Source organism: Flagellimonas sp. 2504JD4-2 (genome assembly GCF_053642935.1).
The window spans coordinates 803,085-907,117 of sequence record NZ_JBSIOV010000003.1 but is presented as its reverse complement, the minus strand read 5'-3'; the positions used below and the strand labels follow the sequence as shown (position 1 = coordinate 907,117).

Annotated in this window: 96 protein-coding genes, 1 rRNA gene and 1 other RNA gene; 50 read left to right on the top strand and 48 right to left on the bottom strand. The window is 40.3% G+C overall.

Annotation, left to right across the window (positions count from 1 at the left end; translation table 11 throughout):
- Window positions 1-7: 7 nt before the first annotated feature.
- From rrf to trhA, 4 genes are all read left to right on the top strand, one after another.
- A 5S ribosomal RNA gene (gene rrf, locus ACULLH_RS15320) occupies window positions 8-119 on the top strand.
- A 244-nt stretch (window positions 120-363) separates the two neighbouring features.
- Window positions 364-1,677, top strand: coding sequence for a hypothetical protein (locus tag ACULLH_RS15315; RefSeq protein WP_454089622.1), 1,314 nt, complete (start codon window positions 364-366; stop codon window positions 1,675-1,677).
- A gap of 69 nt (window positions 1,678-1,746) precedes the next feature.
- A complete protein-coding gene (locus ACULLH_RS15310) occupies window positions 1,747-3,081 on the top strand; it encodes an amidohydrolase family protein (RefSeq protein WP_454089621.1) in 1,335 nt (444 codons plus the stop codon).
- Window positions 3,082-3,087: 6 nt separating this feature from the next.
- A complete protein-coding gene (trhA, locus tag ACULLH_RS15305) occupies window positions 3,088-3,726 on the top strand; it encodes a PAQR family membrane homeostasis protein TrhA (RefSeq protein ID WP_454089620.1) in 639 nt (212 codons plus the stop codon).
- 11 nt (window positions 3,727-3,737) lie between these two features.
- Here the strand turns inward: trhA and ACULLH_RS15300 are convergent, their stop codons facing one another.
- Window positions 3,738-4,424, bottom strand: coding sequence for a ZIP family metal transporter (locus ACULLH_RS15300; protein WP_454089619.1), 687 nt, complete (start codon window positions 4,422-4,424; stop codon window positions 3,738-3,740).
- A 55-nt stretch (window positions 4,425-4,479) separates the two neighbouring features.
- Here ACULLH_RS15300 and ACULLH_RS15295 point away from each other — a divergent pair, with 55 nt between their 5' ends.
- The gene (locus tag ACULLH_RS15295; protein ID WP_454089618.1) at window positions 4,480-5,658 is read left to right on the top strand and encodes a THUMP domain-containing class I SAM-dependent RNA methyltransferase; all 1,179 of its coding nucleotides are present in this window, start codon (window positions 4,480-4,482) and stop codon (window positions 5,656-5,658) included.
- A 24-nt stretch (window positions 5,659-5,682) separates the two neighbouring features.
- Here ACULLH_RS15295 and ACULLH_RS15290 read toward each other — a convergent pair whose 3' ends face one another.
- From ACULLH_RS15290 to rlmD, 5 genes are read right to left on the bottom strand one after another with little or no spacing between them, the layout of a single operon-like run.
- Window positions 5,683-5,979: an antibiotic biosynthesis monooxygenase family protein gene (locus tag ACULLH_RS15290; protein ID WP_454089617.1), complete on the bottom strand. Its 297-nt coding sequence runs from the start codon at window positions 5,977-5,979 to the stop codon at window positions 5,683-5,685.
- A gap of 10 nt (window positions 5,980-5,989) precedes the next feature.
- Window positions 5,990-6,337, bottom strand: coding sequence for a VOC family protein (locus ACULLH_RS15285; protein ID WP_454089616.1), 348 nt, complete (start codon window positions 6,335-6,337; stop codon window positions 5,990-5,992).
- Window positions 6,338-6,351: 14 nt separating this feature from the next.
- Window positions 6,352-7,128, bottom strand: coding sequence for a DUF6048 family protein (locus ACULLH_RS15280; RefSeq protein ID WP_454089615.1), 777 nt, complete (start codon window positions 7,126-7,128; stop codon window positions 6,352-6,354).
- Entirely contained in the window at window positions 7,109-7,636 is a 528-nt protein-coding gene (locus ACULLH_RS15275; RefSeq protein WP_454089614.1) for a DUF6452 family protein, read from the bottom strand. The genes ACULLH_RS15280 and ACULLH_RS15275 overlap by 20 nt, the downstream gene beginning before the upstream one ends.
- Before the next feature lie 30 nt (window positions 7,637-7,666).
- A complete protein-coding gene (gene rlmD, locus ACULLH_RS15270; RefSeq protein ID WP_454089642.1) occupies window positions 7,667-9,079 on the bottom strand; it encodes a 23S rRNA (uracil(1939)-C(5))-methyltransferase RlmD in 1,413 nt (470 codons plus the stop codon).
- 125 nt (window positions 9,080-9,204) lie between these two features.
- Here rlmD and ACULLH_RS15265 point away from each other — a divergent pair, with 125 nt between their 5' ends.
- The 3 genes from ACULLH_RS15265 to rocD all read left to right on the top strand — a co-directional run bounded on the left by ACULLH_RS15265 (window position 9,205) and on the right by rocD (window position 11,524).
- Window positions 9,205-9,762, top strand: a complete 558-nt coding sequence (locus ACULLH_RS15265) for an RNA polymerase sigma factor (RefSeq protein WP_454089613.1) — start codon at window positions 9,205-9,207, stop codon at window positions 9,760-9,762.
- Window positions 9,752-10,138 (top strand): DUF6768 family protein, encoded by a 387-nt coding sequence (locus ACULLH_RS15260; protein ID WP_454089612.1) that lies wholly within the window; start codon window positions 9,752-9,754, stop codon window positions 10,136-10,138. The genes ACULLH_RS15265 and ACULLH_RS15260 overlap by 11 nt, the downstream gene beginning before the upstream one ends.
- Window positions 10,139-10,279: 141 nt before the next feature.
- The gene (rocD, locus tag ACULLH_RS15255) at window positions 10,280-11,524 is read left to right on the top strand and encodes an ornithine--oxo-acid transaminase (protein ID WP_454089611.1); all 1,245 of its coding nucleotides are present in this window, start codon (window positions 10,280-10,282) and stop codon (window positions 11,522-11,524) included.
- A gap of 44 nt (window positions 11,525-11,568) precedes the next feature.
- Here rocD and ACULLH_RS15250 read toward each other — a convergent pair whose 3' ends face one another.
- Window positions 11,569-12,882: a carboxypeptidase-like regulatory domain-containing protein gene (locus ACULLH_RS15250; protein WP_454089610.1), complete on the bottom strand. Its 1,314-nt coding sequence runs from the start codon at window positions 12,880-12,882 to the stop codon at window positions 11,569-11,571.
- Between the two features lie 177 nt (window positions 12,883-13,059).
- The gene (locus tag ACULLH_RS15245) at window positions 13,060-15,507 is read right to left on the bottom strand and encodes a M14 family metallopeptidase (RefSeq protein ID WP_454089609.1); all 2,448 of its coding nucleotides are present in this window, start codon (window positions 15,505-15,507) and stop codon (window positions 13,060-13,062) included.
- Between the two features lie 151 nt (window positions 15,508-15,658).
- Between ACULLH_RS15245 and bshC the strand changes: the two genes are divergently transcribed.
- On the top strand, window positions 15,659-17,260 hold the full coding sequence (gene bshC, locus ACULLH_RS15240) for a bacillithiol biosynthesis cysteine-adding enzyme BshC (protein ID WP_454089608.1): 1,602 nt from the start codon (window positions 15,659-15,661) through the stop codon (window positions 17,258-17,260).
- Window positions 17,261-17,517: 257 nt separating this feature from the next.
- Here the strand turns inward: bshC and ACULLH_RS15235 are convergent, their stop codons facing one another.
- The 4 genes from ACULLH_RS15235 to pgmB all read right to left on the bottom strand — a co-directional run bounded on the left by ACULLH_RS15235 (window position 17,518) and on the right by pgmB (window position 24,549).
- Window positions 17,518-19,791, bottom strand: a complete 2,274-nt coding sequence (locus ACULLH_RS15235; RefSeq protein ID WP_454089607.1) for a hypothetical protein — start codon at window positions 19,789-19,791, stop codon at window positions 17,518-17,520.
- 230 nt (window positions 19,792-20,021) lie between these two features.
- Entirely contained in the window at window positions 20,022-21,896 is a 1,875-nt protein-coding gene (locus ACULLH_RS15230; RefSeq protein WP_454089606.1) for a tetratricopeptide repeat protein, read from the bottom strand.
- 79 nt (window positions 21,897-21,975) lie between these two features.
- Complete coding sequence (locus tag ACULLH_RS15225; RefSeq protein ID WP_454089605.1) at window positions 21,976-23,829, bottom strand: tetratricopeptide repeat protein; 1,854 nt, start codon at window positions 23,827-23,829, stop codon at window positions 21,976-21,978.
- A 57-nt stretch (window positions 23,830-23,886) separates the two neighbouring features.
- On the bottom strand, window positions 23,887-24,549 hold the full coding sequence (gene pgmB / locus ACULLH_RS15220) for a beta-phosphoglucomutase (RefSeq protein WP_454089604.1): 663 nt from the start codon (window positions 24,547-24,549) through the stop codon (window positions 23,887-23,889).
- A 267-nt stretch (window positions 24,550-24,816) separates the two neighbouring features.
- On the opposite strand from pgmB, the gene guaA reads away from it, so the two are divergent.
- The 4 genes from guaA to ACULLH_RS15200 are packed head-to-tail and all read left to right on the top strand — an operon-like array spanning window position 24,817 to window position 29,399.
- The gene (gene guaA / locus ACULLH_RS15215; RefSeq protein ID WP_454089603.1) at window positions 24,817-26,349 is read left to right on the top strand and encodes a glutamine-hydrolyzing GMP synthase; all 1,533 of its coding nucleotides are present in this window, start codon (window positions 24,817-24,819) and stop codon (window positions 26,347-26,349) included.
- Window positions 26,346-28,481 (top strand): LysM peptidoglycan-binding domain-containing protein, encoded by a 2,136-nt coding sequence (locus tag ACULLH_RS15210; RefSeq protein ID WP_454089602.1) that lies wholly within the window; start codon window positions 26,346-26,348, stop codon window positions 28,479-28,481. The genes guaA and ACULLH_RS15210 overlap by 4 nt, the downstream gene beginning before the upstream one ends.
- Window positions 28,471-28,875, top strand: coding sequence for an OsmC family protein (locus ACULLH_RS15205; RefSeq protein WP_454089601.1), 405 nt, complete (start codon window positions 28,471-28,473; stop codon window positions 28,873-28,875). The genes ACULLH_RS15210 and ACULLH_RS15205 overlap by 11 nt, the downstream gene beginning before the upstream one ends.
- Entirely contained in the window at window positions 28,863-29,399 is a 537-nt protein-coding gene (locus ACULLH_RS15200) for a DUF922 domain-containing protein (protein ID WP_454089600.1), read from the top strand. The genes ACULLH_RS15205 and ACULLH_RS15200 overlap by 13 nt, the downstream gene beginning before the upstream one ends.
- A 3-nt stretch (window positions 29,400-29,402) precedes the next feature.
- Here the strand turns inward: ACULLH_RS15200 and ACULLH_RS15195 are convergent, their stop codons facing one another.
- The 4 genes from ACULLH_RS15195 to ACULLH_RS15180 all read right to left on the bottom strand — a co-directional run bounded on the left by ACULLH_RS15195 (window position 29,403) and on the right by ACULLH_RS15180 (window position 32,670).
- Window positions 29,403-29,699, bottom strand: coding sequence for a putative quinol monooxygenase (locus tag ACULLH_RS15195; RefSeq protein WP_454089599.1), 297 nt, complete (start codon window positions 29,697-29,699; stop codon window positions 29,403-29,405).
- Window positions 29,700-29,739: 40 nt separating this feature from the next.
- A complete protein-coding gene (locus ACULLH_RS15190; protein WP_454089598.1) occupies window positions 29,740-30,150 on the bottom strand; it encodes a nuclear transport factor 2 family protein in 411 nt (136 codons plus the stop codon).
- Window positions 30,151-30,248: 98 nt separating this feature from the next.
- Entirely contained in the window at window positions 30,249-31,814 is a 1,566-nt protein-coding gene (locus ACULLH_RS15185; protein WP_454089641.1) for a M81 family metallopeptidase, read from the bottom strand.
- Window positions 31,807-32,670 (bottom strand): hydroxypyruvate isomerase family protein, encoded by an 864-nt coding sequence (locus tag ACULLH_RS15180; RefSeq protein WP_454089597.1) that lies wholly within the window; start codon window positions 32,668-32,670, stop codon window positions 31,807-31,809. Before ACULLH_RS15180 ends, ACULLH_RS15185 begins: the two co-directional genes overlap by 8 nt.
- Window positions 32,671-32,714: 44 nt before the next feature.
- Between ACULLH_RS15180 and ACULLH_RS15175 the strand changes: the two genes are divergently transcribed.
- The 3 genes from ACULLH_RS15175 to yidC all read left to right on the top strand — a co-directional run bounded on the left by ACULLH_RS15175 (window position 32,715) and on the right by yidC (window position 36,582).
- On the top strand, window positions 32,715-32,951 hold the full coding sequence (locus ACULLH_RS15175; RefSeq protein ID WP_454089596.1) for a DUF3820 family protein: 237 nt from the start codon (window positions 32,715-32,717) through the stop codon (window positions 32,949-32,951).
- A gap of 55 nt (window positions 32,952-33,006) precedes the next feature.
- Window positions 33,007-34,641, top strand: coding sequence for a CTP synthase (locus ACULLH_RS15170; RefSeq protein ID WP_454089595.1), 1,635 nt, complete (start codon window positions 33,007-33,009; stop codon window positions 34,639-34,641).
- A gap of 66 nt (window positions 34,642-34,707) precedes the next feature.
- A complete protein-coding gene (gene yidC / locus ACULLH_RS15165) occupies window positions 34,708-36,582 on the top strand; it encodes a membrane protein insertase YidC (RefSeq protein WP_454089594.1) in 1,875 nt (624 codons plus the stop codon).
- Between the two features lie 242 nt (window positions 36,583-36,824).
- Here yidC and ACULLH_RS15160 read toward each other — a convergent pair whose 3' ends face one another.
- A complete protein-coding gene (locus ACULLH_RS15160) occupies window positions 36,825-38,705 on the bottom strand; it encodes a WGR domain-containing protein (RefSeq protein ID WP_454089593.1) in 1,881 nt (626 codons plus the stop codon).
- A 556-nt stretch (window positions 38,706-39,261) separates the two neighbouring features.
- Window positions 39,262-41,142: a fasciclin domain-containing protein gene (locus tag ACULLH_RS15155; protein WP_454089592.1), complete on the bottom strand. Its 1,881-nt coding sequence runs from the start codon at window positions 41,140-41,142 to the stop codon at window positions 39,262-39,264.
- Between the two features lie 435 nt (window positions 41,143-41,577).
- Here ACULLH_RS15155 and mnmA point away from each other — a divergent pair, with 435 nt between their 5' ends.
- The 3 genes from mnmA to ACULLH_RS15140 are packed head-to-tail and all read left to right on the top strand — an operon-like array spanning window position 41,578 to window position 44,219.
- The gene (gene mnmA / locus ACULLH_RS15150) at window positions 41,578-42,768 is read left to right on the top strand and encodes a tRNA 2-thiouridine(34) synthase MnmA (protein ID WP_454089640.1); all 1,191 of its coding nucleotides are present in this window, start codon (window positions 41,578-41,580) and stop codon (window positions 42,766-42,768) included.
- Between the two features lies 1 nt (window position 42,769).
- Window positions 42,770-43,714: an NAD(P)H-dependent flavin oxidoreductase gene (locus tag ACULLH_RS15145; protein ID WP_454089591.1), complete on the top strand. Its 945-nt coding sequence runs from the start codon at window positions 42,770-42,772 to the stop codon at window positions 43,712-43,714.
- A 40-nt stretch (window positions 43,715-43,754) separates the two neighbouring features.
- Window positions 43,755-44,219 (top strand): hypothetical protein, encoded by a 465-nt coding sequence (locus tag ACULLH_RS15140; protein WP_454089590.1) that lies wholly within the window; start codon window positions 43,755-43,757, stop codon window positions 44,217-44,219.
- Here ACULLH_RS15140 and ACULLH_RS15135 read toward each other — a convergent pair.
- Genes ACULLH_RS15135 through ACULLH_RS15110 form a run of 6 tightly spaced genes read right to left on the bottom strand, consistent with a single transcriptional unit; the run spans window position 44,216 to window position 50,380 of the window.
- Entirely contained in the window at window positions 44,216-45,550 is a 1,335-nt protein-coding gene (locus ACULLH_RS15135) for a DUF58 domain-containing protein (RefSeq protein WP_454089589.1), read from the bottom strand. The genes ACULLH_RS15140 and ACULLH_RS15135 overlap by 4 nt on opposite strands.
- A 9-nt stretch (window positions 45,551-45,559) precedes the next feature.
- Window positions 45,560-46,558, bottom strand: coding sequence for an AAA family ATPase (locus ACULLH_RS15130; protein ID WP_454089588.1), 999 nt, complete (start codon window positions 46,556-46,558; stop codon window positions 45,560-45,562).
- Between the two features lie 3 nt (window positions 46,559-46,561).
- Window positions 46,562-47,773: a DUF4350 domain-containing protein gene (locus tag ACULLH_RS15125; protein ID WP_454089587.1), complete on the bottom strand. Its 1,212-nt coding sequence runs from the start codon at window positions 47,771-47,773 to the stop codon at window positions 46,562-46,564.
- Between the two features lie 3 nt (window positions 47,774-47,776).
- Window positions 47,777-48,454 (bottom strand): hypothetical protein, encoded by a 678-nt coding sequence (locus ACULLH_RS15120; RefSeq protein WP_454089586.1) that lies wholly within the window; start codon window positions 48,452-48,454, stop codon window positions 47,777-47,779.
- A 38-nt stretch (window positions 48,455-48,492) separates the two neighbouring features.
- Window positions 48,493-49,431: a hypothetical protein gene (locus tag ACULLH_RS15115; RefSeq protein ID WP_454089585.1), complete on the bottom strand. Its 939-nt coding sequence runs from the start codon at window positions 49,429-49,431 to the stop codon at window positions 48,493-48,495.
- A complete protein-coding gene (locus ACULLH_RS15110; protein WP_454089584.1) occupies window positions 49,406-50,380 on the bottom strand; it encodes a stage II sporulation protein M in 975 nt (324 codons plus the stop codon). The genes ACULLH_RS15115 and ACULLH_RS15110 overlap by 26 nt, the downstream gene beginning before the upstream one ends.
- A 34-nt stretch (window positions 50,381-50,414) precedes the next feature.
- Between ACULLH_RS15110 and ACULLH_RS15105 the strand changes: the two genes are divergently transcribed.
- Both ACULLH_RS15105 and ACULLH_RS15100 read left to right on the top strand, forming a co-directional pair.
- Window positions 50,415-51,140, top strand: a complete 726-nt coding sequence (locus ACULLH_RS15105; RefSeq protein WP_454089583.1) for an RDD family protein — start codon at window positions 50,415-50,417, stop codon at window positions 51,138-51,140.
- Window positions 51,141-51,142: 2 nt separating this feature from the next.
- Window positions 51,143-51,754 (top strand): trimeric intracellular cation channel family protein, encoded by a 612-nt coding sequence (locus ACULLH_RS15100; RefSeq protein WP_454089582.1) that lies wholly within the window; start codon window positions 51,143-51,145, stop codon window positions 51,752-51,754.
- On the opposite strand, the gene ACULLH_RS15095 is transcribed toward ACULLH_RS15100, so the two are convergent.
- A complete protein-coding gene (locus ACULLH_RS15095; RefSeq protein WP_454089581.1) occupies window positions 51,755-52,474 on the bottom strand; it encodes a peptidylprolyl isomerase in 720 nt (239 codons plus the stop codon).
- Between ACULLH_RS15095 and ACULLH_RS15090 the strand changes: the two genes are divergently transcribed.
- Both ACULLH_RS15090 and ACULLH_RS15085 read left to right on the top strand, forming a co-directional pair.
- Window positions 52,473-53,114, top strand: coding sequence for an NUDIX hydrolase (locus ACULLH_RS15090; RefSeq protein ID WP_454089580.1), 642 nt, complete (start codon window positions 52,473-52,475; stop codon window positions 53,112-53,114). The genes ACULLH_RS15095 and ACULLH_RS15090 overlap by 2 nt on opposite strands.
- A 36-nt stretch (window positions 53,115-53,150) precedes the next feature.
- Window positions 53,151-53,963 (top strand): lysophospholipid acyltransferase family protein, encoded by an 813-nt coding sequence (locus ACULLH_RS15085; protein ID WP_454089579.1) that lies wholly within the window; start codon window positions 53,151-53,153, stop codon window positions 53,961-53,963.
- Here the strand turns inward: ACULLH_RS15085 and ACULLH_RS15080 are convergent.
- The 3 genes from ACULLH_RS15080 to ACULLH_RS15070 all read right to left on the bottom strand — a co-directional run bounded on the left by ACULLH_RS15080 (window position 53,960) and on the right by ACULLH_RS15070 (window position 56,601).
- Window positions 53,960-54,607, bottom strand: a complete 648-nt coding sequence (locus ACULLH_RS15080; RefSeq protein ID WP_454089578.1) for a hypothetical protein — start codon at window positions 54,605-54,607, stop codon at window positions 53,960-53,962. The two genes, ACULLH_RS15085 and ACULLH_RS15080, sit on opposite strands and share 4 nt — an antisense overlap.
- 3 nt (window positions 54,608-54,610) lie before the next feature.
- Window positions 54,611-55,105, bottom strand: coding sequence for an RNA polymerase sigma factor (locus ACULLH_RS15075; protein WP_454089577.1), 495 nt, complete (start codon window positions 55,103-55,105; stop codon window positions 54,611-54,613).
- A gap of 68 nt (window positions 55,106-55,173) precedes the next feature.
- Window positions 55,174-56,601, bottom strand: a complete 1,428-nt coding sequence (locus tag ACULLH_RS15070) for a M20 family metallopeptidase (RefSeq protein ID WP_454089576.1) — start codon at window positions 56,599-56,601, stop codon at window positions 55,174-55,176.
- 100 nt (window positions 56,602-56,701) lie between these two features.
- Between ACULLH_RS15070 and ACULLH_RS15065 the strand changes: the two genes are divergently transcribed.
- Entirely contained in the window at window positions 56,702-58,009 is a 1,308-nt protein-coding gene (locus tag ACULLH_RS15065; protein ID WP_454089639.1) for an NAD(P)/FAD-dependent oxidoreductase, read from the top strand.
- A gap of 79 nt (window positions 58,010-58,088) precedes the next feature.
- Window positions 58,089-58,604, top strand: a complete 516-nt coding sequence (locus ACULLH_RS15060) for a hypothetical protein (RefSeq protein WP_454089575.1) — start codon at window positions 58,089-58,091, stop codon at window positions 58,602-58,604.
- 6 nt (window positions 58,605-58,610) lie between these two features.
- Here ACULLH_RS15060 and xerD read toward each other — a convergent pair whose 3' ends face one another.
- Window positions 58,611-59,507 (bottom strand): site-specific tyrosine recombinase XerD, encoded by an 897-nt coding sequence (gene xerD / locus ACULLH_RS15055; RefSeq protein WP_454089574.1) that lies wholly within the window; start codon window positions 59,505-59,507, stop codon window positions 58,611-58,613.
- 133 nt (window positions 59,508-59,640) lie between these two features.
- Here xerD and ACULLH_RS15050 point away from each other — a divergent pair, with 133 nt between their 5' ends.
- From ACULLH_RS15050 to aroQ, 4 genes are all read left to right on the top strand, one after another.
- The gene (locus ACULLH_RS15050) at window positions 59,641-60,138 is read left to right on the top strand and encodes a DUF3575 domain-containing protein (RefSeq protein ID WP_454089573.1); all 498 of its coding nucleotides are present in this window, start codon (window positions 59,641-59,643) and stop codon (window positions 60,136-60,138) included.
- A 178-nt stretch (window positions 60,139-60,316) separates the two neighbouring features.
- Window positions 60,317-60,832, top strand: a complete 516-nt coding sequence (locus tag ACULLH_RS15045; protein ID WP_454089572.1) for a hypothetical protein — start codon at window positions 60,317-60,319, stop codon at window positions 60,830-60,832.
- Window positions 60,833-61,091: 259 nt separating this feature from the next.
- Window positions 61,092-61,601, top strand: coding sequence for an outer membrane beta-barrel protein (locus ACULLH_RS15040; protein ID WP_454089571.1), 510 nt, complete (start codon window positions 61,092-61,094; stop codon window positions 61,599-61,601).
- Between the two features lie 81 nt (window positions 61,602-61,682).
- Window positions 61,683-62,093, top strand: coding sequence for a type II 3-dehydroquinate dehydratase (aroQ, locus tag ACULLH_RS15035; RefSeq protein WP_454089570.1), 411 nt, complete (start codon window positions 61,683-61,685; stop codon window positions 62,091-62,093).
- A gap of 26 nt (window positions 62,094-62,119) precedes the next feature.
- Here the strand turns inward: aroQ and ACULLH_RS15030 are convergent, their stop codons facing one another.
- The 7 genes from ACULLH_RS15030 to ACULLH_RS15000 all read right to left on the bottom strand — a co-directional run bounded on the left by ACULLH_RS15030 (window position 62,120) and on the right by ACULLH_RS15000 (window position 66,733).
- Window positions 62,120-62,404: a DUF3817 domain-containing protein gene (locus ACULLH_RS15030; RefSeq protein WP_454089569.1), complete on the bottom strand. Its 285-nt coding sequence runs from the start codon at window positions 62,402-62,404 to the stop codon at window positions 62,120-62,122.
- On the bottom strand, window positions 62,404-62,955 hold the full coding sequence (locus ACULLH_RS15025; protein WP_454089568.1) for a PepSY-associated TM helix domain-containing protein: 552 nt from the start codon (window positions 62,953-62,955) through the stop codon (window positions 62,404-62,406). The genes ACULLH_RS15030 and ACULLH_RS15025 overlap by 1 nt, the downstream gene beginning before the upstream one ends.
- A 13-nt stretch (window positions 62,956-62,968) precedes the next feature.
- Window positions 62,969-64,360: a dihydrolipoyl dehydrogenase gene (gene lpdA / locus ACULLH_RS15020; protein WP_454089567.1), complete on the bottom strand. Its 1,392-nt coding sequence runs from the start codon at window positions 64,358-64,360 to the stop codon at window positions 62,969-62,971.
- Between the two features lie 72 nt (window positions 64,361-64,432).
- Window positions 64,433-64,972 carry a DUF1572 family protein gene (locus tag ACULLH_RS15015; protein WP_454089566.1) on the bottom strand — a complete coding sequence of 180 codons (540 nt, stop codon included), beginning with the start codon at window positions 64,970-64,972 and terminating at the stop codon, window positions 64,433-64,435.
- Between the two features lie 141 nt (window positions 64,973-65,113).
- A complete protein-coding gene (gene msrB / locus ACULLH_RS15010; protein WP_454089565.1) occupies window positions 65,114-65,530 on the bottom strand; it encodes a peptide-methionine (R)-S-oxide reductase MsrB in 417 nt (138 codons plus the stop codon).
- A gap of 13 nt (window positions 65,531-65,543) precedes the next feature.
- Complete coding sequence (msrB, locus tag ACULLH_RS15005; protein WP_454089564.1) at window positions 65,544-66,047, bottom strand: peptide-methionine (R)-S-oxide reductase MsrB; 504 nt, start codon at window positions 66,045-66,047, stop codon at window positions 65,544-65,546.
- 110 nt (window positions 66,048-66,157) lie between these two features.
- On the bottom strand, window positions 66,158-66,733 hold the full coding sequence (locus ACULLH_RS15000) for a collagen-like protein (RefSeq protein WP_454089563.1): 576 nt from the start codon (window positions 66,731-66,733) through the stop codon (window positions 66,158-66,160).
- 168 nt (window positions 66,734-66,901) lie between these two features.
- On the opposite strand from ACULLH_RS15000, the gene ACULLH_RS14995 reads away from it, so the two are divergent.
- The 6 genes from ACULLH_RS14995 to ACULLH_RS14970 all read left to right on the top strand — a co-directional run bounded on the left by ACULLH_RS14995 (window position 66,902) and on the right by ACULLH_RS14970 (window position 77,117).
- Window positions 66,902-68,842, top strand: coding sequence for an alpha-1,4-glucan--maltose-1-phosphate maltosyltransferase (locus tag ACULLH_RS14995; protein ID WP_454089562.1), 1,941 nt, complete (start codon window positions 66,902-66,904; stop codon window positions 68,840-68,842).
- 16 nt (window positions 68,843-68,858) lie between these two features.
- Complete coding sequence (locus ACULLH_RS14990; RefSeq protein ID WP_454089561.1) at window positions 68,859-70,463, top strand: trehalose synthase; 1,605 nt, start codon at window positions 68,859-68,861, stop codon at window positions 70,461-70,463.
- Window position 70,464: 1 nt separating this feature from the next.
- The gene (glgB, locus tag ACULLH_RS14985; protein ID WP_454089560.1) at window positions 70,465-72,360 is read left to right on the top strand and encodes a 1,4-alpha-glucan branching protein GlgB; all 1,896 of its coding nucleotides are present in this window, start codon (window positions 70,465-70,467) and stop codon (window positions 72,358-72,360) included.
- 96 nt (window positions 72,361-72,456) lie between these two features.
- Window positions 72,457-74,856 carry a glycoside hydrolase family 31 protein gene (locus ACULLH_RS14980; protein WP_454089559.1) on the top strand — a complete coding sequence of 800 codons (2,400 nt, stop codon included), beginning with the start codon at window positions 72,457-72,459 and terminating at the stop codon, window positions 74,854-74,856.
- Between the two features lie 39 nt (window positions 74,857-74,895).
- Complete coding sequence (locus ACULLH_RS14975) at window positions 74,896-75,705, top strand: M48 family metallopeptidase (RefSeq protein ID WP_454089558.1); 810 nt, start codon at window positions 74,896-74,898, stop codon at window positions 75,703-75,705.
- Window positions 75,706-75,791: 86 nt separating this feature from the next.
- Window positions 75,792-77,117 (top strand): MFS transporter, encoded by a 1,326-nt coding sequence (locus ACULLH_RS14970; RefSeq protein ID WP_454089557.1) that lies wholly within the window; start codon window positions 75,792-75,794, stop codon window positions 77,115-77,117.
- 35 nt (window positions 77,118-77,152) lie between these two features.
- On the opposite strand, the gene ACULLH_RS14965 is transcribed toward ACULLH_RS14970, so the two are convergent.
- The gene (locus ACULLH_RS14965) at window positions 77,153-77,992 is read right to left on the bottom strand and encodes a DUF4349 domain-containing protein (protein WP_454089556.1); all 840 of its coding nucleotides are present in this window, start codon (window positions 77,990-77,992) and stop codon (window positions 77,153-77,155) included.
- A 132-nt stretch (window positions 77,993-78,124) separates the two neighbouring features.
- On the opposite strand from ACULLH_RS14965, the gene ACULLH_RS14960 reads away from it, so the two are divergent.
- Window positions 78,125-79,018, top strand: coding sequence for a hypothetical protein (locus ACULLH_RS14960; protein WP_454089555.1), 894 nt, complete (start codon window positions 78,125-78,127; stop codon window positions 79,016-79,018).
- Between the two features lie 62 nt (window positions 79,019-79,080).
- Entirely contained in the window at window positions 79,081-79,491 is a 411-nt protein-coding gene (locus ACULLH_RS14955) for a hypothetical protein (protein WP_454089554.1), read from the top strand.
- 104 nt (window positions 79,492-79,595) lie between these two features.
- Here ACULLH_RS14955 and ACULLH_RS14950 read toward each other — a convergent pair whose 3' ends face one another.
- From ACULLH_RS14950 to ACULLH_RS14935, 4 genes are read right to left on the bottom strand one after another with little or no spacing between them, the layout of a single operon-like run.
- On the bottom strand, window positions 79,596-80,321 hold the full coding sequence (locus ACULLH_RS14950) for a head GIN domain-containing protein (RefSeq protein ID WP_454089553.1): 726 nt from the start codon (window positions 80,319-80,321) through the stop codon (window positions 79,596-79,598).
- 23 nt (window positions 80,322-80,344) lie between these two features.
- Window positions 80,345-81,436 (bottom strand): hypothetical protein, encoded by a 1,092-nt coding sequence (locus tag ACULLH_RS14945; RefSeq protein ID WP_454089638.1) that lies wholly within the window; start codon window positions 81,434-81,436, stop codon window positions 80,345-80,347.
- Window positions 81,417-81,977, bottom strand: coding sequence for a hypothetical protein (locus tag ACULLH_RS14940; RefSeq protein ID WP_454089552.1), 561 nt, complete (start codon window positions 81,975-81,977; stop codon window positions 81,417-81,419). The genes ACULLH_RS14945 and ACULLH_RS14940 overlap by 20 nt, the downstream gene beginning before the upstream one ends.
- Entirely contained in the window at window positions 81,974-82,537 is a 564-nt protein-coding gene (locus ACULLH_RS14935; RefSeq protein WP_454089551.1) for an RNA polymerase sigma factor, read from the bottom strand. Before ACULLH_RS14935 ends, ACULLH_RS14940 begins: the two co-directional genes overlap by 4 nt.
- Window positions 82,538-82,754: 217 nt before the next feature.
- Here ACULLH_RS14935 and lon point away from each other — a divergent pair, with 217 nt between their 5' ends.
- Window positions 82,755-85,205, top strand: a complete 2,451-nt coding sequence (gene lon / locus ACULLH_RS14930) for an endopeptidase La (protein WP_454089637.1) — start codon at window positions 82,755-82,757, stop codon at window positions 85,203-85,205.
- Between the two features lie 74 nt (window positions 85,206-85,279).
- A complete protein-coding gene (gene cmk, locus ACULLH_RS14925) occupies window positions 85,280-85,978 on the top strand; it encodes a (d)CMP kinase (RefSeq protein WP_454089550.1) in 699 nt (232 codons plus the stop codon).
- A 7-nt stretch (window positions 85,979-85,985) separates the two neighbouring features.
- Here cmk and ACULLH_RS14920 read toward each other — a convergent pair whose 3' ends face one another.
- Complete coding sequence (locus tag ACULLH_RS14920) at window positions 85,986-87,749, bottom strand: alpha/beta hydrolase-fold protein (protein ID WP_454089549.1); 1,764 nt, start codon at window positions 87,747-87,749, stop codon at window positions 85,986-85,988.
- A gap of 200 nt (window positions 87,750-87,949) precedes the next feature.
- A complete protein-coding gene (locus tag ACULLH_RS14915) occupies window positions 87,950-88,330 on the bottom strand; it encodes a LysM peptidoglycan-binding domain-containing protein (protein WP_454089548.1) in 381 nt (126 codons plus the stop codon).
- Window positions 88,331-88,591: 261 nt separating this feature from the next.
- Between ACULLH_RS14915 and rpsA the strand changes: the two genes are divergently transcribed.
- The 9 genes from rpsA (at window position 88,592) to ACULLH_RS14870 (ending at window position 97,601) form a co-directional block, all read left to right on the top strand.
- Window positions 88,592-90,424 carry a 30S ribosomal protein S1 gene (rpsA, locus tag ACULLH_RS14910; protein ID WP_454089547.1) on the top strand — a complete coding sequence of 611 codons (1,833 nt, stop codon included), beginning with the start codon at window positions 88,592-88,594 and terminating at the stop codon, window positions 90,422-90,424.
- 115 nt (window positions 90,425-90,539) lie between these two features.
- The gene (gene pyrR / locus ACULLH_RS14905; protein ID WP_454089636.1) at window positions 90,540-91,079 is read left to right on the top strand and encodes a bifunctional pyr operon transcriptional regulator/uracil phosphoribosyltransferase PyrR; all 540 of its coding nucleotides are present in this window, start codon (window positions 90,540-90,542) and stop codon (window positions 91,077-91,079) included.
- Window positions 91,080-91,085: 6 nt separating this feature from the next.
- Entirely contained in the window at window positions 91,086-92,009 is a 924-nt protein-coding gene (locus ACULLH_RS14900; RefSeq protein WP_454089546.1) for an aspartate carbamoyltransferase catalytic subunit, read from the top strand.
- 4 nt (window positions 92,010-92,013) lie between these two features.
- Window positions 92,014-92,346 carry a ribonuclease Z gene (locus tag ACULLH_RS14895; protein WP_454089545.1) on the top strand — a complete coding sequence of 111 codons (333 nt, stop codon included), beginning with the start codon at window positions 92,014-92,016 and terminating at the stop codon, window positions 92,344-92,346.
- Between the two features lie 109 nt (window positions 92,347-92,455).
- Window positions 92,456-93,361 carry a ribonuclease Z gene (locus ACULLH_RS14890; RefSeq protein ID WP_454089544.1) on the top strand — a complete coding sequence of 302 codons (906 nt, stop codon included), beginning with the start codon at window positions 92,456-92,458 and terminating at the stop codon, window positions 93,359-93,361.
- Window positions 93,362-93,479: 118 nt separating this feature from the next.
- On the top strand, window positions 93,480-94,127 hold the full coding sequence (gene pdxH, locus ACULLH_RS14885; RefSeq protein WP_454089543.1) for a pyridoxamine 5'-phosphate oxidase: 648 nt from the start codon (window positions 93,480-93,482) through the stop codon (window positions 94,125-94,127).
- An 11-nt stretch (window positions 94,128-94,138) separates the two neighbouring features.
- Entirely contained in the window at window positions 94,139-94,627 is a 489-nt protein-coding gene (locus ACULLH_RS14880) for a SixA phosphatase family protein (RefSeq protein ID WP_454089542.1), read from the top strand.
- Complete coding sequence (gene ppk1, locus ACULLH_RS14875) at window positions 94,628-96,709, top strand: polyphosphate kinase 1 (RefSeq protein ID WP_454089541.1); 2,082 nt, start codon at window positions 94,628-94,630, stop codon at window positions 96,707-96,709. It begins immediately after the preceding gene.
- Window positions 96,710-96,719: 10 nt separating this feature from the next.
- On the top strand, window positions 96,720-97,601 hold the full coding sequence (locus ACULLH_RS14870) for a Ppx/GppA phosphatase family protein (protein ID WP_454089540.1): 882 nt from the start codon (window positions 96,720-96,722) through the stop codon (window positions 97,599-97,601).
- A 2-nt stretch (window positions 97,602-97,603) separates the two neighbouring features.
- Here ACULLH_RS14870 and miaE read toward each other — a convergent pair whose 3' ends face one another.
- Complete coding sequence (gene miaE, locus ACULLH_RS14865) at window positions 97,604-98,185, bottom strand: tRNA isopentenyl-2-thiomethyl-A-37 hydroxylase MiaE (protein ID WP_454089539.1); 582 nt, start codon at window positions 98,183-98,185, stop codon at window positions 97,604-97,606.
- Between the two features lie 53 nt (window positions 98,186-98,238).
- Window positions 98,239-99,990, bottom strand: coding sequence for a DNA polymerase III subunit gamma/tau (locus tag ACULLH_RS14860; RefSeq protein WP_454089635.1), 1,752 nt, complete (start codon window positions 99,988-99,990; stop codon window positions 98,239-98,241).
- A 107-nt stretch (window positions 99,991-100,097) separates the two neighbouring features.
- Here ACULLH_RS14860 and rnpB point away from each other — a divergent pair.
- Window positions 100,098-100,400: RNase P RNA component class A (rnpB, locus tag ACULLH_RS14855), an RNA gene on the top strand.
- Here the strand turns inward: rnpB and ACULLH_RS14850 are convergent.
- Genes ACULLH_RS14850 through ACULLH_RS14840 form a run of 3 tightly spaced genes read right to left on the bottom strand, consistent with a single transcriptional unit; the run spans window position 100,396 to window position 102,393 of the window.
- Window positions 100,396-100,932 (bottom strand): RsmD family RNA methyltransferase, encoded by a 537-nt coding sequence (locus ACULLH_RS14850; protein WP_454089538.1) that lies wholly within the window; start codon window positions 100,930-100,932, stop codon window positions 100,396-100,398. The two genes, rnpB and ACULLH_RS14850, sit on opposite strands and share 5 nt — an antisense overlap.
- Window positions 100,932-101,765 (bottom strand): DUF3822 family protein, encoded by an 834-nt coding sequence (locus tag ACULLH_RS14845; RefSeq protein WP_454089537.1) that lies wholly within the window; start codon window positions 101,763-101,765, stop codon window positions 100,932-100,934. Before ACULLH_RS14845 ends, ACULLH_RS14850 begins: the two co-directional genes overlap by 1 nt.
- Window positions 101,746-102,393, bottom strand: a complete 648-nt coding sequence (locus ACULLH_RS14840; RefSeq protein ID WP_454089634.1) for a hypothetical protein — start codon at window positions 102,391-102,393, stop codon at window positions 101,746-101,748. Before ACULLH_RS14840 ends, ACULLH_RS14845 begins: the two co-directional genes overlap by 20 nt.
- Before the next feature lie 194 nt (window positions 102,394-102,587).
- Here ACULLH_RS14840 and ACULLH_RS14835 point away from each other — a divergent pair, with 194 nt between their 5' ends.
- Window positions 102,588-104,021 (top strand): ATP-dependent DNA helicase, encoded by a 1,434-nt coding sequence (locus tag ACULLH_RS14835; RefSeq protein ID WP_454089536.1) that lies wholly within the window; start codon window positions 102,588-102,590, stop codon window positions 104,019-104,021.
- The last annotated feature ends 12 nt before the right edge of the window (window positions 104,022-104,033 follow it).

The window sequence follows — 104,033 nt, the reverse complement described above, 5'->3', positions numbered from 1 at the left end:
ATAAAATCTAGGTGGCCATGGCGACGGGGCCCACCCCTTTCCATTCCGAACAGGGAAGTTAAGCCCGTTTGCGCCGATGGTACTGCCACACCAGGTGGGAGAGTAGGTCGCCGCCTTCCTTGAACCCCGATTCATCATTGAGTCGGGGTTTTTTTATGGCATACGGACACGGTGGGAGAGCCCGCCCGAACGTACCCCGCCAGAACCGCCTGTCGGGCTGGCGTCCGGTACGGGCGGGTAGGTCGCCGCCTTCCTTGACCCTCCTTAGTCTTACGACTTTGGAGGGTTTTTTTATGCGCTTTGTTTTCTTTATGATTTGTTTTCGTAATTGGATATATTTAAAGAATAAACCAATCACACTACATGAGTAACGATCCCAACAACAAAAAGTTCAAGCAGTGGCTTGATATTCTTCAACAAGAAAGTTGGCAGTTAGAACTAATTATTTCCGGTTTTGCCATTTATGGGTTGTTCATGGTTATTGAGCCCATTGAAATTGCAAATATCGAAGCGCAGAACAACGATAATATGTATCGAACATTTATGATGCAAGGATTGTTGGTCTCCTGGTACATTCTTACCATAAATCTGCTGATTCATGTGGTATTAAGAGGCCTGTGGATTGGTGCAATTGGATTGCGTTATGTCTCAGGAGATATAGATTATGATGAATTGAATTATAGTCCAAAATTTAAAAACCATTTGCTTAAGCGAGTTGGCTCTTTCGATAACTATGTTGCCAAGCTCGAAAAATATTGTAGTATAATCTTTGCCGTAACTTTTCTACTGCTTTTTTATTTACTTGGACTATTGGCGTTGTCATTTGTATTTACCCTTTTGGGGTTGTGGATTGATAGTGAAAACACCTCTTATATTGTACGTTACTGGATAGCTATTCCTTTAATAGTCGCTTTGGGCATTGGGACCATTTTGACATTTATAGATTTTGCGACCCAAGGATGGTTGAAACGTAAGAAATGGACAAGTTGGTTTTATTATCCGATATATTGGCTTTTTAAATACTTGACGCTTTCTTTTTTATATCGTCCAATTGTCTACAACTTCTTGGACACTAAATTCGGTCGTCGATTAAGCTTGATTTTGGTACCTCTCTATCTGGGATTGACCATATTGGCAGGAACAGGCTTCAGCACTTCAAATTATTGGCATAAAGATTTGAATTCCAATTCGTTTATAGCCAATATGGAAAACTATGATGACGCGGTGGAAAGAAATACCACTTACGTCAACTTGGCATCTATACCTTCCAAGGTAATTACTGACAACTTCTTGAATGTTTTCATTGTTTATGGGCGTACTATTGAAGATGACGTTTTTTATTTCAATGAGGAATTGAAACCAGAAGAAGATAATCGCGGATTGCATTCTACTTTTCAAACGGGTAAAATAAGATGGCAAAATCGACGTAAGCTTCTAACGGAGTATATGACTACACTCAAAGAAATGTACCGATTCAAAATAGATAGTACTTCGTACGATTTTGATTTAGTTTATACCCAAAATCAAAGAGAACAAGAAGGTTTTGAAACTTTCTTGGATATTGGCGATTTGGTCAACGGAAAACATGTGCTGGAAGTGGCCCGGAAGGACCACCAAGAAGACAGTGTGTATTATCGTAGGATTGTTAGAATACCATTTTGGTATTACCCAGAATGAACCTGATATAAATTTTTTAGTAAAGGTTGAGCGTAATACCTATAAGTTTAATTAAGAAAAGTAAGACCCATGAGAACATTTTTAATCTTAATTTTTGTTTGTTTTTGCTTTACAATCAGTGCACAACAGGGCAACTTAAAAGCTTTGGTTGGTGGAACCTTAATAGATGGGTTTGGTTCAGACCCTATCAAGAATAGTGTAATATTGATTGAAGGGGAACGCATAAAGGCCGTCGGAACGGTAGAAACACTTCCTATCCCAAAAAATGCAGAAGTCATTTCAACAGAAGGAATGAGTGTTCTTCCAGGTCTGTGGGATATGCATGTACACACCATGATCAATGGTCATGCCGATTACGCGTATTGGGACAAAACCTATCCACCTTTGTTTGAGGATGTTATCATGCCTTCTTCAGCGCACCAATTGTTAATGGCCGGAGTAACCAGCGCTAGGGATTTAGGAGCGCCATTAAAAGAAAGTATTTCTGTGCGGGATAGAATAAACAATGGGGAAATACCCGGAGCTACCCTCTATGTTTCAGGACCTTTCATACAACATAAACCATATCTCGGAACCGAAGCGTTTCGATGGGGAGTCAATGGCCCAGAGGATGGAAAACGAAAAATCAAAAAGCTTGCAGATGCAGGGGTCGATGTGATAAAACTGATAGACCAAGACCAAATGACCATGACAGAGCTCAAAGCCATTGTGGATGAAGCCCATAAATACAATCTAAAGGTGGTAGCACATGGACATCGGCCTGAAGAAATTAGAAGAGGATTGAAGGTGGGGGTCGACTGTTTTGAGCATACAGGATTGTCTTCCGCACCTCAATATCCGGATGATGTCATCGAAATGATAAAGGAGCGCACCGCACAGATGAACAAAGGCCCCTTGTTTTGGTGCCCTACGGTTGAAGGGCTGTACAACTATGAATATGTAAGGGATAATCGTGAGAAATTGGATAACGATTCATGGCATTTGGGTTTACCGGATAGTATTATTGCCGATATTAAAAGGAGTATCAAACATCCTGATAGATTACCTTATTTTCAGTTGACACCTTCAAGAAAACCCACTCTAAAAACCAAGATCCATCAACTTTTGGATGCCGGGGTTGTTCTGATGATAGGCACTGATAGTGGTATTCCAATGAAATTTCATAGTCAGTCCACTTGGAATGAACTGGATGTGTGGGTAAATGAGTTTGGTATTGATCCTATGTATGCCATACGTTCCGCAACCTATTGGCCGGCGTTATGGATGGGCGTTGCCAATGATGTGGGAACCATTACTCCTGGAAAATACGCTGACATTATTGCTGTAGATGGAGATGTGCTACGTTACATAAGCTTGTTGCAAGATGTAGACATGGTCATCAAACACGGTAAACGCTATAAATAGGGCTATTTGACTTCCAACCCCAAATCTGTTTTAATCGAGGAAAAATGGAATGCCTATTCCCATGGTTTGGGATTGGTACTATCTATAGTTGGTTTTGTTTTATTCCTTCAGAAAGATTTAAAAGGAACTCCCTTTCTCTTAGGGAGTATCATAGCGTATAGTATTTCCCTTATTATCTTGTTTAGTGCTTCAACCGTTTATCACGCAGTAAACAGTCCTATACTCAAACGAAAACTACGGATTTTAGATCACATCAGTATTTATTACCTGATAGCCGGCACCTATACCCCGGTTTGTTTGACCATTTTGATAAATTCCAAGGGATGGTTGTTATTTTATGCCGTTTGGGGAATTGCCCTTTTTGGAACACTGCTCAAACTATTTTTTACAGGAAAGTTTGAAGTTTTTTCATTGGTACTTTATGGGGTAATGGGATGGTTGGTGGTAATTGATTATCCTTTTCTTTCAGAAACTATATCGTCTAAAGGTTTATTCTATTTAGCTCTCGGCGGAGCATTCTATACAATTGGCATCTTGTTCTATGCCATAAAGAAAATATCATACAACCATTTAATATGGCACATTTTTGTGCTTGGCGGCGCTATTAGTCATTGGTTGATGATTTTAACAGAAATCCTTGATTAACTTCGATACAGCTATATAAAGTAGGCAATCCCGACCCCTAAAATAATCACTATCAATTTTTGAAGGTTGAATGAATGGCCTTGGGAACTCTCAAAAAGAATTATGGTTGAGATGTGTAAAAATACACCAATAGCCAGGGCTGTAAATACTCCCGAGTAGGCATCCATCCAAGGGGATTGTGCCAAATAGCTGCCTATAGGGGTCATTAATGAAAAGGCAAGAATGAACAGAATAACCGCATTTGTCTTCAATTTTGAGTTAATCAAAAAAATACTGAGTATTACAGCAACTGGTATTTTATGAATCAAAATTCCGTATAAAATGGAATTATTGCCATGAATAGGTACCCCTTCAATAAGAGCATGCAATGACAAGCTCAGAAATAGCATAATGGGAAACGTAGTCTTTTCCAAATCCAAATGCACATGACCGTGCTCCGCACCTTTTGAAAAGAACTCCAAAAATATCTGAAGTAAAATCCCGGTCAGAATAAAAATGGCAATCGTTTTAGGCTTATTGTTCTCATATACTTCAGGAAGCAACTCAAAAAAGGTAAGTGCCAACAAAAATGCTCCACTGAAAGCCAATAATAACTTAATGTTCTTCTTATCCTTAGGTTTTATTACCCAAACAAAAGTAAAACTACCCCAAACGGCTAAAATAGGTAATGTAAAAACCATCCAAAATGGAAAATCCATAAGCTGCGTTGAAGGGCCAAAAATAGCCTATTTTTACGGAAAGATTTTGAAAAGTATGGCAGGGAATTTTAAAATGTTGGCTAAAACGTTGTATGGCTTCGAACCCCTTTTGGCAAAGGAGCTCCGCAATTTGGGAGCAGGGCACGTAAAGGAAGGGGTTAGAAATGTTGCTTTCGAAGGAGATACTGGTTTTATGTACAAGGCGAATCTTTGTCTTCGAACTGCATTAAAAATCTTTAAACCGATAGCTAACTTTAAGGTATTTAATGAGAAACAACTTTATCAAAATGTATATCGCATAAATTGGCCAGAATATTTTGACCACGAAAAAACCTTTGCGATTGATACCACGATGCATTCGGATGTGTTCAACAACTCTATGTTCGTTTCGCAAAAAGTAAAGGATGCATTAGTGGATAAATTCAGGGCGGTTGACCGTAAGCGCCCAAGTGTGAATACCCAAGATCCGGATGTGCGAATCAATGTGCATTTGTATAAGAACTTTTGCACGGTGTCTTTGGACAGTTCGGGAAGTTCTTTGCATCAACGTGGCTATCGTATTGCGACCAATATAGCGCCGATTAATGAAGTGCTGGCAGCAGGATTACTGTTGACAAGTGGTTGGGATGGACTTACGGACTTTCTGGATCCAATGTGTGGAAGCGGTACATTTTTAATTGAAGCTGGAATGATTGCCTGCAACATTCCGGCAAATATCAACAGAGAAAACTACGCTTTCATGAATTGGAAGGATTACAATGCTGAATTACACCAAAAAATTGTTGATACCAGTTTAAATAAAACGCGAGAATTCCACCATAAGATTATTGGGTATGACAAGGCTCCTTCAGCGGTGCGCAAAGCCCAAGAAAATGTATACAATGCTAATCTTTCCGAATACATAACCATTGAACGGAAAGATTTTTTCAGGACCGAAAAACCCGTGGATTCAAAATTGCATATGGTTTTCAATCCCCCTTATGGCGAACGTCTTCAAATTGATGTAGAAGATTTTTATGCAAAAATAGGAGATACGCTAAAACAGCACTACCCAGCAACAGATGCTTGGTTGATTACCTCCAATCTTGATGCATTGAAGCATGTGGGATTAAGACCTTCAAGAAAAGTAAAGACCTTCAACGGAAAATTGGAATCCAGATTGGTCAAGTATGAAATGTATGCAGGAAGTAAAAAGGGAAAATACCAAACCGACGATGCAGATACTATGGATTAGCCTCCTAGGTTAATGAGCTATTTTCTAAATAGAAATATTGAAAAAATGCTCAACGGAACACGAATCAATATATTTTTCCATGCCCGAAGGAATATGGGCTTCGTTCCACTTTGCTCCTGCAAATTGTATTAAATCGTCCTCAGATGCCCATTTGGAAATCATAACAAATGTATTTGGATTCCATTGGGTGGGCCTCGCAATATCAATGCCCAAAAGACCCTTTTGACCTTTTACCAAGGGCACGGAAATCTCTTTGAATTTAGACTCAAACTCCGAATGTTTTGTTTGGGGAACTATTGCGGTGAAAATCCTTATGATCATTTAATACTTGTTATTTATCTGACCAAACCGCCAATTCATTGCCAGCTGGATCGGCAAAATGAAATCTACGTCCGCCAGGAAACGAAAAAATTTCCTTTACTACTTTTCCACCAGCATTTACAATCGCTTTTTGAATATGCAAAAGATCTTCATGGTACAGGACAATCAAAGCTCCATTGATAACATCCTCATCGCTTTTTTCAAAACCACCTTCGAGTCCGCTCTCTGCAAATGAAGTATACGTTGGTCCATAATCAGTGAATGTCCAACCAAAACATTTCGAATAAAACTCCTTTATCTCTTCAAGATTTGAAGCTTTGAATTCAACATAGTTGATTTGGGTATTCTTGTTTTTCATGCTTGTGAGACGTATTAATTCTCCTCTTGAACCGGAGGTGTTTCCTTTTGCTTTTTCTTTTTGGATTTTTTGTAGAACGGAATCAAATAGGAGATGGAATAATTATAGCTCACCCCAAAATTACTTCCATCGGTAACTTTATTGAACCCTGGAATCCATAGATTGGGAAAGCGATCCTCTTCCTTATTGGTGACCAAAAATCCGAGACGCGCACTCATGCCAATATAAATATTGGCAAAAAGCTCAGCCTTGATACCAGCTACAAATTCGAGCCATGAAGCAGTGCGACCACTGAATTCCTCCCCTGGTTGCGCACCGACCAATAAATTGTCAGGATTGAAAAACCGATTGCCCTCGAAAATGTTGTATTCATTTAGGGTCTGACTAAAACTGGCAACGGCATAGCGTCCTCCAATGATGATGGAGTTGCTCATACCAAACCAATTTTCATAAGTGTTTATCTCAACACCCAATTTTAGATAGCTCCCCGAAGTAGTATAATTGTACAAAAGAGTGTTTCCCAACCCCTCTGATTGAGTCCTTTCCTCGTTCCCTATTTCTCCTGCCAAATATAGTTTTTCTGTCAACCTATAGTCACCAACCAATTCCAGACCTGTATAATCTTCATCCGCAAATGACAAAACCAACCGACTTATATCGGCACCAACCCGCAAACCATATTCTTGTTTGTGTTCCACAGTATCCTTGGGTTGCAAATCAATGGGCTCGTCTTGACTGATTCCATAAAAGGAACTTGCTAAGCAAAAAAGGCTAATGAAATATCTTGACATGGATATTATTAGAGTTTTCTATGGTTTGTTGAACAATGGTTATATCCTGGATCCAATTGGAAGTGTCAGAAGTCAGGGATACATCCAAATCATCATAATTTATCACAAAACCGCATGCCCTTGAAACAAATGCTTCCCTTGTACTGTAGTTAATTGTGAGGGTGTCAATGTTACCTGTTTCCTCTGAAGTATCGGCATCGTCCGCAGAATTGGTAATAAACTGAAATTGGGTGCTGTTTGAGGCAATTTGTAAAGGGACCAATAATGAATCGGGCGAATTGGAACGATCCGTAAAGTTGAATGCCTCGGAATCTGATAGAATTTGATCGTTATCGATAGCTTTTATGCGGATGGAGGTTACACGACTGTGTTCATCTGGATTGTCTATATCAAAAAAACCAATGTACAATAAAGGGGTATCGCCATCAACACAAATGTCATCTTTTTCGCAGGAAGCCATGTAAATGAACAGGAAGGCTATCAGTAAGATGGGAAGTATTTTCTTCATTCTAAAACTAAAAACAGATTTTATCAAAAATTATACCCGTTTCTCCAAAAGTACGACATTTTCAACGTGGTGGGTCTGCGGAAACATATCAACCGGCTGCACCTTTATCACTTTATATTTTTCATCCAATAGAGCCAGATCCCTGGCTTGGGTTGCGCTATTGCAGCTTACGTAGACAATTTTCTTTGGAGCGGCCAACAAAAGTTGTTCCACCACCAATTTGTGCATGCCGTCACGCGGTGGGTCGGTAATAACAACATCGGGCAATCCGTGTTTGTCTATGAAGGCTTCGTTGAATACATTTTTCATATCACCTACGTAAAAATCCACATTGGTGATATTATTAGTTTGGGCATTTACTTTTGCATCTTCAATAGCCTCGGGTACCGACTCCACACCAATTACTTTTTTGGCATTTTTCGATACAAATTGGGCAATGGTGCCAGTTCCTGTATATAAATCATAAACTAATTCGTTTCCTGTTAACCCTGCAAAGTCACGGGTGATTTTGTAAAGTTCGTAGGCCTGTTCGGAATTGGTCTGATAAAATGATTTGGCATTTATCTTAAATCGAAGCCCTTCCATTTCCTCAAAAATATGGTCATTCCCGGCAAAACAGATGACCTCTTGGTCGTAAATGGTATCGTTTTGTTTTTGATTGATAACATAAAGCAAAGATGTTATATCTGGGAACTTTTGAGCTAAGTGATTCAATAGCAGTTCCCTTTTTTCTTTGTTGTCATCACAAAATTGAATCAGTAGCATGATATCCCCAGTTGAAGCAGTTCGTAACATCATGGTTCGAAGTTGGCCTGTCTGCGTTCTTGGGTTGAAAAATGAAAGCCCATTCTTAAGGGCAAAATCCCGTATTTCCAAGCGGATTGCATTTGAAGGATCTTCTTGGAGATGACATTTTTTAACGTCCAAAATTTTATCCCACATCCCCGGAATATGAAACCCCAAAGCGTTTTTATCATCGATAGGAATTTCGGAATCAATTTCTTCTTGGGTGAGCCATCTGCTATCGGAAAATGAGAATTCCATCTTGTTGCGATAGAAATATTGCTTCCTTGAACCCAATATTGGGGTTGTTTCAGGCAATTCGATATTTCCAATGCGCTTTAAATTGTTCTCAACTTCTCTTTGTTTGAATGACAGTTGGTGTTCATAGGCCATATGTTGCCATTTACATCCGCCACAAACCCCAAAATGCTCGCATTCTGGAGTAGTCCTTTTATCGGAAAGTGTATGAAAATGGGTGGCAATGCCTTCAAAATAGGCCTTTCTCTTTTTTGTGGTCAACACATCTACGACATCCCCTGGAACGGCATTGGATAAAAATATCACTCGTCCATCAGGAGCTTTGCCTACCGACTTTCCTTTGGCTCCTGCATCGATTACCTCAACATGTTCAAACGTTCTTCGCTTGTTTTTTCTGCGCATGCCGCAAAAGTAAGCATAGGTTTTCATAAAGAACAATTAACTTGAAGGTTGAACCAGTTAAAATCTTCTTTTTTTTGAACCTTTTTGATTGGTTACCGTCTTTAAGGTATAAGCAGACTTGTTAAATGAATAAAAAGAAACGTCAAGTCGATGGTCAGTTGATCCAGGATTTTCAATCTGGAGATAAAAAAGCCCTGGTGGTTTTGGTGAAGCGATGGCACAAAACCTTTTGCGATAGGGCCTATTGGATTGTCAAAGATGCAGATATGGCAAAGGACATTGCCCAAGACTGCTGGCAGGTAATCATTGATAAACTTGATCACCTGAAAGAGCCTGAAAACTTTGGTGCTTGGGCCATGCGGATTGTTTATACAAAATCCATCGATGCGATTAAGGCGAACAATAGGATGAACAAGGTTTGTGACCACCTGAAGCATGAGCAAATTGATACTGACACAACGGAGCCATCGAATATTGATAGGGTAAAGCAAAATCTGTTAAAGACGGTAAATACCTTGCCCGAACAGCAACAAATGGTTGTCCGTTTATTTTATGTACAGGACTATTCGCTAAAGGATATCAGTGGAATGTTGGGCATATCGGTAGGTACGGCAAAATCCAGACTATATCATGCGCGGGAAAAATTAAAAACAATATTAAAAAACAGAATTTATGAAAACTAATATGGAAGATATTGACAAATTAATCAAAGAGACGCTGACCCAAGAAGAAGCGAAGTTTTATGATCAATTGGACGAACAAAACCTATTTCAAATGTTGGGAGGGCTGTTCAAAGGGAAAAACTCCTGGCTTGCATTTATTATGAACATTTTGATAGCTGTGGTCTTTGGATTGCTCATTTATTGTCTAATACAAACATTTGATGTTGAAAATACGAACGATTTGATTCTCTGGGTAGGTGCTGTTGTGCTCTGCTTTTTGACCATAAGTATGCTAAAGATCTATATGTGGATGCAAATACATAGAAACGCTTTAATACGAGAAATGAAAAGGTTGGAATTGCAGATTTCATCGTTATCAAACAAGTTGCCTGAGTAAGTTTTTTATAAAAACAGCCCAATATTTATTACCTTGCAGACCTCTTCAGGGATGATTTCTCTCCCACGCTGCTTTTTCGAACTTTCGAAAGAATAAAGGTGATGTAGGAATAGTTGTTTGATTAATTTAAACCTAATTAAAATGGCTGTTTTAGAGCATTTAACATCGCAGCACGCGATAGATTTAGAAAACAAGTACGGAGCCCACAATTACCATCCACTTCCTGTTGTATTGAGCAAGGGTGAGGGAGTTTTTGTTTGGGATGTTGAAGGAAAAAAGTATTATGACTTTCTTTCAGCGTATTCCGCGATGAACCAAGGGCATTGCCACCCTAAAATTGTTGGGGCGATGACCGAACAGGCCAAAACCTTGACCTTAACGTCCAGGGCATTTTACAATGATATGCTGGGCCAGTTTGAGGAGTATGTGACCTCCACTTTTCAGTTTGATAAACTTTTGCCCATGAACACTGGAGCAGAAGCCGTTGAAACTGCATTGAAAATATGCCGAAGATGGGCTTATCAGAAGAAAGGAGTACCGGAAAATCAAGCTAAGATTGTGGTATGCGAAAACAATTTCCATGGACGTACTACAACCATTGTTTCATTTTCCAATGATTCGGTGGCCAGAAAAAACTATGGTCCTTATACAGCAGGCTTTATCCAGATTGAATATGACAACCTAGCAGCATTGGAGGCAACTTTGGAAAGTGATTCCAGCATCGCAGGGTTTTTGGTCGAACCGATTCAAGGTGAAGCTGGTGTCTATGTCCCTTCTGAGGGGTATTTGAAAGCAGCCAAGGCGCTTTGCGAAAAACACAATGTACTTTTTATTGCAGATGAGGTTCAAACCGGAATTGCGAGAACAGGTAAAATGTTGGCAGTGGACCACGAAGAGGTAAAACCCGATATATTGATTTTGGGCAAGGCCCTTTCCGGAGGAGCTTATCCAGTATCCGCCGTTTTGGCCAATGACGAAATCATGGAAGTTATTACTCCGGGTAGTCATGGAAGTACCTTTGGTGGAAATCCGGTGGCGGCAGCTGTAGGAATGGCGGCGTTAGAGGTGGTAAAAGAAGAAAACCTCGCTGAAAACGCAATGGAACTTGGGAAATTGTTCAGAGAAGAATTGAACAAGTTTATTCCTTCGTGTGATCTCGTGGTTAAAGTGCGTGGAAAAGGACTGCTCAATGCAATTCTTATCAATGATGTGGAAGAAAGTTCCACAGCATGGGACATCTGTATGGCATTGAAGGAAAATGGACTTTTGGCAAAACCCACCCATGGTAACATTATCCGATTTGCACCTCCATTGGTCATGGATAGAGAGCAGCTCATGGATTGTGTTTCCATTATCATAAAAACACTGCAAGAGTTTAAGAAATAAAAAAAGCCCCTTTTTAGGGGCTTCTTTGTTAAAAGATTTTTGTACTAAGGAGCAGAGTTACCTTCTTTGGATTTAGCTCTGCGCAACTGACGCTGGATTTTTCGTATTGCGGATTCAATGGATTTTTCTGGTTCGATGATATTGTATTCGCCCCAAAAATCTGGATCAGAAAAACCAATGGCTTCATCACTTAGTATTATTGACTTTTTGACACGGTCCCTGTTTTTGGGTAGTTCTCCTGTAACATTTTTTTCCCAATCGGTTATTGCCATCTCAGCTGTCATGCTGTATACTGAATTAAATAATTTATCTTCCCAGTCCACCTTGAATTCCAGCAGGACATTACTGTATCCATAATACCATTTTCCACCTTTTTCCCGGTAATCTACTCTATAAGCAACTTCTGTGGGCCACACATCGACTTTTGCAGGTTTCCTTCTAACAAAAAGCTTTGCAGCCTTGACCTTATCTGTAATATTCAAAGTGTAGATTGCACTGGTCAATGTCTTTTGTTCCACATCAATAAAGAGTTCACCTTTATAAAGAGGTTCGGTAATGGTCTCAAATTGATCAAACTTAATAACGTAGATAAGTTTATCATTGATCCTTGTGGAACGGCTGAAAGTAAACTTGTAATTATCAAAGGCCCCATTAGAAAAGATATACTCTGGGTATTTCATAATATCGACATACAAGGTGTTGAAAGGACCTCCTTGTAGCTTCAAAGCCACTGTATCCAATTTACTATAGTCGGTACTTTTTCTGGCTTTGTATAGTTCCACGGCATCCCTTCTGAGCGAATTATATGGGGATTTATAAATATTGACCACTGCTTCAGAAAGCGATACGTTTCTTTTTCTCTTTTTTATGGTCTCGCGGTAAAAGGCTGTCATTAAGGTAGGATCATCAAAATAATTGTCTCCCTTCCTTGCCAGAGTTTCCCTAACCAGGGCAGCGGCATCCTTTGGAGCATTGATATTCACCTCGGTCAACTCTGTAACTGAAACAACCAAGGAAATTTTGTTTTTTTTCGGTTTGAGTTCCGAAATAGAGATGGTTTTGCTTTTATACCCTAAAAAAGAAACCACCAAGGTACCATCGGTAATGGTATTTGGAATTTTTAATAAAAAAGCACCTTCGGTGTTGGTGATGGTACTAATGTTGGTGCCTTCAACAGAAAGTGTCGCAAACACAAGGGGGTTGTTGGACGAAGCATCTGTTACCTCACCTTTGTACTGTGAGAAACTCTCTTGTTCTTGAAATCCAAGTGCTCTGGAAGTACCCGCTATCAGCATCAGACATAGGGAAAATGTCAACACAAGGGGCTTATACTGAAGATTTAGCCATTGTTCATTCATAACGACTTCATTTTTTGATTATAACTATTACCCTAAATTAATGATTTTTAATGATATATAGAATCCGTTAACTCGTGTGACGGAGTATTCAAAACCGATGCACACAGCCTAAATTTAGCTTAACGGGTTTTAGGATTCTGTTATCTGGAGGATAAAGTCGCTAAAGGCAATAAAACCTTAATCTACCATGAAAAGTGCATTGGCAAAAAACAGTTTTCCATTTTCCCAGAAGCCTCTGAACAACGGATTATCTACCATATAGACTACCCGGCCTTTTCCAGAAGACTCAACACCAAACACCAGTGAATTGGCAACCTTTTTCTGTGCATCGCTTCCGGCAAACCCGGAAACTGGTTTGGCGCTTCCCTCAAGGTATACTGCATTTCCTGTTTTTAGATAATCATAGCCGGAATTCCCCAATTTCAGCGTAAAGTAATTGGTACCATAACCGAAGGCCAAGGGGTGTGTGTTATCAACTTTAGTTTTGAAAATTGCGCCGGTGATTGCATTTTTAATTCGCTCTCTTTGGGTGTTTTTGTGTGGTTTTGGTTTGCTTTTAGCAGAATCTTTGGCTACTTCTTTCTTTTTGATGCCAAAACCTTTTTCACCATCTACACCCTGTATTGCACCACCCATGGCCACCAATTTTCCTCCCCTTTGCACCCAATCTTTAATTTTTTTCAATTGACCATCGGCAATGGAACTTCCGTAATTTCCTCCAGGGAGCACCAGGATTTGATAGTTGTTCAAGTCCACTTTTTCCCAGTAATCGCTATCGATAACGGTAACAGGATAATGTAGTTGTTGTTCAAAAAAGTGCCATATTTCCCCAAAACGAAGGGTTGAGGTCGGTTTTCCTGACAGAACAGCAATTTTTGGTTTCTTGATCATTTTAACGTGTCTAGAACCAAAATCCTTCCCTGAATCTACAAAACCTGTAGATGTGGATTCCAATTTAACCTTATGCTTGTTGGCCAACTGTTGCAGTGTTTCAATAAAGTCCTTTTTGTGCTTGTTATCGGCTTTAGAGATAATCAAACTTCCTCTTTTATAGGAGTTACCATCCAAAATAAAAGGCTCGTTGGTTTTACGGACCTTTATGCCTTTGGACAAGGCTTCGGCCAAAAACCTGGCATCTCTCATACTGCTCCATTTGGATATATAGGCATAGGCATCTTTTTTGATATTGGTTTGCTCCGCATCATTCGTACTCCCGGCTGATGCATTTATGGTGCTCGATGATGCTATTGCATTCAACCCATAGGCATAGGGCAGGGACCAAGCTGTAATGTCATAGGTAAGCGAGTCACTTAATTTGGCACTTGGTTCGAACAATACTTTTACCAGTGTTCCTTTGGTTTGGTTTGTGGACACCACAAGACTATTGTTGGATATGCCCATGTTACCGTTGGTTCCGGAGTTATAATTGAATCCCTTGGCAGTACCATTGGCAGGCGTGCCATATTCAATCTCATGTTTGTCGAGCAACGCTTTTAGGGCATCTATTTTGTCCGTGTCCCCGTTAAGCGCATAGCTTTTGTACTTAAAACTTCGATTTTTATAAAACTTCCGAAACTCGGAGTTCAATTTATCGGCATTTTTTGAGGATACCTCTACAGTGGATAGACCAGTGGTATGATGATGGTCCAATCTGTCTTTTAAGGTCAAGGTGTCTCCAATTTTTGTGATTACACCAAGGCCACCTCGTCCACTCCCACCTTGCTCATAGGTCATACCAATAGCGCCATTATATGTGGGATACGTATCTCCATAACTGGGATAGAACAAATCAAAGATTTCTTTGGTAAAATAGAACCAACCATTGGCATCAAAATACTTAGCATGGTTTTTTCCTATCGTAACTTGAAAATCACGCTGAAAGTCAGTAATCACTTCGTGATAAGGTTCAGCGGCAGGCGCAAAATAATATGGGTTATCAACTCCTTGCTCATGAAAGTCCACATGTACGTGGGGCAGCCATTCATTATATACTTTTATGCGTTGCTGACTTTCAACCTGCGTCAACCAGGCCCAATCCCGATTTAAATCGAACATATAGTGGTTGCTCCTCCCATTCCACCAACCTTCATTGTGTTCCTTACTATAGGGGTCAACCTGATGTGGTGCATTTTTATATTGATTGTACCAATTGCTATAACGATCACGGCCGTCAGGATTGATGCATGGATCGATAATAACCACTGTATTTTCCAAATACGAACTTTTGGTAGTCAACAATTCATATATGGTCTGCATGGAAGCTTCCGTACTTACACTTTCATTACCATGCACATTATAACTTAACCATACAATGGCCTTCGAGGAATTTCCAGTGCCCTTGGTATCATTCAAATGCTCTTGTCTAATGTTCTCTAAGTTGGACATGTTTTCTGAAGATGAAACATAAACCAACAAAAGCGGTCTGCGCTCGTTGGTTTGTCCATATACGGTAAGCTTAACCCTGTCTGCAGCTTCTTTGGCCAGATATTCATAATAATCCACTACCTCGTAGTGCCTTGAAAATTCTGAGCCCAACTCATACCCTAAAAATTCAGAAGGGGATTTAAGTTGTGCCGTGGATATAAAAGAAAATAGGAAGGACGATAAAAGTAGAATTCTTGTCATTTACAGTGAATTAGTCCACCCAAATCTAACAATAAATTAAAGAACAATCACCCTCTGGTTTTATGCTTCGTTAATGGTCTTCGAGCAATTAACGTATTTTTAGGAATAGAAAAAAACAAGAGGATTATCTTTAGCACGATATTTCAACTTAATGGAAGTAGATTGCATACCCTTCAAGGAAACAGGTTATTTTTCGAAACTTATTTGTGACTATCTTGACCAAGAAAAAGGTCTGTCTCCCTTTTTCAAGAGATTTCCTGATATACAGAGTTTTGAAGACCAGATAAAGGAAAAGGAATCCAGTTTTTCTGCTAAGTTCAGGCCAATTTTGGTAAATGCGCTTAGAGATCAATATCAAGATTTTACAGTTTCTGAAGCAACAGCCAACAATATTAGCTCTTTGGGGGATAAAAAGACGTTTACTGTGGTAACCGGCCATCAGTTGAACCTTTTTACCGGTCCGCTGTATTTCTTGTATAAAATAATATCTACCATAAACCTTACCCATCAATTAAAGGAAGCTTATCCCAAGTATGATTTTGTGCCGGTTTATTGGATGGCAACGGAGGACCATGATTTTGATGAGATCAACTATTTCAACTTTAAGGGACAGAAGGTACAATGGAACCGAGAGGCATCTGGAGCGGTTGGAAAGTTGAAAACTGATGGTTTGGATGCAGTCTTTGCTATTTTCTCATCGGAGCTGGGCAATTCAGCGCAGGCCAAAAATTTAAAGGACCTCTTCCAAAAGGCCTATATAAATAATTCTAATCTTGCTGATGCCACACGGTTTTTAGCCAATGAACTTTTTGGAGAACACGGTCTGGTCATCGTTGACGGTGATAATGCCCAATTGAAAAAACAATTGATTCCCTTTGCCAAGAAAGATATCTTTCAGCACATTCCTTATCAGAAGGTTACAGCATCCATTGAGCAGCTAAAGCAAGTTTCTTCTGATTATACGATCCAAGTCAATCCTAGGGAAATAAATTATTTCTATTTAAGGGATGGAATCCGTGAACGAATAGTCAAGGAAAATGGAAGTTATCAGGTAAATAATACTGAAATCCAATTTTCAGGGAAAGAGCTGGAAGAAGAGCTTCAAAATCATCCGGAACGGTTTTCCCCCAATGTGATTGCAAGACCTTTGTTCCAGGAAGTAGTTTTACCCAATCTTTGCTATATTGGCGGGGGAGGGGAATTGGCCTACTGGTTGGAGCTAAAGGCTTATTTTGAAGCAATGGAGGTTACCTTCCCGATATTACTGCTTCGAAACTCGGCACTCGTCCTGACTGAAAAACAAGCCAAAAAAGTTGAAAAACTTGATTTGAAAATTTCGGATTTGTTTTTAAAGCAAAACAGTTTTATCAACAAGAAAATAAGGGAGATTTCCAATATTGATATCGATTTTTCAAGTCAAAAAGAGCACTTGGAAGAACAATTCAAATCCATGTACCAACTCGCCGAAGCTACGGACAAAACTTTTGTCGGTGCCGTAAAGGCCCAAGAAGTGAAGCAAAAAAAGGGCTTGGACGCTTTGGAAAAACGATTGTTGAAAGCACAGAAAAGAAAACTAAGAGACCATGTCGTTCGGATGACCGATATTCAAAACGAACTGTTTCCCAATCAATCCTTGCAAGAACGGCAACTGAACTTTTCGGAATTGTATTTGGAAATGGGCGAAACGCTCATTCCAACCCTAATGGATCGCCTAAATCCACTTGTGGACAAACTTATTGTCGTAAAATACTAGATTTATTATTGATTTAAAGTATTGACTATCAATCAATTGATTAAAAAATTAATCAAAAAAGGTATTTTTTTTATAAAAAAACGGAAAATAAGGTAGGGTATCCCTGTACCTAGTTGTTTTATATATGAAAATTGCTATGAAATTTTCGACAAACTTGAGTGGTAAACTCATATGTTTAGGTTGGTTTTGATTTTATTAAAAAGCCCCGGAGTGGTTCCCGGGGCTTTTGTTTTTTACACTATTTTAATATTTGACCACTACCTTTTTTTGGCTTCATCCTGAAGCGCCTTAAGGGCTTGGTCGGGATTACAGCTATCTGACTCAATACGGGCTTCTGCAATTATTGCGTCCGAACTGAAGATATCAAAATCGCCTACTTCTTTTTCTTCGCCATTGACAACAATGAATGGTATGAACTCCTTGGTGTCGTGAATATAGGTGAACCCGGATTTTTCAAGCCCTTCGGCAAGTTCGGCAACACAGGCTTCCACACCATCCCTTAATTTCTCCAATTCCTCGATTGTGGGAAGTTGATCAACAATAACCTGGGCGTCGAACTTTATACCTTCTGCCTCCGCAATGAATTTTACGTTATCGGCAGCTTCCAATAACTGTGCTTTTTGGGTGGATGTTAAAACGGGCTCATTTATTGTTACCGTTCTGGTCGCTGTTAGCCTCCATAGGGCGCCACAACCGAAGGTACTATGTCCATGAACTATTGTCACAGTTGCACTTGTGTTGATTCTGTCCAAGCTTGCAAGTTGCCGTAGGGCAGCTTCCAATTCGTTTCTGGTCTGGGTATTATCGTTGGATTCATCAACAGCGTTTCTAAGTCTATTTAATGCATTCCTGTAGGGATTTACCATAGAATTTACAACAGACGAAATATTGTCACTACAAAGAATCCTGCCGTTATCACTTAGTATTTTATTGGCTTGGCTTCTACCACTTGCTATTCCAGCTGTAACGGCATCATTGATTTCAGCATTGGCTCGATCAATAATTCCGGGTAATGCAGCTCTCAACCCTCTTAGACTCAATTCCAACTCGTATTGCTCGTTAGCAGCTTCAAGGTCAGCTATGGCTTGTTCGGTTGTTTCGATGGCTTCATCAATTTGTGCTGTCACGGTTTCTGATATACCCTCAGTAAAATTGGATGGCGGAGTTGCAATAACCTTTGTTTGCTCTTGGGTCATGGTAATATTGGCTTCCCATATTTCGTCATCAATGGTAACTTTTCCATCCATGGTGAAGGCATCCTGAGTTAACCTTAAGGCTCCATCCACACTTTTTAAACCTGTTGGGGTTTCCAAACCGAGATTTCCGGAGAGGCCCATATCAAATGCGCCAGTTTGTTCCACGTAGCCATAAACATTCAATTGTCCATCCGGACTGATAGGAATAAACTCTGGCCACCAGGAAAGGTCTGGATCTACAAGTCCGTTTACAAAAGCTCTGGCGTTGATACCATTATTTGTACTGGCTTCGGCCACGATTGCTGCGCTACCTTGCCCAATAGGGAAACCGAAGGAGACAATATTCTTGATATCGGCTGAGAATGACATACTTCCATTGATACCTGCCCGATATCCCACCCCAAAGTTGGAGTTCATGGGTTCTTTTAGGTTAAAATCAACATCAAAACCGCTATTCTTGTAGTACATGCCACTGGCCTCCAGAACTTTCCAAAATGAAAAGGTACCTCCAGTGACGGTCTTGGCATCAAAAGCGACCACATTTTCGACAGGCAAGGTAGGTTCAAACCGCAGATAAGCATTAAGGGAACTTCCGAAGCTAACTCCAGACACTTCCCCATCATCGTCATCATTGTTATTGTTGTTTCCATCTCCATTGCCATCGTTGCCTCCCAGACCTCCATTAATTCCCACAGAATAGAAGAACATAGGGTCATCATAATCGGCAATTAAAGTAATGTGCCCGCCGCTCAACGGTGGGGAAATGGAAATAGGTTTTGTGGCATCGGGATCATCATTGGCGCCAACCGTCATTTCAATGGCTACAGAGATGGCAAAAACAAAATATTTTCTTTCATCCTTCAGTCTTATTTCATAAGCGCGGTTATCATTCAGGAATTTCCCGGTAAAAAAGCCTACATCGGCCTGAATTGGGTCTTCAAACTCGAAATAATTTGATGGCGTTGGTATTTCAACTGTCCCGCTAAAATTCTTTAAAGAGCCATCTTCATTAAATTCAACATCCAAATCAGCCTCTTCAAATACAACGGAATCCCCGGACTCTGTTTCCATGGTTACTTTACCTTCAACCATATATCCATCCTCTGTTTCCACTACATTACCCTCAGGAGTCATATCATCCCTGGTTATTCCCTGAATAGGTTCCCCTCCATTATCATCACATTGATCTGGACATTGATTTGGATTGCCACAGGGATTATCGACACATGGGTCAACCGCCACGGGTTCTATGCCACCTTCTTTGCTACATGAAATGATTAATACAATCAGGACTATAACTATAGCTAAACCTGATAATTTGGCCTTCGTTTTCATAATGCTTTTGTTTTGTGGTTAAACTTTTTTGACTGTTTTGTGTGACTCGCCCGGGAAATGGTCTGCAGCCCTTAGCCGAGCAAGACCACAAAACTGGTTATGTGCTAATGCATAACACCACAAACCTAAAGCGCTGATTTAGAGCAATGAAAAAATGAGGGTGGACAACCGGTGGACACCTTGAAAATAAATATGGGACAATTAGTGGACAGCTTTGAAAAAGCCTGTGCCTAAAGGCTAAGCACCAAATCTTGAAGAGAGTCTTCTGTGGTGATTTCCAATTTTTTACGAAGACGATATCGGGCTTTTTTAATGCCTTCTGGTGAAATATTCAGGATATTGGCAATCTCTTTTGAGGATAAATTCATTTTTAATAGGGCCAATAAACGTAGCTCATTTGAAGTGACTTGAGGATATTTTGATTTTACGCTGCTATTGAAATCTTTATGGACTTCTTCAAAATAGCGTGAAAAGTTTTGCCAGTTGTTATCATCTTGTAAATCAAAATTGATTGTCCGGATGAGTTGTTGATACCCTTTTTTGGATTCCTCGTTCTCTTTGAGTTCTTGGGCCTTTTGCTTTAAACTTTCCAAAACCTCGTTCTTTTTGGCTAAATGCAGTGCGTGGGTAGTGAGTTCCTTCCTTTTAAAGGCCAGTTCGGCGTCGACTTTCTCTTTTTCGAGTTTGTTGCGCTTTAATTTTTGACGTATACCATAAAATCCAATCAGCGAAAGTACAAGCAAGCCTCCTAAAAGTAATTTTTGTAACGTGCTTATTTCCGCTTTTTGTTCCAAAACAGTAATCTCCTTTTCTTGAAGAGCAATCTGTTGTTCTTTTTTTTCGGTATCATAAATCGTGCGTAATTCTTCAATTTGTTGCGATTTTTTGACATTGAAAATACTATCACTGATGAATTGATGTTTCTTTTGATCCAGGTATGCATTCTGATATTGACCTAGCTCGACATAAGCTTCGGCCCTGTTCAAAGAGGCTTCAGATAAAATTTCTGCGGCATTGATTGAATCAGCTAAAGCGATAGACTTGTTAAAAAATAATAGGGCTTGATCCAAGTCACCTTTTTTCATATAAGTATGCCCCAATTGTTTCAAATTAAGGGCAAGATCATCCTTTGTCCCAAACTGTTTATTAATAGGCAACCCTTCTTTAAGAATGGATAGGGCTTTCCCATAATCCCCTTTTTTTCTATAGGCCTTGCCTAGGTTAACCAAAACATAACCGTTCATTATTGGAACTGCTTTTTCTTTTGCTATATCAAGGGTTTTTAGATAATTTTCGATAGCGGTATCATATTCTCCAAGTTCTAAATGCACATTGCCAATATCAGAATAGGTGTGTCCCATATGGATCACATCGTCTATTCCAACATAAATATCCAAAGCACGATTAAAGTATTCTAGGGCTTTTTTATAATTTTCCAGTCCCATTTCAGCGTATCCAACTCGAACAGCGGCAGTAGCAGTATGGATTTTAAGTTGCAGGGTATTGGACTGTGAACTTAAACTATCAAACAATTTTAGCGATTCGATGGAGTATTTGACCCCAAGGTTATAATCTCCTTTATTAATATAAGCCAAGGATTTGTTGCCAAGCCTATTGGCTAAATTGTCCCAATGTTTGTACTTTCTGGAGTAATCAATGCCTACATTATAATATTCTATTGCTTTTTGGTAATTTCCGGAGGTGTACTCGACAACACCCAAAGCATTTGTCATCTTAACGATATATTCTTCGTGATTTATACGTTTGAATATTGAAAGCGCTTCATTAATATAATAGCTAGCAGAATCATTTTTACCAATAGTTTGATAATAACCAGCGCCCAGATAGTAATTGGCAAATCCTTCTCCATCTGCAAAACCCAGTTTTTTAGAAAGAACAAGACTTTGGTCAATATATTTTTTAGCTTTTGCTGGATCCGTATAAAACTCCTCCAAGAACAGTTCTTCTAGGGTACCAACTTTTAAGGTATCCTCTTCTTGTGTTTTAAGAACGTTCAATAAGCTGTCCAATCTTTTATTTTCTTGAGCAACAACACACAAACAGAATTGGAAAAAAAGAAGGAAGAGTGGTTTTGAGAGTTTCATAGGGATTGATTACCTACTAAAAATAGGTAATAACTTCCAACTTTCTGAAAAAGAAAAGATTACATAAGGTGTCTATGTGTTAAAGTGATAGTACCAAATCCTGTAAAGAGTCCTCTGTGGTGATGTCCAGTTTTTTACGAAGACGGTAACGTGCTTTTTTGATGCCCTCTGGAGAAATATTAAGGATATTGGCTATCTCTTTGGAGGACAGATTCATCTTTAAGAGAGCCAAAAGGCGAAGTTCGTTTGAAGTGATCTGGGGGTATTTTAATTTTACATTGCTGTTAAAGTCCTTATGGACCTCTTCGAAGTAACGAGAAAAGTTTTCCCAGTTATTGTCGTCCTGCAAATCAAAGTTGATGGTTCGTATGAGTTGTTGGTAGCCTTTTTTGGATTCTTCACTGGCTTTTAGCTCTTCGGCTTTTTGTTTAAGCCCTTCCAATACCTCATTTTTTTTGGCCAGATGTAGGGCATGGGTGGTGAGTTCTTTCTTTTTAAAGGCGAGTTCTGCATCCACTTTCTCTTTTTCGAGCTTGTTACGTTTTAATTTTTGACGGATACCATAAAAACCAATAAGTGAAAGAACTAGCAAGCCCCCCAACAGTATTTTTTGTAGTGTACTGATCTCTGCCTTTTGTTCCAAAACGGTAATCTCTTTCTCTTGAAGAGCAATTTGTTGTTCTTTTTTTTCTGTTTCGTAGATGGTTTTTAACTCTTGGGTAGCGGTGGCCTGCTCCACTGTAAAAATAGAATCACTAAGGATTTTGTTTTGTTTGAAACTCGCCAGCGCTTCTTTATAATTACCTAGGAATTCTTCTGATTTTGCCTTTTCCAAAAGCACAGTATTTAGTATATCAGGATAGTTTACATCTTTTAGAATGTTCAGGCTTTGATTGAAGTACTGAAGGGCCCGGGGATGATTGTTTTTGGCAGCGTATGATTTTCCTAAAAAACAAAAAAGATTGGCTTGGTTATTTTGTGAACCTATTGATTTCCAGGTGTTAAAACTGTTTTGATAGTATTCAATGGATGCATCGTAATCACCTTGTTTAAATTTTAAAGTACCCCAATTCTCGTACGCCCTTGCTATGTTGGCATTGTATTTTAGCTTTTTGGATAACTCCAATGATTTTTTTACAAGTTCTTCGGCATCTTGATAATTTTTCAGAATCGTGTGGGAGTCCGCCAAATAATTTAATACCTGGGCCTTGCTTTGTTCATTTTGGACCTTGTCATAAAAAACAATGCTTTCCTCGAAAATAGCAATGGCACTTTTATGTTCGTTCATTGATTGGTAAATGAGACCAATCTGGAACATATCCTCGGCAATCCTAAAATCATCACCTAAATTCTCATGTATTTTGAGCGCTTTGTAAGTCTCTTTCAATCCAATATTGTAATATCCTTTGTACTGGGCTATTTTACCTTCAAAAAGGTGGGCATTGGCCAAGTGTAGACTATCCTTATATCTCGCAAATACGGGAATATTGATTTTCATGATTTCCGTTGCACTAGTGCTGTTTCCCTGGTAATGGTCTAAAATTGCAATATTGTGGCGTATTACCGCGGCTCTCAATGTATCACCGATTTTTAGGGAAGTATTTACGGAATTTAGAAGGTTGGTTCGGGCGGAATCAATTTGTCCAAGCCTATAATAATAGTTTGCTTTTTGGGCATAGAGTTTGGCAATCCCCTTTAAATCAGTCGATTTTTTATAAAGGAACCTTGCTTTTTCTATATACTCAAGAGTCTTATGCTGATCGTTGTACATGGTCAGATCAGACAGCTCTAAATAATTTCTTGCCTTGACTGAGTCTATCGAGGTTTCATCAATAATCCTTAATATGCTATCAATCTTTGGATTGTTCTGTTGTGACCTAGCGGGAGCGACAATTAAAAAGGTCACCAAGAAAAATGGCAGAAAATGTTTCATTGAGGCTGGCTTTCCTTAAAAGTAAGGATTTACGCCAACTATATGAAAAAGAATAGATTAACGGAATAATTCCTTAAAGTGCGCCTTCACCTCAAAAAGGGTGGCTTCCGCCATAGTTTCAAAGCGTAAATCGGCGTGACCGACCCTATCTTTTGGACCAATGCCCACACTATAAAATCCACCAATTTTGGCAGCATCGACCCCTCTTTCGGCGTCTTCAAATACGATGCAGTCTTCGGGTTGCAGATTCAATTTTTCAGCTGCGTAGAGAAAAATATCTGGCGCAGGTTTACTTTTCGTAACACTGTGGCCATCGCCGATAATATCGAAATAAGCCGATGCGTTCAATTGTTCGAGCACTTTTTCGGCATTTTTACTTGAGCTTCCCAAAGCGACAGCAAACCCTTCCGTTCTTAGATGCGTCAATAGTTCCTTAGCTCCCGGTAGATAATCCTCCGGAGTCATGGCATCAAGGCTCTTTACATAAATATCATTTTTCTTGGTAGCTAAATCCATCTTGGTGGTATCGTCCAAGGTAATTCCATTGTGGTCCAATATCACCTGGATTGAGTCCAATCGGGAAATTCCCCTGAGCTGGTCATTGATTTCCCGGTCGAAATCCCAACCCTTTTCATCGGCTAGCGTTTTCCAGGCTTCAAAGTGTAATTCGGCAGTATCGGTGATTACGCCGTCCAAATCGAAAATAAAACCTTTGATCATTTTGGTGTGTTTAGTAGCGCAAAGAAATAATGAAAATTGTTAAGAAAAAAACTACATTACCTCTTATTGTAAAAGTATCACTTTTGATAAGCTCATTTTTTTATTTAGTTAACATTAGGGTGATGATATGAAAAATTCACTTAAAAAGAGGTCGTTATCTACCTAAAATCGGCATGCTGTAATGGGTAAAAATGTTGTTTAAAAAGCTTGTGATAAATATCCTTTAAAAGATAGTTTTTCAACTGCTGCAAATTGCTATTTTTGCCCATGCAAAACAACGTACTTATCCTAGATTTTGGCTCCCAGTACACCCAGTTGATTGCACGAAGGGTCCGCGAGCTAAATATTTACTCAGAAATCAAACCATATAACAATCCTCCCAAAGATTTATCGGACTTCCAGGCCGTTATTCTTTCAGGGTCGCCGTTTTCAGTAAGGAGCGAAGATGCCCCTCATCCTGATTTATCGGAGATTAAAGGAAAAAAGCCCTTATTGGGCATTTGTTATGGAGCCCAATATCTTTCGCATTTCAATGGTGGTAACGTAGCACCATCTGCAACCCGTGAATATGGACGTGCAAATCTTTCCATGGTTAAGGGAGAGGAAACCTTTTTGGAAGGTCTGGATGTAGGTAGCCAAGTTTGGATGAGCCATAGTGATACGATTAAGGAACTTCCAGAGGGAGCTGTTCGTTTGGCCAGTACCCATGATGTGGAAAATGCCGCATTTAGAATTGAAGGTGAACAGACATTCGGCATTCAATTTCACCCAGAGGTTTATCACACCAAAGATGGAAAGCAGTTATTGGAAAACTTTCTGGTCAAAATCGCAGGTTTAAAACAAGATTGGACACCAGATGCCTTTATAGAGACCACGGTTGCTGAACTTAAAGCGCAAATTGGCGATGAAAAAGTCATTTTGGGACTTTCCGGAGGTGTAGATTCCAGTGTGGCTGCAATGTTGCTGCACAAAGCGATTGGCCCACACCTGCACTGTATTTTTGTGAACAATGGATTGCTTCGAAAAAATGAATTCGAAAGCGTTCTTGATCAGTACAAACATATGGGGTTGAATGTGAAGGGGGTAGATGCTTCGGCACGCTTTTTGGAAGCCCTGAAGGGAGAATCCGAACCGGAAGCGAAAAGAAAAATTATCGGAAGGGTCTTTATCGAGGTTTTTGATGATGAGTCGCATAAGGTTGAAAATGCAAAATGGTTGGCCCAAGGAACTATTTATCCTGATAGAATAGAATCGGTTTCGGCCAGTGGTGGCCCATCAGCAGTGATTAAGAGTCACCATAATGTTGGAGGATTACCGGACTATATGAAGCTCAAGATTGTAGAACCTTTGCAGTTGTTGTTCAAGGATGAGGTAAGACGAGTAGGCAAAAATTTGGGTATGGATGAAAATATTCTTGGCCGCCACCCATTTCCAGGTCCAGGTCTGGGCATACGTATTTTGGGTGACATTACGGCTGAAAAGGTGTCTATATTACAAGAAGTTGATGCCATTTTTATTGATGGATTGAAAAAATGGGGGCTTTATGATAAGGTCTGGCAGGCCGGAGCCATGCTTTTGCCCGTAAATAGTGTAGGGGTTATGGGTGATGAACGTACATATGAAAAATGTGTGGCGCTGAGAGCGGTAGAAAGTACTGATGGAATGACGGCAGATTGGGTGAATTTACCCTATGAATTTTTACAAAAAACCTCCAATGATATAATAAATAAGGTCAAAGGCGTTAATAGAGTAGTGTATGACATTAGTTCTAAGCCACCTGCAACTATAGAATGGGAATGAAAAAAAGTGTTTTAGTACTCGGTTTAATTGTTTTTTTGCTGGCAACAGTCCAGGTTTTGGCCCAAGATCGGACCACCCATGTGGTTAAGGAGGGCGAAACATTACAAAGTATTTCTCGACAATATCGAGTCACTCCATACACCATTTTACAGTCCAACAAAGAAATCAAGACAGCAGCCGACATCAAAGTGAATACGATTCTCATAATTCCTTTGGATGGCAATGTGATCAAGGAAGAAGAAAAACCTAAGCAGGAGGAAGTACAGGAAGAAGACAAACCCATTGGTTTCAGACGGCATCGCGTACGGAAAAGAGAGACGCTGTTCGGGCTCACGCAGAAATATGAAATAACAGAGGAGCAATTAAAGCGCTATAACAGGCAGTTATATGCAGAACCTCTTAAAAAAGGCATGGTACTGCAGATTCCGGAATACCCGGAGCGCACCGAAGAGGATGAAAGGGAGTTGGATTTTGAGACTTACACCGTACTTCCTAAGGAAACCCGTTGGAGCATCGCCCATAAATATGGAATTACCATCGATAGTATGGTGGCCTTGAATCCTGATTTGGATAAGAACTCAAGTTATCTGGCGGTTGGACAGGAATTAAAATTACCTAGACCCAAAGGGGACAGTCTGGAGGACCAACAAGTGGACCTTTTTACTTCGTTTACCGTGCCACCTAAAAAGACGCTGTATAGCTTGTGGAAGGAATACGGTATTACACAGGATTCCATCATAAAATTGAATCCTGAGATTTTGGAACGGGGTGGACTAAAAGAAGGGATGGTCATCAGATTGCCCAAGAAAAAGGATGTCTCAGGAGAAGTCAATACCGAAAATTTCATCTTTTATGAGGTGAAGCCGAAACAAAATATTTTCAGATTGACGCAAAACCTGAAAATTACCAGAGACAGTTTGTATCAGTTAAATCCAGATTTGGAAAATGGTCTAAAAGCTGGAATGGTGTTGAAACTTCCCAGAGCAAACGCCGAAGGTTTGGAAGTAAAGAACGCTTTGATTCTGGATAAAATCAATCTTATTGATAGTGTCAACGTTCAAAATAGACCAAGTTTGGTGTTTATGCTTCCTTTTAGATTGGATAGGATAAATATCAACGACTCGAAAAAGACTACCAATCAGATAAAGACAAGACGGGATCTCAGTATAAGCCTTGGATTCTATTCTGGAGCCATGGTAGCCTTGGATTCCATTAAAAAAATGGGAATTTCCGTTGATGTCAAAACTTTCGATACAGAACTGAATCAAGCTAAGGTAAAAGAGATATTGTTCAGGGAAAACCTTAATGGGGTAAATGCGATTATAGGACCTATTTCTGGAAACTCTTTGGATGAGGTAGCGGTTCAGGCGGCAGCAAACAACATCCCTGTAATAGCTCCGGTAGCCTCACAACGACCATTAAGTCATACCAACGTTTTTTATACCGTGCCCACGGAGGCGGTACTTCGTGACAAGATGCTGTCGTACATGCAAAAGATACACACGGACCAAAATGTGGTGATTATTGCGGACTCCACGCATCAGGTGGCCCATGACTCCATTTTATCAAAGTTTCCGGCGGCGCAGATCGCAAAAATCATTGATAACAAATCGTTGCACTTGGATGAATTCCTGATTCAATTGTCCGAAGAGAAGGAAAATTGGGTATTTGTGGAAACCGACCAGGCCAATATGGTATCAAGTGTCAGTTCTATTTTGAATTCTGCCATCACGGAGGAAATCTCCGTACGAATGTTCACTACCAACTATAGCAGCGCATTTGAAGATGATGCGGTCCAGGTAACGCATTTGTCCAATCTTAAGTTCGCATTCCCATCATTCTATAGGGAATCGGGTAATGATGCATTTACACGTGCCTATAGAAAAAAGTATAGGGGATTGAGACCTGATCGCTATGCGGTACGAGGTTTTGATGTGACCTTTGATATTTTACTCAAGTTGGCACACAAGAACAATCTTTTTGAAACTTCCAAAATCATAGGACTTACCGAATATACGGGGAATAGTTTTGATTATATCAACAACTGGTCTTCCGGTTATTTTAACCGAGCTTCCTATTTAATGGAATACGATAATCTACGAATCAAGGAAATACAATTGAATGACCTCTAAAGTTACCTATACCGGCGAATTGCGCACCACATGTTTGCATCTTAGATCAGGCAATGAATTTATTACAGATGCTCCTGTGGACAACAACGGTTTAGGGCAAGCATTTTCCCCAACGGATACGGTTGCTACAGGTTTGGCAAGTTGTATGATGACGATGATGGGAATCAAAGCGAGGGATTTGGAGGTTGATCTTGCTGGATCTACTGCTGAAGTTACCAAGCATATGGCTGCCAATCCACGTCGGATTGCCAAAATTGAGGTAAAAATTGAACTTCCATCCAATGTTTCTGAAAAGCATCAGAAGATTTTGGAAAACACTGCAAACACATGCCCGGTGCACTACAGTTTGCACCCTGATATTGAAAAAGTCATTGAATTCCATTGGATAAAATAGTTTGCATAGGATGTCTTCTTTTATTTAGTTTCTCTGGTCTTGCCCAAGAAATTGAAGAAGGTGTTTTATGGAATCCGGAGCTAGAGCTTAATTGGTCTGATTTTAAAGGAAAAGTTCCCCCAGCTGCTGTACCTGCAGCAACAACGGCCAGTGGTATCAGTTATAAATATTCGGCCAATTTGATTCATCATGAAGTGGAACTGGATTACGAGGTCAACGCCTATTTCTATCCAAATGAGTCATGGTACAAACCATTGATATGTGATGATTTGATCCTAAGCCATGAACGCCTGCATTTTGATATTACCGAACTCTTTGCGCGCAAAATGCGCAACAAGCTAAAGCGAACTTCCTTTTCAGATAATGTAAAGGCCGAAATTCGAAAAATTTATAAGGAAACCTTGAATGAGCTCAAGGAATTTCAGAGCCAATACGATTGGGAAACCAACTTTTCCAGAAATGCTGATAAACAGCGGGAATGGAACAAGAAAATTGCGAAGGCACTAGCCGAGAATCAAGAATGACCGCTATCCGATTATGGTCATTTCATTCAAAGTAAAATCTGCTACAGCACCTTCAGTTGCCTTCATATAGTCAGCCAAGTGGGTATTTTTCATATGTTTTTGCCATAGGTCGTAGCTTTCCCAATTCTCATAAAAAAGAAAGAGATTTGGGTTCTCGTTATCTTGATGCAGGTCATAGTTGATACATCCCTCTTCTGCTCTGGTTGTATCAATAAGTTTTAGTAGTTCACTTTTGACCAGCTCTCTTTTTTCTTCTTTTGCCCAGATTTGGGCGACAATTGTTAATTTTTGTTTTGCCATTTTATAAAAGATTGTTGTTGGGTTTTTCGAATCTGCAATATTATTGTTGGGATGAATCGTTAAACTGCCAGAGGACATTTATAATCTGCCATTTACCGTTGAGTTTAATGATGTGCATATAGTCAATCCAGTCGTCTGCAATCAACTTTACGGAAGCTGTTTTATCATAGATGTCCAGAATGATGACCTCTTTTTTGGGTTGTATAGGGAATTTATCGCCATTTTTATTGTAGGTCTCCGCAAGCAAAACCATGGCATCGGTAAAGGTTTCCCTTAAGTATTCCTTCTGAGTTTGTTTATCTGTCCAAAAGGTTCGCTTGACCATCCTTGGGTGGGCTGCACGTTCAAACTGCTCGGGTTTTACATTATGCTGCGATTCAATGTAATCCAAGGCAACTTGTTTTATATCCAAGGAATCTTGCTTGGTCTGGGCGATGGAGTAGGTGGTCATTAAACAAAAATTGACTAAGAAAAGGAATTGCTTCATGTATGAGTATTTACTTGGATTAGATTTAATAAAACAAAGATGTGAAATATGAATTCTTAAGACTATTTATGGGAAGCAGGAATTATGCGAGCAGTCAGGTCTGGATCTTCCATATCCTTATCGAGAGGAAACATGGGCCTTTGGATTCTTTTATAATCCAATCGTTCCAAATCTTGATCCACACCTCCTGGGGTCAGCGCCATGATCCAACCTCCTCGCATATCATATAATTCGGGTACCAGATAGCCAATTTTAACAACCACGATATCCGCCGTTCTGGGATTTAAATCCAGTCTGGTAAAATCTACTTCTTTATGATAGGGCTTTCTTTTCTTGGTAACAATAACGTTTACACTACCAACCTGGACTACTACTTCCGTCTCGGCATGTTTGTCTCCATGAACGATGGCGGTAATTGTTCCAGAAAGTTCGATAGGTGGAGCATATCTGTTATCGACCTTTGCACCTGCAGTGGCCTTTATTTTTCCGCCCACTCCAATCTCGACTGCTTTTTCAACAAAATCTGGACCGGGAATCGATGCATAAATAAGAGAGGGACCATCTTCTGTCTTGAACTCTGGTCGTTCCAAAATCTTTTGCAAGGTCCAGGTTACATCACCTGCACCTCCAGCGGTTGGATTGTCACCCATATCGCTTATGATAAAAGGAGTCTCATCACTGGAAACCGCCATGTCCAAACTCTCTTTTAAAGTTGCCGTTGGAGCCACAAATACAAATTCGTTTCGAAAGTTCCAGAAATTGTTAGCCAGCTTTTCAGCCGCTTCACTTACCTTTTCCTTGTCATCTCCCGTAACCATGACCACGCCGTGATTTCTAGGTTCATCGGCCCAGGGGTACCCCATCCAAATGGCTGCATCCAATATACCGTCCTGTTCAGTGGTTGGAGCAACTTCAGCATATAAACTTTTTCCGGGTTCTATTCGGGTACTTGTTTTTTCCCCTGGCAATAAAATAGGTACAGGAATCCACGCTTTGTAAGTTGGTTTCCCATTACCACTTTCAATTCTGTCCAACAGATTGGTGACCGCCCTTTTTTTGGATTCCAATGCGTCCTCATGTGGAGCCATGCGATAGCAGGTAATCAAATCAGTATGTTTTGCCAAGCGTTTGGATACGTTCCCATGAAGGTCCATGGAAGTGGAAATCACGGTTTCCGTGCCAATCATTTCCCTTATTCTTTGGATAAAATCACCTTCGGGGTCATCCAATCCCTCAACACTCATGGCACCATGGATATCAAAAAATAAACCATCATAGGGCATGTACATTTTGAGGGTATCCAAGGTTTTTGTTACCATGGATTCGTAGGCTTCCCGGGTTACGATACCTCCGGGGAGGGACCTCCCCCTTAATGTAGGTACCCACTCAGCTCGATTCCGATGCAAAGAATCCAGATGAAAAAATGGATAGGCATCAAAGATTTTATCTCCGGTAACCGGATGAAATGCTTCTTCGTGCGTTTTGGCGGGAGAAAAAGTGCTGGACTCTATAGCAATACCAGCAATTGCAATTTTAGGTAATCTATCTTTCCTATCATTGGAATTGCACGAAACCGCAAGTGACACCGTCACGGTAAGAAGCAATACCTTTTTTATGATCCTAAACATCGCAGCGGGTAAATCCATCTTTAAGTGCTTCTATTTTGTCATCCCAGGTGGTTAAGAACTCTTGGGCAACATAACCTGTGTAGCCTGTGTCCAAAATGGCTTTCATAATTGCCGGATAATACAATTCTTGGGTTTCATCAATTTCATTTCTACCTGGAACCCCAGCGGTATGGTAGTGCCCAAAATAGGGATGATAATTCTGAATACTTCGGATAATATCGCCCTCTTGAATCTGCATGTGGTAGATATCAAAAAGTAGCTTGAAATTGTCACTGCCCAAGTGCTTGCAAAGTTCAACTCCCCAAATTGAACTATCACACATATAGTCGGGGTGGTTGACCTGATTAAACAATTCCATTTGGATCACAACCCCATGTTTTTCCGCCAAAGGCATTATTTGGGATAATCCATCCACGCAATTTTGGAGGCCTACATAATCGTTCATACCCCTTCGATTTCCACTAAAGCAGATAAGATTGGTATAGCCGGCTTCAGCAACTTTTGGAATTATCTCTGTATAGTTTTTGATTAAGGTTTCATGATTTTTGGGATCATTCCAACCTTCTGTCAAACTTATTTCAGCTCCATTGCACATGGAACAATGGATATCATATTTTTTAAGGAGCGGCCAATCTTTGGGACCTATCAGATCAATCGCCTTTATGCCCAACCCATTCAATATTTTTAGAAACTCTTCGAGTGGATAATCAGCAAAACACCATTGGCATACGCTGTGATTGATGTTGTTCTTTAACGTAAAATCTTTGTCCATATGTTTAGATTGAGCAATTGAATTTGTGGTCATCATAGCGGCTGCGCCCACAGCGGAGGTGGAAATAAAGTTTCGTCTTTTCATGGTTGGAATTAATGTTGTGGAAAGATAGTACTTTAGACACTCAAATGAAAGTAAAGCCCGACCATCAGAAACTGCTTGAGCTAGCACATTATAAAATGCCTTTCGGTAAATACAAGGATAGGTATTTGGTCGATTTGCCCTTGGCTTATCTGGTATGGTTCAGACAGCAAGGATTTCCGAAGGGAAAACTTGGAGAGCACCTCACCACTATGCTCGATATAAAGGAGAATGGCCTGGAACCCATGATCAAAAAAATCCAGAAAGAATTTCCGAAGGAATAATCTGGTATTCCGTTGGCAATTTGTACCTTTACACCCCGTAATAGAAATCCCAAATATGTCACAGACCAAGTACATCTTTGTTACGGGGGGCGTTACTTCTTCTTTAGGAAAAGGAATTATCGCCGCATCCTTGGCCAAACTACTCCAGGCACGAGGATACCGAACCACAATACAGAAGTTAGACCCCTATATTAATGTGGATCCGGGCACTTTGAATCCGTATGAGCATGGCGAGTGTTATGTGACCCATGATGGAGCGGAGACCGATTTGGATTTGGGTCATTACGAGAGATTCTTGAACGTTAAGACCTCTCAGGCCAACAACGTGACCACTGGTAGAATCTACCAAAGTGTCATCGAAAAAGAGCGCAAAGGAGAATTTCTTGGAAAGACTGTACAGGTAGTCCCTCATATTACCAATGAAATCAAAGAGCGTATCCAAATCTTGGGTAAAAGTGGGGATTATGATATTGTAATCACTGAAATTGGAGGTACTGTCGGTGATATTGAATCATTACCTTATATAGAAGCCGTTAGGCAATTGCTTTGGGAATTGGGAGATAATAATGGCATAGTGGTACATTTGACCTTGGTTCCTTTCCTTTCCGCAGCTGGTGAATTAAAGACCAAACCAACACAGCACTCGGTCAAAACCTTGATGGAAAGTGGAATAAAGGCTGATATTCTTGTGTGTCGAACAGAGCATGAAATTTCAGATGACATCAAGAAAAAATTGGCGCTTTTCTGCAACGTGAGGCAGGAAGCGGTGATTCAATCCATTGATGCATCCACTATTTATGATGTGCCGATTTTGATGCAGGAAGAAGGACTTGACAAAGTGGCTTTGGAGAAATTGGCACTTTCCAACGAAACTGAGCCAAACCTTGAAATGTGGAAACAATTCCTAGCAAAGCATAAGAATCCGAAGCATAAGGTAACGATCGGACTTATCGGAAAATATGTAGAACTTCAGGATTCCTATAAATCCATATTGGAGTCTTTTATCCATGCGGGAGCAGCAAACGAGGTAAAGGTTGAGGTGCGTTCCATTCACTCAGAACATTTGTCAGCCAATAACATTGATAAAAAATTGATGGGATTGGATGGGATTTTGGTGGCACCCGGCTTTGGAGAACGCGGTATCGAAGGGAAGATTATGGCCGTTCGCTATGCCCGTGAGAATGATGTTCCATTTTTAGGAATCTGTTTGGGAATGCAAATGGCGGTCATAGAATTTGCCAGAACCGTATTGGGCTTGGAAGGGGCCAACAGTACAGAAATGGATGAAAATACGGCGCACCCTGTCATTTCCCTAATGGAGGAGCAGAAATTGGTGACCGATATGGGAGGTACCATGCGTTTGGGCGCTTGGGATTGTACACTTAAAGAAAATAGTTTGGTGCATGAGGTATACGGTACTACTGAAATTGCCGAACGCCATCGCCACCGCTTTGAGTTCAATAACGATTACAAAACCCAAATGGAAGAAGCAGGGTTGTTGGCAACTGGTCTCAATCCTAAAACTGGATTGGTAGAGGTTGTGGAAATTCCGTCACATCCATGGTTCGTAGGAGTACAGTACCATCCGGAATATCGAAGTACGGTAGCCAACCCGCATCCATTGTTTGTAGGTTTTGTAAAGGCGGTTTTAGCCCAAAAACAACAACAAACTAATGCCAGTTTGGCATAAACTGCGGTTTTGGACATATATTTGCCACCTGAAAAGGCAGATAAAGATTTTCACTAAATAACTTTCATGGAAGAAAAGAAGCTGGATATCAATTCCATAATTGGATTTGTATTGATTTTTGGAATACTCATTTTTATGTTTTACCAAAATCAACCCACACCAGAAGAATTGGAGGCCCAGAAGGCCGAGCAGGCAAAAATAGAAGCTGAGGCAAATACAAAGGAGGAAGAGGCCGTCAAAGTGGTGGAGGAAGAGACTCCAGCTCCCATCAATTTACAGGATTCTGTGGCTGTGGCCGATTATAAAAGTTCGGTCGGAGCATTTGGTTTTACCACCGCATCTGATGGGACCTCTGTGCTGGAGAACGATGTACTTTATTTAGAGGTTAGCAATAAGGGTGGACAGATTGTTGAGGCCAGAATGAAAAATTTTGTCACGTACGATTCTGTTCCTGTATATTTGGTCAAGGATGCCAATGCTGATTTTGGAATAAACTTCTCCACGTCTGATAATCGAGTGCTGAATACCAGGGATTTATTCTTTGAACCATCCCTTACCAACAGTGGAGATAACCAAGTGCTTTCTATGAAAGCAAAGGTTGATAATAATCGCTTTTTGGAGTACCGTTATGAAATGAAACCAAACGATTATTTGGTGGATTTTACCATTCGCACACAGGGCTTAAATGGGGTTATCAACTCAGGCAGACCTGTCGACTTGGAATGGAACCTTAAAGGGATTCGACATAACAAAAGTGTTCAATACGAAAACAGGTATACCCGTTTGACCTACAACCATGATGGTGGAAAAATCAGCAAACTTTCGGAAAGCAGCGAGTCTGACGAGGAAACGGAAGTAGATGTAAAATGGCTTTCTTATCGTCAACACTTCTTCAGTTCCATCTTAGCTACTGACAAACACTTTAAGAGTGCAGAGCTTGGTTCAAAAAATTTAGTCGAAGAGGAAAGTAAGGAAACGCTTTTCACAAAAGCCTATACTTCCAAAGTGCCATTGGAAGTAAAAGGAGGAGAGCTTTCCGAGGATATGTACTGGTATTATGGCCCTACTGATGTGGCCATATTGGACGACTACAAAGAGTTGGGTCTTGCGGATTCAATTCCCTTTGGGTGGGGAATTTTTGGGTGGATCAACCGCTATATTTTTACGCCCTTCTATGGATTCTTGAGCTCTTTCTTGCCCTTTGGTATTGCAATTATTGTGATGACGATTTTAGTTCGGTTGGCTTTGTCACCAGTAACCTATAAGTCGTACCTGTCGCAGGCAAAGATGAAAGTGTTGAAGCCTGAGATTACAGAAATCAATGAGAAGCATAAGGACAATGCAATGAAAAAGCAGCAAGAAACCATGAAACTGTATAACAAGGCAGGCGTTAGTCCGATGAGCGGATGTATCCCTGCATTGATGCAGTTACCTATTTTCTATGCGCTGTTTATGTTCTTCCCAACTTCGTTTGCGTTAAGGCAGAAATCGTTTTTGTGGGCAGAGGATTTATCATCGTATGATACCATTTTCAATCTTCCATTTGCGATTCCTTTCTATGGAGACCATGTAAGTTTGTTTCCAATTTTGGCGTCGGTTGCCATCTTCTTTTATATGACTTTGACAACCGGGCAGACCATGCAGATGCAACAGCAACCGGGTATGCCTAATATGAAGTTCATCATGTATCTATCTCCATTGATGATGTTGTTCTTCTTCAACAATTACGCGAGTGGTTTGAGTTTGTATTACTTCATCTCCAATTTGATTACCATCTTTATTATGCTGGCGATCAAAAAATATATTTTGGACGAGGATAAGATTCATGCACAGATTCAAGAGAACAAAAAGAAGCCTAAAAAGGAGAACAAGTTCCAAAAGAAAATGCGCGAAATGATGGAGCAAGCAGAAGCGCAAAAGAAGGCAGGTGGTAAAAGATAGGCAAGTCTAAAAGGCTTATCATTTTACGCTTAGAAGAGTATATAATAAAACCTTTGAGGTAGGGGTATTTTAATAAAGGGGCTGTCTAAAAAGTAGAGTTTTCGTCAAACTGAACTTGTTTCAGTTTCTCATAAATACTGATTATCAGCTTGTGGAGATTCTGAAATGAATTCAGAATGACACGCATTTTTGTATTCTTAGACAGCCTTTTATTTTGTATTTGAAGACATTAAATTTTTTCCTCAACCTAAATCAAAATAGAGCATTTTACCACTTCCAAGAAGGATGGAAACTTGGTTGTTTTGAACCCCCATCCAACAAATTTTGAGCAAGTGACCATCATTGATTCTTATGGACAATACGCTAATCTCCATATGGGGAAGTTCAAATGTTTGCTTTACCGAGGGATTTTTTTCGGAAACGTCTACAATACTAAAATAGGTTTTGTAAGTCTCTTCTCCTGAGGACTTGTCCTTACTGAATTTATTGTCCCTATGACATAGAAATAGAAAATCATTTTCTACATCGTACCCCCGCACTATATGTTTGGCCAAAATGTCCCCTAACTTTTTTGGAGCTTTACTTGTTGTTTCAAAAATCCTACAGCCCACTTCATCTGCATTTTGCCCTTCCATTACGGCCATTTTATTTTGCCCCAAAAGGAAAGCCCTTCCATTTCCGCTCTTTAAAGCTTGGTGTCCTATAATTTTTGGGTTCTCAGCATCTGAAATATCCAATGTGGTCAGAACATTTCTAACGATTAGATAAATCTTATCGTCTTTTACAAGTACATCTTCATATTTATCCCACTTCAATTTATCTGCTTCCACCAGATCTAAGGATACTTTCTTTTTTTCTGGATTGGGCTCTTCGATAGTAGGTAATGTACTTACATAAAATACTCCAGGCACCCATTTGTCATAAGAATACAACCTGTTGTGACTGGTCATGTACTGCATATCACATAATCCGGAACGTGGGATTTCTTCATTCACCAAAGTGGATTTTGGGTCTGATGCATTGTTGAAGTTGACAAGTAAATATTTGTTCTTCAGCTTCAATATTAGGTAGTAATCGTAGAAATAAAATTTTGTGGAGCCATATTGACCGTTAATCTTTACTCCAGCATCTATCTCAGCTATTTTTTTGATTTCACTATGCTCGGCAATGTCCCATATGATCAGGTGATTGGGCTTATTTTCCTCAATGGTAAACAAGTAATCCTGGTATCTTTCGGCATAAGCGATATAGTTTATGTCCTCTTGCTTCGTGAGCAGATTTGCAGTTTCCGCTTTCTCCTTTAGGGTTTTGTCAGTAAGCTTTGGCTCTTCTGGGGCTATGTCAATATCCAAAGTTTTTGCGAGTAACAATAGATATTGAGCTCCAACATTGTATGCACTAGCATCTAAGACTTCCCCCCATTCATGATCATACAAATAGAGGGCAGGCTCACCAGTACTATTTTTCTCTTCTGGGTGGAATAGCCAAGGATCGGCATAATCAAAGAGCGGGCTTAAAACATCTTTGGTTGCTGCTTTTCCAAGAAAATCCTCGCCAAGATTTTCGATATCATAATTTTGGTGATTTCCCAAAAGTATACCATAGTTCTCTTCTGGAAAAGAAAGGGATTCATGCTTGGATATACATGAGATAAAGGACTTGGGCCACTTTTTATAATCTGAAGTTTTGCCTGGAGGAGTGGCTATCAATCGTTCATTTTCCGGAAAATGTAAAACCAAATTGTCCGCAGCGACTTCCACCTTTTCTACTTTTTTCATGATTTCTTTTAAGATGGTGGAGAAACCAGGAGAGTCTGTTAAATAGGAAAAATGCCGGCACAAAGCTTCAACTTGTTTTTTGGCATTAATGAGTTGGTCATACCCAGTGTTGGGCGATGCTTGTGACGAGTCTGCATTTGTCGTTTTTACATAACCCTTTTTCTTTTTGGAAGCGATAAGTTTCTCAGCCTCTTTTAGGGCAGCTTCAGCTGATTCAAAGTCTTTGGTTTTGGATTGTCCATTCGTTCCTATTTTTCCATAGGTAACGACGTGACATGCTCCATCTACCTGTATCTCCCAAAATTTGGCAGATTTTTGGTCGTGGTACTCCAGTCGAATGTTCATGGGTAATTGCTATAAGTTAGATTAAGTAATTAAGATTTGAGGCTGCTTCAAATATAGATGAATCTTCATTTGGTCAAAATGGCATTTGATGAAGCGTGGAGAACAGTTGATAAATCATTGATCTAGGTCGCAAAGAAGAGATTCGAGTTCGATCAACGTATTTAAAAAATAAAAACTCCCCCATGAAACTGGGGGAGCTTTCACCATTGATAGGTATAGTTTGGAAAGATTTGGGACTTCAAAGATGTCACATAATACTTCCCCAAAAAATTAATAGTTGTCAAAGGGCCCTTTTTTGTATGGTAAAGAGACCTCTTTTGATGTGTCATCGATAAACGGTAAACCCCTATAGATAAAGGAACTCCCTTAATTTGAATCAAGGGAGTTATTTTGTAATATTTGACTTACAAAAACAAAGACCTATTTCTTTGCGTGCCACTACATCAGAATCGTCATTTCCATCGGCTTTAAGCAATACGACAACCAAAGTGCTCAAAGGTTATAATTAATTGTTGATGTAAAACGGGGGCATGATGAAGCCCCCGCTTAAAAGAGTTTAATTTGTGGTATCAGGAACCAGCACTGCGTCAAGTACATGGATGACACCATTTATGGCTTGAACATCCACTGCATCGATTCCGATTCCCATATTTCCTGCACCGTCGGTAACATCAGCTATGTTTTCATTGGTTCCAGGCAAGGTGATCGTAAACGTGTCCCCTTCCAAAGTTGCCGGGGTTACGGTATCACCATTTGGAGTAAGGTCTCCGGATCTAATGTTTGCACCTGCGATTACGTGGTGCTGTAATATTGGAATAAGATCTGCTTCTGCTGGAATTGAAGCTAGAGCATCAAATGCAGCATTGGTGGGAGCAAATACCGTGAATGGATCAGCTCCGTTTCCGTCTTGAGCGGATAGTACAGATACAAAATCAGTACTAGGAGTAAGTTCCGTAAGTGCTTGAACCAAAGTTGAGAAGTTTGGATCAGCAGTTGCAAACGTAACCACCGTTGGCAAATCGATTACGGCATCTACAGCATGAATTACCCCATTGGTCGCCACAATATCGGCGATGGCAACGTTACTTGAACCATTAAGTTTCACTCCATCGTCAGTGTTAATGTAGAGGCTCAAATTTTCGTTAGTATCAAATTCTGCAACTGTATTTACATAGGAATTGGTCAAACCAGAGGAGAATGCTGCTGCACCCGCGATAACATGATTTGAAAGAATTGCATTCAAATCATTTGAATTTGGATTGGTAAATGCATCGAACGCTGTATTGACCGGTGCGAATACGGTAAAATCTTGTCCTTCATCCGATAAAAGATCCGTGAAAGTAGTGTTGCCACCATCTGTAAGTGCAGCTACCAGAGAAGTAAGATTAGGATTGGCCACAGCATGATCCACAATATTTGGAAGATCAATAACAGCATCCACCACGTGTACAACACCGTTCAATGCTTTAACATCTGGTGTATCCACTGAGGATACTCCATTGAAAGTTACACCATCTGAAGTGTCAAAGAAGATACTCATGTTTTGATCGCCAGCACCGGTAGCCAAGGTGTTGCTATACCCGGAGCCCAAACCATCTAAGTCGGCTTTGAACAATGCACCACTAATTACGTGGTTTAACAAGACATTGGTAAGAACTTCAACCGGAATGTCACCAAGCTCGGCGCCATCAAGAAAAGTTGCGAAGGCTTCATCGGTTGGGGCCAACACCGTAAATGGACCTTCTCCTCGAAGTACAGTGGGCAAATCTCCGTTGGCGGCTGTAAGCGCTGCTACCAAACTTTGAAGATTTTCATTTCCAATTGCCAAATCCGTAATAGGTACCAGAATAATGTCTGCCAGCGCATCAATAATTACCTGAGGCAACAATACCTTATTTATAATGTGTACAACACCATTGGTAGTTTCAACATTGGCAGCTGTCACTTCAGCGTTAACATCGGTGGCGTCTGCTATAAAAACCCCACCATTGAGGGATACACTTACGGTAGTTCCTTCTAGCGTAGTTAGCGTTTGGCCATCTGATAAATCTGTTGAAAGGGCACCAACACCTGGAATGACATGATAGGTTAAAATGGTGGCTAAAAGATTCTGAAGCTCTTGGGTATTAAAGTCATCCAAAGAATCAAATCCATCCAGCTGGGCCAGCAAATCAGCAAAGGCAGCGTTGGTAGGTGCGAAGACCGTGAAAGGCCCCTCTCCGCTTAAAGCACTAATCAAATCGTTATCGGCGCTTTCATCGGCTTTTTGTAAGGCACTTACCAAGCTGCTTAAATCTGCAGTGGCTAGAGCGGTTTCTACAATGTTGTCTCCGGCAGGAGGAGTAACAACCATTCCTTCATCATCATTGGAACATGATGTCAATATCATTAGTAGGCATAAAAAAGAAATCTGGGACAATTTAACTAGTGCTTTCATGAGATTGTTTTTGATAAATAATTTTGTTTAACGTTGAAAAGATATAGATAAACAAAATAAGTTGCTTTTGTTTAAGATATTTTAATAAAACTTTAACAAAAAGATATATAATCAAAACAAATTTGAAAGAAATACCCTATCTAATAACAAGTTATCAGTGATTTTATAAGTAAAATTTAAAATGAAAATTATTTCAGTGGATAAAAGCTAATTTAATCAACTATGTTTAATATTCAGGTGATAGTATGAAACATAATCAGTATTAGGATGTAAAAGGAATAATCGAATTTCATCCTTACGGAAGAAGATGATTTACGTCTTGACAAAGGACTGCTTTGGAAAACCATATTGCTTCCAAAATTGGTTTTCACAAGTCAATACAAAATAGACGAGTATACGCGCTGTTTTGTATTTTTGCAGCATTGAATACAAATGATGAAAAAAGTTGTTATTGGACTTTCTGGAGGTGTTGATTCAAGCGTAGCAGCAAATCTGTTAAAAAAGCAGGGCTATGAGGTCATTGGCCTATTCATGAAGAATTGGCATGATGATTCCGTAATTATTTCCGAAGAATGTCCTTGGGTCGAGGATAGCAATGATGCGCTTATCGTTGCGGAGAAGTTGGGCATTCCGTTTCAAACCGTTGACCTGAGTGCTGAATATAAGGAACGTATCGTTGATTATATGTTCAACGAATATGAGCGTGGCAGAACGCCCAACCCTGATGTGCTTTGCAATCGGGAAATAAAATTTGATGTCTTCCTCAAAATTGCCCTTCAGCTAGGCGCCGATTATGTGGCCACAGGACATTATTGTAGAAAAGGAACACTTGTCAATGAAGATGGTTCTGAAACCTATCAATTGTTAGCAGGAAAGGACCCTAATAAGGACCAATCTTATTTTTTATGTCAACTTTCCCAAGAGCAGTTGTCCAAAACCTTGTTTCCAATTGGGGAACTGCTTAAACCGGAAGTAAGGCAGATTGCCGCTGATAATGATTTGATCACAGCGGATAAAAAAGATTCTCAGGGGCTATGTTTTATCGGTAAAGTTCATTTGCCAGAATTTCTACAACAAAAATTAAAGCCAAAAAAAGGGGTGATTGTTGAAGTACCCAGTGATGCTGATCAGTTTGCTGTTACGGCTCCTGAATTCGAAACCAAAGCTTCCGAGTTGGCATTCCTTGCGGAAAAGCCGGAGTATTCACTAGAAGATGGAAAAGTGGTCGGGGAACACCAAGGAGCCCACTACTTTACCATAGGACAGCGAAAGGGACTGAATGTAGGTGGAACCAAGGAGCCTTTGTTTGTGATAGATACCGATGTTGAAAAGAACATTATCTACACCGGACAAGGGAAATCACACCCGGGTCTCTTGCGACATACTTTGTTTGTAAAGGAAGACGAATTGCATTGGGTTCGGCCCGATTTGTCATTGCGACTGGATGAAACCCTGGAGGTCATGGCCAGGATTCGATATAGACAGCCGCTTCAAACAGCCACATTGTACAAAACTGATTCAGGATTGTATGTTGATTTTAAGGAAATGCAATCCGCCATTACCGAAGGTCAGTTTGTTGCTTGGTACCTAGAGGACGAACTAATTGGCTCAGGAGTAATTTCGTAATATGGGCCAGAACAGGATCACGCAACTTTTTGGTGTAAAATATCCCATTGTTCAGGGAGGAATGATTTGGACCAGTGGATGGCGACTTGCTTCTGCCGTTTCCAATGCTGGTGGACTTGGTTTATTGGGAGCTGGGAGCATGTACCCAGATGTTCTTCAAGAGCATATAACAAAGTGCAAAAAAGCCACAGATAAACCTTTTGGTGTCAACATTCCAATGCTCTATCCGAATATTGAAGAGTTGATGGATATCATCGTTCGCAATAAGGTAAAGATTGTGTTTACCTCTGCTGGAAATCCAAAAACATGGACCAGCTTTTTAAAGGAACACGGAATTACGGTTGTGCATGTCGTGAGCAGTGTCAAGTTTGCCCTTAAAGCTCAGGATGCGGGAGTGGATGCGATAGTTGCAGAAGGTTTTGAGGCAGGTGGGCATAATGGAAGGGATGAGACCACTACCATGGTATTGATTCCTTCGGTAAAGGAAAGGGTTCAAATTCCGTTGATTGCTGCAGGAGGAATCTCTACCGGAAGAGCTATGTTGGCTGCTATGGTATTAGGTGCTGATGGTGTTCAGGTGGGAAGTAGATTCGCAGCAAGTGTTGAAGGTTCGTCACATGATTTATTCAAAGAACAGATTGTTTTGGCGAAAGAAGGGGACACACATTTGACTTTAAAGGAGTTAGCCCCAGTTCGATTGATCAAGAACAGATTTTATCAAGATATACAGCAAGCCTACGCTAATGGTGCATCAGTAGAAGATTTAAAAACGCTTCTAGGAAGAGCCAGAGCAAAGAGAGGAATGTTCGAGGGTGATTTGGAGGAAGGTGAACTGGAAATTGGACAGGTCTCGGGATTAATTCATGATATAAAACCTGCCGCACAAATTATTAATGATATGATGGAAGAATTTGGTCGGATAAAAAGCACAGTTAATCGACTGTGATTCAGCTTGCAACTGAATTTTTCTACATTTAAGCGAGAGCATGAGAACACTACTACCAACCCTCCTTGTATTTATGATTGGGTCGCAGCTATTTGGTCAAATAGAACGCGACAAAGCACTTCATTATTTGGGAGGTAATCTTTTTGGCTTGGCCGGGGCCGGAGTCGCAAAGCAGATTTCAGATGGAAACCGGGCATGGACTTTTGTAGGTGCAGTCGTAGGAAGTGCTTTGATAGGTGTTGGAAAAGAAGCGGTGGATTCTGGTCAGGAAGGAAACCAATGGGATAACGATGATCTAGCTGCTACTATACTTGGAGGTGTTACCGTTGGAGTTACCATAGAAATTTTCTCTAAAAAAAGGAACAAAAAGAAGCCCATGGGGAGTCTTACCACCCAACGTTTAAATTGGAATGACTTTAAAACTACAACCGAGGCAAAAAAGGAACTGGCGCTTAGCACAGAACTGCCTTATCTAATCCCTTCGGGGTTTTCCACAACATTTTAAAGCAGACCTCTGGCTTTGATTTCTAGATATTTATTGATGGTGTTGATGGTCAAACTTTCTGGTTTGGTCAAAATAGTTTGAATGCCATATTTACGAAGTTCGTTGACTATGAGCTTTTTCTCGTAAATAAATTTCTCTGCAATGGTTTGCTCAAAGATTTGATGAACGGTTTCAGCATTTTTGGCCGCAAACTCGTTCAGCTCGGTATTCTCAAAAAATATGACAACCAATAAATGCTGCTTTGCAATAGCTTGTAGGTAGGGAAGTTGACGATGGAGTGCATCCAGAGTTTCAAAGTTGGTATAAAGTAAAAGAAGACTTCTTTGGTTAAGGTTTCTCTTTACATCAATATACAATCTGCTATAGTCACTTTCAATGAAATTGGTTTCAAGATTGTAAAGTGTCTCTAAGATGAGGTTCATTTGAGAACTTCTGCGTTCGGCCACCACGCGGTTTTCAATTTTATCACTGAACGAGAACATTCCGGCCTTGTCGTGCTTTTTTATGGCAATGTTACTGATGACCAAAGTCGCATTAATGGCATAGTCCAAGAGACTTAGCTCATTAAATGGCATTTTCATTACCCTTCCTTTATCAATAACGGAGTAAACAGGTTGGGATTTTTCATCTTGGTATTGATTGACCATCAGTTGGTTTTTCTTGGCAGTAGCTTTCCAATTGATGTTTCGGATGTCGTCCCCTTGAACATATTCTTTGATTTGTTCAAATTCCATCGTATGGCCAATCCTACGGATTTTTTTGAGCCCATATTGATGAAGCCTATTGGTGAAGGCTATCAGATCGTATTTCTGAAGTTGTAGAAAAGAGGGATAGACGGGCACTTCCTGAGCTTGGTCAAAACTGTACTTTCTCGCAAGAAAACCAATGGGCGAAACGGCAAATACATTTAGACTGCCAAAAGAATACACCCCTCGTTCTGTAGGTCTTAGCTGATAATCATATTTTTTTGTGCCTCCACTTGGTATTTTGCTATCGAGACCAAAGTCGCGTTTCTGGAACTGAAAGGGTATTTCATCAATGATTTTGACATTGGTTTGAAACAAATAACTGTTGGTGATTTCCAATTGAATCGGATTCTCGTCCCCATTGGAAAGTTTATCCGGAAGGATCCTATTTCCCATCAAACTCCCTTTGGAAGCAAACAGCAGTAAAAAATCAGCAATAAAAAAGAGCACAAAGACATAAAACACGACCTTAACCGCTCCGTAAAGGTTGCTAAAAACAAACGATAGCAGGAAAGTGGTAATTATTGCAACAAGGGCAATAAAAAATCGCTTTTGAAAATGGGTCTGTCTAAATAATCTCTTCAAGTGCTTATTTTATCTTGGTATTTCTATGCTTTCAACAATCTGTTTTACAACTTGCTCAGCCGTCAACCCTTCCATTTCCCTTTCCGGGGTCAAAATAATTCTGTGACCCAAAATAGGTCCGGCAACCTTTTTAATATCATCAGGCGTGATGAAATCCCGGCCGCTAATAGCCGCCAACGCCTTTGAAGCATCCATGATGGCAATGGAGGCCCGTGGTGAAGCACCCAAATAAAGGTTGGCGTTGGTACGGGTATTGTCCACTATGGCAGCGATATATTTTAGCAGATTTTGCTCAACGATGATCTCCTTGATGGTCTTTTGGTACTCCGCTATTTGTTTGGCAGATAAGATGGCATCGATCAAATCTTCGGCTTCCGTATTTTTTTGCTCATGCTTACTTTCCAAGATCTGGATTTCCTCCTCCAAGCTCGGGTATTGCACATTGATTTTAAAAAGAAAACGGTCAAGCTGCGCTTCTGGCAATCGATACGTACCTTCTTGTTCTACCGGATTTTGTGTGGCAAAAACCAAAAAAGGCGGTTCCATTTCATATTCTGTGCCGTCCATGGTAATCTGGCGTTCGGCCATGGCTTCGAACAACGCGGCTTGTGTTTTTGCAGGCGCCCGATTAATTTCATCAATAAGAATGATATTGGAAAACAAGGGTCCTTTCTTAAATTCAAATTCTGAAGTTTTCACATTGAAGATGGATGTTCCCAAAATATCACTTGGCATAAGGTCTGGGGTAAACTGAATACGGCTAAAATCGACATTCATGGTTTTGGCCAACAGTTTTGCGGTCACTGTTTTGGCAACACCGGGAACTCCTTCAATCAGCGAATGCCCATTGGCCAGAATTGAAATTATCAATAGTTCGACCATATCTTGCTGACCTATGATGACCTTTGCCAATTCGGATTTGATTTGGGAAACGGCGTCCTGCAATTTGGTAAGATCTACCCTTTGGTTAAACTCCATTGCATCTTCTTGTGGTTCTTTTTCTTCCATGTGTTACTGCTTAAATGCTGTTATTTTTTTGTTGAGCTCAATACTTTCATGCTCGGTATGTGAATTCTTGTTTTTTAAATGAATGATATATTCTATCAGTTCCTTGGTTTCTTTTAACCCTTTACCTGCCTTTGTTGCCAAAAGTTGAATGGTCTTTTCATTGAGTTGACTGGTATCGAGATGATATCGATTTCGTACGTACTCCAAGAAATAGTTCAGTTTTTTATGGATTAAATCCGTGAAGTCCTTATTCTGATGGTACAAAGAGCCAACTGCCTGGGCAAATTCGACCGAGGAATTTTTTAGAGGTTCTATGACGGGAATAATCCGCTGCTCACGTTTGGCCTTGAATAGCACAAAAAGCAAAAGTCCCGACATGGTCAAATAATACACCCATTTTAAGGCTTTTTGATTCAAAACAAAGCGCATGGGAGAATCAATGATAATACGCCCAGCTTTTTTGTAATTATCCCAGTAAAGCACATCCCTGTTCTCCAGATAAGAAAAGGTATTCGCTACATAATCCTGGTTTCCCTTGAGCATATAAAAATTTGAATAGGTCACAGGGGTGGTGTTCAGGATAAAATAGCCCTCCCCAAACTTGGTCTTGATAAAATTGGGCTTGGTGACCTTTTGTTCGGGTTGGTCATCCATGAAACTGTCCCTGGTGTACGTAATGCGACCTAAAATTGTGGTGTTGGTGGAATCAACACTTGTAAAATGGGTGTTGAAGTTTCCTCGGGATAACTCAAATTTCTCTTGTCCCATCTTCTTGTGGGTCAAGTTTAGTATGCTGCTTCCTTCTTTGACCCCATAATCCGATGCAACGGCGATGTTCAGGGTGTCCGACAAATGCCAGCCAAAGCTTGTTGCAGCAATAAAAACTGTATTCCCGTCATCCACATAATCCAGAATTTGATTGGTTTCCTGTTCATCCAAATCGATATGGTCATTGATAAAAATGTAGTTTGAGTTCGCTGATTCATCCGTATTCACCAAAGCGTTGTAGACGCTTTCTTCAACCGTTTTTATCTCGCTATTGTTGAACATGCCCGATAATTCGCTGTAAAGCACGTAACAACCAAAGGGGATTTTATCCACCATGGTGTACGAAGGCCTCCAATTGATGGGTTTAGGCCGTATAATCTCGGTAACAATGATTCCAAGGACCACAAGGGAGAAAATCACTATAACTACTTTAGACCGTCTGTCCATGGATTATTGGATTAAACTATTTAAGGTTGCAAAACGAGAACTTGTTTTTGTATACCCTTGCTCATCGATGAATTGTTCACCATACCAAATGTATTCGTAGAGGTATGAGGCTTTCCGGAATTCGGTTTGCAGTTTGGTTTCACGGATTTCCTTTTGATAATCCGAATTGGTTTTCTCAAAATGCCATTCGATAATCTCTTTTTGGGACAAAAGCTTCAGAACTTTTAGAAACTGATATCGCACAGCAAGCCTATAATCCTTGTTTTGGAGCGCCGTATGCATGAGGGCATCCAAATCGACCGCTTCAATATGTTGTTCGGAAAGATCGATGTCTATTAAGGGTTTAGCTTTTTTGGTAAAGATGGCATTGAACTTTTCGTTGACAAATATTCGTATCAAAATAAAAATCACCAGAAGTCCCATCAAACCATAGATGATATACTCCAAAATCAATAGCGTAGCGGGTGAGATATCAATACCAAAAGCGTTGCCCAGTATTTCCATTAACCATCTGAGGAATCGAGCCAATAGATTTTGTGATTCTCCTGTCTTTACATCATAATTGAATTCGTCCCCAGTATATTTTTGGCTTAAATCCTCATCCAAACTGCGTTCATGGAGAATGGATTCGTCGTCAACGGGCACTACTATAGAATCATTTTGACCAAACAGTATGGTCATGCTTAAAAGGAAAAATATAGTAATGCTCTTTTTTACCACTAGTTGGATTGTCCTATTTGATCAATTTTACTTCGTGTGTTGACGTTGTAGGTTTGCTCGTGGAGGGTATAGAAAAGAATTCCATTTACAAACTGTGAAAGACATTGGGCATATACCATTAAAATGAGTAGCAAGCAACCACCCAAAGTATATACAATGGTGGATACCACAGAACCTCCCATTGTAGCTCCATTCTGTACGTCGTGAAAGACATAAAACCCAATGATTACCCCTGGAATGATAAGAATGATACAAAACAGCAATCCATTGAGTAGGCCAAGGATGAAATTTACCCCAACTGATTTCCAAAAGCTTTTGCTGACAAGGTTCCAACCTTCCCCAAAGGCGTCGGTAACCCCTTTGTTCTCGCTCATCATGCTGAAAAAGGAAACCCCAATCCAAGCAGTCATAAAAAATTGGATAATATATTGCGCGAACATGCCCAACAATGGAATAAAGGCACAAATAATTGCCACAATCATAAAGACCAAATAAATAGGAACCAAAAGCAGGATAAAAAGTAAAGTATTCCCAAATTTGCTTTTTGTGAGTTCCCACACCTCCTTCTTATCAAATTCCATCCCCTTGCGTTCATCGTATTTTACCAAGTAAGAAGAACTAAGGCTAAAATTAAGTCCAGCAACCAGAAGAAAGATAATAACAAACAAGATACTTCCTGCAACAATGTAGATCCAATAGGTGTCCTCATTGGAGGATACTGAACTGGGGCCCAAGAAATTGTTTTCCTCAATAATAAGTCCAATAAATCCTGAGACCAATAAATAACTGGTGATGAGCAGCCCCACCAGAAAGACCCCATTATAGCTCAAAAAAACGTTAGTGAACTTCTTTATGTTCTGTTTTAAAAAATCAAAATAGACAGTTAGAATATCGCCAAAATCGCGATTTATCCTAAGCTCGATGTATTTGTCGTTCATATGATTGGTTTACTTTGATTGGGTATATGATGTAGTAAAAAACTATCAATAACAAGGATGCTCCGATGATGGTAAACGCCAACCAGTTGGGCATATTGGAATAGCGGGTGATAAAACCTTCAATGAATCCTGCGACAATAAAGAAAGGAATGGTGCTCACCACTACTTTAAGACCATCTTTGGCACCTTTCATAAATGAGATCCGCCTTGAAAAGGTTTTTGGAAACAAAATACTGTTGCCCATTATAAGCCCGGCACAACCCGCTACAATAATGACCCATATTTCTATGGTACCATGCAACCAAATCTGTTTGTTGGCTTCAAAAAATACACCTTTGGTGTAAAAAAATGTGATGAAAGCTCCCAACATTACCCCATTGCTAAATAAAATATAGGCGGTGCCAATGCTTGTGATAACGCCAAATGCAAAGGCCAAAAACGCTACCCGGATGTTATTGATCGTAATTCCCAAAAAGGTGCCTATTTCACTTCCACTTTTATAAATGGCCGTCGGATCCCCGTTTGCTATGTTGTTCAAGGTTTCATTGACATAGGCATCCCCCAAGATCAATCGTACAAAGGAGGAATCGTTCAGTGCCGAAATACTGCCGATGGCCGAAGCCACCAAAAAAATTAGGAATGCAATTCCCAATGTGCTGTGATATTGTTTAAAGAACAACGGAAATTCATGCACCCAGAAATTAATGATCCGGTTTCCAGATTCTTTTTTGTTCTTATAAATTTTTTGGTGCGCTTGTGAAGCCAAGGAATTTAGATACAATAAAGTCTTACTTTGATCGTAATACGTTTGTGCGTAGGCAAGATCATTGGTAAGTTGAATGTAACCATCTACCAATACATCTGGATCAGTATTGTAACTAAAGGAAAGTGCCTTTTCAAAAGCAATCCATTTTTCCTTATTTTGTTTCACAAAGGCGGCCTCGCGCATAAATAGGAATTCGTTAAGCTAAAATTACGGTTATATGGGTAACCTCCAAATCAATACAACGCAAAATGTTAACCTGGATTATAAAATTGTAAGTATTGGAGAAAGAATTGTGGCATTTTTGATAGATGGTTTTATTCTATGGATGTATGCTTTTTTGGTCAACATAATAGGTGATGCCATTGGATACATTTATGAAGACTCATGGACCCAAAGAGGTTTGGTAGCGCTTATATTTCTGCCCGCCATGTTTTATTCACTGTTAATGCACAGTATTTTCAATGGAAGGACTGTGGGCAAAATGCTATTGAAAATGCGAGTGGTGCGATTGGACGGAACCCCGGTGCATTGGAGCAATTATTTGGTTCGATGGATGTTGCGTTTGGTGGATATCTGGATATTTTTAGGCTCCATTGGAATACTGTCCATACTCTTCTCGGAAAGAAGACAACGGGTAGGGGATGCCGCTGCGGGAACGGTGGTGATAAGCACCAAAAACAAAACCAAGGTTTCCCACACCATTTTGGAAGAAATCAATGAGGAATATACACCTCAATTTACCAATGTGACTTTACTGACCGATAAAGATGTTCGATTGATAAAGGATACTTTTTTGATTGCAAAAAGAAGCAATGATTTCAAAACCCTGACCGCATTGAGAATCAAAGTTGAAAGCATTTTGAATACCAAATCCAACTTGTACGACGTCCAGTTCCTCGATACGGTATTAAAGGATTATAACTACTATACCCAAAAAATGTAAACATGTTTTACCAAACCATTGATATTTTGGGGACCGTAGCCTTTGCACTTTCAGGAGTGTTGGTAGCTATGGAAAAGCGATTGGATTTGTTCGGGGTGTTGATCATTGCGTTTGTAACAGCGATTGGTGGAGGTACCTTACGCGATTTGCTCATCGGTAATACCCCAGTAGTTTGGATGCGGGATCTAACCTATGTCTCCACAATCTTTGTTACCGTTATTTTTGGGATATTGTTTGTCAACCAGCTCAAATATTTGAGAAGATCTTTGTTTTTATTTGATACGATTGGAATTGGATTGTACACCATGGTTGGGATTGAAAAAGGGATACAAGCGGGACTTTCCCCGGTTATGTGTGTTGCTTTGGGGACAATGACCGCAAGCTTTGGTGGAGTGATCAGGGATATTCTATGCAACGAAATTCCAGTGATTTTCAGAAAAGAAATCTATGCGACTGCCTGTATCGCAGGAGGGTTTAGCTATTTTCTTTTTGTAAAACTTCCAATTCCCGAAGGGTATGCCTATGTAGCGGCAATTTTGTTGGTAATCACATTACGTATTTTGGCGGTTAAATTTGATATCCGTCTTCCCAATATCTATAAAAAAGAAGCTTGATCAGAGTACTTCTGCCTTCAAGATATACACATTTTGCCAGGGCCAGTCCCCGTCACCGACAGGCACATTGTTTATGGCGTCGACCACATCCATACCTTCAACAACTCTTCCGAATGGAGTGTAAGAGCCATCTAAGTGATACGAACCAGGTTTGGTCACCACAATAAAAAATTCATAGGGAGAAGCTAGTTTATGTGGATTGTTACGTTCACTGCTGGGCATGGAAATGGTGCCGCGGTGATGTTTATAGCCCTTTTTTGCATCTGGTGGGAGTAGATATCGACCGATCAACCTTCGTTTTTTGGAAGTTTCCTTATCATCTGAATTCCCTCCTTGGATTATGAAGTCCTTGACCACCCTATGGAATTGGGTATTGTCAAAATATCCCTTTCGGGTCAAATAGATAAAATTTGCTTTATGGTACGGTACATTGTCATAGAGTTGAACAGTAAAACTCCCCATACTTGTTGTGAGTCGTACCCTGTTTTCTTTTACTTCCCTGGCATAGTTAAAAAAGAAGTCGATCGCGTTTTCCTCATTGAGCACAAAGGCGTCTTCTTTTTCTTCCTCTTCTTCGGGCACAGCCGCTTTTTTCCGAATTGAATCGGTCTCCGCTATTTGCGCTTCAACTTTGGGATTATTCTTTTTGGGAGATTCTCCGCAGGAGGCAAGAAAAAATAATAGTATACTTGTAACTAAAGCTGCTTGTTTTAAAAACATGGATTTTAAGGAATTTTACCAACAGGTTTTAAAAATAAAAAATCTCCCACTTCCCGGTGAGGATTCCCATCATAAAATGTCTCCGGCCATGCGTGTGCAATGGTTAAAATCCAACGAGATTCAAAAAAGGAACCCGAAAAGGGCAGGAGTGATGGCGCTTTTTTATCCAGACATGGATTTTAGCACCAAGCTGCTTTTGATTCTCCGTAAGACATACAACGGGGTTCATTCCAACCAGATAGGATTTCCAGGAGGAAAAGTAGAGCCAGAAGACAGTGGGCTTCTGGAGACAGCGCTACGCGAAACACACGAAGAGGTAGGCGTGCTTCCTGAAGAAGTTGAGGTTTTGAAGGAGCTAAGTGAGGTGTACATTCCGCCAAGCAATTTTATGGTCCGTCCCTTCATCGGAATTTATCAGAATCCAAAACCCTTCACGATAGAGGAAAATGAGGTGGAGTCCTTGGTAGAGGTATATTTGAAGGATTTTTTGGACAAATCGAATCATATCCAAGAAAACCTCACAACTTCATATGCAAAAAACATTAATGTACCTGCCTATAAATTAAATGGTTATACGGTTTGGGGAGCTACGGCTATGATGATGAGCGAAATCAAGGAACTTTTGGATCAGGTGCTTTAGCTGCTATTTTGTAAATTAGCCCGCAACGTGTGAAGTATGGGGCTGTTCAAGAAAAATCCTTTTGGTCATATTCTGTTTTTAAAGCGATGGTTGATTCGCATAGCGGGTTCGATTACACATCAACGCTACAAGGGGTTTAATAAATTGGAAATTGAGGGCTCCCAGATCATACGGGATTTACCAGATTCCAATGTACTTTTTGTTAGCAATCACCAAACCTATTTTGCCGATGTTGTGGCCATGTTCCATGTGTTCAACGCCAGTTTAAAGGGAAGGGATGATAACATCAAGAATTTAGGATATCTCTGGAATCCCAAGCTCAATATTTATTATGTGGCGGCCAAAGAAACCATGAAACAAAGCGTATTGGCTAAAATATTAGCCTATGCGGGTTCTATAAGTATTGAAAGAACATGGCGGGCCGATGGTCAAGATGTAAACCGACAGGTCAAGTTCAGCGACATAAGTAATATTGCCAAAGCCTTGGATGATGGGTGGGTAATCACTTTTCCCCAAGGAACAACAACACCGTGGAAACCCTTACGGAAGGGTACGGCACATATCATTAAGCGATACAAACCTGTAGTGGTTCCTGTTGTTATTGATGGTTTTAGACGTTCGTTTGATAAAAAAGGATTGCGTGTTAAAAAGAAGGGGATATTGCAGTCCATGCAGATAAAACAGCCTTTGGAAATTGATTACGACAACGAATCGATTGAGTCCATTTTGGAAAAGCTGGAATATGCCATTGAACAGCATCCATCTTTTTTAAAGGTTCTTTCAAAGGAAGAATTGGCCGCCTACGAAGCAGAGCACCAAAAAAGAAGGTACAGTTACAAAGGTGATTAGACCTCCAATTTTTGGAGTTCGTAATAATTTTTTCTCAATTTTCTAGTGAGCAATCCGTATAGCAAAAAGTAAATACCTCCTAGAATAAAGGTGAAAAGTATACCTACGACGGCAAAACTTCCGATAAAAATCCATTTTACTTTTTCTGGGGGAACTTCGGACAATTTTTCTCCCAGCTCAAAGATCTCAGCAATATTATCACTGAAGTAAATTCCAACGATCAACATGGCAAAGGTGAGCAACACCATGGACAAGGAAAAGATTACATAATATTTTACTGTTTTTCTGGCCTTCAGAATGTTTGAAGTTAGCTGCTTGGCATCGTCCAGCACCGAAATTTCGCGGTATCGCTTATAAAAGAGATATATAAAGTAGAAGATAACTACGTACTGCAAAATACTTACGCCCAAAACCACATTGGTCAATCCCAAATCGGAATAGATGCTCAAATTATTCCGCATTGAAGGAATAAGATATAGCAGATGGGGAAGTATAAATTCGATGATACTGATATAAAATATCCATTTGACTATGGATGATGATTTCTTCCAGATCATCTGGTATATTTCATCATACGACAGTTTTGGGAGATGTTCATCCTTTTTCTGCCAGTCCTTTTTCAAGAGTTCCAGTTCATCTACCATGCTCTAAGGATTTAATATGGTTCTTAATTTATTCTTTACTCTATTCATTTTTACTCTCGCGTTTACTTCGGTAATACCCAAAGTTTCTGAGATTTCAGCATAATCCTTGTCTTCCAGATATAAGAACACCAAAGCCTTGTCAATGTCGCCCAACTGCTTTATGGCATTGTACATGAGCTTTAATTGTTTTTCCTCGGTGTCATCATATTCGTCGGTTTTGATTTTAAAAATTACTGAATCGTAATCTTGGGTCTGAACCCTTTTTTTCGATTTTCGATACAAGGTAATCGCCGTATTCAGGGCAACCCGGTACATCCAGGTACTGAATTTGGCATCTCCCCGAAATTTTGGATATGCTTTCCATAATTGTATAGTGATTTCTTGGAACAAATCGTTGTGCGCATCCCTGTTATTGGTGTATAGGCTGCATACTTTGTGAACAATATTCTGATTGTTCTCAAGCTCCGTCACGAAACGATGTTCAAGTTCTTTATTCACTATGGTTGGTAAGTTTGCTGTATATGTGTTTAGAAAATGGGTTTTGTTACAGCGCTTTTAAGAAACTTTTATTTTCGGTAATCCAAAGCGGGAGGTCTATCCCCAAGTAAAGGTATATATTTAAAATCCGCGCCCCTGCGTTTTTGGAACTCTGACTTGGCTTCCTCAACAATTTTAGGATCTTTGAACAGGTCCATTGCCGTTAGTGTAAGGGCTTTGGCAGCTACCATCATCCCTTTGGTTCCTATCGATGTCCCTCCGGCAGCAACGGCTTGCCAGCTATGGGCAGGGGTTCCGGGAACCCAAGTGGCGGCACGTAATCCAACAGTTGGAACCGCAAAACTTACATCGCCCACGTCAGTTGAGCCATACGCCCTTGCCTTTTCTTTAAAGGGTTGGACATCGGTTGCTTTTTCAATCTCTAGTTTTTTATAACCCAAGCTCAATGCAATTTTTTCTGCAAAAGCTTTTTCTTCATCCGAATAGGTAATGCCTCCCACTTCAGATAGATTGTCATGCATCAATTTTTGTAGAACAATATTGGGTAAAAGCTCATGAGTTCCTCCAATCATTTCAAAGTCCATGGTTGTACCGGTACCCAGAGCAGCGCCCTCAGCCGCTTTTATGATACGGTCGAAAATATCAATGACCACATCCCTTCTATTGTGTCGGGCGTAGTAGTATACTTCAGCAAAATTGGGAACTACGTTAGGGGCCTTGCCACCATCGGTAATCACATAATGGATTCTGGCCTCCTGGGGAATATGCTCACGCATCATATTTACCATGGCGTTCATCGCCTCGACACCATCCAAAGCGGAGCGTCCCCGCTCTGGAGCTCCTGCTGCATGTGCAGATATCCCATGAAAACGAAATTTAGCCGATTTATTGGCCAATGCGGCTCCAGCGCTGGCTGAATTCCCATCACCGGGATGCCAATGTAGGGCAACATCAACATCATTAAAAAGCCCATCGCGTACCATATAAACTTTTCCTGAACCACCTTCCTCGGCAGGGCATCCATAAAATCTGATTGTACCTGCAATGTTGTTGGCTTTCATCCAGTCTTTAACTGCAATGGCAGCGGCAGAAGAAGCGGTACCAAAAAGATGGTGTCCGCATGCATGCCCCGCAGCTTTGTTGGCCGATTTCTTTTCAGCAACAGCTTGTTGGGACAAGCCCGGTAGGGCATCGTACTCCCCTAAAAGGCCTATTACAGGACTTCCAGAGCCATATTCCGCAATAAAGGCGGTCGGAATGCCCGCTACTCCTTTTGTAATGGAAAAGCCCTCATCGGCAAGTGTTTTTTGCAATAGGGCCGAACTTTTTTCTTCCAAATACCCCATTTCGGCAAGATTCCAAATTTGATGGGCGATGTCCCCATATTTCTCTGTTTTGGAAGTCAAATTTGCCAGAACAACATTCTTGTCCTCTTGGGAGAAACCTATAAGAGGTGATAGTACAATTATCCAAAGCAAAAGGCGTGTTAATCTCATGTCAGTTAGTTTAATTAGTCAATCTTTAAATATACTAAAAAAGCGGCCTGAAAGTCCATTTCCCAGTTCGGGAATCCGTAAATTTGTTTACATGTCAAGCATGAATATTCCGCAATCAAGTCTTCCTCGAATCATCATAATTGGTGGTGGTTTCGGAGGCATAGCCTTAGCTAAAAAGCTATCCAAAAAAGAAGTTCAGGTTGTCTTATTGGACAAGCACAACTATCATACATTTCAACCTTTGTTATACCAAGTTTCGACTGGTGGATTGGAACCCGATTCCATTGCTTACCCAATCCGCAAAGTGCTACAAGGTTACCCGAATTTTTATTTTCGATTGGCCGAAGTTATGCAGGTTGATACCGAGAACAGAAGACTGGACACCAATATCGGTGATATAGGCTATGATTATTTGGTTGTGGCCACCGGGTCTGAGACAAATTTTTTTGGAAATAAGAATATCGAGGAAAAAGGAATGACCATGAAGACCATTCCGCAGTCATTGAACCTAAGAAGCCTAATTCTCGAGAATTTTGAACAAGCTTTGCTTACGGATGACCTGCACGAGCGCGACGCACTTATGAATTTTGTAATCGTTGGCGGCGGACCGACTGGAGTTGAATTGGCGGGAGCTTTGGCTGAAATCAAAAAAGGGATTTTACCCAAGGATTATCCAGATCTGGACACCCGTCGGGCACAAATCAATCTGGTGCAGGGAAGTGATAGAATACTACCGGCTATGAGCGAAATTGCTTCTAGCAAGGCAGAGCGTTTTTTGGAAAAGCTAGGGGTAAACGTATGGAAGAATGTTAGAGTGACGGATTATGACGGAAAGCTTGTGGCAACCAACGGCAATCTCACTTTTGAAACGGCCACTTTGGTTTGGGCGGCAGGAGTTCAAGCAGTTTGTCTTGATGGTCTAAACGCCAAAGAAATACTTTGCCGAGGTAAGCGATTAAAGGTGAACCGATTTAACCAAGTAGCCGGGTTTGAAGAAATTTTCGCGGTCGGGGATGTGGCCCAAATGGAAACCGAAACCTTCCCGAACGGACACCCTATGATGGCACAGCCAGCAATTCAACAAGGTGAAAATTTAGGAGAGAATCTAATTCGTTTAATAGAGGGAAAACCGCTAAAACCTTTCACTTATAGGGATAAAGGGAGTATGGCGACCGTAGGTAGAAACAAAGCTGTATGTGATCTACCGAGATTTAAATTCCAAGGCATTTTTGCCTGGTATGTGTGGATGTTCGTGCACCTCTACTTCTTGATTGGTTTTCGAAATAGGGTAGTGGTGTTCATCAATTGGGTATATAACTACATCAGATTTGACCGAGAGGCCAGACTTATTATCCGGCCGTACAAAAAACAGCACAAAACTGCGCGGGCAGAAGTTCCAGCGGAATGACCATTTATTCAGGTTAAAGTTTAGCTAAAACTTCACTTACCGAAAGATTGATGTGGTAAATTGACAGAAACAAATAGCCATGTCAAAACGGGTATCAGTATTAATTTTGGTATTTCTGATGGTGCTTTCCTATCGAAGCTATGGACAGATTTCCAACAGTCCTTCCACAACCAAGGAAACTCCAATCTATATTGACGGTTTTCGTTATCCTAGTTTTGATCCGGTTTCCAATTATGCCTGGTTTAAAATTCATTTCCCTTTTGGAGAAACAACAGAGGTGATTCTGGGGGGAGAACATTTTCGAACCTATTTTGCGGATAGGATAACCTTTTCGGCTGAATTGAAGCAGTTTGTTTCGAAAAAGGTTTTTTTGAACACAGGTCATACTTGGGAATTTGATTTATTAAATGAAGGACAAGGATTCCCCAATCCCATTCCAAGAAGGGAAGTGTTTATTGGAGTTGGCCATGAGGTACAACCCAACTGGCTAATGGAAGCTAAATTGATTACCCCGGTGGGTAAACCTAAATTCGATAAAATTGGATTTGAAGGAGCCAAAACCAGATTGGAGGTTGGCACCAAACTAAAATTTTAACCTATCTTATTTTCTGGGATGATATGTCTGCAACGCGTCCGCGAGATGCTTACGGTTCACGTGCATGTAAATTTCAGTAGTGGTAATGCTGGAATGTCCCAACATTTGTTGAATGGCCCTTAAATCAGCCCCATTTTCCAAAAGATGGGTAGCAAAAGAATGCCGAAAGGTGTGGGGACTAATATTTTTATCCATACCAATTTTTTCTGCCAGCCGCTTTATTATGGTGAAGATCATCGCCCTGGTAAGTTGTCTACCTCTCCTATTGAGAAAAACAAAATCCTGATGCTCTTTTTGAATAGGTAAATGGACCCTTATTTCGTTTCTATAAATATTGATATACTTTTTATTCACTGAACTTATTGGGACAAACCGTTGCTTGTTCCCTTTACCGGTCACCTTTATAAAATCCTCATCAAAGAAAAGGTCTGAAAGCCTTAACCCGATTAATTCCGATACTCGAAGCCCACAACCATACAAGGTCTCCAGAATAGCTCTATTTCGCTCTCCTTCGGGTTTCGATAGGTCAATGGCTCCAATTAGGGCGTTAATTTCATCTATGGACAAAGTATCGGGCAACTTGCGACCTATTTTGGGAGTTTCAATCAGGTCCATGGGATTGTCAGGGCGATAATCCTCAAAGACCAAATAATTGAAAAATCCTTTTAGAGCAGAAATAATCCTGGCTTGGGAACGGGGGTTTACGGTCTTTGCCACGGAATACACAAACTCCTGTATCGTTTCCTGCCCAATTTGGATTGGAGAATCTTCAATTTCATGGGAGCTGAGGTGGTCCATAAGCTTTTGAAGATCCAAGGAATAACCCGCAATGGAATTGTCAGAAAGTCCACGTTCTATTTTTAGGTAGTGTTGATAATCCTGCCAAGCCTGCTTCCAATTCATCGTATAAAGATAGTTACAAATAAGTTTTGTACGTCTAATTCCAAATCTATCAATTCATATGTTGCATTGGTCAAATAAGGGAGGATTGATAGGGCCGCAAGGATACTTTTATAAGTAACTTAAATATGTACTTATGAAAAAATTACACTTGACCCTGATGGTCTGTTTTTTAATTGGTCTTGGAATGAAGGCACAAGAAAATGTTGTAAAAATAAACCCGTTATCTCTACTTTTCGGTTCTCTGGAGCTTGGTTATGAGAGAGTGGTTTCTGAAAAGCAGTCGTTCCAAATAGACCTTGGTTACACCTCATTTACTTCCGGTAGTTTACAGTATTCTGGTTTTGGTATTGGTGGTCAATATAGATTTTATGTACAATCGGGAAAAAATGCCCCAGAGGGCTGGTTTTTGGCTCCGGTGGCGAGTTTTTCCTCGTCTAAAGCCGACGATTTTAAGACTACCGTATTCGTAGCTGGTGGGGTTGCAGGTTATCAATGGAATTGGGACCCAATAACCCTTGATTTGTATGGGGGACCTGCTTTTTACAGCGTGGATTCCAATGATACCGGATTTGATTTTGGGTTTGACGGACTTGGATTACGGTTGGGTGCTTCCCTTGGATTAGGTTTTTAGCATTCAGGAACAAAGGACACAATCATGACTATATGGAGGTTTTTCACCTCCTTTTTATTTTACAACACTGATTGCGACTTTCACATCAACTATTGCAGGATTAAGGCCATTTAAAAAGTGTTGCAACACTATTTTGGTGGATTGGACGTTTTAACAATCGAAAAAACCTTATCCAAACATGAAAAAAATCATTACTACAAGTATCTTTTTGCTTTTTGTGGCTTTTAACACCCAGGCCCAAGTTGACAGGAGTAATTTTAAGGCTGGACTGAACGCAGGTGTCCCAGTTGGTGATGCTGCCGATATTTCCAGTTTTAGCATTGGACTTGATGTGAATTACCATTGGGGTATTTCAGAACTTTTAGATGCTGGGCTTGCAACCGGATTTATCAACGCTTTTGGAGATACCCAAGAAGCATCCGGCGGTGGTATTACGATCTCAGCTGAGTTTGAAGATTTTCAATTTTTACCACTAGCCGCTTCAGTTCGAATATATCCGACATACAGTTTCAAGTTTGGAGCTGATGTGGGTTATGCAGTGGGAATAAACGCGGGTAACGAAGGAGGACTATATTACAGACCTGTAATTGGGTATAATATCACTGGAAATACCGAATTGAATGTATCATATATTGCGGTTAGCAATGATGGAACATTTGGGATAGCTGCTGCTGGAATATTGTTTCTATTCTGATAATGCTTCGGTAATTTTTTAAATATAATATTAGTAAAAAGGTAGGTTTTTTTTCCTACCTTTTTCAGTATCCATAGATATCCAACCGGCATTATCTTTGGTACACTTCTAGCACTTTTTGTAATTATAGATTAAAGATGTTTCATCAGTAAATCATAGATTTTTCTGATTTATATAGTAAAAATATTTTTATTTTCCTATCCCTTTAAAAACTATCCCCGTGGTATATTTGCGCCCTCAACTAAAAAAATTATTCATCATGAAAAAACTATTTATTTCCGCATTATTTTTTGCTGGCGCAGTAGTAACCACGTTTGCCCAAGAAGGATTTGCAGTAAAAGCAGGTTTTAATAATGTATCCTTAAGTGTTGATACAGGAGACGCCTTATTTGGAAACGTGAGCGATAGCGAGCTCGGTTTTTATGTAGGTGGAGGCTATAATTTTGAGGCTTCAGAGACCATCGATATTGAGCCGTCGGTACTTTTCAGTTTGGTAGACGATCTAACCTCACTTTACATACCGGTAATGGTAAAATACAATGTGTCGGAGAAGTTTAATATTCAAGCAGGTCCCCAAGTCAATTATTTGCTAGAGGATTTACCTGATGGTGAGTTTGGATTGGATATTGCCTTTGGTGGTGGTTTTCAAATCGATGAAAACTGGTTTGTTGAAGCGCGTTACGGAATTGAAGTATCGAGAGGAGGAACTTTTGGTGATGTTGTTGATATCAATACCTTGACCTTCGGTCTGGGGTATAGATTTAACTAAATTCCCATTATAGATATTGATAGGCGGGGGTAATTTACTTCCGCTTTTTTTATGCCTCAAAATTATTGGTACTTTTAACGCATGAAACTGATGATAATCAACGGTCCCAATCTGAACCTTCTCGGTAAACGTGAGCCAGAAGTCTATGGGAGTACCACTTTCGAAGACTATTTTTCCCAACTACAACAAAAATTTCCACAAATTGAACTGGAATATTTTCAGTCCAACATTGAGGGGGAAATCATAGATAAAATACAAGAAGTAGGTTTTGAATACGACGGCATTGTATTAAATGCAGCATCGTATACGCATACATCTGTGGGTATCGGGGACGCTGTAAAAGCGGTAGACACTCCAGTGGTGGAGGTTCATATATCAAATACCCATAAAAGGGAGGATTTCAGACATGTTTCCTATATCTCCTCGGGAGCCAAGGGTGTGATTTTGGGATTTGGACTCCAAAGCTATGATTTGGCCATTCAAAGCTTTTGATGGCTCGATTTATAGGATTGTTGAAACTAGGAGGCAGCTCCCTTTAAATACTTCTTATCTGCATAAAAGGTTCCGAAAGGCAGCAACGAGGCAGCAAAAAGAACTATAAAACGTTTGATGCTCCATTTGCGCTGCCAGCAGAAAACCACTGCAATCAAAACATAAGCGATAAAAAGTCCACCGTGGACATAGCCAACAAGTTTATTGGGTTCTAAAATGTCGGCCCAATATTTTAGGGGCATGGTAAAGCCAAATAGTAGGAGATAAGATATCCCTTCCAGTATGGCCGTATATCGAAACAGTCTAAGCATTAGGCGAACAGAATTAAGAATAATATTGGAAACAAAACCCCGGCCAAGGCTAATTTCCAGCCTCGTTTTCTAAAACTGTTCTTCCCTTTGGTGATGAACAATCCTGTAAATGCAATCATCAACATGGCCGCTCCAAAAATATCGGAATACCAAATCCAAAAATTGTTGGTGCTCTTGTGTAGAAACATGGTATGTCCCAACACTGGTACTTTTCTTTTATACTCCAAAAAACCTTTTCCGCTGGTGGTGTTGATATCCAAGGTAATGTTCCGCTTAAAACTAACGCGAAGCTCTTCTCCCCGGATGCGGTGACCATCGTATTTATCCTGCAAATCCCATTTTTGGGCAATGGACCTAATGAACTCCTCCGAATCCAGACTTTTTGGATTGTCTGGCAAGGCTATTTGGACTTCTTCGGTATCATAGGCATAATCCATAGGGTACCAATCTTGCCTGTGATTCAAAATAATACCTGAAAACGAGAAAGCGATGATGAGGCCGATATAGAAATAGGCAATATCCCTATGGATATTTCTGTTGTTCCATTTCATGGATAAAATGAACTTACAGGTGGATTACTTCATCATAAGCATCAGCAACCGCTTCCATTACAGCTTCACTCATGGTAGGGTGTGGATGCACTGCCTTAAGTACCTCATGCCCAGTAGTCTCCAATTTTCTGGCCACTACGGCTTCTGCAATCATATCGGTAACGCCGACGCCGATCATATGGCAACCTAGCCATTCGCCGTATTTGGCATCAAAGATTACCTTTACAAAACCATCCGGAGTTCCGGCAGCTTTTGCTTTCCCACTTGCTGAAAACGGAAATTTACCCACTTTGATATCGTAGCCCTGCTCTTTGGCCTGTTTCTCTGTAAGTCCAACAGAGGCTACTTCGGGCACACAATAAGTACATCCTGGAATGTTGCCATAATCCAATGCTTCCACATGCATTCCGGCTATTTTTTCAACACAAAGGATTCCCTCGGCAGATGCTACGTGGGCCAAAGCCTGCCCAGGTGTTACGTCGCCAATGGCATAATATCCGGGAATATTGGTCTGATAGTAATCGTTCACCAATATTTTATCCCTATCCACAGCGATACCGACTTCTTCCAAACCAATGTTTTCGATGTTGGTTTTGATGCCAACTGCTGAAAGCACGATATCAGCTTCCAATACTTCCTCTCCTTTAGATGTCTTTACAGTGGCCTTTACACCATCACCAGAAGTATCTACATGGGTCACTTCAGCGGAAGTCTTGATTTTAACGCCCGCCTTTTTGAAACTTCTTTCCAGTTGTTTGGACACGTCCTCATCTTCAACAGGAACGATATTCGGTAAGTACTCCACCACAGTAACTTCCGTGCCCATGGAGTTGTAGAAATAAGCAAATTCAATCCCGATTGCACCACTTCCAACCACGATCATTTTCTTAGGTTGCTTGTCCAAAGACATGGCCTCACGGTATCCAATTACCTTTTTGCCATCTTGTGGAAGGCTAGGTAACTCCCTACTTCGTGCTCCGGTAGCGATAATGATATGATCAGCAGAATACTCAGCAGGATCACCATGCTCTCCTTTGACCAATATTTTTTTACCGGGTTGTATTTTTCCAAAGCCCTGAAGGACCTCGATTTTGTTTTTCTTCATCAAAAACTGAATACCTTTGCTCATTCCGTCGGCCACCCCACGGCTTCTTTTGATAACAGCATCAAAGTCGTGTTCCACTTTTTTGGCACTCAGACCGTAATCTTCGGCATGTTTTAGATATTCAAAAACCTGAGCGGATTTTAATAGGGCTTTTGTTGGAATACATCCCCAATTAAGACATACACCTCCCAAACTTTCCTTTTCCACAATGGCTGTCTTGAATCCAAGTTGTGCAGCTCTAATCGCTGTTACATATCCACCAGGACCACTACCCAAAACAATTACATCGAAGTTGCTCATTAGCTTTTGATTTTAGATGTTAAAAATGAAGTGCAAAAGTACGCAATTCGATTGCCAATTACCAAGGTTTGGTTACGCAGAATTGGAACTGCCAAACATCTTTTTGTTGAAATCCTTCGAAGCCCCTTTGGGAATGGATAAAGAGACCCAATCATTTCCCTTGATCATTCGGCCAACAAATGCAATTTGTCCCACGTGACTTGCGTAATGGGCCAGTTGCCGATTAACAGCCTCAACAATGGTATGATCTTCCGTTCTTATTTTGACTTTTGCCTCGAAATTGGATGTATCAATGCTGTCCAGAGCATCAAAAAGGCATTTCCAGCCTTTTTCCCATGCTTCGAGCATTGCTGCCTTGGATTGGTATTCTCCCTCAAACTCCATGTCGCGGTTTCGCCATGTTTTTTCACCATCCTCGGTCAAAAAATTGGTCCACCGGCTCAACATATTGCCAACAATATGTTTTACGATTATGGAAATGGAATTATCGGTCTCCTTGAATTTCCATCGGATTTCTTCTTTGGAAAGTTGGGCGAAGGTTTTATCTCCCATCGTTTTATAGCGACGGAATTCATATAAAGCACTGTCGAGGTAGTTTTGTTGGAAGTTCATGAGGTATCAATTCAATAGCCAAAGCTATACGTTTTGATACGAATTTCATGAATTCAATCCAATTACCGACCTGTCCTTTAAGATTAATTTGACTCCCGAGTACTGACCTCTGAGTTCTTACCTCTGAATTCTGACCACTTATTACTGATTATCACCTTTTTCGGGGTCAAATCCAATGCTCACCGAATTGATGCAGTAACGCTGTCCGGTGGTTTCCCTCGGCCCATCGTTGAAGACATGACCTAAATGACTTCCACAATTTGAACAGACCGTTTCTGTTCGGATCATGCCATGTGAGGTGTCCCTTATGTATTCAATGGCCCCCTCTACGGCTTGATCGAACGAAGGCCAACCACAACCACTTTCGAACTTATGTTCACTTTCAAAAAGTTTGGCGTTACATGCCCTGCAATGGTAATCCCCATTCTCAAAATGCAGGTTGTATTCACCAGTAAATGGTCTTTCGGTACCTTTTTGGCGGAGCACATGGTACTCTTCCGGAGAAAGTTTTTCTCTCCACTCAGCCTCGGTTTTTTCGATATCGTACTTTTTATCCATAGGTTTGGTTGAATTATTCAGCATCTGGAATAAAATCCAGGGCGACACCATTGATACAGTGTCTTTTTCCAGTGGTATTTATTGGACCATCATTAAAAACATGACCCAAGTGTCCTCCGCAGGTAGCACAATGCTCTTCGGTTCTCGGATAGCCTATCTTATAATCCACGTCGTAGGCAACATTTCCTTCGATTTCCCGGTCAAAACTGGGCCAACCTGTTCCTGAATCGAACTTGTATTCACTTCGGAACAAAGGAGTGGCGCAAGCGGCACATACATAAGTACCCTTTTCCTTGTTATCTAGCAAATCGCTGGAAAAGGCACTCTCAGTGGCTGCTTTTCGAAGCACATAATATTCCATATCCGTGAGTTCGGCCCTCCATTGCGCATCAGTTTTTGTTACTGCATACGCGATTTCATTCTCCTTTTCCTCTGCGGATGATTTTGTTTCCTCTTGGGAGATACCTTTGCACCCGGAGAGAATTAAAATAGCAACTAAAAGCAAATTTTTTCCCATGACGTTCTTTTATCGAAATAGACGCTTTTTTTGGTGTCACCTTTCAAAAATAGACCAAAAAAAATCCTACCGGAATACGGCAGGATTTTAAGTTAGCATTTTTGAGGGATTTAATCCATTTTTATTTTTTTGACAGCACTTTCCTCGATACCCAAAGCTGCCATCACATTGGCCAAATTGGATTTATCCATCTTTGAACTGGCAAATACACTGGGTACGAAAACAATCCTAAAAGATTGATTATCCGTAAACGCGGTATCTATAGCGGAAAGGTCAAAACTTCCATCAATAAAAAGTTCTAAATCCACAAAAGTATGGGCGAACACATATTGAATAGTACCTTCCGGCAAAAAGAAACTCTGTGGAATCTGACTCCAGGAGTCCGCGGTACTACCGTCATCCAAGTCTATGGTACCATCAAATCGGTATACCAAAACAGCATCTGATTCAAAGACTTCAAAATCTGTGATATCGCTATACGTAATTAGCGAGCTAAAAATATTGCCATTGGCGTCGTAATCGAAGTTGACACCGTCTACTTCCACGACCTGTCCTTGTATTCCATCCTGTCCATCAAGTCCATCCAATCCATCGAGTCCGTCAAAACCGGGAGGGCCTTCTGGGCCTTCGCATGCAGCGGTGAACAATATGAGGAATACACCTATTATAGTACTGAATTTATTCATGATCTTTGATTTTTGATTTGTATTCATTCCGTATGTTTTTCTGGTAAAATCAAAAAGCGTTCCATAAATTTTTTCACTACAACGATTGAGGGAAGAATAATGCCCAAACCACTGTTAAATTGCGGGTTTAATTTCTATATTTATAACAAAGACTAACTAAACTCAACTATGTACAGGCAGCAAAGGGTTGTGATTGACAACATCGCACCACAACTGGAATCCGGTGAATTTTTTATCAAAAGAACCGTTGGGGAAAGCGTTCGGGTAACGGCTGATATCCTTCCTGATGGGCATGATGTGATGCAGGCGGAATTGCTCTTTAAGCATGAAAACCAAAAAAAATATACCGAAATCCGTATGGAGCACTTGGGCAATGATGCCTATGAAGCTTCATTTAATGTTAAAAAACAAGGGTTTTATTCCTATAAAATCAAAGGTTGGGTAGATTATGCACTCAATTGGCAACATGGCGTTGAAGCCAAACTAGCGGATGGACAACACCTTAAAAGTGAACTTTTGGACGGTGTTCAATACCTGAAGTTTTTGGTGAAAAAGGTCGGTGCGAAAGATAAAAAGGGCTTGCAGGAATGGATTTCCAAGTTTGAGGATGAATCCGCATATCAAGAAGCTGTAAATTTTGCGGTGTCCTATGAGTTGAAAGCGTTGTTTTTAAAGTATCCCCAACGCATTTTAGCCAATGAAAGCAAAGAATTAGAGGTCTATGTGGACCGTAAAAAAGCAAATTTTAGTACTTGGTATGAATTTTTCCCTCGTTCTTCCTCCCCAAAAGAGGGCGAACATGGGACTTTCAAGGATTGTGAAAAGTTACTCCCACGTATAGCTAAGATGGGCTTCGATACGCTTTATTTCCCACCAATCCACCCTATAGGTGAGGTAAATCGAAAAGGAAAAAACAATACCGTTGACGCCAAGGAAGGAGATTCAGGTGTGCCCTGGGGAATAGGTTCCAAACACGGTGGGCATAAATCCATACATCCTGAACTAGGGACCGAAAAAGATTTCAAAAAACTGGTAAAAAAGGCCGATGAATTGGGCATTGAGATTGCCATGGATATCGCTTTTCAGGCTGCCCCAGACCATCCCTATGTTACGGAGCACCCTGAGTGGTTCAGAAAGCGCCCGGATGGAACCATTCAATACGCTGAAAATCCGCCGAAAAAGTACCAAGACATTGTAAATTTTTATTACGAAACAACAGAGTACAAAGCACTGTGGAATGAGCTTCTGAGCGTGGTGCTGCATTGGGTAGACTTTGGAATAAAAATTTTCAGGGTGGATAATCCACATACCAAACCCTATTATTTCTGGAATTGGTTGATTTCAGAGGTGAAAAAGGAACATCCAGATGTACTCTTTCTAGCAGAAGCCTTTTCGAGACCAAAAGTGATGCAACAATTGGCCAAACAGGGCTTTTCTCAGTCGTATACGTATTTTACCTGGAGGGTCGGCAAGCACGAACTTATTGAATATGTAACAGAGCTCACACAAACCGACATGCGGGAGTACTATCGACCCAATTTTTGGCCAAATACACCGGATATCAATCCGTATCACCTACAAGGCGCCAATGAATCGATGCATTTGATTCGATATGCCTTGGCAGCCACCTTGAGCGGAAATTTGGGGATTTATGGGCCGGTATTTGAGTATATGGTAACTGACGCCATGCCCAGGAAAGAGGAATACCTGGATTGTGAAAAGTATGAAGTCCGCCATTGGGATTGGACCATTGAAAATGGTTTGACCCACTATATTACAAGAATCAATGAAGCTCGACACAAGCACGAAGCATTGCAACAGACCAATAATATTAGATTTTGTCATGTTGAAAATGACAACCTATTGGCCTTTTACAAGTGGAATGAGGATAAGTCAAATGAAGTATTGATCGTGGTGAGTCTTGATTCCCAATATATGCAGCAGGGAACAGTCCAAGTTCCGTTACATGAACTTGGTGTCCATCAGGGACAGGGGCTTCGTATCAAAGATGAGATTACTCAAAACGAGTATCACTGGTATGAGGAATGGAATTTTGTGGAATTGCACCCTAATGTACCTTTTCATATATTCCATGTGTTAAAAGATTAGCGTAACAAAAATTAGTTTGAAACCACCTTACGAATTCAATATAGCTTGGGAGAAGTTGTTGGAGGACGACAACTTCATCGACGTGTTTTTGTCAACCGTTCTACAGGATTATGTAGTACGACAAAGATGGTATGGTGGAAAGTCGAGTAAACTAAAATATATAGAGCTTCAAGAACACTTTAATATCCAGCAGCATGGAGAAGTGTACTATGGACTCATCCTTGAAATAAATTTTGAAGAAGCCTTTTATCAACATTATTTTTTGCCCATCGCGTTCGTTTCGGACGAAAATTTTGCTAAAAAGGATAGAATTCTTCCTTTAAAGCTCAATGGACAGGAAGGTTTTATTATCGATGCCCTGAATTTGGAGGCCTTCAGAAAATTAGTTTTTGAACGATTGGTGACGGCAGAACCACATGATACTACCCGGGTTCGATACCATAAAAGCACAAATTTCACGGATACTGAATATACTTCCTCCCGTTTCATGGGACTGGAGCAAAGCAACACCTCCATCATCATGAACGACAAATATGTGATCAAGTTCTTTAGGCGTATTTATGCCGATAAGAATCCTGATTACGAAATGAGTCGCTTTCTTTCTGAAAAAAAGGAATACAAGAATACCCCGGCCTATATGGGCAGCTTAAATATTATTGACTCTGACAATGCCAATATTACCATTGCATTGATGCAACAATTGGTTCCTAATGATGGTGATGCCTGGGAATTTATGTTGAAAGAGATAGATGGTATTTTTCAATGTTTGGAACGGAAACGATTGGATGTAAATTCCTTGCCTCAAGTAGAATTGTTCAAAAGGTTACAAATAACAGATGTGCCCCCTCAAATCATCGATTGGGCAGGGTTGAACATATTTTTGAAACTGCAGACCTTGGCCCGCAGAACTGCCGAAATGCATATTGCCCTGGGCTCTGAATTCGAGGATACCGCATTTACACCTGAGCATTTTAATGGCGATTATGAGGTTTGGCTTAAAAATAGGTTGCTCTACCAGTTTCAAAACCGATTGAATACCGTCGAAAATAATATAAGTAGACTCAGTGGAATGTCTGAACAGCTTGCCAGGGAGTTTTTGGAACGAAAAAATGAGATACGGAAACGTTTTGTTAACTTCGACTGGACAAAGCTCAAGGGGGAACGCTTGCGCGTACATGGGGATTACCATTTGGGTCAGGTTTTGGTAAAGGATGATGATTTTTTCTTGCTGGATTTTGAAGGGGAACCAGAAAGCACTATCCGGGATAGAAAGGTAAAACAACCTCCATTAAAAGATGTTGCCGGAATTTTTAGGTCATTTCATTATGCCATTTACGCGACCATTTTCAACAATGAAGGTAAATATCCCTATCCGCAAGCAGAACTCTTCCAGGCAGGGGAAATCTTGTATACTTACTTCATAAATGTATTTTATGGGATTTATGTAGACCTTATTCAAGAAAACAACATTAATATTGGGTATACCCAAGAACGTATTTTCCTTTTGGAGTACTGTATGCTCGAGAAAGCAGTTTACGAACTGGGGTATGAAATGAATTCGAGACCCCTTTGGGCGGTGATACCATTACGTGGTATCATGAGTATAATCAACAAAAAATAATATGGCTGAAGTTATTGCACATAGTCTTTTCACCGATTTCGATATCAATCTTTTTAAATCTGGGAAGCACTTTAGACTTTACGATAAATTGGGTTCACACCTTACAGAGGTTGATGGAAAAAAGGGAACATACTTTGCGGTATGGGCTCCTTCGGCCAAATCCGTTTCGTTGGTCGGCGATTTTAATCATTGGAATTCCGAAGAACACAAACTGATGGTTCGATGGGATGGAAGTGGCATCTGGGAAGGTTTTGTCCCCGGCGTTGATAAGGGCACTAAATATAAATATAAGATTCAATCCCATCACAATGATGTCTGGACCGAAAAGGCTGACCCTTTTGCAAGATATTGCGAGCAACCCCCAAAAACGGCTTCCATGGTTTGGGATGCCCCTTATACATGGAATGACAAAAAGTGGATGGATACCCGAGAGGAAAAGAACGGGTTGGACAAGCCCTATTCCGTTTATGAGGTGCATTTAGGATCTTGGCGAAGAAAAAATAACAACGAATTCCTGTCTTATGTCGATATGGCTGATGAATTGGTCAATTATGTCGCTGATATGGGATTTACTCATGTGGAATTCATGCCGGTGATGGAATATCCTTTTGATCCTTCATGGGGGTATCAGTTAACCGGATATTTTGCGCCAACGTCGCGCTTCGGAAAGCCTGAAGATTTTAAGCTATTGGTGGACAAATTCCATGAAAAGGGAATCGGGGTGATATTGGACTGGGTTCCTTCGCATTTCCCTGAGGATGCGCACGGATTGGGCTTTTTTGACGGCTCACATTTGTATGAACATCCTGATAGAAGAAGAGGTTATCACCCAGATTGGAAAAGCTTGATTTTTAATTACGGCAGAAACGAAGTCCGGGCTTTTTTGATTAGTAATGCTGTTTTTTGGTTGGATCAATTTCATATTGATGGACTTAGGGTCGATGCGGTTGCTTCCATGCTATATTTGGATTATTCCAGGGAAGATGGTGAATGGGAGCCCAATATATATGGAAACAACGAGAACTTGGAAGCCATGTCCTTTCTTAGGGAAATGAACCAGGAAGTTTACGGTAGTTTTAAAGGGATACAGACCATTGCTGAAGAATCTACAGCGTTTTCAGGCGTTTCGAAACCGGTTGACCTAGGTGGACTAGGTTTCGGTATGAAATGGATGATGGGATGGATGCACGATACGCTGGAGTTTTTCAAAAAAGAACCTATCCATAGATCATATGATTTGAATGTAATCACGTTCAGCATGACATATGCTTTTACGGAAAACTTTATGTTGCCCTTTTCCCATGATGAGGTGGTGTACGGAAAACAGTCGTTATTGTATAGAATGCCGGGTGACGAATGGCAACGATTTGCCAATTTAAGATTGTTGTTTGGATATATGTTCACCCATCCCGGAACCAATCTATTGTTTATGGGAGGGGAGTTTGGCCAATCTTCAGAGTGGAACTTTCAAGAAAGTTTGGACTGGCATTTGACCCAATACGATTTTCATTCAGGAATTCAGGAAGTCATCAAGGATTTGAACAAGATGTACAAAACCAATCCTGCGCTTTACGAAAAGCAGTTCAGCCCAGAAGGTTTCCAGTGGATAGAGCATAATGATCAAGAAAATTCGGTGGTAACCTATATCAGAAAAGGCAATGATTCCAAAGATGACATTATTGTGGCCTGTAACTTTACCCCGGTCCCTAGGGAAAATTATAGGGTAGGAATCCCTAAAACCACTCAATTAAAGTTACTTTTCAACAGTGACGACAAAAAATACGCCGGTAGCGGAATAGGTAAAAAAAACATAAAACCCTCCAAGACTAAATGGAACGGTTTCGACCAGTCAGTTTTGATGGCTTTACCGCCTTTGAGTGTGGTTGTTTACAGATAGTCGGTTAATTACAACGTTGTAGTTGAGTTGTTATAAACATCTCTTTAATTATTCATCCTAAAGTCTTTCTTTTGTGAGTCTTAATTAGCCACATATATGATTACCAACACTGAAATTGAGAAAAGAGGCAATCAGCACCCCAACCATATAACAGATTTCAAGCAGGAAAACGATAAACTCTATTTTACAACACAAAATGGAGTTGTCCTTCAGATAAATATCCTTCGAAATAGTACCATTCGTTTTCGGTATGCTACGGAATACGCTTTCGAACCTGATTTTTCCTATGCCATTAGCGAGGATGTAAGTTTGGGCTATAGTGAGCTTTCTGTAGCGGAAGAAGTTTCCGAATATATCGTTACCACCGCCAAGATCAAGATTCATGTGGATAAGTCCAATCTAAAGATCAAAATCCGAAATTTGGAGGATGTGATCTTATTGGAAGACGAACTGGGCTTTCATTGGGAGGAAAATTATGATTATGGGGGTAACATTGTAAAAATGAGCAAAGTTTGCCATACCGGTGAAAGCTATTACGGTATGGGAGATAAGGCTTCACATACTAACCTAAAAGGCAAACGTGTCAACAATTGGGTAACGGATTCCTATGCTTACGGAAAGGATCAAGAACCGCTTTACAAAGCCATACCATTTTACGTGGGACTTAAGGAAAATCTAGCTTACGGGATTTTCTTTGACAATTCGTTCAGCACTTATTTTGATTTTGCCAATGAAAAGCGAAATGTGACCAGTTTTTGGGCCGATGGTGGCGAGATGAACTACTACTTCTTCTATGGGCCAAAAATGAGCAAGGTTGTTGAAGCTTATACCGATTTAACAGGGGTTCCGGAGTTACCACCGTTGTGGGCACTCGGATTCCATCAATCCAAATGGAGTTATTATCCTGAAAAAAAGGTAAAAGACATTGCCTCTGGGTTTAGAAAACGAAAAATCCCTTGTGATGCCATTTATTTGGATATTGATTATATGGACGGCTTTCGATGCTTTACTTGGGACAAACAACACTTCCCAGACCCAAAGAGGATGATTGATGAACTTGAAGAGGATGGTTATAAGACCATTACCATGATTGACCCTGGAATCAAGATAGACAGGGACTATTGGGTGTATCAAGAAGCTATGGAAAATGGCTACTTCTGCCGTCGAGCGGATGGACCACATTTTAAAGGAAAAGTTTGGCCTGGCGAATGTAAATTTCCTGATTTCACGGACCCTAAGGTGCGTGAATGGTGGGGAAATCTTTATAAAGAGATGATTGCAGATTTGGGCGTTCATGGGGTTTGGAACGATATGAACGAACCAGCCGTGATGGAGGTGCCGACAAAAACTGCTAACCTAGATGTTCGCCACGATTATGATGGTCACCCCTGTAGCCATAGAAAAGCGCATAACGTCTATGGAATGCAAATGGTACGTGCTACTTACAACGGGGTAAAGAAATTTATGTTTCCGAAAAGACCTTTTGTACTTACCCGCGCAGCTTATGCGGGGACACAACGCTATTGTGCCACTTGGACGGGTGATAACGTTGCTACCTGGGAGCATTTATGGATTGCCAACGTTCAAATGCAACGTATGTGTATGAGCGGTTATTCCTTTGTTGGTTCCGATATTGGTGGCTTCGCAGAGCAACCCAACGGGGAACTATTCGCGAGATGGATCCAATTGGCCATCTTTCATCCTTTCTGCAGGGTGCACTCCAGTGGAGATCATGGAGATCAAGAACCTTGGTCTTTTGGAGATGAGATTACCGATATTTTCAGAAAATTTGTGGAGCTGAGGTATCAGTTGCTTCCCTATTTATATACCATGTTCCACAAGTACATCAAAGAAGGACTGCCTATGCTTCAATCTTTGGTGTTTTATGACCAAGAAGATACCCAAACCCATTTTAGAACGGATGAGTTCCTATTTGGGGAGCAAATTCTTGTGTGTCCGGTGCAAGAACCTAACGCCCAAGGACGTAGAATGTATTTTCCTAAAGGAAAGTGGTATAACTATTGGACCGAGGAAATAGTTGAGGGAGGTGTTGAAAAATGGGTGTCCGCTGAGATTCACTTGATTCCTATGTTTATAAAGGAAGGGGCTATGATACCTAAATACCCGGTTCAACAATATGTAGGGGAGAAGGAGATTACCGAACTTCAAATCGATGTTTATTACAAGGATGGAATAGAGAATTCCATTGTATACGAGGATCAGCAAGATGGATACGATTACAAGAAGGGCAGGTACAGCTTAAGAAAATTTAGACTTAGGGGAAAGGAAAATGAATTGATAATACAGCAATTTAAAGATGGAAATTTCATCACTTCCTACTCCAAATTTAAACTCACCTTTCACGGATTACCATTCAAAATAGGTACTGTAGAAGTAGACAACGAAAAAGTCAACCTCAAAGACATAAAGTTAAATGGGAACAATAGTATTGAAGTAAGCAAGGATTTTACCGAGCTTCATATTGTTGGAAAATAATTTTTCGTATTTTCCCTATACTAAACACTATTAACAATTATGAAGAAGTTGATTATCACAGTCGTGGTCTTTTTGGCCGTGGCAGCATGTAAGACAAATCCATTCACCGGGAAAAGTACGCTGAACTTTTATCCAAACAGCCAGATTTTTCCAATGGCTTTTGCACAGTACGACCAGTTTTTGACTGAAAACAAGGTTGTTGAAGGTACTGCAGACGCTAAAATGATTACAAGAGTTGGACAACGTATATCCTCTGCCGCCGAAAGATGGTTGGATGCAAATGGCTATCCAGGTTATCTGAAGGATTACAAATGGGAATACAATCTGGTCAACGATGAAACCGTGAACGCCTGGTGTATGCCTGGAGGAAAGATTGTCTTTTACACAGGTATTTTACCAATTACACAGACTGAAACAGGTGTCGCTGTGGTAATGGGTCACGAGGTTGCACATGCCTTGGCCGATCATGGTGCGCAGCGTATGAGTGCAGGAATGTTACAGCAAATAGGAGCTGTGGCTGGAAATGTAGCCATTAAGGATCCCCAAAAGCGAAATACTTTCAATCAAGCGTATGGACTGGGTTCAACCGTAGGTGTAATGCTTCCGTTTAGCAGAAGTCATGAAACAGAGGCGGATAGAATAGGATTGCAAATTATGGCGATTGCTGGTTACAATCCAGATGAAGCAGCAGAATTGTGGAGAAGAATGAAAGCTAAATCAGGAGGACAGGCTCCGCCGGAGTTTATGAGTACGCACCCATCAAATGATACCAGAATAAATAACCTTACTGCATGGGCACCGGCGGCCAAACAAGAAGCAGCTAAGTTTGGAGTAACATCATTTAAGTAACGAATTGACCAAAGTAACCAATTATAACCACTACCATCATGCTCTAAAAAGGGAATGTAGGTAGTGGTTTTTTTATTTGATAGCATATGGCACGAGCATTGGCATTAAAAGGAAGTAAAAAACTGTTGAATGCTTGGGCATTTTATGATTGGGCCAATTCAGTCTATAGTCTGGTCATATCATCCGCTATCTTTCCAATTTTCTATGGCGCATTGTTCCGTGTCGCAGAGATTGAAAAAGTGACCATTTTTGGCGGAGAAATTGCCCGGGCTCCCTTGATCAGTTATGTAACCTCTTTGGCATTCGTTTTTATTGCCATAGTGACGCCTTTGGTTTCCGGTATAGCCGATTATCTGGGCAACAAGAAGATTTTCCTCAAGTTTTTCTGCTATTTGGGTGCTTTTTCTTGTATTGGCCTATACTGGTTTTCCTTGGAAAACATCTATTTCGGATTGATTTGCTATTTCTTTGGTTTGGTGGGGTTTTGGGTAAGCTTCGCAATCAATAACTCCTACCTGCCCGACATTGCCTTTCCAGAACAACAGGACGGTATAAGCGCAAAGGGCTTTTCGTTGGGTTATGTAGGTAGTGTGATTCTCTTGGTATTCAATTTGGCCATGGTTATGCAACCAGAGGTTTTTGGTATTACGGATAACGGGGGAGAAGTTGCCGAGATCAAGGCAATGAAGTATTCTTTTATTTCTGTAGGGGTATGGTGGATGCTGTTCAGTCAATACACCTTTATGCATTTACCCAAAGGATATAAAAGGGAAGGCGTACGTACCAATATTGTACTCAACGGATTTAAGGAGCTTAAAAGCGTTTGGAGACAATTGGGCACTGAAACCAGACTTAAACGTTATTTAGGAGCCTTTTTTGTATACAGTATGGCCGTGCAGACCATTATGCTCATTGCAACTTATTTTGGAGAAGAGGAGATTAGCTGGGGTTCTGACAGCGAAAGAACAACGGGACTTATCATAAGTATTTTGGTGATTCAAATTGTGGCCATTTTGGGAGCTACAGTAACTGCCTATGCTTCCAAAGCATTTGGTAACATCAAAACCTTGGTTGTGATCAATATCTTTTGGATACTCCTATGTGTATATGCCTATTTCTTGCAAACCCCAATGGATTTCTATATTGCTGCTGGATTGGTAGGTGTCGTAATGGGTGGTATCCAAGCTTTATCGCGTTCTACCTATTCAAAATTTTTGCCTGAAACGACAGATACCACATCTTTTTTCAGCTTTTATGATGTTGCAGAAAAAATAGGAATCGTAATAGGTACCTTTTTATATGGAGCGGTGGCCCAATTAACCGGAAGCATGCGGAACAGTACCATATTTTTGGGGTTGTTCTTTTTGATAGGGGCATTACTTCTGTTAAGGGTGAATAAAACCTCCAAGTAAGGAGGTTTTATGACAATGTCTAATGTGGTTTTGACTTATTTTCTCCTTCTTTTAAAGAAAAATAGTATTCCTATCCCTAGCAATAGAATAGGCCAAATATGGATAATTGCGAGAATTGTATTTTCTACAAAACGCCAACCGAATGTAATTCCTTTTTTTCCTTTAGCCCAAAAGCTCTTATTATAACTGCTAGGTTCTTCTTTATAATTGACTGTCTCATATAGATCAATTTGAATAGTGCTAAAGGCAACTTTGTTGGTCCAATAGTTTAGTTTTCCCTCCGCAGCTTCAATTTCTTCCTGAATTACCCGAAGCTTCTCTTCCGTGGCAAGTATATCCTCGACAGTTTTTGCTTTCGACACAAGAATGTTTTCGTACCTAACTTTGACCGCCTGTTTCGTTTTCAAACGGGCTTCAACGTCAACATAATTTTCGGTGATATCTTCTGTGGCAATGGACTCATAATCAATAAACTCAGCTACTTTGGCTATTGAATCCATAAGTAAACCAAAAGATTCCTTGGGTACTTTTACCGTAAATCTATTTTCTAAGCTGTGAAGGTTGTTTTCAAATGTCATATCAGATATATAGGCATTATATCCGTAAGCCATCTGTTTTATTTGGGCGGTGGCCTTTTTGACATTTTTTACCTTGTATCTGACCTTGGCGGATTTAATTATTTTTAAATGGTTGGGAAATGATGTGTTCTGTATTGAAGTCTTATTGTTTGAAACGACTTCAAAATGCTCTGTGACACCTGCAGTTTCTGCCATTAGATTTTCCTTGTATGAGCTATTTTTACAAGAACTGATATATAATAACCCGACAAGGAGCATTAATAATTTAAGAATTCGTTTTGTGACTATTGTCTTCATTGTTTTTATTTTTAGATATTGAAGCATAAATCTATTGTTGGGAATCACTACGAACTTGTATACCCTTTGTAAAACAATTGTATTTTACCTGAAATCAATTCAATAAACTGATAATCAATTAATTATATTTAATTGAGAAAAGACGAAAAGTTTTACTTTGACCTTTTGAAAAAAGAAGTGACAGCTACTTTTTCGAAGAACCATAGAATTTTCATTGATATCAAAGATTGGAAAGGGAGCGAAATAGTGTTGTTCCAAGAAGATTTGTTTGCAATGGCTAAGGCCAGTGTAAGTGAAAAGTGGTTCTATACATACTTTAAAAACAACACAGGGAAACTTCCAAGAATTGACATGCTTAATTTATTAAGCAATTATGTGGGATATAAAAGTTGGAATGCTTTCAAAGGAGAAAATGCCAACCCTAAAAAGTCGAGCTTATCATTGGTAAGTCTAACCTATTTATTGCTTGGGGCATGCCTTGTTTTTGCAGTCATATGGTTAATCTGGAGCAGAAAAAATGAATTTCACTTTTGTTTTGTTGACCAGATTACAGACCAATCAATAGTTGATATTCCTCTAGATATTAAGATTATCAGTGAAAAGGGGTCTCCAATGGTATTTAAAACAGACAGTTTAGGATGCTTTTCCTATAAGACGAAAGAAGAATACATAAAATTTATTGTCAAATCACCTTACCATAAAACAGATACAATAACTAGATTTATTGATTCCAAACCTAACAAGGCGATAAGGGTCTCCAGTGATGACTATGCTTTGATGCTAAGTTATTATACTTCTGGAAATGTTAAAGACTGGAAAATACATCGGAGGAAGTTGAGCAATATAATTTCAGAAGATGCTTTAATTTATCAACTTTATAACACCAATATTGGCGTTGAGATACACACGAAAGACGAATTTATTCGCATGCTTACCATTCCGACAAGTAGTTTAAAAGGAATTAAAATATTGGATAAGCAATTGGAGAATGGCAAAATAGTAACGCTCAAGTTTACCGTCCTATGAAAACAGTGACAATTTTTTGTATAATGCTATTTGTGGCCTCCTGTGCACATAAAAACAAAGAAATGGAAAACGCCATAAGGCACCAGGACTTGTTTGAATTGAGTATTGAACCCACAGAACAAAATGAAATTAGCCTTGAAGAATTTACAACCCAAAAGCTTAGAACTTATATAGAGTTATTAAAATTAAAGAATGAATATCCTGAATTTAAAGATGACATAATTTCCCGGCTTGTTAAATTTTCAAAGACGGATCTTCTGATGGTAGATGAATCCATAGAGGTAGCTGATTTTATAATACAACGCTCAGGAGAGATTGAAAAGATTTCAGATTCGGTAAACAAGATTAAGTTCTATGTAAAAAGAAATACCAACCAAGGCCTTTTTAAGGATTCAATTACGGCCTATATTACCACTTCAACAGTCAACGTAGATGGCATACAAAGGTTTTCAAGGGATGTGGTTTTTGAATAGCTCATCAATTATGGTGTTTCCAAAACGCAAAAAAGCCCCGACCCTAAGGTCAGAGCTTTTAAGTTTTTGATTGGTGATAAACTCTAGCTAGTTCAAATAAAATTTTATCCTTTCGAAATATCTCCAGAACCGGAAGCTTTACTCCTGATTTTATCCGGATTTCCTCGATAATGAATGTCCCCTGAACCAGAAACTTGGGCATTTATGGATTGATTTGCAGTTACTCTTACATCAGCGGATCCTGACACTTGAGCGGTCACATTTTCAGCCTCCAAGTCGTAGGCACTAACATCTCCAGACCCGGAAACCTGAACCGAGAAATCGCCGGCCGTTCCATTTAATCTGATATCTCCAGAACCGGATAAAGCAGCCGATACACTTTGGGCTTGTACGGATAATGTGATATCTCCAGAGCCCGACATTTTCGCACTAAATTCATCTGCTTTTAAGGTTGTTTTACCAACAATATCCCCAGACCCCGATAAGGCAACAGCATTGATACTTTCCACAGGAACGGTAATATGAATACCACCCTTCCAATTGGAAGGCCTTAAATTGACACCCTTTTCAACTTTGATGACCAATTTTCCGTTTTTAACCTCCGTTTTGATATACTCCAATAGGTTGGATTCTCCTTTAAGGGAAAGCTCACCTTCCTGCCCATCGACCAGTTCAACATCGAACCAACCGGCCAAGGTCACTGCATCATAGTCACCGACGGAACGTTCTATGGTAACAACATCTCCGTTGCCTTTGACTCTTTTACCCCATTGGGCGCTGGTAATTGCCACCATACTTAGCGCCAATCCAAATGTGATTAATTTTTTCATGATTTGTGTTTCTTGATTTGTTTTTAGTTTTGATTAAAAGTTATCCCTCCGTAATCACTGGTAATCTGGATAACGTTACCCGAATTATCACTGCCATAATAGCCGTTATAATATTTTTCACTGGATTTTTCCTTGCTTACCTGAATTTCGAAGTTGCCCATGCCGCTTACGCCTGCATATTCCGTAGAGATGTCAAAATCGAAGTGATATTCAGAATTGTATCCTATTTTAATGCCGGTATAATCAGTTCTAATGTTTACATCTCCAGCATCGGCAGCCAACTCCGTGATTTTTATTGATCCATAGTCCGAGTTAATATTGACATCACCATGAACAGTCCCAAGTTTGACGCCAATGTAGTCACCATTTCCGTTTACACTGTTCACTTCTTTTGCTTCAATGGATCCGTAATCGCTGGAATATTCCAAGTTGCCCATCTCATTGATCACTGCATTGGTATAATCAGCTTTTATAACTAAATCCCCCGCTTTTTCAATGGTGAATCCGGAATAATCCGCTTTAATCTCAGCGCTGTTGATATAATCAAAACTTGAACGGGAGGTGTAATCGAAATTCAACTCATTATTCCTGCCTCGAAGCTCACCTATGTCGATTTTCCCGTAATCACAATTGATTTTTGCATGTCCGTCAATACGATCCAAATAAATATTACCGTAATCATTGCTCAGGTGTATGCTGTTTTTGACAGGAAGCTTTATCGTATAATTTACCTGGACATTCACATTGTTTCGTTTTCCCCAGTTCCAGCCCCAGCTATTGCCTTTGTCACCGAATCGGGTTCTAGCGGAAACTAGGCTGCTGCTGCTCTCAAAATCCACATCTATTTCGTTCAATCTTTTTTCGACCCTTTCCTCATTGTTGCCATTGGTTTTGATGTGTACCTCTACCACAACCCTATCTTCATTCCAAGAAGTAAGGTTTAGGTTTCCGTAGCTGTTCTTGACTTTGAACAGGGCATCGGAATTGACATCAAATTCTTTTTTAATGGTTTTTTCCTTGGTATACTTCCCCTTTAATTTCCCCGTATTGGCTACAATTGCCAGCGGTACAAGAAGGAATGCCAGAAGGGCATATTTATATAGTAAAGTTTTCATCATTGTATGATTTTAAATTCTTAATGTTTTCAATATTGGTCAATACTTCTTTTAATAAATCTATTCTGGTTTGGAAGTTGGTGATCATGGCATTGAGTATAATTTTACTATTACCTCCATTGACCAGCTCCTGTTCCAGGGTTTGGTAATTGTCTTCCAGTTTTTTTAGCTGAAATAAGGTGTCGTCCACCAGTTTGGCCGTTTCCGGCGATCTTACATCTTTTAATTGTTGTACCTGTTCTTCAATAAGGTTGGCAAAGTAAAACTCGGTTTGGGACACTTCCGGTGAAATTTCCACTACTTGTTCCTTCAAGGTAGGTTGGCCATTGAACAATTTAAGTCCCAAGGCACAAAGCAAAATGATAGAGGCTGCTACCGAAAGTGGCTTCCACCATGTAGTTTTTTGCTTTTTAAGGGTAACCACTCCCTTGGATTGATTCAGTTTTTCCAAAAACCGCTCTTGATGTCCATCTTTTGGCTCTTCAAGGTTAAAGTTGCCCTGAAGTCTCTCAAACAGCTGATCTAAATTATCCTTGCTCATAATACTGCCTTTTGGTTCAATTTTTTTCTCAAACTTTCCTTTGCCCGCGAAATTGTGGTTCTGCAATTAGCATAGCTAATATTCATAATGCCACTAATTTCTTCATAGTCGTAACCTTCGATTAAATGTAAGGTCAAAGAAACTCTGTAATTGTCTTTTAAACTTTTCATGGTTTCCATCACTTTTTGAGCCTTCAGTTCAGTATAACCATCGTGATTTAAAGCAACTTCATCGTTATCTTCGACCTTGTACATTACTTCATCCAAATCAACAGCTTTTGTTTTTTGCTGCTTTCGGTAATGATAAATACTGTTGTTAATCACAATTCGCTTTAACCATGCCCCAAAGGTGACGTCTCCTTTAAATGTGTGCAGTTTGGTGAACGCGTTCAAAAATGATTCCTGCATCACATCTTCAGCTTCTGCCGTGTCTTTTACAATTCGAAAAGCAGTGTTGTACATCGCTTTATAATATCGATTGTAAACTTCCAATTGCGCACTTTGGTTTCCTTTTAAGCACGATTGAAGCAGTGCATCAGTATGTTCATTTTGGCGGCTCAAAAAATGAATGGTTTGTCTTATAGATTGATGAATTTATCAATTGTTACACTTTTTTATGCATTTTTCTTTTTTAATGGCATGGGAATTGCCCATATACAGTTGAAAAAAGACCCGAACATCCTTGTATTGCTTACTTTTAGAGTGTTAGGATAGCATTGGGCCAATGAGGAAAAGAAAAATAGTGGTCATTAATGACAAAATGACCGAAACTAATGATATGGGAGAAATAAAAATTTCAACTTTTGACAATATGTCCCTGCAAGGTCTGGATGAGGATGCAGAATTGATTCCACTTCTTACCCCGGAAGATGAGGAGGAAATGAATAGGGAAAGCCTTCCTGAGACACTACCAGTGCTTCCACTACGAAATACTGTGCTTTTTCCAGGAGTGGTAATTCCAATTACTGCGGGTAGGGACAAATCCATAAACCTTATAAAAGATGCCAATAATGGCACCAAGACCATTGGAGTGGTTTCCCAAAAAGATGAGGAGACCGAAAATCCTAAGGTGGAAGATATAAACACATTGGGAACGGTTGCAAGGATTCTTCGTGTATTGCAAATGCCCGATGGAAACACAACGGTGATCATACAGGGGAAAAAGCGATTTGAGATTGCCGAAATGGTTACTGAAAAGCCGTATTTCACAGCCACCGTCCGAGAAGCTCAGGAAGAGCGCCCGGATGAGACCAGTGAGGAGTTCGCTGCCATAATTGATTCCATAAAGGAATTGGCGTTCAAAATCATCAAGGATAATCCAAATATCCCAAGCGAGGCCACTTTCGCCATCAAAAATATTCAGAGCAATTCTTTTCTCATCAATTTTGTGTCTTCCAACCTTAATTTGAGCGTTGCCGAGAAACAGAAGCTTTTGGAGATTCCCAATCTGCAAGAGCGTGCGCTGACCACTTTAAAGTATATGAACCAAGAGCTTCAAAAATTGGAATTGAAAAATGACATTCAATCCAAAGTGCGCAGCGATATGGATCAACAGCAGCGCGAATACTTCCTTCATCAGCAAATGAAAACCATCCAAGAAGAATTAGGGGGTATTTCCTATGAGGAAGAGGTTGATGAAATGCGCATTAAGGCCAAAAAGAAAAAATGGAGTAAAAAGGTAAAGGAGCATTTTGAGAAAGAACTGTCCAAGATGCAGCGAATGAATCCGCAAGTTGCCGAATATTCCATCCAAAGGAATTATTTGGACCTTTTCTTGGATTTACCCTGGGACGAGTTTTCAAAAGATAAGTTCGACTTAAAACGGGCCCAAAAGATTTTGGATCGGGACCATTACGGACTTGAGGACGTCAAAAAAAGGATCATTGAATATTTAGCCGTGTTGAAGCTGCGTAACGATATGAAATCACCGATTTTATGTCTTTATGGACCTCCCGGTGTTGGTAAGACCTCTTTAGGAAAATCCGTGGCTGAGGCCTTAGGTAGAGAATATGTTCGTATGTCCTTAGGTGGACTTAGGGATGAAGCTGAGATTCGGGGTCACCGTAAAACTTATATTGGTGCCATGCCAGGACGAATTGTGCAGAGCATAAAGAAAGCGGGCACCTCCAATCCGGTTTTTATCTTGGATGAGATAGATAAACTTTCAAATAGTCATCAAGGAGATCCTTCCTCTGCTATGTTAGAGGTTCTGGATCCAGAACAGAACAGCGAGTTTTATGACAATTTCCTTGAAATGGGGTATGACCTTTCAAAGGTGATGTTCATTGCTACGGCCAACAATCTGGGAACCATTCAACCTGCATTGCGAGATCGTATGGAAATCATCAATGTTACAGGATATACCATTGAGGAGAAGGTGGAAATTGCCAAGAAACACTTATTGCCCAAGCAATTGAAAGAACATGGATTGTCGAGCCAAAACCTTAAGATTGGAAAACCACAATTAGAGAAAATTGTTGAGGGTTATACCAGGGAATCAGGAGTTCGAAGTTTGGAAAAGCAATTGGCCAAAATGGTACGATACGCTGCCAAATCCATCGCTATTGAAGAAGAATACAACATCAAAGTGACCAATGAAGATGTTGAAAAGATTCTTGGTCCAGCTAGACTCGAGCGGGACAAATATGAAAACAATGATGTTGCCGGAGTGGTTACAGGTTTGGCATGGACCAGTGTAGGAGGGGATATTCTATTTATAGAATCCATACTTTCCAAAGGAAAAGGAGTTCTGAATATCACCGGAAATCTTGGAAAGGTGATGAAGGAGTCAGCCACCATCGCAATGGAATACATTAAATCCAATGCTGAAGCATTTGGTATTAACTCCGATGTTTTCGAAAAATACAATGTACATATTCACGTTCCCGAAGGTGCGACGCCAAAAGATGGACCAAGTGCTGGTATTACCATGTTGACCTCTTTGGTTTCTTTGTTCACACAGCGTAAAGTGAAGAAGAGCTTGGCCATGACCGGTGAAATAACGCTTAGGGGCAAGGTTCTACCTGTAGGAGGGATAAAAGAAAAGATTTTGGCCGCAAAAAGAGCCCGAATCAAGGAAATTATTCTTTGTGAGGACAATCGAAAGGATATCGAGGAAATCAAGGAAGACTACCTCAAAGGACTTACATTCCATTACGTGACCGATATGAGCGAGGTGATTGATATTGCGATTACCGATAGGAAAGTGAAAAATGCGAAGAAGCTTTAAATTATTATCCCCTTAAGGAGACTTTAGGGGTATTTTTTTGAAATCTTTCATTTACTTCTCCCTATTTTTAGCCCATGGGAAAAATAACCGTTGCCATAGATGGATACTCTTCCACAGGTAAGAGTACCATTGCCAAAAGGCTTGCAGCTGCCTTAAGCTATGTTTATGTTGATACCGGTGCCATGTATAGAGCAGTTACGCTTTATGCCATTCAAAATAACTTTGTAGGTGACCAAGATAATATAGTCGGTTTGGTGGCTGACCTACCTAATATCCAATTGAAATTTGTACCGAACAAGGAGTTGGAAATTTCCGAAATGCACCTCAATGGTAAAAATGTAGAGCGTGAAATCCGTAATATGGAGGTATCCGGTCAGGTTAGTAAGGTTGCCACCATTCCCGAAGTTCGACATAAACTGGTGGAAATGCAGCAGCAAATGGGCACTGAGAAAGGCATTGTGATGGATGGAAGGGATATCGGAACCGTTGTTTTCCCTAATGCTGAATTAAAAATCTTCATGACAGCTTCTCCTGGTGCACGCGCTACACGTAGATACAAAGAGTTATTGGACAGGGGAGAAGACGTTTCGTATGAGGAAGTATTGGAAAATGTCCAAAAACGAGATTTTATTGACTCCACACGCGAAACTTCACCGTTGCGAAAAGCCGATGATGCAATTGAGTTTGATAATAGCGACATGGGGCTGGAAGAACAATTTGAGCGGGTCTTTGACTACGCCAAAAGAATCATAGCGGAGAACAGCTTGAAGTAAGTCAAAATCAATATCTCCAGCTACTCAGGTCAGCGCCTTTAGGGGCAACATTTTGTACTTTCTCCACATATTTTTTGATGAACATGCGGTGATAACGCAATCGACTGATATGATTTCCATTATCATGGTCACCGTTCCAGCAGTGCTCTGCACGATCACCATAATCTACTTCCCCATTGTAATAAGGAGCAGTTGTTTCAGATAGGATTTCCTCAGCGAGATATACGGCATTGTTGAGGTAATAGTTGTCCATATCGCCACAATACAAATGAATTTTATTTGCCCAATCATTGCCGTGTTTTGCCCAGTCTCTTTTTAAAATATAGGCGAGATCATAATTTTCTTTCCAATAAGCGGCTACTTCTTTATCGATTTCTCCAGTAAGACGATTCCAGATTCTTTTTGGATAGCCCTCATCATCAATCGGTGAATATGTTGCTTCCCAAATATCCCATTGCTGTCCAGATCGGCCTTTTGAACCCAATACCAGTTCCCGATGGTTCATATCCCTCAAGGTAGCATCCACATTCCCTAAATAATCCCTATGACCGGGAACGAGGGTCTTTTTAAATGAACCTTCTTCATAATACGCATTTTCATCTTCGTAGATATTTACCAAGCAATAGGCCCTAAAATCGATGGGATCGGGACAAGCCGCAAAACACATTCCATAGTCTTTAGGATATTTCACCTGGACCGCAAGGGCTTCCCAACCTCCCGTGCTACCACCGTAAACAAATCGCGACCAGCCTTCTCCTATTCCCCTAAATTTTTCCTCGATATGTGGAATGAGCTCATGAGTGATCGCATCTCCATAAGGACCTTGAGCGGCACTATTTACGGCATATGAATCATCATAGTATGGGGTGGGGTGTTGGATTTTAATGGCTATGACCCTTGGAAAATCTGGCCCGGTCCACGTTTTATAAAAATCATACGCCTCTTGTTGTACCATCAAATTATAGCCATCAACATTAAATCGCTCGCTATATTCAGGTTCCAGGTTTGGATCCGGGGGAGTGGTCCGAAATCCTCCAAAATCGCTTGGGAAATGCCCATGCATGATAGCCAATGGGTATTTTACATTGGGATGTGTCTCCCATCCTTCAGGTAACAATACATGTGCTCCCAAATACATATCCCTTCCCCAAAAGTCGCTCAGCAACTTGCTTTTGATTTTTATGTGCTTGACGTATTTTGTGTCCTCCGGCTCGGTAATCGGAGGTAGTTTCTGATCTAGTTTTATGGCAAGTTCAGGGAATTGCCCGTTGCTGATTGTAATTTTTTGGGGAGTGGAATAGAGGTTACCGGGAGCCCTATTCCATTGCTGTCCTTCTCCTCTGTCCATGGGCAATTTTAACACATGCCCATCTGCACGATTAAAAGTTTCGTATTTGTGGAACAGGACCTGCACATAAAACTCACCCGATGGTAAATCTTTAAAGCTTCTAATAGGATATCCAAATGCTTCCATGTCAAATTGTAGTGACTCACCTGGTTTCCAGTTGTCGACGTCCATACCAAAGCCTTGACAGGTTTTTGGGTCATCCCTAAGCTGAAATCGGGGTTCGGTTTCAATCTGTTCTGAAATCAATAAAACCAATCTTCCGTCCAATGCCTCATCATAATGTTCCGCTGGATAGGGGAACTCGATGTTTATTGAAGAACTGGAATTACTGTTCTTGGAATCTGAACAAGAGCTGATACATAAGGCGAAGAGAAAGATTACTGGAAAGCATAGATTGATAAATCTGAGCGTTGATTTTTTCATGTTGTCTTTGGTTTTGATGCGGTATGTCGCTCATGCTGAAACAAGTTCAGCACAACCAAGTGAAGTTCGGGAATTTTATTGGAAAAATCCTGATGAACCGTATTAATGCATAAATGGAAAACTTGAATATTCTTTCCGTTTTAAATGCAAATAAAAAAAGCCACTTTATAGTGGCTTTTCAATAGTATCTTCCAATAAAACTATAGGTTCGGAATCACCAAAACCTGATCTGGATGAATTAAATCCGGATTTTTAAGGATATTGGTATTGGCTTCAAAAATCGCTTTGTATTTCATGGGGTCACCATAGTAGTGCTTGGCGATTTTGCTCAAAGATTCTCCACTTTGCACTGTATGTCTATGATAAACGGAATCGTCGGAAACCGAAATGTTTGCTTTAATGTCGCTTGGACTTTGACCTCCAATCTCTTTGATTTTATCCCAAAGAACGTTTTTCTCATAAGGTGTGTTTGCTTCTCCTTTAATCTTCAAAACGCCGGCGTCTTCAGAAACGTCACCATCTTTAATGGCCAATTTCTGCCCAAGGTCCAAAACTGCTTGGTATTTTGCTTTTACACTCATAATATGCTGTATTAAATTTAATGGTTAATAGTATGAAACAAGATATGCATAAAAGTCACATTTTGGCTCAAATTTCCATTAATTGTTAATATAGGTTCAGAAGAGTCCAATAAGGGTTTGTAAAACAAGGAATTAATTGTATTTTTGCACTCCTTTTTGGCAAAGCAACAAGAGAAAAAAGGAATAGTAAAAAAACATAACAACTTCCACAGCGATTGTTTAACTCTTGTAGACTCGTGGAATACAAATTAAAATCAGCACATGGCTGAAGAAAAAGCAAAAGCTGAAGTAGAAGAAACTACGGCAGCTGTAGAAGTAAAAGAAGAAGTTCAGACCCAACAAGATCCTAAGGAATTTTTGGAAAGTTTCGATTGGGAAAAGTATGAAGAGGGTATTGAAAAAGTTGATGACAGCAAGTTGGACGAATTTGAAAAACTTGTTGAAGAAAATTTCGTGGATACTGCCGACGAAGAGGTGGTTGAAGGAACCGTGGTCCACATGACGGATCGTGAGGCGATCATCGACATCAATGCCAAGTCGGAAGGAGTTATCTCTTTGAACGAGTTCCGTTACAATCCTGATCTTAAAGTAGGAGACAAAGTTGAGGTCCTAATTGATATCCGTGAAGACAAAACAGGTCAACTGGTATTGTCGCACAGAAAAGCAAGAACCATCATGGCTTGGGATCGTGTCAACGCGGCCCATGACAAAGAGGAGATTGTTACCGGTTTTGTAAAATGCAGAACCAAAGGTGGTATGATCGTCGATGTATTCGGAATCGAGGCGTTCTTGCCAGGTTCCCAGATCGATGTGAAGCCAATTCGCGATTACGATCAATATGTTGGTAAGACCATGGAGTTCAAAGTGGTGAAGATCAACCACGAGTTCAAGAACGTAGTTGTTTCCCATAAAGCACTTATCGAGGCTGATATCGAGGAGCAGAAGAAGGAAATCATCGGTCAGCTTGAAAAAGGTCAAGTACTTGAAGGTATCGTTAAGAACGTTACTTCTTACGGTGTATTCATCGACCTTGGGGGTGTTGACGGATTGATCCACATCACTGACCTTTCTTGGAGCAGAATCAACCACCCGAACGAGGTTGTTGAACTGGACCAGAAATTGAATGTGGTAATCCTTGACTTTGATGACAATAAATCAAGAATCCAGTTGGGTCTTAAGCAATTGGAAAAACATCCATGGGATGCCTTGGGTGATGATATCAAGATTGGTGACAAGGTAAAAGGCAAGGTAGTTGTTATTGCTGACTACGGTGCGTTTATCGAAGTTGCTGAAGGTGTTGAAGGTTTGATCCATGTTTCCGAAATGTCATGGTCTACCCACTTAAGGTCGGCCCAAGATTTTGTAAATGTTGGTGATGAGGTTGAGGCAGTAGTATTGACCTTGGACAGGGAAGATAGAAAAATGTCTTTGGGTATCAAGCAATTGACCCCAGATCCATGGACCGATATTACATCTAAATATCCTGTAGGTTCAAGACACAAAGGAATTGTAAGAAACTTTACAAATTTCGGTGTGTTTGTTGAAATGGAAGAAGGTATCGACGGATTGATCTATATCTCCGACCTTTCTTGGACCAAGAAAATCAAGCACCCATCTGAGTTTGTTACCGTAGGTGACACCTTGGAAGTTGAGGTATTGGAATTGGATGTTGAAGGACGTAAGTTGAGCCTTGGTCACAAGCAAACAACAGAAAACCCTTGGGACAAATATGCTGAGGAGTTCGCTGAAGGTACCGTTCACAAAGCGGCTATCGCAGAGGTTGTTGACAAAGGTGCCACTGTAAACTTCAGCGACGATATCGTAGGATTCGTTCCTTCCCGTCATATGGAGAAAGAAGATGGTAAGAAACTAGTTAAAGGAGAAGAAGTTGATTTCAAGATCATTGAGTTCAACAAAGACTTCAAACGAGTTGTGGCAAGCCACACAGCAATCTTCAGGGAGCAAGAGGAAAGGAATGTAAGAGCTGCCAAAAAGCGCTCTTCATCTTCTGACGAAGCAGCACCAACATTGGGTGATGCAAATGCGCAACTGCAAGCATTGAAGGATAAAATGGAAGCTGATTCCAAAAAATAATCAGACTTTCTATACATAAGCAAGAGCCTCGTTGGAAACAACGGGGCTTTTTTATCTCCCATTCATTTTAAAGAATTGTTTACTTTTGCATACAATTGAGTTGGCAGCACAGCAAATGAGTCAAAAAGTACTTCTTACTTCCAAAGAAATTAACATCATACTTCATCGTTTAGCCTGTCAACTTTTAGAAAACCACTTAGATTTTAGCAATACGGCCTTAATAGGTATTCAGCCTAGGGGAGTTTATTTGGCAGAACGATTGGCCAAAATCCTCAGGGAAGAATACAAGGTGAAGAATATTGAACTTGGCTTTTTGGATATCACTTTCTATAGGGATGATTTTGGAAGAGGTGATAAAACCTTGAAAGCGAACACCACTAAGATTGATTTTTTGGTGGAGGATAAAAATGTGGTTTTTATTGATGATGTGCTATATACCGGAAGAAGTATTAGGGCAGCTTTGACGGCTATTCAATCCTTTGGAAGACCATTGGATATCGAACTACTCACTTTGATCGATAGAAGATTTAGCAGACATTTACCCATCCAACCCAATTATAGAGGTAGACAGGTAGATGCCATAAACGAGGAAAAAGTGAAGGTAATGTGGGAGGAGAATGATGGAAAAGATATTGTGTATTTAGTAAGCAAATAATAAGGGATGAGTGAATTAAGTGTAGATCACTTGCTAGGCATAAAATACCTTGATAAAAAGGATATAGCACTCATTTTTGAAACAGCCGACCATTTTAAGGAGGTTATCAACAGGTCCATCAAAAAGGTGCCGACGCTGCGTGATACGACTATTGCCAACATCTTTTTTGAGAACAGTACTCGAACAAAACTTTCTTTTGAGCTGGCTGAAAAGAGACTGTCGGCCGATGTAATTAATTTCTCGGCCTCCCAATCATCCGTAAAGAAGGGGGAAACGCTGATCGACACGGTAAACAACATCCTTTCCATGAAAGTGGATATGGTGGTGATGAGACACCCAAACCCCGGTGCGGGTATATTTTTGTCCAAGCATGTCGACGCATCGATCATAAATGCCGGAGACGGGGCGCATGAACACCCTACCCAAGCTTTGCTCGATTCCTACTCAATACGGGAGAAACTTGGGGATATTGGAGGCAAAAATGTGGTCATTGTAGGGGATATTCTGCATTCCCGTGTTGCTTTATCCAATATCTTTGCTTTAAAGTTGCAAGGAGCAAACGTAAAAGTTTGTGGACCTAAGACCTTGATTCCAAAACATATAGAGTCATTGGGGGTAAAGGTTGAAACAAACCTTAGGAGAGCTCTGGAATGGTGCGATGTGGCCAATATGCTTCGGGTTCAGAACGAGCGAATGGATATTAGCTATTTCCCATCAACTAGGGAATATACCCAACAATTTGGGGTCAATAAGCAACTGTTGAACAGTTTGGACAAACAAATTGTGATCATGCACCCTGGACCTATAAATAGGGGAGTGGAAATCACAAGTGATGTGGCAGATTCGGACCAGTCCATTATTTTGGAACAAGTAGAAAATGGAGTGGCGATTCGTATGGCAGTAATTTATTTGTTGGCGGCAAAAAAGTAGTAAAATGATTTTCAACAAGGAAGGAACAACGACAATTGTTTTCCAAGAAAAGACCTCACTTTCCACATTTATGGAAAACCTCAGAAAGGCATACCCCAAGTTGAAACATGACAATATTGTGGTAAACCTTTTTTCATTTAGCAAACTTACGGCTGGTGATATTTTGGAATTTTTGGAGATTTCCAATACCCACAAAAAATCTAATAAATCTTTTGTCTTGGTTACCGATAAGGTATCGTACGACGAAATTCCTGAAGTAATAAGCGTGGTACCTACCATCCAGGAGGCAAAGGACATCATTGAAATGGAAGAAATAGAACGCGACCTCGGTATTTAAATTAAAAGTTGAAAGTGTTGGATGATAAATTAAAAACTGATGGATTGTGGAGTAATTATGTTTTCCTGCAAACCATCAACCTTCACCATCAACCCTTTACCCAAATCAAATGAAACTTACCATTCTCGGATGCTATTCCGCAACGCCACGAACGTTTACAAGTCCTACAGCCCAGGTCCTTGAAATTAGAAACCATCTTTTTTTAATTGATTGTGGTGAGGGAACCCAAGTGCAGTTGAGAAAATATAAGGTCAAGTTCTCTAGGATAAAACACATTTTCATTTCACATTTGCACGGGGATCATTTTTTCGGCTTACCGGGACTTATTTCCACTTTTAGACTGTTGGGCAGGGATTCTGAACTCCATATCTACGGTCCTAAAGGAATTAAAGAAGCTATCACCTTGTTTTTAAAATTGGGGGATTCTTGGACAAATTATCCCTTAATTTTCCACGAACTTCAGGGTAAGGACTCCCAACTCATTTTTGATGATGAGACCGTCAGCGTACAGACTATTCCATTGGACCATAGAGTGTATACCAATGGATTTTTGTTCAAGGAGAAACCGTATCCACGTAAACTGGATGTTGAGGCGGTATCAAAATATGAAATTGATAGGAGTCAATTCAACAATATTAAGAATGGCTCCAACGGAGTGAAGCAAAATGGTGAGGTAGTTTCCAATATCGATTTGACCATTGACCCCCCTAGGCCCAAAAGCTATGCTTTTTGTAGTGATACCGCATACAATGAGACCATTGTGCCCATTATCGAAAATGTGGATTTGCTCTACCATGAATCCACTTTTTTGGAGTCTGAGGCTCATTTGGGGACCAAAACCAAGCATACAACGGCTACCCAAGCGGCCCAAATTGCGGAAAAAGCAAATGTGGGGAAGTTGATTTTGGGACATTACTCTACACGATACAAATCCATTGACCTTTTTAAGGAGGAAGCATCAAAAGTTTTCCCCCAGGTTGAATTGGCTGACGATGGAAAGTCTTTTGAGATTTAGTCCATATTGTGATACTTCACACTTTTGTAAAATTTGTATCAATTCAATCAAAACAAAACCATCTAACCTTTTTAATCTCCCTTCTTTTACTGAAATTTGAGGATACTAAGACAATGTGATGCAAAAGGATCTGGGAAATTATCGGAAATCCTACGAAAAAAGCGAGCTCACTGAGGGTTCCATCAAGGAAAATCCCATGGAGCAGTTTCAAAAATGGTTTTATGAGGTAGAGGCCACGGATGGACTGGATGAACCCAATGCCATGACGATCTCCACCATTGGTTTGGACGGATTTCCCAAAAACAGGGTGGTATTGATGAAGAAATACACCCATGAAGGCTTTATTTTTTATACGAATTATCAAAGTGAAAAGGGGAAGGCTATTGCCAAAAATCCAGTACTATGCCTTTCCTTCTTTTGGCCAAATATGGAGCGCCAAGTAATCGTTAAGGGCACAGCCGAAAAGATTGCGGAGAACCTTTCCGATGGCTATTTTGAGTCAAGACCTGTGGGTAGTCAACTTGGAGCCGTTGTTTCGGATCAAAGTGAAGTGATTCCTTCAAGAAAGGTTATGGAGGAAAAGCTGAATGCTTTGGAAAAGAAATATGAAGGAAAAGAGATTCCTAGGCCGGCCCATTGGGGTGGATATTTGGTGCGACCCGTTTCTTTCGAGTTTTGGCAAGGCCGACCAAATCGATTGCACGATAGAATTCGATATACCCTCCAAGAAGATTTTGATTGGAAAATAGAACGTTTGGCTCCTTAATGTAAACAAATATGAAGCGGATAGTATTAATGCGGCACGGTAAATCTTCATGGGAATATGAAGTGTCTGACAAAGATAGACCCCTTAAAGAAAGGGGAATCAATGACGCGCATTTGGTTGCTCAAGAATTCAATAAAAATGATGTCCGAATAGATTTTGCTTTTTCAAGCCATGCAAATCGAGCATTACATACCAGCATAATTTTCCTCAGAAATATTGGATTTTCCTTTGACAAATTTCAGGTAACAGAGGAGCTGTATGACTTTTCAGGTGGCGCTGTCCAGAATTTTGTGGAAAATTTGGATAACCGATATGATACTATTTCGATTTTTGGACACAATTATGCATTTACATCCCTTGCAAATGCTTGGGGAGATCAGTATATTGACAATGTTCCCACGGCAGGATTGGTTCTGATCAAATTTGAAGCGAACGATTGGGCAAAACTTACAAAGGGAACCACCGAGCAAATTATTTTTCCAAAACACTTAAGAGGATAAATGGTAAAGACCAAAAACGAATACGTAAACAGGGAGATTAGTTGGTTACATTTCAATGCAAGGGTACTTCAAGAAAGTGCCGACAAAAGGGTCCCCCTGATTGATAGATTACGGTTTCTAGGTATTTTCAGTAACAATCTTGATGAATTTTTCAAGGTGAGATATGCTACGGTCAAGCGTATTGTTGATGCTGGGAAAAAAGGAAAAAGTGTATTGGGAGGAGAAAAGGCCAAGGACCTTCTTGAAGAGATTACCAAAATCGTTATTGGTCAGCAGGCACGAAGCCTTGAAATTCTTAATAGCATTGAAGAAGAGCTAAAAGCCGAGAATATTTTCATCATAAATGAAAATGAGGTAAAGGAAAACCAGGCCGAATTTATACGCGAGTACTTTTTTAAAAAGGTCAATCAAGAATTGATGACCATCATTTTGAACGATCTTACCGAGTTTCCGTTACTAAAGGACACCGCTGCCTATCTAGCGGTAAAAATGGTAATGAAAAATGATGAGAACCTTGGGGTGAACGGGAACAATCGCTATGCCTTGATTGAAATTCCAAAAGGGATAGATAGGTTTATCGTACTGCCAAAGGAAGGAGACAAAAATTATATCATCATTTTAGATGATTTGATCCGGTTCTGCTTGGACAGTGTGTTTACCATGTTTGATTTTGAATCGATTTCCGCTCACATGATCAAGATTACCCGTGATGCCGAGTTGGACATTGACAATGATTTGACCAAGAGTTTTATTGAGAAAATATCTTCCAGTGTTGAACATAGAAAAATCAGTGACCCGGTTCGTTTTGTCTACGACAAGCAGATTGATAAGGACACACTTCAGTTTCTAAAGGAGAAAATGAACGTTGAGGACACGGATAGTGTTATTCCTGGGGGTAGATATCATAATAGAAGGGATTACATGGGATTCCCTAGCCTGGGAAGGGACGATTTGATGTATAAGAAAATTGAACCTCTGCCAGTCAAAGGGTTGAGCATGAAAGGGAGTCTTTTGGAAATGATAAACCAAAAAGACTATATGATCTATGCGCCTTACCATACATTTAGTTATGTCACCAAGTTTTTAAGGGAGGCTGCACTTGATCCCAAAGTACGAAGCATTAAGATTACGGTCTATCGATTGGCCAATGATAGCCAGGTAGCTGCTTCGTTGATCAATGCTGCAAAAAACGGTAAGCAAGTCACTGTGCAAATAGAACTTCAAGCCCGGTTTGATGAACAAGCCAATATTGAATACGCCAACCAATTACAAGCTGAGGGGATAAAGCTGATTTTTGGGGTGCCTGGACTCAAAGTACACAGTAAGATTTGTCTAGTGGAGCGAGAGGAGGCCGAAGGTATCAAAAGGTACGGGTTTATCAGTACAGGTAACTTTAATGAGTCCACAGCAAAAATCTATACCGATTACACTTTGTTCACGGCTCACGAAGGTATTTTAAAGGATATGAGCCGGGTATTTGAGTTTTTTGAGACCAATTATAAAATCAACAAATACAAGCACCTGATTGTTTCCCCGCACTACACCAAGGTGACTTTTATGAGGTTAATTGATAACGAGATTGAAAATGCCCGCCATGGCAAGGAGGCCTACATCAAAATCAAGATGAACAGTTTTACCTCCTACAAAATGGTCGACAAATTGTACGAGGCAAGTAGGGCAGGGGTCAAAATTCAATTGATTATAAGGGGTGTGTGCTGTCTTGTTCCGGGAATCGAGGGCATGAGTGAAAATATTGAGGCCATTAGTGTTGTCGACAAGTTCTTGGAACATCCCCGGTTGTTCATTTTCGGTAACGGCGGCGATCCAAAGGTTTATATATCCTCTGCAGATTGGATGACACGTAATCTTGATTTTAGGGTCGAGGTGGGCTGTCCAATTTATGATGATGATATCAAACAAGAATTGTTGGATACATTTGATATTTCGTGGAGAGATAATTTTAAGGCACGTGTATTTTCGGAGAAACAGGATAATGCATATAAGCCAAAAGAAGCTGGCGAACCGGAGTTAAGATCGCAGTTCGCCCTTTACGACTACTATCAGAACAAATTGGAATCCTAAGTCGGTCACATTGATAATTCGAAAGTTTGCAGCTATTGACATTGGTTCCAACGCAATTCGTTTGTTGGTGACCAATGTGATAGAACAGGAAGATAAGGTTACCACATTCAAAAAGAGTGAAATTATTCGTGTTCCTGTTCGCCTTGGGGAAGATGCCTTTACCAAAGGCGAAATTTCAGCTCATAATCTTAGGCGATTGATTCTGACCATGCAATCCTTCGATTTGTTGATGAAGGTTTATGGGGTGGAAAAATATATGGCTTGTGCCACTTCGGCTTTACGGGAAGCTAAAAACGGAAACGATGTGGTTGAAAAGGTATTCCAAGAATCTGGGATAAAGATTGAGATAATTGATGGGAAAAGGGAAGCTTCGATTATCGCTTCTACCGATTTGAAAGAACTTATCAAAAAAGATAGATTGTACCTCTATGTGGATGTTGGAGGCGGAAGCACCGAATTTACCATCTTTGAAAACGGTCATGTGCTGGTATCTAAGTCCTTTAAAATAGGTACGGTCCGAATTCTGAATGCCTTGGTTGATGATTCGATTTGGCAAGCCTTGCATGATTGGATAAAAGAGCATATTCCAGAAAACAGCAAGGTAGAAATTATAGGTTCAGGAGGGAATATCAATAAGCTCCATAAAATGTCCGGCAGAAAACCGAACCAGCCCTTATCCTATATCTGGCTCAATGCCCAGTATCACTTTTTAAACAGCATGGATTACGACGATAGGATATCGGAGTTGGGATTAAATCAAGATAGGGCCGATGTGATAATTCCAGCGGCTAAGATATTCTTATCGGCTGCAAAGTGGAGCGGTGCCAAGAAGATTCATGTACCCAAAATTGGGCTGTCCGATGGGATGATCAAAACCTTGTACAACGAATAAGATTACCCGTGCATAGTTTCCTTTTTGCCCAGGTCCTTCATTAATTTGGCCTCATGCTCCAACAATTCCTCCCATTTTTTGTCCACTTCTTCTCGATTCCCATACTTTCTGGCAAATTTTAAGAACATGGTATAATGGTTGGCCTCACTGACCATCAGACTACGGTAAAATTCAGATAATTCTGCGTCTTCCAGCTCCTCAGAAAGCAATCTAAAGCGTTCACAGCTTCTGGCTTCAATCAAGGCCGCATACAGAAGTCGATGGATCAAATGGGTTTCCCTGCTTCCACCCTTTGGAAAGAACTTCATCAATTCGATAACATATTCATCTTTGCGCTCTCGACCTAAGACCCAACCTCTTTTTACGATTTTATCGTGGACCATATTGAAGTGCCCCATTTCTTCCCGGGCCAGCGCTGTCATTTCCTTTACCAATTCTGATTTCTCAGGAAAACCAATGATCAGCGAAATAGCTGTGCTTGCCGCTTTTTGCTCGCAATAAGCATGGTCGGTAAGAATCTCTTCGATATTTTTTTCTACGATATTGACCCATCTGGGATCGGTAGGTAATTTAAGGCCAAGCATAATGTCAAACTTTACAGCGCAAAGATAGCGGTATTCTTAAATGAATAGAGGGGTTAGAAATCTAAATCGAACTCCTTTCTCAGTAAATCAATGGCAGGATTTTTTTCCTTCAGCTTTTGATATTTTTCCTCTGGGGTGAAGGCAAACTTTTTGGCAACCTCTTCGTTTACGGTAATTTGTAACACTATCGAATAATTGTTCAATTTTTGTTTGAGGTAGTCCATCATAAGACTTTGTTCCCGTTCCACCTCTTTTTTCATGGTACCATTAGGAAGCTCAATCCAAATGGTATTCTCGTTTTTGAGCTTGGGAACATCGGTCTGTAGGTTACTCGCCAAAATTTTACGCCCCTTATCCTCCAATTGCTGGACAAAATCGTTCCAATGCGACTGCATATCCGACTCTGTAAAGACTTCCTTGGGAAGGTCATCTTCGTTGACCAAAGGGGTTTTTACATTTTCATGCGCTTTTTTGGCCTTTATGCTGGAAAGGGACAGTCCTGAGATCCGATTTTCAGGGGATTTCAGCTGGATTTTTTTAATCGGGGGATTCTTGACCTCAATTGGAACATTGGGCTCTTGCGGTTGTGCCTCAGTCTCTTGGGGAGGTTGTGATGGCTCAGATGGCTCTTCTTGGTATTGAACGACCGGTTCTTTTGCTACCACCGTTGTAGCAGGTGACTCGACCTTCTCCTTTTTTGATTTAAAGAATGATGCTGGGATTATGAAATCAGACTTTTTTTTTTCTCCATCAAAGGAGATAGAAGCCAATTTCATCAAAGTAAGCTCAACAAGCAGACGTTGGTTTTTACTTGTTTTATATTTTAGATCGCAATCATTGGCCATTTCCAAGGCTTGCAACAGAAATTCCCTTGAGGCCTTTTTTGCTTGGACCTCGTAATGTTTCTTCACATCTTCCCCAACCTCAAGCAAAGCAATAGTTTCAGGGTGTTGGCATACCATTAGATCCCTAAAATGAGAGGCGAGGCCAGTAATAAAATGATGTCCATCGAAACCTAAAGACAATGTTTTGTTGAACAATACCAGTAAGTCAGGAATGTTGTTTTCCAAAATTAGGTCCGTAGTACTGAAATACGTATCATAATCCAGTACATTTAAATTCTCGGTAACAGCTTTTCGGGTCAATTGCTTTCCCGAAAAACTTACTACCCTATCGAAAATGGACAGCGCGTCACGCATTGCGCCATCAGCTTTTTGCGCAATGATATGAAGGGCACTTTCCTCGGCTTCGATGCCTTGTTGCTCCGCTATATATTTCAAGTATTCCGAAGCATCTTTAACGGTAATCCGCTTAAAGTCGAAAATCTGACAACGCGAGAGTATGGTCGGAATTATCTTGTGCTTTTCAGTGGTGGCCAAAATAAAAATGGCATGCTTTGGTGGTTCTTCCAAAGTCTTTAAAAAAGCATTGAACGCCGATTGCGAGAGCATATGAACCTCATCAATGATGTAAACCTTGTATTTGCCAACTTGGGGAGGAATCCTAACCTGGTCTATAAGGCTTCGAATATCATCCACCGAATTGTTAGAGGCGGCATCAAGTTCAAATATGTTGAACGCAAAATCTTCATCCTCAAGCTCTGTGCCGTCTTGATTGATCTTCTTGGCCAAGATACGGGCGCAGGTAGTTTTACCCACCCCTCGAGGACCACAAAAAAGAAGGGCCTGTGCCAAATGATTGTTGTCAATGGCATTGAGCAGGGTATTGGTAATAGCTTCCTGACCCACAACATCTTTAAACGTCTGGGGACGGTATTTCCGGGCCGAAACAATAAAGGGTTCCAAAACAGGAGAATTTTGCATTATTACAAATATAGAAATAGGAAGTTGCAAAGTGATGTTAGGGGCAAAGAGGAAACCATTTTTTATTAACAATTGAGTTACCTTTGCCGTCAGCAGGCCACCTTATCGCTGCAACCTTGTTTGATCAAGGTTGAAGAGGAAAGTCTGGACACCATAGTGCGGCGTAGCGGATAACATCCGTCCGTTGAAAAACGAGGACCAGTGCAACAGAAAGCAAGTACAGTTCGGCTGTAGTGAAATCAGGTAAACTCTATGTGGTGAAACGTCACGTAAACCAATGTTTGAGGGTTGCACGCTCGAATTGGAGGGTAGGCGGTTGGAGCCTCTCGGTAACTTGAGGCCTAGATAAATGATAAGGCTCGACAGAATCCGGCTTATGGCCTGCTTTTACTTTTCGAAAAAACTAAAGACGCTTCCACCATATTTTCGGAATTCCGTAAAATCGGGATGGTCGGACAGATCTGTTTGATCGGAATGTTCAATGATCAAAAGGCCATCTTCAAGAAGCAGTTTTCTATCAAAAATCAGATCCGCAATTTTATTGAACTGCTCCTTTTCAAAGTTATAGGGAGGATCAGCAAAGATTAGGTTGGCTTTTTCCGGTGTCTTTTCCAAGAATTTAAATACGTCAGATTTGATGCTTACAATGGAAAAATCCAGTTCCTTGGATGTTTTTGTGATGTATTGCACGCAACCTGGGTAACTATCCACAGCGATGATATTTGCAGCTCCACGGGAAGCAAATTCGAAGCTAATATTCCCAGTTCCCGCAAAAAGGTCTATCACTTTAAGTTCGTCTATGTAAAATCGGTTGTTAAGTATATTGAAAAGTCCCTCTTTGGCCATATCGGTGGTTGGTCTCACAGGGAGTTTTTTTGGTGCGATAAGCCTTTTGCCCTTATATCTTCCCGAGATTATACGCACTATAAGGAACTAAGGGTGGTAAAATCGATGGTTTGGGTTTCCAATTGTTCCAAAGGGTAGGTTGGATTTACCGGCTCAAACACGGATACATTCCGAATATATTTATAGCACAAATCAAAAATGGCATCACCTTCCTCTACCGTGCCAAACAGTTTGAGTTGCACCTTTTCCAAATCGATGTTCAATTGTTCCAGCCCAAAGAGCAAGTAGTACAGAAAGTCCTCTGCCGTTTTATATTGAAAATGATTATAGAAAAGGAGTTTCTTTTCTGAGATGACCACCATCTCCATTTCTTTTTCCGATACCTGGATATAGCAAACAGGGTCTGCGGATGCCCTGGTTTGATTCAATAAAGTCGTAATCAAAACGGTGCCGCTGTGTTTAAACTCAAACTCACCAAATAGGTCGAAAATGTAATTGTTAATGTTGGCAAACGGCACATAGACATTGATTATATCATAATGCGGAATCTCATCGTAAACAATATGATCGGTTGCCATTATCTTGGCATTGAATTTTAGATAATTGGGAAGTTCTTCCGGGTTAAAAAGCGTTTTGGGAACTAGACTGAACAATCCGCTTTTGTGTATGACCACCACCTTAGAGAACTTTTTTTGGATTTCATCCCCTTGATTGAGCAATGTTTTTAACTCTTTCAGCATCAAGTAGGGGGTGGACTGTGTTTTGAAAGATACTTTTTGAAATGCCAGTATCTTATGGGTAATAGTATCCACCACACAAAAAGAAAGTCCATTCAAACCAATTTGAATGGACAGTTTCTTAAAGTTATTTTCGGTTTCGACCTTTGTTATATTATTGGTCTTTTCTGTCATAAATTGGAGGCCAGTTTCCATTCGTACTTACATCAGTAAGAGAGCCTACTTTAATTTCAGTCCCATTTACTTCCTCAACACTTTGGTGGGCATTTTCGCGCGCCAACAAATCGGCAGGCTGATCGAAAAGAACCACATTCTTGGCAATTTTTGCTTCAAATACCGGAGCTTTATATCCTTGCTTGTCAATGATATCAGCCTTCATTTCAAATTTTTCTCCTCCTTGCGCTCCAGGAACTTCCATCATGGTTTTATAGCTATCATCATTTTTGAACAATGAATCCTTTACCTTGACAAAACCAAGAGTGTCTATGATAATCGTGTCAACTTGCAAGTCGATTTGATATACCTTGTTGTAGCGCATGAAAGACGAATCCCTTTGTTGGGTGATGGTATAGTTACCTGTATCCACAAATTGGATAAGACTGTTGAAATTACTTGCGAATCTTCCGTTTACCGTTTTATAGGCTTCTTGTGAATCACGGATATCTTTCAACTTGGCAATAACTTTCGAAAATCTTTCTTGTCGGACCTTCTTAAATTCAATAGGTGCGTTAATCGATTGGTAAATTTTGTAGCCCAAAAAGATGCTTAAAAGCCCGAATGCAATAACTAGAATCGGTTTTATCTTTTGGGGTAAAAATCTATCAATAAGAAAGACAAGGCCTATGGTCAGAAGGCATATAACAACAACTATAAGAATTAAACTTAACATACTAATTTTTTCTTTGAGAGTTAATTTAGCGGTTACAAGCAAATCTACAATTTTTTTTTAATCACGAAACTTTTTGCTTTAAAAATCCATACTATCTTTAGGTGCTTATGAAAGACCCTTCTTCCAGCGGATTTTTGACCATACTTAAAGACAAATTTCCGCATGAACCTACATTAAAACAGGCTAAGGCTTTGGACCAACTTTCAAGGTTTGTCCTAGATGGAAAACCTGAAGAACTCTTTTTATTGAAGGGTTTCGCTGGTACCGGAAAAACTACGATGGTGGGGACCGTGGTCAATAGTCTTTGGAAAATAAAAATGAGTGCTGTACTATTGGCACCAACAGGAAGAGCTGCGAAGGTAATGTCTTCATATTCTGGGACCCAAGCATTTACAATCCATAAGAAAATATACTTTCCGAAAAAGCAGGCTGGAGGAGGAGTACAGTTTGTTTTAGCGCCAAATAAGCATAGGAACACACTTTTCATTGTTGACGAGGCGTCGATGATACCCGATACCCCTGCCGATTCCAAGCTTTTTGAAAACGGTTCGTTGTTGGATGATCTGATGTACTACGTGTATTCTGGTCATAATTGCAAGTTGCTGTTGATAGGGGACACGGCGCAGTTACCACCAATAAAATTGGATATGAGCCCTGCTTTGGAAGAAGGTCGACTCTCATTGAATTATAACAAGGATGTGAACACGATGGAACTGGACGAAGTGATGCGCCAAGAAGATGATTCTGGAATCCTTTTAAATGCCACTAATTTGAGGGAGCAGTTACAATCGGAATTTTACGATGAATTCCAATTTAATGTATCCAACTATAAAGATATTGTCCGATTGATCGATGGCACCGAGATTCAGGAAGCCATTGATGCTTCCTACGCTGAGAATGGAAAGGAGGAAACCGCCATCATTGTAAGGTCCAACAAACGGGCCAACCTATATAATAAGAATATAAGGGAACGTATTTTGTTCTTGGACCATGAAATTGCTGTTGGGGACTTTATGATGGTCGTCAAGAACAATTACTTTTGGCTGCGGCCCAATTCCGAAGCAGGATTTATTGCCAATGGCGATATCATAGAGATTCTGGAGCTTTTTGCCATTAAGGAACTCTACGGATTTTCATTTGCGGAGGTCAAAGTGAAAATGGTGGACTATCCCAATCAGAAACCGTTTGAAACCGTATTGTTGTTGGATACCATCAATGCGGAGACCCCATCATTGCCGTATGAAGAGGGAAACCGACTTTATCAAGAAGTAGCTAAGGACTATGCCCATGAAAAATCGAACTATAAACGATTTCTTGGGGTAAAGAACAACAAATACTTCAATGCACTGCAGGTAAAATTCTCCTATGCAATTACTTGTCATAAATCTCAAGGAGGCCAGTGGAACACTGTATTTGTAGAACAACCGTATCTGCCCAACGGTCCAGATAAAGATTATTTAAGGTGGCTTTATACAGCGGTTACAAGGGCCAAGCAGAAACTATTCCTCATTGGATTCAGGGATGATTTTTTTGTTGACTAGGAATACCCTATT

Bases quoted from the DNA above. Each gene is read 5' to 3' on its own strand.
- ACULLH_RS15315 (WP_454089622.1), top strand. From the start codon at position 364: ATGAGTAACGATCCCAACAACAAAAAGTTCAAGCAGTGGCTTGATATT.
- ACULLH_RS15310 (WP_454089621.1), top strand. From the start codon at position 1,747: ATGAGAACATTTTTAATCTTAATTTTTGTTTGTTTTTGCTTTACAATC.
- ACULLH_RS15300 (WP_454089619.1), bottom strand. From the start codon at position 4,424: ATGGATTTTCCATTTTGGATGGTTTTTACATTACCTATTTTAGCCGTT.
- ACULLH_RS15295 (WP_454089618.1), top strand. From the start codon at position 4,480: ATGGCAGGGAATTTTAAAATGTTGGCTAAAACGTTGTATGGCTTCGAA.
- ACULLH_RS15290 (WP_454089617.1), bottom strand. From the start codon at position 5,979: ATGATCATAAGGATTTTCACCGCAATAGTTCCCCAAACAAAACATTCG.
- ACULLH_RS15285 (WP_454089616.1), bottom strand. From the start codon at position 6,337: ATGAAAAACAAGAATACCCAAATCAACTATGTTGAATTCAAAGCTTCA.
- ACULLH_RS15280 (WP_454089615.1), bottom strand. From the start codon at position 7,128: ATGTCAAGATATTTCATTAGCCTTTTTTGCTTAGCAAGTTCCTTTTAT.
- ACULLH_RS15275 (WP_454089614.1), bottom strand. From the start codon at position 7,636: ATGAAGAAAATACTTCCCATCTTACTGATAGCCTTCCTGTTCATTTAC.
- rlmD (WP_454089642.1), bottom strand. From the start codon at position 9,079: ATGCGCAGAAAAAACAAGCGAAGAACGTTTGAACATGTTGAGGTAATC.
- ACULLH_RS15265 (WP_454089613.1), top strand. From the start codon at position 9,205: ATGAATAAAAAGAAACGTCAAGTCGATGGTCAGTTGATCCAGGATTTT.
- ACULLH_RS15260 (WP_454089612.1), top strand. From the start codon at position 9,752: ATGAAAACTAATATGGAAGATATTGACAAATTAATCAAAGAGACGCTG.
- rocD (WP_454089611.1), top strand. From the start codon at position 10,280: ATGGCTGTTTTAGAGCATTTAACATCGCAGCACGCGATAGATTTAGAA.
- ACULLH_RS15250 (WP_454089610.1), bottom strand. From the start codon at position 12,882: ATGAATGAACAATGGCTAAATCTTCAGTATAAGCCCCTTGTGTTGACA.
- ACULLH_RS15245 (WP_454089609.1), bottom strand. From the start codon at position 15,507: ATGACAAGAATTCTACTTTTATCGTCCTTCCTATTTTCTTTTATATCC.
- bshC (WP_454089608.1), top strand. From the start codon at position 15,659: ATGGAAGTAGATTGCATACCCTTCAAGGAAACAGGTTATTTTTCGAAA.
- ACULLH_RS15235 (WP_454089607.1), bottom strand. From the start codon at position 19,791: ATGAAAACGAAGGCCAAATTATCAGGTTTAGCTATAGTTATAGTCCTG.
- ACULLH_RS15230 (WP_454089606.1), bottom strand. From the start codon at position 21,896: ATGAAACTCTCAAAACCACTCTTCCTTCTTTTTTTCCAATTCTGTTTG.
- ACULLH_RS15225 (WP_454089605.1), bottom strand. From the start codon at position 23,829: ATGAAACATTTTCTGCCATTTTTCTTGGTGACCTTTTTAATTGTCGCT.
- pgmB (WP_454089604.1), bottom strand. From the start codon at position 24,549: ATGATCAAAGGTTTTATTTTCGATTTGGACGGCGTAATCACCGATACT.
- guaA (WP_454089603.1), top strand. From the start codon at position 24,817: ATGCAAAACAACGTACTTATCCTAGATTTTGGCTCCCAGTACACCCAG.
- ACULLH_RS15210 (WP_454089602.1), top strand. From the start codon at position 26,346: ATGAAAAAAAGTGTTTTAGTACTCGGTTTAATTGTTTTTTTGCTGGCA.
- ACULLH_RS15205 (WP_454089601.1), top strand. From the start codon at position 28,471: ATGACCTCTAAAGTTACCTATACCGGCGAATTGCGCACCACATGTTTG.
- ACULLH_RS15195 (WP_454089599.1), bottom strand. From the start codon at position 29,699: ATGGCAAAACAAAAATTAACAATTGTCGCCCAAATCTGGGCAAAAGAA.
- ACULLH_RS15190 (WP_454089598.1), bottom strand. From the start codon at position 30,150: ATGACCACCTACTCCATCGCCCAGACCAAGCAAGATTCCTTGGATATA.
- ACULLH_RS15185 (WP_454089641.1), bottom strand. From the start codon at position 31,814: ATGTTTAGGATCATAAAAAAGGTATTGCTTCTTACCGTGACGGTGTCA.
- ACULLH_RS15180 (WP_454089597.1), bottom strand. From the start codon at position 32,670: ATGAAAAGACGAAACTTTATTTCCACCTCCGCTGTGGGCGCAGCCGCT.
- ACULLH_RS15175 (WP_454089596.1), top strand. From the start codon at position 32,715: ATGAAAGTAAAGCCCGACCATCAGAAACTGCTTGAGCTAGCACATTAT.
- ACULLH_RS15170 (WP_454089595.1), top strand. From the start codon at position 33,007: ATGTCACAGACCAAGTACATCTTTGTTACGGGGGGCGTTACTTCTTCT.
- yidC (WP_454089594.1), top strand. From the start codon at position 34,708: ATGGAAGAAAAGAAGCTGGATATCAATTCCATAATTGGATTTGTATTG.
- ACULLH_RS15160 (WP_454089593.1), bottom strand. From the start codon at position 38,705: ATGAACATTCGACTGGAGTACCACGACCAAAAATCTGCCAAATTTTGG.
- ACULLH_RS15155 (WP_454089592.1), bottom strand. From the start codon at position 41,142: ATGAAAGCACTAGTTAAATTGTCCCAGATTTCTTTTTTATGCCTACTA.
- mnmA (WP_454089640.1), top strand. From the start codon at position 41,578: ATGAAAAAAGTTGTTATTGGACTTTCTGGAGGTGTTGATTCAAGCGTA.
- ACULLH_RS15145 (WP_454089591.1), top strand. From the start codon at position 42,770: ATGGGCCAGAACAGGATCACGCAACTTTTTGGTGTAAAATATCCCATT.
- ACULLH_RS15140 (WP_454089590.1), top strand. From the start codon at position 43,755: ATGAGAACACTACTACCAACCCTCCTTGTATTTATGATTGGGTCGCAG.
- ACULLH_RS15130 (WP_454089588.1), bottom strand. From the start codon at position 46,558: ATGGAAGAAAAAGAACCACAAGAAGATGCAATGGAGTTTAACCAAAGG.
- ACULLH_RS15125 (WP_454089587.1), bottom strand. From the start codon at position 47,773: ATGGACAGACGGTCTAAAGTAGTTATAGTGATTTTCTCCCTTGTGGTC.
- ACULLH_RS15120 (WP_454089586.1), bottom strand. From the start codon at position 48,454: ATGACCATACTGTTTGGTCAAAATGATTCTATAGTAGTGCCCGTTGAC.
- ACULLH_RS15115 (WP_454089585.1), bottom strand. From the start codon at position 49,431: ATGAACGACAAATACATCGAGCTTAGGATAAATCGCGATTTTGGCGAT.
- ACULLH_RS15110 (WP_454089584.1), bottom strand. From the start codon at position 50,380: ATGCGCGAGGCCGCCTTTGTGAAACAAAATAAGGAAAAATGGATTGCT.
- ACULLH_RS15105 (WP_454089583.1), top strand. From the start codon at position 50,415: ATGGGTAACCTCCAAATCAATACAACGCAAAATGTTAACCTGGATTAT.
- ACULLH_RS15100 (WP_454089582.1), top strand. From the start codon at position 51,143: ATGTTTTACCAAACCATTGATATTTTGGGGACCGTAGCCTTTGCACTT.
- ACULLH_RS15090 (WP_454089580.1), top strand. From the start codon at position 52,473: ATGGATTTTAAGGAATTTTACCAACAGGTTTTAAAAATAAAAAATCTC.
- ACULLH_RS15095 (WP_454089581.1), bottom strand. From the start codon at position 52,474: ATGTTTTTAAAACAAGCAGCTTTAGTTACAAGTATACTATTATTTTTT.
- ACULLH_RS15085 (WP_454089579.1), top strand. From the start codon at position 53,151: ATGGGGCTGTTCAAGAAAAATCCTTTTGGTCATATTCTGTTTTTAAAG.
- ACULLH_RS15080 (WP_454089578.1), bottom strand. From the start codon at position 54,607: ATGGTAGATGAACTGGAACTCTTGAAAAAGGACTGGCAGAAAAAGGAT.
- ACULLH_RS15070 (WP_454089576.1), bottom strand. From the start codon at position 56,601: ATGAGATTAACACGCCTTTTGCTTTGGATAATTGTACTATCACCTCTT.
- ACULLH_RS15065 (WP_454089639.1), top strand. From the start codon at position 56,702: ATGAATATTCCGCAATCAAGTCTTCCTCGAATCATCATAATTGGTGGT.
- ACULLH_RS15060 (WP_454089575.1), top strand. From the start codon at position 58,089: ATGTCAAAACGGGTATCAGTATTAATTTTGGTATTTCTGATGGTGCTT.
- xerD (WP_454089574.1), bottom strand. From the start codon at position 59,507: ATGAATTGGAAGCAGGCTTGGCAGGATTATCAACACTACCTAAAAATA.
- ACULLH_RS15050 (WP_454089573.1), top strand. From the start codon at position 59,641: ATGAAAAAATTACACTTGACCCTGATGGTCTGTTTTTTAATTGGTCTT.
- ACULLH_RS15045 (WP_454089572.1), top strand. From the start codon at position 60,317: ATGAAAAAAATCATTACTACAAGTATCTTTTTGCTTTTTGTGGCTTTT.
- ACULLH_RS15040 (WP_454089571.1), top strand. From the start codon at position 61,092: ATGAAAAAACTATTTATTTCCGCATTATTTTTTGCTGGCGCAGTAGTA.
- aroQ (WP_454089570.1), top strand. From the start codon at position 61,683: ATGAAACTGATGATAATCAACGGTCCCAATCTGAACCTTCTCGGTAAA.
- ACULLH_RS15030 (WP_454089569.1), bottom strand. From the start codon at position 62,404: ATGCTTAGACTGTTTCGATATACGGCCATACTGGAAGGGATATCTTAT.
- ACULLH_RS15025 (WP_454089568.1), bottom strand. From the start codon at position 62,955: ATGAAATGGAACAACAGAAATATCCATAGGGATATTGCCTATTTCTAT.
- lpdA (WP_454089567.1), bottom strand. From the start codon at position 64,360: ATGAGCAACTTCGATGTAATTGTTTTGGGTAGTGGTCCTGGTGGATAT.
- ACULLH_RS15015 (WP_454089566.1), bottom strand. From the start codon at position 64,972: ATGAACTTCCAACAAAACTACCTCGACAGTGCTTTATATGAATTCCGT.
- msrB (WP_454089565.1), bottom strand. From the start codon at position 65,530: ATGGATAAAAAGTACGATATCGAAAAAACCGAGGCTGAGTGGAGAGAA.
- msrB (WP_454089564.1), bottom strand. From the start codon at position 66,047: ATGGGAAAAAATTTGCTTTTAGTTGCTATTTTAATTCTCTCCGGGTGC.
- ACULLH_RS15000 (WP_454089563.1), bottom strand. From the start codon at position 66,733: ATGAATAAATTCAGTACTATAATAGGTGTATTCCTCATATTGTTCACC.
- ACULLH_RS14995 (WP_454089562.1), top strand. From the start codon at position 66,902: ATGTACAGGCAGCAAAGGGTTGTGATTGACAACATCGCACCACAACTG.
- glgB (WP_454089560.1), top strand. From the start codon at position 70,465: ATGGCTGAAGTTATTGCACATAGTCTTTTCACCGATTTCGATATCAAT.
- ACULLH_RS14980 (WP_454089559.1), top strand. From the start codon at position 72,457: ATGATTACCAACACTGAAATTGAGAAAAGAGGCAATCAGCACCCCAAC.
- ACULLH_RS14975 (WP_454089558.1), top strand. From the start codon at position 74,896: ATGAAGAAGTTGATTATCACAGTCGTGGTCTTTTTGGCCGTGGCAGCA.
- ACULLH_RS14970 (WP_454089557.1), top strand. From the start codon at position 75,792: ATGGCACGAGCATTGGCATTAAAAGGAAGTAAAAAACTGTTGAATGCT.
- ACULLH_RS14965 (WP_454089556.1), bottom strand. From the start codon at position 77,992: ATGAAGACAATAGTCACAAAACGAATTCTTAAATTATTAATGCTCCTT.
- ACULLH_RS14955 (WP_454089554.1), top strand. From the start codon at position 79,081: ATGGAAAACGCCATAAGGCACCAGGACTTGTTTGAATTGAGTATTGAA.
- ACULLH_RS14950 (WP_454089553.1), bottom strand. From the start codon at position 80,321: ATGAAAAAATTAATCACATTTGGATTGGCGCTAAGTATGGTGGCAATT.
- ACULLH_RS14945 (WP_454089638.1), bottom strand. From the start codon at position 81,436: ATGAAAACTTTACTATATAAATATGCCCTTCTGGCATTCCTTCTTGTA.
- ACULLH_RS14940 (WP_454089552.1), bottom strand. From the start codon at position 81,977: ATGAGCAAGGATAATTTAGATCAGCTGTTTGAGAGACTTCAGGGCAAC.
- lon (WP_454089637.1), top strand. From the start codon at position 82,755: ATGGGAGAAATAAAAATTTCAACTTTTGACAATATGTCCCTGCAAGGT.
- cmk (WP_454089550.1), top strand. From the start codon at position 85,280: ATGGGAAAAATAACCGTTGCCATAGATGGATACTCTTCCACAGGTAAG.
- ACULLH_RS14920 (WP_454089549.1), bottom strand. From the start codon at position 87,749: ATGAAAAAATCAACGCTCAGATTTATCAATCTATGCTTTCCAGTAATC.
- ACULLH_RS14915 (WP_454089548.1), bottom strand. From the start codon at position 88,330: ATGAGTGTAAAAGCAAAATACCAAGCAGTTTTGGACCTTGGGCAGAAA.
- rpsA (WP_454089547.1), top strand. From the start codon at position 88,592: ATGGCTGAAGAAAAAGCAAAAGCTGAAGTAGAAGAAACTACGGCAGCT.
- pyrR (WP_454089636.1), top strand. From the start codon at position 90,540: ATGAGTCAAAAAGTACTTCTTACTTCCAAAGAAATTAACATCATACTT.
- ACULLH_RS14900 (WP_454089546.1), top strand. From the start codon at position 91,086: ATGAGTGAATTAAGTGTAGATCACTTGCTAGGCATAAAATACCTTGAT.
- ACULLH_RS14895 (WP_454089545.1), top strand. From the start codon at position 92,014: ATGATTTTCAACAAGGAAGGAACAACGACAATTGTTTTCCAAGAAAAG.
- ACULLH_RS14890 (WP_454089544.1), top strand. From the start codon at position 92,456: ATGAAACTTACCATTCTCGGATGCTATTCCGCAACGCCACGAACGTTT.
- pdxH (WP_454089543.1), top strand. From the start codon at position 93,480: ATGCAAAAGGATCTGGGAAATTATCGGAAATCCTACGAAAAAAGCGAG.
- ACULLH_RS14880 (WP_454089542.1), top strand. From the start codon at position 94,139: ATGAAGCGGATAGTATTAATGCGGCACGGTAAATCTTCATGGGAATAT.
- ppk1 (WP_454089541.1), top strand. From the start codon at position 94,628: ATGGTAAAGACCAAAAACGAATACGTAAACAGGGAGATTAGTTGGTTA.
- miaE (WP_454089539.1), bottom strand. From the start codon at position 98,185: ATGCTTGGCCTTAAATTACCTACCGATCCCAGATGGGTCAATATCGTA.
- ACULLH_RS14845 (WP_454089537.1), bottom strand. From the start codon at position 101,765: ATGACAGAAAAGACCAATAATATAACAAAGGTCGAAACCGAAAATAAC.
- ACULLH_RS14835 (WP_454089536.1), top strand. From the start codon at position 102,588: ATGAAAGACCCTTCTTCCAGCGGATTTTTGACCATACTTAAAGACAAA.